General features: G+C 65.7%; 83 protein-coding genes and 1 pseudogene (1 of these 84 only partly in view). 52 read left to right on the top strand and 32 right to left on the bottom strand.

Features of this window, described 5'->3' with window-relative positions:
• Positions 1-165 precede the first annotated feature (165 nt).
• From AC3WUT_RS20850 to AC3WUT_RS20805, 10 genes are all read right to left on the bottom strand, one after another.
• The gene (locus tag AC3WUT_RS20850) at positions 166-933 is read right to left on the bottom strand and encodes an enoyl-CoA hydratase (protein ID WP_492348999.1); all 768 of its coding nucleotides are present in this window, start codon (positions 931-933) and stop codon (positions 166-168) included.
• A 60-nt stretch (positions 934-993) separates the two neighbouring features.
• Positions 994-1,851, bottom strand: coding sequence for an acyl-CoA thioesterase (locus AC3WUT_RS20845; protein ID WP_492348998.1), 858 nt, complete (start codon positions 1,849-1,851; stop codon positions 994-996).
• Between the two features lie 20 nt (positions 1,852-1,871).
• Positions 1,872-2,780 carry an alpha/beta hydrolase family protein gene (locus AC3WUT_RS20840; RefSeq protein WP_492348997.1) on the bottom strand — a complete coding sequence of 303 codons (909 nt, stop codon included), beginning with the start codon at positions 2,778-2,780 and terminating at the stop codon, positions 1,872-1,874.
• 100 nt (positions 2,781-2,880) lie between these two features.
• Complete coding sequence (locus AC3WUT_RS20835) at positions 2,881-4,080, bottom strand: acetyl-CoA C-acyltransferase (RefSeq protein ID WP_492348996.1); 1,200 nt, start codon at positions 4,078-4,080, stop codon at positions 2,881-2,883.
• Between the two features lie 12 nt (positions 4,081-4,092).
• The gene (locus AC3WUT_RS20830; RefSeq protein ID WP_492349009.1) at positions 4,093-4,599 is read right to left on the bottom strand and encodes a DUF4442 domain-containing protein; all 507 of its coding nucleotides are present in this window, start codon (positions 4,597-4,599) and stop codon (positions 4,093-4,095) included.
• A 44-nt stretch (positions 4,600-4,643) separates the two neighbouring features.
• Positions 4,644-7,043, bottom strand: a complete 2,400-nt coding sequence (locus tag AC3WUT_RS20825; RefSeq protein ID WP_492348995.1) for a 3-hydroxyacyl-CoA dehydrogenase/enoyl-CoA hydratase family protein — start codon at positions 7,041-7,043, stop codon at positions 4,644-4,646.
• Positions 7,044-7,088: 45 nt separating this feature from the next.
• On the bottom strand, positions 7,089-7,523 hold the full coding sequence (locus AC3WUT_RS20820) for a DUF2147 domain-containing protein (RefSeq protein ID WP_492348994.1): 435 nt from the start codon (positions 7,521-7,523) through the stop codon (positions 7,089-7,091).
• A 31-nt stretch (positions 7,524-7,554) separates the two neighbouring features.
• Positions 7,555-9,351 (bottom strand): acyl-CoA dehydrogenase C-terminal domain-containing protein, encoded by a 1,797-nt coding sequence (locus tag AC3WUT_RS20815; RefSeq protein ID WP_492348993.1) that lies wholly within the window; start codon positions 9,349-9,351, stop codon positions 7,555-7,557.
• Between the two features lie 4 nt (positions 9,352-9,355).
• Positions 9,356-10,081, bottom strand: a complete 726-nt coding sequence (locus AC3WUT_RS20810) for a TetR/AcrR family transcriptional regulator (RefSeq protein WP_492348992.1) — start codon at positions 10,079-10,081, stop codon at positions 9,356-9,358.
• 200 nt (positions 10,082-10,281) lie between these two features.
• Positions 10,282-11,133 carry a siderophore-interacting protein gene (locus tag AC3WUT_RS20805; protein WP_492348991.1) on the bottom strand — a complete coding sequence of 284 codons (852 nt, stop codon included), beginning with the start codon at positions 11,131-11,133 and terminating at the stop codon, positions 10,282-10,284.
• Between the two features lie 61 nt (positions 11,134-11,194).
• Here AC3WUT_RS20805 and AC3WUT_RS20800 point away from each other — a divergent pair, with 61 nt between their 5' ends.
• Positions 11,195-11,674: a MarR family winged helix-turn-helix transcriptional regulator gene (locus AC3WUT_RS20800; protein WP_492348990.1), complete on the top strand. Its 480-nt coding sequence runs from the start codon at positions 11,195-11,197 to the stop codon at positions 11,672-11,674.
• Between the two features lie 44 nt (positions 11,675-11,718).
• Here the strand turns inward: AC3WUT_RS20800 and AC3WUT_RS20795 are convergent, their stop codons facing one another.
• Positions 11,719-12,537, bottom strand: a complete 819-nt coding sequence (locus AC3WUT_RS20795) for an SDR family NAD(P)-dependent oxidoreductase (RefSeq protein WP_492349008.1) — start codon at positions 12,535-12,537, stop codon at positions 11,719-11,721.
• A 135-nt stretch (positions 12,538-12,672) separates the two neighbouring features.
• Between AC3WUT_RS20795 and AC3WUT_RS20790 the strand changes: the two genes are divergently transcribed.
• A complete protein-coding gene (locus AC3WUT_RS20790; protein ID WP_492348989.1) occupies positions 12,673-13,665 on the top strand; it encodes a LysR family transcriptional regulator in 993 nt (330 codons plus the stop codon).
• On the opposite strand, the gene AC3WUT_RS20785 is transcribed toward AC3WUT_RS20790, so the two are convergent.
• The gene (locus AC3WUT_RS20785; protein WP_492348988.1) at positions 13,563-14,312 is read right to left on the bottom strand and encodes a Crp/Fnr family transcriptional regulator; all 750 of its coding nucleotides are present in this window, start codon (positions 14,310-14,312) and stop codon (positions 13,563-13,565) included. The genes AC3WUT_RS20790 and AC3WUT_RS20785 overlap by 103 nt on opposite strands.
• Before the next feature lie 145 nt (positions 14,313-14,457).
• Here AC3WUT_RS20785 and AC3WUT_RS20780 point away from each other — a divergent pair, with 145 nt between their 5' ends.
• Entirely contained in the window at positions 14,458-14,982 is a 525-nt protein-coding gene (locus AC3WUT_RS20780; protein WP_492348987.1) for an Mpo1 family 2-hydroxy fatty acid dioxygenase, read from the top strand.
• 39 nt (positions 14,983-15,021) lie between these two features.
• Here AC3WUT_RS20780 and gntR read toward each other — a convergent pair whose 3' ends face one another.
• Positions 15,022-16,047: an HTH-type transcriptional regulator GntR gene (gntR, locus tag AC3WUT_RS20775; RefSeq protein WP_492348986.1), complete on the bottom strand. Its 1,026-nt coding sequence runs from the start codon at positions 16,045-16,047 to the stop codon at positions 15,022-15,024.
• 168 nt (positions 16,048-16,215) lie between these two features.
• On the opposite strand from gntR, the gene AC3WUT_RS20770 reads away from it, so the two are divergent.
• The 6 genes from AC3WUT_RS20770 to AC3WUT_RS20745 all read left to right on the top strand — a co-directional run bounded on the left by AC3WUT_RS20770 (position 16,216) and on the right by AC3WUT_RS20745 (position 22,933).
• The gene (locus tag AC3WUT_RS20770) at positions 16,216-16,746 is read left to right on the top strand and encodes a gluconokinase (RefSeq protein WP_492348985.1); all 531 of its coding nucleotides are present in this window, start codon (positions 16,216-16,218) and stop codon (positions 16,744-16,746) included.
• Positions 16,743-17,252, top strand: a complete 510-nt coding sequence (locus tag AC3WUT_RS20765) for a TRAP transporter small permease (protein ID WP_492348984.1) — start codon at positions 16,743-16,745, stop codon at positions 17,250-17,252. Before AC3WUT_RS20770 ends, AC3WUT_RS20765 begins: the two co-directional genes overlap by 4 nt.
• Before the next feature lie 5 nt (positions 17,253-17,257).
• Positions 17,258-18,550: a TRAP transporter large permease gene (locus AC3WUT_RS20760; protein ID WP_492348983.1), complete on the top strand. Its 1,293-nt coding sequence runs from the start codon at positions 17,258-17,260 to the stop codon at positions 18,548-18,550.
• A gap of 58 nt (positions 18,551-18,608) precedes the next feature.
• A complete protein-coding gene (locus tag AC3WUT_RS20755) occupies positions 18,609-19,631 on the top strand; it encodes a TRAP transporter substrate-binding protein (RefSeq protein WP_492348982.1) in 1,023 nt (340 codons plus the stop codon).
• 105 nt (positions 19,632-19,736) lie between these two features.
• Positions 19,737-20,612, top strand: a complete 876-nt coding sequence (locus AC3WUT_RS20750) for a phosphate/phosphite/phosphonate ABC transporter substrate-binding protein (protein WP_492348981.1) — start codon at positions 19,737-19,739, stop codon at positions 20,610-20,612.
• An 8-nt stretch (positions 20,613-20,620) separates the two neighbouring features.
• Positions 20,621-22,933: a PAS domain-containing sensor histidine kinase gene (locus AC3WUT_RS20745; RefSeq protein ID WP_492348980.1), complete on the top strand. Its 2,313-nt coding sequence runs from the start codon at positions 20,621-20,623 to the stop codon at positions 22,931-22,933.
• Positions 22,934-22,960: 27 nt separating this feature from the next.
• Here AC3WUT_RS20745 and AC3WUT_RS20740 read toward each other — a convergent pair whose 3' ends face one another.
• A complete protein-coding gene (locus tag AC3WUT_RS20740) occupies positions 22,961-23,548 on the bottom strand; it encodes a DUF7482 domain-containing protein (RefSeq protein WP_492348979.1) in 588 nt (195 codons plus the stop codon).
• A 97-nt stretch (positions 23,549-23,645) separates the two neighbouring features.
• Between AC3WUT_RS20740 and AC3WUT_RS20735 the strand changes: the two genes are divergently transcribed.
• A complete protein-coding gene (locus tag AC3WUT_RS20735) occupies positions 23,646-24,881 on the top strand; it encodes a DUF2252 domain-containing protein (protein ID WP_492348978.1) in 1,236 nt (411 codons plus the stop codon).
• Positions 24,882-24,900: 19 nt separating this feature from the next.
• Here AC3WUT_RS20735 and AC3WUT_RS20730 read toward each other — a convergent pair whose 3' ends face one another.
• Positions 24,901-25,182: a hypothetical protein gene (locus tag AC3WUT_RS20730; RefSeq protein WP_492348977.1), complete on the bottom strand. Its 282-nt coding sequence runs from the start codon at positions 25,180-25,182 to the stop codon at positions 24,901-24,903.
• 118 nt (positions 25,183-25,300) lie between these two features.
• Positions 25,301-25,969, bottom strand: a complete 669-nt coding sequence (locus tag AC3WUT_RS20725; RefSeq protein WP_492348976.1) for a TetR/AcrR family transcriptional regulator — start codon at positions 25,967-25,969, stop codon at positions 25,301-25,303.
• A 150-nt stretch (positions 25,970-26,119) separates the two neighbouring features.
• Here AC3WUT_RS20725 and AC3WUT_RS20720 point away from each other — a divergent pair, with 150 nt between their 5' ends.
• From AC3WUT_RS20720 to AC3WUT_RS20685, 8 genes are all read left to right on the top strand, one after another.
• A complete protein-coding gene (locus AC3WUT_RS20720) occupies positions 26,120-27,880 on the top strand; it encodes a PHA/PHB synthase family protein (protein WP_492348975.1) in 1,761 nt (586 codons plus the stop codon).
• Positions 27,881-28,648 (top strand): enoyl-ACP reductase FabI, encoded by a 768-nt coding sequence (gene fabI, locus AC3WUT_RS20715; protein ID WP_492348974.1) that lies wholly within the window; start codon positions 27,881-27,883, stop codon positions 28,646-28,648. It begins immediately after the preceding gene.
• A gap of 7 nt (positions 28,649-28,655) precedes the next feature.
• A complete protein-coding gene (locus tag AC3WUT_RS20710; RefSeq protein WP_492348973.1) occupies positions 28,656-30,149 on the top strand; it encodes an efflux transporter outer membrane subunit in 1,494 nt (497 codons plus the stop codon).
• A 29-nt stretch (positions 30,150-30,178) separates the two neighbouring features.
• Positions 30,179-31,249, top strand: coding sequence for an HlyD family secretion protein (locus AC3WUT_RS20705; RefSeq protein WP_492348972.1), 1,071 nt, complete (start codon positions 30,179-30,181; stop codon positions 31,247-31,249).
• Positions 31,246-33,990, top strand: coding sequence for a ribosome-associated ATPase/putative transporter RbbA (rbbA, locus tag AC3WUT_RS20700; RefSeq protein WP_492348971.1), 2,745 nt, complete (start codon positions 31,246-31,248; stop codon positions 33,988-33,990). Before AC3WUT_RS20705 ends, rbbA begins: the two co-directional genes overlap by 4 nt.
• 3 nt (positions 33,991-33,993) lie before the next feature.
• Positions 33,994-35,118, top strand: coding sequence for an ABC transporter permease (locus tag AC3WUT_RS20695; protein ID WP_492348970.1), 1,125 nt, complete (start codon positions 33,994-33,996; stop codon positions 35,116-35,118).
• Positions 35,119-35,245: 127 nt separating this feature from the next.
• Positions 35,246-36,679 carry a bifunctional enoyl-CoA hydratase/phosphate acetyltransferase gene (locus AC3WUT_RS20690; protein WP_492348969.1) on the top strand — a complete coding sequence of 478 codons (1,434 nt, stop codon included), beginning with the start codon at positions 35,246-35,248 and terminating at the stop codon, positions 36,677-36,679.
• Positions 36,680-36,687: 8 nt separating this feature from the next.
• Entirely contained in the window at positions 36,688-37,890 is a 1,203-nt protein-coding gene (locus AC3WUT_RS20685; protein WP_492348968.1) for an acetate/propionate family kinase, read from the top strand.
• A 65-nt stretch (positions 37,891-37,955) separates the two neighbouring features.
• On the opposite strand, the gene AC3WUT_RS20680 is transcribed toward AC3WUT_RS20685, so the two are convergent.
• Both AC3WUT_RS20680 and AC3WUT_RS20675 read right to left on the bottom strand, forming a co-directional pair.
• Positions 37,956-38,672: an NYN domain-containing protein gene (locus tag AC3WUT_RS20680; protein ID WP_492348967.1), complete on the bottom strand. Its 717-nt coding sequence runs from the start codon at positions 38,670-38,672 to the stop codon at positions 37,956-37,958.
• A gap of 201 nt (positions 38,673-38,873) precedes the next feature.
• On the bottom strand, positions 38,874-40,136 hold the full coding sequence (locus AC3WUT_RS20675; protein WP_492348966.1) for a M20/M25/M40 family metallo-hydrolase: 1,263 nt from the start codon (positions 40,134-40,136) through the stop codon (positions 38,874-38,876).
• A 143-nt stretch (positions 40,137-40,279) separates the two neighbouring features.
• On the opposite strand from AC3WUT_RS20675, the gene AC3WUT_RS20670 reads away from it, so the two are divergent.
• The 10 genes from AC3WUT_RS20670 to AC3WUT_RS20625 all read left to right on the top strand — a co-directional run bounded on the left by AC3WUT_RS20670 (position 40,280) and on the right by AC3WUT_RS20625 (position 50,421).
• Entirely contained in the window at positions 40,280-40,714 is a 435-nt protein-coding gene (locus AC3WUT_RS20670) for an acyl-CoA thioesterase (RefSeq protein WP_492348965.1), read from the top strand.
• Positions 40,715-40,800: 86 nt separating this feature from the next.
• A complete protein-coding gene (locus AC3WUT_RS20665; protein ID WP_492348964.1) occupies positions 40,801-41,574 on the top strand; it encodes a bestrophin-like domain in 774 nt (257 codons plus the stop codon).
• Positions 41,575-41,759: 185 nt separating this feature from the next.
• The gene (locus tag AC3WUT_RS20660; protein WP_492348963.1) at positions 41,760-43,439 is read left to right on the top strand and encodes a glycosyltransferase family 39 protein; all 1,680 of its coding nucleotides are present in this window, start codon (positions 41,760-41,762) and stop codon (positions 43,437-43,439) included.
• Positions 43,440-43,471: 32 nt separating this feature from the next.
• Positions 43,472-43,840 (top strand): EamA family transporter, encoded by a 369-nt coding sequence (locus AC3WUT_RS20655; protein ID WP_492348962.1) that lies wholly within the window; start codon positions 43,472-43,474, stop codon positions 43,838-43,840.
• A 21-nt stretch (positions 43,841-43,861) separates the two neighbouring features.
• On the top strand, positions 43,862-44,968 hold the full coding sequence (locus AC3WUT_RS20650; protein ID WP_492348961.1) for a DegT/DnrJ/EryC1/StrS family aminotransferase: 1,107 nt from the start codon (positions 43,862-43,864) through the stop codon (positions 44,966-44,968).
• Between the two features lie 18 nt (positions 44,969-44,986).
• The gene (locus tag AC3WUT_RS20645; protein ID WP_492348960.1) at positions 44,987-45,967 is read left to right on the top strand and encodes a glycosyltransferase; all 981 of its coding nucleotides are present in this window, start codon (positions 44,987-44,989) and stop codon (positions 45,965-45,967) included.
• A complete protein-coding gene (locus tag AC3WUT_RS20640) occupies positions 45,964-46,926 on the top strand; it encodes a formyltransferase (RefSeq protein WP_492348959.1) in 963 nt (320 codons plus the stop codon). The genes AC3WUT_RS20645 and AC3WUT_RS20640 overlap by 4 nt, the downstream gene beginning before the upstream one ends.
• Positions 46,927-46,957: 31 nt before the next feature.
• Entirely contained in the window at positions 46,958-48,001 is a 1,044-nt protein-coding gene (locus tag AC3WUT_RS20635) for a bifunctional UDP-4-keto-pentose/UDP-xylose synthase (RefSeq protein WP_492348958.1), read from the top strand.
• 26 nt (positions 48,002-48,027) lie between these two features.
• Positions 48,028-48,939 carry a polysaccharide deacetylase family protein gene (locus AC3WUT_RS20630; protein ID WP_492348957.1) on the top strand — a complete coding sequence of 304 codons (912 nt, stop codon included), beginning with the start codon at positions 48,028-48,030 and terminating at the stop codon, positions 48,937-48,939.
• 66 nt (positions 48,940-49,005) lie between these two features.
• Positions 49,006-50,421, top strand: coding sequence for an MFS transporter (locus AC3WUT_RS20625; protein ID WP_492348956.1), 1,416 nt, complete (start codon positions 49,006-49,008; stop codon positions 50,419-50,421).
• A 20-nt stretch (positions 50,422-50,441) separates the two neighbouring features.
• Here AC3WUT_RS20625 and AC3WUT_RS20620 read toward each other — a convergent pair whose 3' ends face one another.
• A complete protein-coding gene (locus AC3WUT_RS20620; RefSeq protein WP_492348955.1) occupies positions 50,442-52,754 on the bottom strand; it encodes a methyl-accepting chemotaxis protein in 2,313 nt (770 codons plus the stop codon).
• 288 nt (positions 52,755-53,042) lie between these two features.
• Here AC3WUT_RS20620 and AC3WUT_RS20615 point away from each other — a divergent pair, with 288 nt between their 5' ends.
• The 5 genes from AC3WUT_RS20615 to AC3WUT_RS20595 all read left to right on the top strand — a co-directional run bounded on the left by AC3WUT_RS20615 (position 53,043) and on the right by AC3WUT_RS20595 (position 60,579).
• Positions 53,043-53,582 carry a putative pterin-binding protein gene (locus tag AC3WUT_RS20615; RefSeq protein WP_492348954.1) on the top strand — a complete coding sequence of 180 codons (540 nt, stop codon included), beginning with the start codon at positions 53,043-53,045 and terminating at the stop codon, positions 53,580-53,582.
• A 25-nt stretch (positions 53,583-53,607) separates the two neighbouring features.
• Positions 53,608-56,508 carry an HD domain-containing phosphohydrolase gene (locus tag AC3WUT_RS20610; RefSeq protein WP_492348953.1) on the top strand — a complete coding sequence of 967 codons (2,901 nt, stop codon included), beginning with the start codon at positions 53,608-53,610 and terminating at the stop codon, positions 56,506-56,508.
• Between the two features lie 101 nt (positions 56,509-56,609).
• Positions 56,610-57,734, top strand: a complete 1,125-nt coding sequence (locus tag AC3WUT_RS20605) for a PAS domain-containing sensor histidine kinase (RefSeq protein ID WP_492348952.1) — start codon at positions 56,610-56,612, stop codon at positions 57,732-57,734.
• Positions 57,731-58,516 carry a response regulator transcription factor gene (locus AC3WUT_RS20600; protein ID WP_492348951.1) on the top strand — a complete coding sequence of 262 codons (786 nt, stop codon included), beginning with the start codon at positions 57,731-57,733 and terminating at the stop codon, positions 58,514-58,516. Before AC3WUT_RS20605 ends, AC3WUT_RS20600 begins: the two co-directional genes overlap by 4 nt.
• 290 nt (positions 58,517-58,806) lie before the next feature.
• The gene (locus AC3WUT_RS20595) at positions 58,807-60,579 is read left to right on the top strand and encodes a methyl-accepting chemotaxis protein (protein ID WP_492348950.1); all 1,773 of its coding nucleotides are present in this window, start codon (positions 58,807-58,809) and stop codon (positions 60,577-60,579) included.
• 149 nt (positions 60,580-60,728) lie between these two features.
• On the opposite strand, the gene AC3WUT_RS20590 is transcribed toward AC3WUT_RS20595, so the two are convergent.
• Entirely contained in the window at positions 60,729-62,966 is a 2,238-nt protein-coding gene (locus AC3WUT_RS20590) for an NADP-dependent isocitrate dehydrogenase (protein ID WP_492348949.1), read from the bottom strand.
• A gap of 492 nt (positions 62,967-63,458) precedes the next feature.
• Between AC3WUT_RS20590 and AC3WUT_RS20585 the strand changes: the two genes are divergently transcribed.
• The 6 genes from AC3WUT_RS20585 to AC3WUT_RS20560 all read left to right on the top strand — a co-directional run bounded on the left by AC3WUT_RS20585 (position 63,459) and on the right by AC3WUT_RS20560 (position 70,872).
• Positions 63,459-64,598: an ABC transporter substrate-binding protein gene (locus tag AC3WUT_RS20585; protein WP_492349007.1), complete on the top strand. Its 1,140-nt coding sequence runs from the start codon at positions 63,459-63,461 to the stop codon at positions 64,596-64,598.
• Positions 64,599-64,658: 60 nt separating this feature from the next.
• On the top strand, positions 64,659-65,534 hold the full coding sequence (locus AC3WUT_RS20580) for a branched-chain amino acid ABC transporter permease (RefSeq protein WP_492348948.1): 876 nt from the start codon (positions 64,659-64,661) through the stop codon (positions 65,532-65,534).
• Positions 65,531-66,535 carry a branched-chain amino acid ABC transporter permease gene (locus tag AC3WUT_RS20575; protein ID WP_492348947.1) on the top strand — a complete coding sequence of 335 codons (1,005 nt, stop codon included), beginning with the start codon at positions 65,531-65,533 and terminating at the stop codon, positions 66,533-66,535. Before AC3WUT_RS20580 ends, AC3WUT_RS20575 begins: the two co-directional genes overlap by 4 nt.
• A 5-nt stretch (positions 66,536-66,540) precedes the next feature.
• Positions 66,541-67,287 carry an ABC transporter ATP-binding protein gene (locus tag AC3WUT_RS20570; RefSeq protein WP_492349006.1) on the top strand — a complete coding sequence of 249 codons (747 nt, stop codon included), beginning with the start codon at positions 66,541-66,543 and terminating at the stop codon, positions 67,285-67,287.
• A 2-nt stretch (positions 67,288-67,289) separates the two neighbouring features.
• Entirely contained in the window at positions 67,290-68,048 is a 759-nt protein-coding gene (locus tag AC3WUT_RS20565; RefSeq protein ID WP_492348946.1) for an ABC transporter ATP-binding protein, read from the top strand.
• A 217-nt stretch (positions 68,049-68,265) separates the two neighbouring features.
• On the top strand, positions 68,266-70,872 hold the full coding sequence (locus AC3WUT_RS20560; protein WP_492348945.1) for a chemotaxis protein CheW: 2,607 nt from the start codon (positions 68,266-68,268) through the stop codon (positions 70,870-70,872).
• A gap of 331 nt (positions 70,873-71,203) precedes the next feature.
• Here the strand turns inward: AC3WUT_RS20560 and acnA are convergent, their stop codons facing one another.
• From acnA to AC3WUT_RS20545, 3 genes are all read right to left on the bottom strand, one after another.
• The gene (gene acnA, locus AC3WUT_RS20555) at positions 71,204-74,002 is read right to left on the bottom strand and encodes an aconitate hydratase AcnA (protein ID WP_492348944.1); all 2,799 of its coding nucleotides are present in this window, start codon (positions 74,000-74,002) and stop codon (positions 71,204-71,206) included.
• A 303-nt stretch (positions 74,003-74,305) separates the two neighbouring features.
• Positions 74,306-75,187: a glycosyltransferase family 32 protein gene (locus AC3WUT_RS20550; RefSeq protein WP_492348943.1), complete on the bottom strand. Its 882-nt coding sequence runs from the start codon at positions 75,185-75,187 to the stop codon at positions 74,306-74,308.
• Between the two features lie 56 nt (positions 75,188-75,243).
• Positions 75,244-76,683, bottom strand: a complete 1,440-nt coding sequence (locus AC3WUT_RS20545) for an NAD-dependent succinate-semialdehyde dehydrogenase (protein WP_492349005.1) — start codon at positions 76,681-76,683, stop codon at positions 75,244-75,246.
• A gap of 291 nt (positions 76,684-76,974) precedes the next feature.
• Here AC3WUT_RS20545 and AC3WUT_RS20540 point away from each other — a divergent pair, with 291 nt between their 5' ends.
• Positions 76,975-77,247, top strand: coding sequence for a cupin domain-containing protein (locus AC3WUT_RS20540; protein ID WP_492348942.1), 273 nt, complete (start codon positions 76,975-76,977; stop codon positions 77,245-77,247).
• A 50-nt stretch (positions 77,248-77,297) separates the two neighbouring features.
• Here AC3WUT_RS20540 and AC3WUT_RS20535 read toward each other — a convergent pair whose 3' ends face one another.
• Positions 77,298-78,179: a LysR substrate-binding domain-containing protein gene (locus AC3WUT_RS20535; protein WP_492348941.1), complete on the bottom strand. Its 882-nt coding sequence runs from the start codon at positions 78,177-78,179 to the stop codon at positions 77,298-77,300.
• 181 nt (positions 78,180-78,360) lie between these two features.
• Here AC3WUT_RS20535 and AC3WUT_RS20530 point away from each other — a divergent pair, with 181 nt between their 5' ends.
• The 3 genes and pseudogenes from AC3WUT_RS20530 to AC3WUT_RS20520 form a co-directional block, all read left to right on the top strand.
• Positions 78,361-79,365 carry a Bug family tripartite tricarboxylate transporter substrate binding protein gene (locus tag AC3WUT_RS20530; RefSeq protein WP_492348940.1) on the top strand — a complete coding sequence of 335 codons (1,005 nt, stop codon included), beginning with the start codon at positions 78,361-78,363 and terminating at the stop codon, positions 79,363-79,365.
• Positions 79,366-79,373: 8 nt separating this feature from the next.
• Complete coding sequence (locus tag AC3WUT_RS20525) at positions 79,374-80,831, top strand: N-acyl-D-amino-acid deacylase family protein (RefSeq protein ID WP_492348939.1); 1,458 nt, start codon at positions 79,374-79,376, stop codon at positions 80,829-80,831.
• 110 nt (positions 80,832-80,941) lie between these two features.
• A pseudogene (locus AC3WUT_RS20520) lies at positions 80,942-81,064 on the top strand (IS3 family transposase); the annotation flags it as partial.
• Between the two features lie 292 nt (positions 81,065-81,356).
• Here the strand turns inward: AC3WUT_RS20520 and AC3WUT_RS20515 are convergent.
• The 5 genes from AC3WUT_RS20515 to AC3WUT_RS20495 all read right to left on the bottom strand — a co-directional run bounded on the left by AC3WUT_RS20515 (position 81,357) and on the right by AC3WUT_RS20495 (position 86,177).
• Positions 81,357-81,917 (bottom strand): GlcG/HbpS family heme-binding protein, encoded by a 561-nt coding sequence (locus tag AC3WUT_RS20515; protein WP_492348938.1) that lies wholly within the window; start codon positions 81,915-81,917, stop codon positions 81,357-81,359.
• 21 nt (positions 81,918-81,938) lie between these two features.
• Entirely contained in the window at positions 81,939-83,054 is a 1,116-nt protein-coding gene (locus AC3WUT_RS20510) for an alpha/beta fold hydrolase (RefSeq protein WP_492348937.1), read from the bottom strand.
• Between the two features lie 37 nt (positions 83,055-83,091).
• A complete protein-coding gene (locus AC3WUT_RS20505; RefSeq protein ID WP_492348936.1) occupies positions 83,092-83,562 on the bottom strand; it encodes a DUF4437 domain-containing protein in 471 nt (156 codons plus the stop codon).
• 127 nt (positions 83,563-83,689) lie between these two features.
• Positions 83,690-84,598 carry a LysR family transcriptional regulator gene (locus tag AC3WUT_RS20500; RefSeq protein WP_492348935.1) on the bottom strand — a complete coding sequence of 303 codons (909 nt, stop codon included), beginning with the start codon at positions 84,596-84,598 and terminating at the stop codon, positions 83,690-83,692.
• A 343-nt stretch (positions 84,599-84,941) separates the two neighbouring features.
• A complete protein-coding gene (locus tag AC3WUT_RS20495; protein WP_492348934.1) occupies positions 84,942-86,177 on the bottom strand; it encodes a lactonase family protein in 1,236 nt (411 codons plus the stop codon).
• 265 nt (positions 86,178-86,442) lie between these two features.
• Between AC3WUT_RS20495 and AC3WUT_RS20490 the strand changes: the two genes are divergently transcribed.
• The 3 genes from AC3WUT_RS20490 (at position 86,443) to AC3WUT_RS20480 (ending at position 88,711) form a co-directional block, all read left to right on the top strand.
• Positions 86,443-86,895, top strand: coding sequence for a thioredoxin family protein (locus AC3WUT_RS20490; RefSeq protein ID WP_492348933.1), 453 nt, complete (start codon positions 86,443-86,445; stop codon positions 86,893-86,895).
• Positions 86,896-86,904: 9 nt separating this feature from the next.
• Entirely contained in the window at positions 86,905-87,633 is a 729-nt protein-coding gene (locus AC3WUT_RS20485) for a cytochrome c biogenesis CcdA family protein (protein WP_492348932.1), read from the top strand.
• A 154-nt stretch (positions 87,634-87,787) separates the two neighbouring features.
• Entirely contained in the window at positions 87,788-88,711 is a 924-nt protein-coding gene (locus tag AC3WUT_RS20480) for an MBL fold metallo-hydrolase (protein WP_492348931.1), read from the top strand.
• 717 nt (positions 88,712-89,428) lie between these two features.
• Here the strand turns inward: AC3WUT_RS20480 and AC3WUT_RS20475 are convergent.
• A complete protein-coding gene (locus AC3WUT_RS20475) occupies positions 89,429-90,442 on the bottom strand; it encodes an alpha/beta hydrolase (protein WP_492348930.1) in 1,014 nt (337 codons plus the stop codon).
• A gap of 147 nt (positions 90,443-90,589) precedes the next feature.
• On the opposite strand from AC3WUT_RS20475, the gene AC3WUT_RS20470 reads away from it, so the two are divergent.
• A complete protein-coding gene (locus AC3WUT_RS20470) occupies positions 90,590-91,444 on the top strand; it encodes a cupin domain-containing protein (RefSeq protein WP_492348929.1) in 855 nt (284 codons plus the stop codon).
• A gap of 42 nt (positions 91,445-91,486) precedes the next feature.
• Here AC3WUT_RS20470 and cynR read toward each other — a convergent pair whose 3' ends face one another.
• Positions 91,487-92,365: a transcriptional regulator CynR gene (gene cynR, locus AC3WUT_RS20465; RefSeq protein WP_492348928.1), complete on the bottom strand. Its 879-nt coding sequence runs from the start codon at positions 92,363-92,365 to the stop codon at positions 91,487-91,489.
• A gap of 132 nt (positions 92,366-92,497) precedes the next feature.
• Between cynR and AC3WUT_RS20460 the strand changes: the two genes are divergently transcribed.
• From AC3WUT_RS20460 to AC3WUT_RS20450, 3 genes are read left to right on the top strand one after another with little or no spacing between them, the layout of a single operon-like run.
• The gene (locus AC3WUT_RS20460; protein ID WP_492348927.1) at positions 92,498-93,160 is read left to right on the top strand and encodes a carbonic anhydrase; all 663 of its coding nucleotides are present in this window, start codon (positions 92,498-92,500) and stop codon (positions 93,158-93,160) included.
• Positions 93,161-93,192: 32 nt separating this feature from the next.
• Complete coding sequence (gene cynS / locus AC3WUT_RS20455) at positions 93,193-93,663, top strand: cyanase (RefSeq protein ID WP_492348926.1); 471 nt, start codon at positions 93,193-93,195, stop codon at positions 93,661-93,663.
• 42 nt (positions 93,664-93,705) lie between these two features.
• Positions 93,706-93,897 carry a hypothetical protein gene (locus tag AC3WUT_RS20450; protein WP_492348925.1) on the top strand — a complete coding sequence of 64 codons (192 nt, stop codon included), beginning with the start codon at positions 93,706-93,708 and terminating at the stop codon, positions 93,895-93,897.
• A 418-nt stretch (positions 93,898-94,315) separates the two neighbouring features.
• On the opposite strand, the gene AC3WUT_RS20445 is transcribed toward AC3WUT_RS20450, so the two are convergent.
• Positions 94,316-94,894: a TetR/AcrR family transcriptional regulator gene (locus AC3WUT_RS20445; RefSeq protein ID WP_492348924.1), complete on the bottom strand. Its 579-nt coding sequence runs from the start codon at positions 94,892-94,894 to the stop codon at positions 94,316-94,318.
• A gap of 85 nt (positions 94,895-94,979) precedes the next feature.
• Here AC3WUT_RS20445 and AC3WUT_RS20440 point away from each other — a divergent pair, with 85 nt between their 5' ends.
• A complete protein-coding gene (locus AC3WUT_RS20440; RefSeq protein WP_492348923.1) occupies positions 94,980-95,447 on the top strand; it encodes a nuclear transport factor 2 family protein in 468 nt (155 codons plus the stop codon).
• Between the two features lie 650 nt (positions 95,448-96,097).
• Positions 96,098-96,437, top strand: the 5' portion of a protein-coding gene (locus AC3WUT_RS20435; RefSeq protein WP_492349004.1) for a nuclear transport factor 2 family protein. The gene runs 125 nt beyond the window's last position; 340 of the gene's 465 nt are visible here — the first part of the coding sequence; it begins with the start codon at positions 96,098-96,100; its stop codon lies beyond the right edge, outside the window.

The following is a 96,437-nucleotide window of genomic DNA, read 5'->3' as shown; positions in this document are numbered from 1 at the left end:
GCCTTTCTTTGCTTACTTTCTTTGGCGAGACAAAGAAAGTGAGGCGCCCGCCGGGGCGCAATCCCGGCCTCCGCCCTCAAACAAAGAGCAGAACCACCAGAGCGCAGCGGCAACAAAGAGCCCACAACAAATGGACAAGGCACGCCCCCTTCAGGGCCCCTCCCCTCAAACTTGGCTGAAATCCGGCCGCCGTTTCTCCAGAAACGCCGTGAACGCCTCCTTGGCCGCCGGCTCACCGAGCATGCGCCCAAAGCTGGCGCCCTCTTCAGCCATGCGCTGGGCCACCAGGGCCGACTGCCCGCCCTTCATGAGGCGCTTGGTCTCGACCAGCGAGCTCAGGGGCTTGGCGGCCAGCTTGCGGGCCACGGTCTGGGCCACGCCATTGCATTCGGTGGGGGGCACCACGCGGTTCACCAGGCCCACCTCGAGGGCCGCTTCGGCCATGAAAGGCTCGCCCAGCAACAGGGCCTCGGCAGCGCGGTGATAGCCCAGCATCTGCGGCACCAGCAGGCTTGATGCGGCCTCGGGGCACAGGCCCAGGTTCACGAAAGGCATCGAGAAGGCGGCGTTGTCGCCGGCATAGACCAGATCGCAATGGAACAGCATCGTGGTGCCGATGCCCACGGCCGGGCCGCAGACCGCGGCCACCAAGGGCTTGGGAAAGGCGGCCAGGTTGTGCAGAAAGCGGAACACCGGCGAGTTCATGCCGGCTGGCGGCTTGTTCAGGAAGTCGCCGATGTCATTGCCGGCGCTGAAGATCGCGATATCGCCCTGGAACACCACCACGCGCACAGCGCTGTCGGCCTCGGCCGCCGCCAGGGCGTCGGCCATGGCGGCGTACATGTCGGCGGTGATCGAGTTCTTCTTGTCGACGCGGTTCAGGGTGATGGTGCACACACCGGCTTCGGTGTGGATCAGGATGTCTTGGCTCATGAGAATGGGCTCCTTGGGGGTGGGCGGAAAGGCAGGCGAAAGCGGGGCTTGTGGCTCCGCCTATTCCTTGAAATAGACGATCTGGTGGGTGCTGACCAGCAGGCGGCCGGCCTGGTTCCATAGCTGGGCGGTCTGGTCGAAGAAGCCGTTGCGGAACTCCTGGGCCCGGGCCTGGCCCAGCACGTGGCCGCTGCCGGTGGCGGCCAGTTCGGCCTGGCCCACATGGAAATACGTGGTGATGGAGACCGTGCCGGCCGGCACGCGCGAGGCGCGGCGCAACCAGACCCGCGGGAAGAAGATGTCGGACAGGGCAGCCAGGGCCGGGAAGTCAAGCGGCCGCGGCGGGTCATCGCGCATCCACAGCTGCGACAGGCTGTTGTCGCCACGCCCGTCCCAGGTGTGCGGGATCACGCCCACCACGGGGCGCATCTCGTAGCGTTCGATCCAGGCCACGCCCTTGGGCGGGTGCATGCGCTGCAGCGATTCAGGGGCGGGCACCTCGGGCATGGGCGTGTCGGACACGCTCCAGGTTTCGCGCCGTGCTGCGGTCACCGCGGTGGCCGTGGTGGTCACCACGGGCTGGCCCTCGGCATCGCGCTGCACGATGGAGATCGTCCAGTGCTGGGTGGACCGGTTGGTGCGCACTGGCTGGGCCTGCACCTCGAACTCGCCCTCCGTCAGGGCGCCGGCGTAGTTCACGGTCAGCGACAGCGGCTCGCCCAGCAAGGCCGGGTGCTGCAACACGGCCTGCAGGCAGGTGGCGGCGGTGGTGCCACCAAACGGCCCCACCATGTTCCAGTAGGCCGGGCTGGTGTGGCCCTGGCTGCGCTGCAGCGGGCTGGTGGCGCCGGGTTCGGTCGGGGACTGCGACTGAAGATCCAGTTGCAGCGCGGCATCAAGCGGGTGAAGGGTGCTCATGGGGCAGAAGTGTGCGGCAATCAGAAGGTTCCGACAGTCGAATGCGTGACGGGGGGCTGGCCCTGGCGCAGCAGGGCCAGCGCGTTCAGGCTGGCAATGGTACGCGGCCACAACGTGGCCCGGAACGACTCGCGGAACCAGCCGAAATGCCCGATGCGGCGCGCCAGGGCATCGACCGGGCGCACCACCTCGATGCGCCGGGGCGCATTGGCATAGAAGTCGATCAGGCTTTGCGTGCCGCGCAGGGTCATCATCTCGTCGTCCTGCACCGACAGGGCCAGCACCGGGTAGCGCACCCGGGCGTAGCTCTGCTCGGCCGTCGGGCCCTCGGCCCCCAGGCTGTAGCGCGGGTTCAGGCACCAGCGCCGCCACTGCAGGATCACGCCCGCCGGCAGGTCGCCCACCTTGCCCAGGCGGCGGCCCGGAAAGTAGCCGAACAGGCGCGTGGCCAAGGGCACCAGCACCCACCAGAAATACGGCACGCTGCGCCGCAACTTGGGCGCGTTGTCGCGCCAGTAGCCACTGCCCGAGGCCAGGCTCAACAAGCCATCCACCTGCTCGGGGTGCTGGAACAGACCGGGCAGCTGGGCACCCAGGCTGTGGCCCACCAGGATCAAGGGGGTGCCCGGGCAGGCGGCGCGGGCCTGGGCCACCACAGCCTCGTAGTCGCGCACCCAGTCACGCAGGTCGGCCTGAAAGCCGCGCAGCGAGCCGCGCCAGGCTGGCCCCCGCGAATCACCCACGCCGCGGTAGTCGAAGGTGGTGACGCGGTAGCCCTGCTCGGCCAGCCAGCGCGCAAAAGGCTCGTAGTAAGCCTGGCGCACGCCCATGGCGGCCCCCAGGACCAGGTTGGCCAAAGGGGGGGTGGCGGGCGCATAGGTGCGCATGGCCAGCGAGGCCGAATCGACGGTCAGAACCGAGGTCTGCATCACAGCATGTCTCCTGTTGAAAGCAGGCCAGTCTGCGCTGGCTCAGCGCCTGTCGGCGGGCAGCCCGTACGGTGGCGGCCACACCGGGGTGAACGAACGCTCAGCAGCGTTCGAAAATACCGGCCGCGCCCTGCCCCATGCCCACGCACATGGTGACCATGCCGTACTTGAGCTGGTGGCGTTGCAGCGCGTGCACCACGGTGGCCGAGCGGATGGCGCCCGTGGCCCCCAACGGGTGGCCCAGCGCGATCGCGCCGCCCATGCGGTTGACCTTGGCCGGGTCCAGGCCCAGGGTGTTCATCACTGCCAGCGACTGGGCCGCAAAGGCTTCGTTGAGCTCGAACCAGTCGATGTCGTCCTGCTTCAGGCCGGCATAGCGCAGGGCCGCTGGGATCGCCTCGATCGGGCCGATGCCCATGATGTGGGGCGGCACGCCCTTGCTGGCAAAGCTCACGAAGCGCGCCAGCGGCTTGAGGCCGAAGCGTTTGACGGCCGATTCGCTGGCCAGGATCAGCGCACCGGCGCCGTCCGAGGTCTGCGAGCTGTTGCCGGCAGTGACCGAGCCGCGGGCCGCGAACACGGTCTTGAGCTTGCCCAGGCCTTCCAGGGTGGTGTCCGGGCGGGCGCCCTCGTCAAGGCTGACGATGCGGGTCTTCTGGCTGACCTCGCCGGTGGCCAGGTCGGGGCGGCGCTCGGTCACCTCGATGGGCGTGATCTCGGCCGTGAACTCACCGGCCTGCTGCGCCTTGAGGGCCTTCAGGTGCGACTGCAGGGCGAATTCGTCCTGCGCCTCACGGCTGACCTTCCATTGCTGAGCCACTTTCTCGGCGGTCAGGCCCATGCCGTAGGCAATGCCCACGTCGCCGTCGCGCTCGAAGATGCTGGGCGACAGCGAGGGCGAGTTGCCCATCATGGGCACCATGCTCATGCTTTCGACGCCGGCCGCGATCATCACCTCGGCCTCACCCACGCGGATGCGGTCGGCCGCCATCTGCACCGCCGACAGGCCGGAGGCACAGAAGCGGTTCACGGTGATGCCGCCCACGCTGGTGGGCAGGCCCGCCAGCACGGCTGCGACGCGGGCCACGTTCAGGCCCTGCTGGGCCTCGGGGATGGCGCAGCCGCAGATGATGTCTTCGATGCTGGCCGGGTCCAGATCAGGCACCTGGGCCAGAGCAGCCTTCAAGGTGGTGGCCAGCAGGTCATCGGGCCGGGTGTTGCGGAAGAAGCCGCGGTGCGAACGCCCGATGGGGGTGCGCGTGGCAGCAACGATGTAGGCGTCCTGGATGGGGTGGGCCATGGTGAAACTCCTTCAGTTCTTTTTCGGGCGGCTGGCGGGAACCCAGGCCCAGACAAATTCGCATTGCACCGGCGCAGCGCCGGTGTCGTCGGTGACCGTGACGGACACGCTCAGCTCGCCCTGCTCGTTGGCCTGCATATAGGCCGCCTGCTCGGGGGTCAGAACGGCCACAGCCTTGAGTCCGCCCTTGGCCCGCTGCACCACGTGCATGGCGGCACGCTGCAACACCGGGGTGCAGTCATCGCGCACGTTCATGCCAATGACCAGGCCGGTCGCGCTTTCCGCCAGCAGGTGGATGGCCGAGGTGTGCACGTCACCGCTCTGGTTGTGCAGGCGTGGGGCCGTGGCCAGGCGCACCTCGGCACGCTCGGTGCTGAGGCCCGCAAAGCGCACACCGACCGTGCCGGTGAAGGGCACGGCGCGGCGCAGGATGATGCTCTGCACCCAGCCCCGCATGAAGCCGGGGGCCTCGTCCAGGCGCATCAGCGAGCGCTGCAGCTTGTTGGGGGGGCGGTCCATGGCGGTCAAGGCTTGGGGGCTCAAAGGCACGCTCGTCGGGCCGCTCAATTGCGCACCGGCTTGCCGGTGGACAACATGCCCATGATGCGTTCCTGCGTCTTGGGATGCACGATCAGCGAGCAGAAAGCCTTGCGCTCCAGCGCCATCAGGTAGTCCTCGCTGACCAGCGTGCCCGCATCCACATCACCGCCGCAGACCACGTTGGCGATCAGGCTGCCGATGTGAAAGTCGTGCTGGCTGATGAAGCCACCGTCGCGCATGTTGACCAGCTGTCCCTTGATGGTGGCCAGCCCGCTGCGCCCGGCCACCGGGAACAGGCGCTTGATCGGGGCGCGCCAGCCGCCATTGAACAGGGCCTTGGCCTCATTCAGGGCCACGAACAGCAGCTCATCCTTGTTGGGCACGATGAGGTCGCTGTCCAGCAGGTAGCCCAGCTTGCGCGATTCGAGCGCACTGGTGCCCACCTTGGCCATGGCGGCGGCGGTGAAGCCTTCGGTCAGGAAGGGCAGCAGATCCTTGCCGGTGGAGGCCGCCGCGTTCTCGGCGGCGCGGCGCGCGATGTAGGTCAGGCCGCCGGCGCCCGGCACCAGACCCACGCCCACTTCGACCAGGCCGATGTAGCTTTCCATGGCCACCACGCGGCGAGCCGAGTGCACGGCCAGCTCGCAGCCACCGCCCAGGGCCAGACCGCGCACGGCCGACACCACCGGCACGCCGGCATAGCGCAGGCGCAGCATCAGTTGCTGCAGCTCGTGCTCGGCGCCTTCGATGGCATCCACCCCGGCAATCATGAAGGCCGGCAGCATGGACTGCAGGTCGGCACCGGCGCTGAAAGGCTCGTCGCCCGACCAGATCACCAGGCCCTTGTACTGCTGCTCGGCCAGCTCGATGCCTTGTTGCAGGCCTTCGACCACGCCCGGGCCGATCGCGTGCATCTTGCTCTTGATGCTGGCGATCAGCACCTCGTCATCCAGCGTCCACAGGCGGATGGCTTCGTCTTCATGCAGGGTCTTGCCTGCGGTCTCGAATCGGACCGAGCCGTCGCCCAGCAGCGCCTCAGGGAAATGCTGACGCTGGTACACCGGCAACTGGCGGCGCGGCTCGAAGGCATGGGTGCTCGGGTTGTACGATCCCTGGGGCGTGTGAACGCCGCCGGCCTCGGCCACCGGGCCCTTGAACACCCACTCGGGCAGCGGCGCATTGCACAGCGTCTTGCCAGCGGCGATGTCTTCATTGATCCACTGCGCCACCTGCAGCCAACCGGCCTCTTGCCACAGCTCAAAGGGGCCCTGCTTCATGCCGAAGCCCCAGCGCATGGCCTGGTCCACGTCGCGGGCGTTGTCGGCGATGCTGGCCAGGTGCACGGCGGCGTAATGGAAGCTGTTGCGCAGGATGGCCCACAGGAACTGACCTTGCGGGCCTTCGGCGTTGCGCAGCAACGCCAGTCGCTGGGCCGCGGGCTTCTTGAGCATGCGGCCGTACACCTCGTCGGCCTTCTGGCCACCGGGCACATAGTCTTCGCTTTCCAGCTCGAAGCGCAGCACCTCGCGGCCCACCTTCTTGTAGAAGCCCGCCTTGGTCTTCTGGCCCAGGTGGCCGAGCTCAAGCAGCTTCTTGAGCACCGCCGGGGTGCCAAAGCTGCCGTAGAAGGGGTCGGTCTCGAGGGTGAGGTTGTCCTGCAGCGTCTTGATGACGTGGGCCATGGTGTCCAGGCCCACCACGTCGGCGGTGCGGAAGGTGCCTGAACTGGCCCGGCCCAGCTTCTTGCCGGTCAGGTCATCGACCACGTCGTAGCTCAGGCCAAAGTTCTCGACTTCCTTCATGGTGGCCAGCATGCCGGCGATGCCGACGCGGTTGGCGATGAAGTTGGGGGTGTCCTTGGCACGTACCACGCCCTTGCCCAGGCCGCTGGTGACGAAGCTCTCGAGCTGGTCGAGGATCACCGGCTGAGTGGTGGGGGTGGCGATCAGCTCCACCAGGTACATGTAACGCGGCGGGTTGAAGAAGTGGATGCCGCAAAAGCGCGGCTTGATGGCTTCGGGCAAGGCCTCGCTGAGCTGGGTGATCGACAGTCCCGAGGTGTTGGACGCCACGATGGCGTGCGGGGCCACGAAGGGCGCGATCTTCTTGTAGAGGTCAAGCTTCCAGTCCATGCGCTCGGCGATGGCCTCGATGATGAGGTCGCAGTCGCGCAGCTGTTCCAGATGCTCTTCGTAGTTGGCCTGGCCGATCAGGGCCGCGTCGTCGGCCACGCCCAGGGGCGCGGGCTTGAGCTTTTTCAGGCCATCGATGGCGCGCGTGACGATGCCGTTCTTGGGGCCTTCCTTGGCCGGCAGATCGAACAGCACCACGGGCACCTTGACGTTGACGAGGTGGGCGGCAATCTGCGCGCCCATCACGCCTGCGCCGAGCACGGCGACTTTTTTCACTTGGAATCGGTTCATTTGATTTCCTGTTCGCACGGGGCACCTGAAGGGGCGCCCCGGACCTTATTCAATGCGTTGCCAGACCTGGGTGCGGTAGAAGGGGCCGATGTAGCCCCGCACCTGCAACTGCTTGCCGCCCTCCAGCGGCACCAGGCGCACGGTGTATTCCTTGCCGTTTTCGGGGTCGAGGATCTTGCCGCCTTCCCACTCGGGCTTGCCCTCGGCCTGGCGCACCCCGCGGATGATCTCCATGCCGAGCTTGGGCTTGCCCTTGCGATCGTCGCTGCACTGGGTGCACAGCGGCTCGGCCGAGCGGGTGATGGCCTTCTCGATGCGGCCACTGAGCACACCCGCGGCATCGGCCGCGATGCGGATCTCGGCCTTGGCCTCGCCCGAGGCATCATCCACGCTGCGCCACAGGCCCACCGGGGTGGTCTGCGCCAGCACGGGCCAGGCCAGCGCCATCAGCGCCGTGGCCAGAACGTTCTTGATCTTCATCGCGGTCTCCTGCTGGGGCGGCGGTTCAGGCTCAGGCGAACACGGCCTCGGTGTCCATCAACACCTTGGAGCCGGCACGGGCGGTGCGCATCAGCGAAGCGGTTTCAGGGAACAGCTTGGCAAAGTAGAAGCGCGCGGTCTGCAGCTTGGCCTGGTAGAACGGGTCGGTGTTGCCGGCCGCGATCTCCTTGAGTGCCACGGAGGCCATGCGGGCAAAGAAGTAGGCAAACACCAGGTGGCCGGCCACGCGCAGGTAGTCGACCGCGGCGGCGCCCACTTCGTCGGGGTTCTGGAAGCCCTTGAAGCCGATCTCGGTGGTGAACTTGGTCATCTGGTCGCCCAGGTAGGCCAGCGGGTTGATGAACTCGGCCATCTTCTCGTTGACGCCTTCGGCCTCGACCAGTTGGGCCACCAGCTTGCCGAACTTCTTCAGCGAGGCCCCGTTGTTGCCCAGGATCTTGCGGCCCAGCAGGTCCAGCGACTGGATGGTGTTGGTGCCTTCATAGATCATGTTGATGCGGGCATCGCGCACGTACTGCTCCATGCCCCATTCCTTGATGTAGCCGTGGCCGCCAAACACCTGCTGGCAAGCGGTGGTGGAGGTCCAGGCGTTGTCGGTGATGAAGGCCTTGACGATGGGGGTCAGCAGCGCAACCAGCTCGGCCGAGTCCTTGCGCACCTTTTCGTCGGGGTGGTTCAGTTCCTTGTCGAGCAGCACGGCACAGAAGCAGGCCATGGCGCGGCCACCTTCGGCATAGGCACGGGCCGTCAGCAGCATCTTGCGCACATCGGGGTGCACGATGATCGGATCGGCCGGCTTGTCCTTGGCCTTGGTGCCGGTCAGCGAGCGCATCTGGATGCGGTCCTTGGCGTAGGCCAGGGCATTCTGGTAGGCCACTTCGGTCAGGCCCAGCGACTGGTTGCCCACGCCCAGGCGGGCGGCGTTCATCATCACGAACATGGCGGCCAGGCCCTTGTTGGGCTGGCCCACCATCGTGCCCACCGCACCATCGATGACGATCTGTGCCGTGGCATTGCCATGGATGCCCATCTTGTGCTCCAGGCCACCGCAGTAGATCGGGTTGCGCTCGCCCACGCTGCCATCGGCATTCACCTTGAACTTGGGCACCACGAACAGGCTGATGCCCTTGCTGCCCTGCGGCGCATCCGGCAGGCGAGCCAGCACCAGGTGCACGATGTTGGAGGTCATGTCGTGCTCACCGGCGCTGATGAAGATCTTGTTGCCGGTGATCTTGTAGGTGCCGTCGGCCTGGGGTTCGGCCTTGGTGCGCAGCAGGCCCAGGTCGGTGCCGCAATGCGGCTCGGTCAGGCACATGGTGCCGGTCCACTCACCGCTGGTGAGCTTGGGCAGGTACAGGCGCTTCTGTTCGTCGGTGCCGTGGGCATGCAGGGCCTCGTAGGCGCCGTGGCTCAGGCCCGGGTACATGGTCCAGGCCTGGTTGGCCGAGTTCATCATCTCGTAGAAGCACTGGTTGACCACGAAGGGCAGGCCCTGGCCGCCGTAGTCGGGGTCGCACGACAGTGCGGCCCAGCCGCCTTCGACGAACTTTTCGTAGGCCGCCTTGAAGCCGGTGGGGGTCTTGACTTCATGGGTGCTCTTGTCCAGCACGCAACCCTCGGTGTCGCCGCTGATGTTCAGCGGGAAGGTGACCTCGGCCGCGAACTTGCCGCCTTCTTCGAGCACGGCGTTGATGGTGTCGGCATCGATGTCGGCGTGCTTGGGCAGGGCCTTGAATTCATCGCTGACCTTGAGCACTTCATGCAACACGAATTGCATGTCACGCAGAGGGGGGGTGTAAGCAGGCATGGGATCACTCCTTGGTGCGGATCGGGGTTTTGGAAGAAAGGGTTTTGGCCGGTGCGAGGTCGGTGGCGCCGCACCGGGCCAGGATGTTGTCGAAGCCCTGGGTGGCCTTCTGGATCGAGCCCGGGTGCTTCAGAAAGCGGGCCTCGTAGTGCAGTGCGAGGATCAGTCCGTGGATCTCGAACAGCATCTGGTCCTCGTCCACATCGGGGCCGAGCTGGCCGTCGTGCTTGGCGAGGGTGATGGCACGCTTCATCGCGGCGTGCCAGGTCATGACGGAGCTGGCCAGCGCATCGCGCACCGGGCCGGGGCGGTCGTCAAACTCGACGGCGCCGCTGATGTACAGGCAGCCCGAGTCGATTTCGACCGAGGTGCGCTTCATCCAGTTGGCAAACATGGCGCGCAGGCGAGGCAGGCCGCGCGGTGCCGACAGCGCAGGGAAGAACACCTCTTCCTCGAAACGCACGTGGTATTCGCGGATGACGGAAATCTGCAGCTCTTCGCGCGAGCCGAAGTGGGCAAACACGCCCGACTTGCTCATCTGGGTGACCTCAGCCAGGGCACCGATCGACAGGCCTTCCAGGCCGATCTGGGTGGCCAGGCCCAGGGCCGCCTCGACGATGACAGCCTTGGTCTGCAGCCCCTTTTGCAGCGCGCGGCCACGGCGGGCAGGCGCTGCCGCCGCCGGGCGTGCAGTGCCTGGCGAGATGGCTGACGAACGAATGGTGGACATGGATGGGCGGCTCACAAAATAAAACGAACGGTCGTGCTATTTTGCAGTAATTTTTGTGACAGCCCTTTGAATACCCCAAAGAATTTGAAGGAAATTGCCGACCGATCACCAGGGTTTACCCTTGGTTTCGACTCGGATCGGCTCAGAAACAGGGACCCGCGCTCGATCGCGGTCTTGGCGCAGGCCGGCCCCGCCCGGCGTCAACCCAGGTTTTCGTGGTGTCCAGGGCGGCCCTGGCGCCAATAAGCCGAGACACGCATCAGGGCAGCGGGCTGGCCCAGGCCCAGCCAGTGGGCGCGCAACTCGGCCATGGTCAGGGCCTCGCCAGCGGCCCAGGCAAAGACGGTGCCCTCGGGCCAGGCCATCTCCCGAACGGCCTGCAGCAGGCGCTGGCCGGGGGCGGACTCTCCACGCACCAGCCAGCGCAGATGCACCTGGGCCGCACTGGCCAGCACGCGTTGCTCTTCGGCGGCCGCCACTTCGATCAGGACCGTGGCCCGGGCGCCGGCCGGCAGCTCCGCCAAGCGACGCGCGATGGCAGGCAGCGCGCTTTCATCGCCGGCCAGCACGTAGGCATCGTGCCCAGCCGGCAGCACCATCGATCCGCGCGGGCCGCCCAGGCCCACTTCATCACCCGGCCGGGCCTGGGCGGCCCAGGTGGCGGCGGGGCCTTCACCATGCAGGGCAAATTCCAGGTCCAGCTCCAGGGCCTGGGCATCGAAGTGCAGCGGCGTGTAGTCACGCATGACGGGGCGATCGGCCTCGTTCAGGTCGGCTGGCCAGCTGACCCGCCCATCCTGCAGCGTGGGCAGCACCAGCGGCCGGCCCGGGGCGGGCGGCAACATCAGCTTGAGGTGGTCGTCGAAGCTGGCCGACACAAAGCCGCGCAGCGCCTCACCGCCGAGGGTCACGCTGACCACACCCGGGGTGGGTCGCCCGACACGCAGCACCTGCACGCGGCGCACCGGGTTGGCGTGGCGCACGCGCTGGGGCAGCAGATGGGCTGGCGCCTCGGTTGAGGAAGAGGAAGGGAGAGAAAGTTCAGAAGTCATGGCAGAGACAGCGGTTTATTTGGTTGATATGATCAACCAATAATCCAACATAAAGTTGATAATGTCAACCAAATCAGAAAAAACCACGACAACAGCAGGCGATCTGCACGACGAGGTGCTGGAAAGCCTTCAGGCGCTGGTGTTCAGCCTCAAGGGCCAGCTGCGTCACAGCCTGGGCGAGCAGCCCCTGGCGCTGGCGCCCATGGAGTTGCGGGCCTTGCAGTTCTTTGTGCGCCACCCGGAGGCCAGCCAGCGTGATCTGGTGCAGCACAGCGGGCGCGACAAGGCGCAGATCGCGCGGCTGATCAAGTCGCTGCTGGACAGCGGCCACCTGCAGGCCAGCCCCGACCCGGAGGATCGCCGCAGCCAACGCCTGAGCCCCACGCCCAGTGGCCTGGCATTGCACAAGCAATTGCACCAGGCCCGCCGCCAGGCCTTGGCCCGCAGCCTGACCGGGCTGGACGCGGGGGAGTTGGGCCAGTTGCTGGGCCTGCTCAAGCGCTTGCGCAGCAACCTGTCGGAACCCCATCCCCCCGCCTGAGCCGACCCACCGACGCCAGCGTCAGCAGCGACACTGGGACGGTCTCAGATGAACATGCCGCCCGAGGCCTCGATGCGCTGGGCGTTCACCCAAGCGCTGGCCGGCGACAGCAAGGCCGCCACGACCTGGCCAATGTCGTCAGGCAGGCCAACCCGGCCCAGGGCGGTCTGGCTGGCCACAAAGCGGTTCAGTTCGGGGTTGTCGCGCACGGCGCCGCCGCCAAAGTCGGTTTCGATCGCCCCGGGCGCCAGGGTATTGACGGCGATCCCGCGGGGCCCAAGCTCCTTGGCGAGGTAGCGGGTCAGCACCTCGATGCCGCCTTTCATGCTGGCGTAGGCCGCATAGCCGGGCAAGGCAAAACGGGTCAATCCACTGGACAGATTGAGAATCCGCCCGCCATCTCGCAGCAGCGGCAACAGCGCCTGGGTCAGGAAGAACACCCCCTTCAGGTGCAGGTTGAACAACAGGTCGAATTGCTCTTCGGTGGTGTCGGCCACGCTGGCGTGCACGCCCACCCCGGCGTTGTTCACCAGGGCGTCGATGCGGCTCACCTGCCAGCGCTCGGCCAGGGCCTCACGCACGGTGTCGGCGAAGACGGCGAAGCGGGCCGCCATGCCCTGCCCCTGGCCCAGTTCCAGCTCGATGGCCAGGGCACGCCGCCCCAGGGCCTCGATCTGCCGTACCACGCTCTGGGCCTCGGCCTGCTGGCTGCGGTAGGTGAAGACCACGTCCATGCCCTGAGCGGCGAGGGCCAGCGCCATGCTGCGGCCCAGCCCCCGGCTGCCGCCGGTGATCAAGACGACGGGGGCGGCGGAGCCCTCAGCGTTGCTGGGCGTGGGCTGGGGTGAATTGGTCAAGGTCATGGTCATGGTGGATCCTGGTAGGTGCGCCAGTGTCTGGCGCGGTGAGGGGATGCCCGCCAGTCTATTGATCTATATAAAACCAATAAATAACGATATTCATACTTCACTGTTCGATTTCAAATAACAATCAACACCATGAATCCGATCGATGCCCTGCACACCTTCGCCCGGGTGGCCGAATTGGCCAGCTTCACCCAGGCCGCGGCCCAGTTGGGCCTGCCCAAGGCCAGCGTGTCGCTGGCGGTGCAGCAGCTGGAAGCCCAACTGGGCACCCGGCTGTTGCTGCGCACCACCCGCCGCGTGCAACTGACCCCTGACGGGCAGGTCTTCTACGAACGTTGCAAGGACGTGCTGGCCGATCTGGACGAATTGCAGGGCCTGTTCCGGCAACACCCCACTCAACTGAGCGGTCGCCTGCGCGTGGACATGCCGGTGGGCACAGCACGCCAATTGGTCCTGCCCACGCTGCCCGACTTTTTGCGCGCCCACCCTGGCGTGCACCTGGAGCTGAGTTGCACCGACCGACGGGTGGACCTGGTGCGCGAGGGCTTCGACTGTGTGCTTCGGGTGGGTCCGCTGGACGACTCCGGCCTGATCGCGCGCCCGCTGGGCCTGCTGTCACAGAGCAACTGCGCCAGCCCGGCCTACCTGGCCGCGGCCGGCACACCGGGCGGCCTGGACGACCTGCGCCACCACCAGCTGGTGCATTACCAGCCGCAGTTGGGGGGGCGCCAGACCGGCTGGGAATGGGTGGACGAAAAAGGCCAGACCCGCACCCTGGCCATGCCCGGTTCGCTGAGCGTGAACAGCACCGAGGCCTACCAGGGCGCCTGCCTGGCAGGGCTGGGCCTGATCCAGGCCCCCACCGCCGGGTTGCGCAGCCTGCTGGAGCAAGGCTTGCTGGTCGAGGTGTTGCCGGCTTTCCGCGCCCCCCCGCTGCCGGTGTCGCTGCTGTACCCGCACCGGCGCCAATTGGCGCGCCGGGTGCAGGTGTTCATGGATTGGCTGGCCGAGGTGCTGAGGCCTTACCTGGACGATGCGTCAGGCGACGCTGGTCCCACGGCGCCCTCGGATCCCTCGGAGATGGCACGCAAGGCCTCCAGGTCCAGCAGCTCGATGGTGCCGTAACGCAGGTGCAGCCAGCCGCGCTGCTCCAGGCCATGCAAGGCCTTGTTGATGGTCTGGCGGCTCACCCCCAGCATCAGGGCCAGTTGCTCCTGCGGCAGGCGGATCAGCCGGCGTGGTGCGCCGGTGCGCCCGCCATAGCCCTGGGCCACCAGCCACAGGCGTTTGGCCAGACGCAGGTCCAGCGGCAACTGGGCAATATCTTCCAGGGCCGAGAACATCAATCGCAGCTTGCTGCTGGCCAGCCGGGCCACACTGCGCCAGTGCTCGGGATGCTGCGCCAGCCAGTCCAGCAGCTCATCACGGGGCACCAGCAGCACCGTGGTGTCGCCATCGGCCACCACATCGTGGCTGCGCGGCTGACCGTCGATCAGCGAGATCTCGCCCAGCCACTGGTAGGGCTCAATGAAGGCCAGCAGGGTTTCCTGCCCGCTGTCCTGCAGGCCACCCACGCGCAAAGCCCCTGCGGTGACACAGCACAGCGCCCCTTCCACGGCCCCGCGGTGGAACAGGCGCTCGCCATCGCTCAGCACCCAGAGCCGGCCCAGGGTCAGCAAAGCAGACTGGAACTCGGGCTCGCACTGGGCATACCAAAGCTCGCTGCACAAGGCGGCAGCCAGGGTCTGGGCAGAGGTGGTCGACGGTTTCATCGGAAAACTGAGCCTCCGGATTCGGCGGCATGGCGGTCTGGAATGTATTGATTTTGACAGTCCTTCGCCCCACAGCGGCCTAGCATGCGACGCAGACCCGTGCGCCCCCCCGGCGACGCGGGCCCCAGAACCAGGAGACACACCCATGAGAAACACCCAAGACCTGCTGACGCAATACGCCCGCTACCACCGAGACCCGCGCAACATCGCCACCCATTTCGTGGGCGTGCCCATGATTGTTCTGGCCGTGGGGGTGTTGCTGGCACGGGCCTCGATCGACCTGGCCGGCTGGACGATCTCGGCCGCCTGGCTGGCCTGGGCGGCCAGCACCGCGTGGTACTTGAGCCGCGGTCACCTGGGCGCCGGCGTCACCGTGAGCGCGGCCATCGCCGGCCTGATGGTGCTGGCCCACCCGCTGGCCGCTGGCACCACCGTCACCTGGCTGGCCTGGGGGCTGGGCCTGTTCGGCGTAGGCTGGGTGATCCAGTTCGTGGGCCACTACTACGAGGGCCGCAAGCCCGCCTTCGTGGACGATCTGGTGGGCCTGCTGGTGGGGCCTTTGTTCGTGAGCACCGAGCTGCTGTTTGCGCTGGGCCTGTGCCGGCCGCTGCGCCAGGCCATTGAGGCCGAGGCCGGCCCGGTGCAGTTGCGCACACCCCAATCGGCCTGAGGAGCCGGCCCCACCAGGGCAGCCGGCATGACACCGGCCTCAGGTGCTCATGCGCACCACCAGCCGGTAATCCAGCACCACGCAGGGCTGCTCGACCGGCTCGCCGCGCATCAGCTTGAGCAGCATGCCAGCGGCCTCGTCACCGATGGTGGCCAGGGGCGTGTGCACAGTGGTCAGCGTGGGCAGCATCAGGTCGCTGCCGGTGAGGTCGTTGAAGCCGGCAATGGCCACCCGCGCCGGCACCGGCAGCTGCAGCCGGTTGGCCGCCAGCAAGGCGCCCTGAGCCAGGTCGTCGTTGCAGAAGAACACCGCATCCACCGCGGGTGACTGGCCCATGATCTGCTGAAACAGCCGCCCCCCGAGCGCCATCGACGAGGGCGCCGGGTTCATCCACTCGAGCGCGGGGTCGTACAGGCCAGCGGCCTCCAGCGCCTGGCGCCAACCCTGCTGGCGCTGCAGCGTGCGGGGGTCCAGTTGGGCGGCGGCAAAGGCGATGCGCCGGTAGCCCCGGTCCAGCAGGTGACGGGTCATCGTGATGGCCGCCTCGGTCTGGGAAAAGCCCACGCTGTGGATGCCCTCGACCCGGCTGTTCTCCATCATGTGCACCACCGGCACACCGCTTTGCGTGATCAGGCGGCGCGTGGCCTCGGTGCGGTCGAAACCGGTCACCAGCAGGCCGGCCGGGCGGTGCATCAGTTGCTCGCGCAGCAACTGCTCCTCTTCGCTCGGGTCGTAATGGGTGATGCCGATCAGGGTCTGGTAGCCCGCCGCGCGCAAGCGGGCCTGCGCGGCTTCGAGCAAGCCCACAAAGAGCTCGTTGGACAGCATCGGAATCAACACCGCCACATGGGTGCTGCGCTTGGAGGCCAGCGCGCGAGCCGCGGGATCAGGCACGTAGCCCAGCTTCTGGGCGGCCGCCTGCACGCGCTCAACCAGCACCGGGTCCACCGCCCGCTCGCCCCGCAAGGCCCGCGACACGGTGATGGGGCTGACCCCGGCGGCCAGGGCCACATCGGCCAGGGTGACGCGGCCCGTGGACCGTTGACGGACAGGAGAGCGGGGCATGATCCTAGGGTTTGTACTTAATTGAAAAAAAGCCGACCTGAGTAGGATAGCGCTATCCAACCCATGCACCCCTCAAGGGTGTTTGGGTCATCATACATAAACTTTGCAGGACGGGCCGGCGCTCAGTGCGGGCCCTTTTTTGCAACCCAACGGGATAGCGCTATCCATATGAAACCATCCATTGTTGTCATGGGCGTTGCGGGCTGCGGCAAGTCCAGCCTGGGCGCGGCCCTGGCAGCGGCCGAGCACCTGCCCCTGATCGAAGGTGACGACCACCACAGCCCCGCCAGCCGCGACAAGATGAGCCAGGGCATCGCCCTGACCGATGCCGACCGCCAGGGCTGGCTGCAGACCCTGGGCCGCCTGCTGGCCCAGCACCCCGACGGCGTGGTGCTGACCTGCTCCGCCCTCAAGAAGGCCTACCGCGACCAGTTGCGCGCAGCCTGCCCCGGTCTGCTTTTCGCCTTTCTGGACATCGGGCGCGAACAGTCCCTGCAGCGGGTGTCGGCGCGGGCCAGCCATTTCTTTTCCAGCTCGCTGGTGGACAGCCAGTTCGCCACCCTCGAAAGCCCGGTGGGCGAAGCCGGCGTGCTGCGCCTGGACGCCCTGCAGGCTTTGCCCTCATTGCAGCACCAGGCCTCGGCGTGGCTGAATGATGTGGCGACCCAGACCGCCCTCAACCCCAAGGATTGCGCATGACCCAGACCTCGGATCCCGCCGGCCTCAGCCGCTTCCAGCGCCTGTCGCACCACCTGATGGCCGCCTGCCTGGGCGTGATGGCCATCGCCGTGTTCATCAACGTCGTGCTGCGCTATGGCTTCGGCAGCGGTGTGGCCGCCAGCGAAGAGCTTTCTCGCCTGTTGTTCGTCTGGATGGTGTTCATCGGGGCGGCCGCCGCCTACCCAGGCGGCGAGCACATGGCCTTCACCAGCCTGGCCGGCCTGCTGACCTCGAAGCCCCGCGCGTTTGCAGCGCTCACGGCCTTGATCCGGCTGCTCACCTTGTGCGCCAGCGCCATGCTGGCCTGGGGCGCCTGGCAGCAGGTGGTGGTGGGCCTGGACAGCCATTCGGTGGTGCTGGGCTATTCGTCTGCGCTGCTGCCGCTGCCAGCCTTTCTTTGCTCGCTGGCCATCGGTCTGATGGCCTTGGTCGAGCTGATCCGTCGTACCCCGCTGGACCTTGGTCACGGCGCAGAAGTGGAGTGATTGCCATGAGCCCTGAAGCGCTCGCTTTCGTATTTTTCTCGGTCGGCATGCTGGTGCTCATGGGCAGCGGCATGAACATGGCCCTGGCCCTGGTACTGACCGGCGCCGGCATGGCCTGGGTGCTCGATTTCTGGGACACCCAGTTGCTGGCCCAGAACCTGGTCGCCGGCGTGGACAGCTTTCCGCTGCTGGCCGTGCCCTTCTTCATCCTGGCCGGCGAGTTGATGAACTCCGGCGGCATCAGCCGCCGCATCATCGACATGGCCCAGGCCTGGGTGGGCCACATCCGCGGCGGCCTGGGCTATGTGGCGATCGGTGCCGCCGTGCTGATGGCCAGCATGAGCGGCTCGGCCCTGGCCGACACGGCCGCCCTGGCCACCATCCTGCTGCCCATGATGCGCCAGCAGGGCTACCCCATGAACACCTCGGCCGGGCTGATCGCCTCGGGCGGCATCATCGCCCCGATCATTCCGCCGTCCATGCCCTTCGTGATCTACGGCGTCACCACCAACACCTCGATCTCGGCCCTGTTCGTGTCCGGCATCGTGCCCGGCCTGCTGATGGGGACGGGCCTGATCTTCGCCTGGCGCCATGTGCTGCGCGGCATCGAGTTGCCGCAGGGTCAGGCCCTGCCGATGGCGCAGCGGCTGCGCATCACCGCCCGCGCCGTCTGGGCCCTGCTGATGCCCATCATCATCATCGGCGGCATGAAATCGGGTGTTTTCACACCGACCGAAGCCGCCGTGGTGGCCGCCTTCTACGCCCTGGTGGTGGCACTGTTCGTGCACCGGGAAATGAAACTGCGTGAGATCCACGGCGTGCTGCTGCGCGCCGCCAAGACCACGGCCATCGTGATGTTCCTGTGCGCCGGCGCCCAGGTGGCCAGCTACATGATCACCCTGGCCGACCTGCCCAGCGTCCTCACCCAATGGCTGGGCCCGCTGGTCCAGAGCCCGCGCCTGCTGATGGCCGTCATGATGGTCGTGCTGGTGCTGATCGGCACTGCGCTGGACTTGACGCCAACGATCCTGATCTTTGCCCCGGTGATGCTGCCGATCGCGGTCAAGGCCGGCATCGACCCTGTTTACTTCGGCCTGATGTTCGTGCTCAACGGCGCGATCGGCCTGATCACTCCGCCCGTGGGCACGGTGCTCAACGTGGTGGCCGGCGTGGGGCGCATTTCGATGCACAGCGTGATCAAAGGGGTCAACCCCTTCTTGCTGACCTATGTGGCCCTGCTCACCTTGATGGTGATCTTCCCGCAGATCGTGACCGCCCCCGTGGCCTGGCTGCGCTGAGCCAGTCCTCCCACATTCTCTAGAACCTCTCACACACCGCTTTACTCAGGAGACCACCATGAAAACTGTCCGTCGCACCCTGCTCGCCGCCCTGGCCGCCGCCAGCCTCGCCAGCACCTCCTTCAGCGCACTGGCGCAGGACTTCAAGCCCCGCATGATCCGCTTCGGCTACGGCCTCAACGAGCAAAGCAACCAGGGCCGCGCGGCCAAGGTGTTTGCCGAGGCGGTCGAAAAGGCCTCAGGGGGCAAGATGAAGGTCCGCGCCATCGGCGCCGCCGCCCTGGGCCCGGACACGCAGATGCAGCAGGCCCTGATCGGCGGTGCGCAGGAAATGATGGTGGGTTCGACCGCCACCCTGGTCGGCATCACCGCCGAAATGGCCCTGTGGGACACCCCCTTCCTGTTCAACAACGTGCGCGAAGCCGATGCCGTGCTGGACGGCCCGATCGGCCAGAAGGTGCTGGACAAGCTGCAGGAAAAGGGGCTGGTGGGCCTGGCCTACTGGGAGAACGGCTTCCGCAACCTGACCAACAGCAAGCGCCCCGTGGCGCGCCTGGAAGACCTGAGCGGCATCAAGCTGCGCGTGATGCAAAACAATGTCTACCTCGACAGCTTCAAGATGCTCGGCGCGAATGCCGTGCCGCTGCCGTTCTCGGAACTGTTCAGCGCCATGGAAACCAACACCGTCGATGGCCAGGAGAACCCCTACAACACCATCCTGTCGAGCAAGTTCTACGAGGTGCAGAAGTTCCTCAGCGTGACCAACCACGTCTACAGCCCCTGGGTGCTGCTGGTGAGCAAGAAATGGTGGGACGGGTTGTCGGCCGCCGAGAAGAAGGTGCTGCAGGATGCCGCGCGCCTCAGCCGCGACTTCGAGCGCAAGGACACCCGCGAGGAAGCCACCCGCGCGCTGGCCGACCTGAAGGCCAAGGGCATGCAGATCAACGAACTGCCACCGGCCGAGTCGTCGCGCATGCGTGACAAGCTGACCAAGGTCAACGCGGCCATCGCCACCCAGGTCGGCATGGACCTGTGGCGTGACACCCAGGCCGAACTGGCCAAGCTGCGCGGGCAAAAGTAATCCACACGCTCAGCGGGCGGGGCTCATGGCCTGGCCGGATATGCCAGTAACATTGGGATACATCAACGGTTCGCGACCCCTGGCGCGACTTGCTGGAGCATCCCGATGGCCTATCCTCGAATTTCCCGCCGCCGACTGAGCCTTGCAACCGGGCTGGCCCTGCTGGGCGCCGGGGCGGGCGCCAGCGCCCAGGCCCAGACGCCCGAAGCGGGCACCTACCGTTTCTCGCCCGTCAACCAGTACGGCATCAACCTGACCGCCGCCTACTGGAACCCCATCATCGCCTACGTGTCCGAGAAAAGCGGCATCAAGCTGCAGCTCAAGATCGGGCGCACCTCGGCTGACACCACCGCCTACGTGCTGGCCCAGGAGGTCGAGTTCATCTTCTCCAACCACATGTTCAGCCCCGAGCGAGAAAAACTGGGCTGGAAGGTGTTCGGGCGTCGGCTCACCCCACCGCTGCACGCCCAGATCGTGGTGCTGCAGGATTCCCCCATCACCGACCTGGCCCAGTTGCAGGGCAAGGACATGGCTTTTCCAGGCCCCGAAGCCCTGGTGGCCTACAAGTTCCCGGCGGCCCAGTTGGCCGGCCGCAAGATCGAGGCCAAGCTGCTGTTCGGCGGCAACATGGACGCGGCCTTCGCCCAACTCGTGAGCGGCAAAGTGGCGGCCGTCGGTACCAACTCGCAACTGGCCGAGGGCTATGCACGCCGTGAAGGCCGCAAGCTGCGCGTGCTGTGGTCATCGCCGCCGCTGTACGACCTGGCCCTGATGTCGGCCGCCAATGTGCCCGACAAGGTACAGAAGGCAGTGGCACAGGCCTTCCTGGGCATGCACCAGGACCCGCGTGGGCGCGAGATCCTGCAAAAGGCCTCCGAGCAGGTGGGCCTGTCGGCCGAGGCCTATTTCACGCCCTCGGACGGCAGCGAATACGGCGCCTACCGCGATTTCTACCGCACTGCACCGCCCACGCTGCGCTGAGTCCGACCTTGCTGCACCAACTGCTCCAACGCCTGACACCCGGCTCACTGGTCGGGCGCGTCTTCACCCTCTACACGGTCACGCTGCTGGGCTTCGTGCTGGCCGGCCTGGGCCTGTTCTTCCGCTATCAGATCAGCGAAGTGCTGGAAGACGAGCAGCTGCGGGGCGAGGCCCTGGGCTCGATCATTGCGCCGGTGATTGCCGACAGCGCCGTCATCGGCGACTACGACACCATCCGTCAAGTGCTGCGCCGCACCGTCACACACTCGGTGCTGTCCACCGCCAGTTACATCGATCGCAGCACCGGGCGCATCGACGAACCCTCGCCCTCCCTCCTGAACATCGAGCCACCGGCTTGGCTGGTGGGCCTGGTGGTTGCCCGGCTGTACGACGTGAACCTGCCCATCAACGTGGGCGGCACCGACTACGGCGTGCTGCGACTGAGCTTCGATGCCCGCGACATCGCCGGGCGCATGTGGAGCCAGATCCGGCTGGCCCTGCTGCTGGGCGGTCTGGCCGTGGTGGGTGGGCTGCTGCTGATCCGCTTTCCGCTGGTGCGCTGGCTCGGCAAACTCAACCGGGTGCAGGACTATGAACGGGCCATGAACAGCGGCGCCCTGCCGGTCGAGATGCTGCAAGGCGGTGAGCAGGCACCCAGCGAATTCCGCCAGACCTTCGAAGTGCTGGGCCGTGCCGCGGCCAGCCTGCAATCCCAGCGCCACCAGGCCGAAGTGACCCTGGGCTCGATCGCCGATGCCGTGTTCACGCTGGATGCCGAGGGGCTGATCACCTTGGCCAACCCCGCAGCCTGCCAGTTGCTGGGCAGCCCGCTCGACCGCGTGCTGGGCCAGCCGGCGTCCACGCTGATGCCCCAGGTGGTACCGCGGGCCAGCCGACTCGAACCTTGGCGGGGCCGCCGCCGCAGCCTGCGCAACCGGCAGGATCAGGAACTGGTGATCGACACCACCCTGTCGACCATCGTGGCCCCTGATGGCAGCACCCAGGGCTACGTGCTGGCCTGCCGTGACATGAGCGAGCAGCACGCGCTCGACCTGCGCCTGCGCAGCGAGCTCAAGTCACGCGCCAGCGCCCTGGTGTCGCTGCGCCAGGTGCTGGAGGAACTCACCCAGGAGGAACAGGCCCTGGCTCGCAGCGCCAGCAGCGACGACATCGAAGCCATCTCGGCCATGATCTCCACCCTGGTGCAACGCCTGCAGGTACGCGGCGAACAGTTGCGCGCCATCTTCGAACTCAGCCCCGACGGCTTCGTGTCCTTCGACGCGGAACGGCGCGCCAGCTACGTCAGCCCGGCCTTCTGCCGCCTGACCGGTCTGACGGTTGAACAACTGGTGGGGCAACCCGAAACCGTGGTGGAGTTCCTGCTGCAGCGCCAGGCCAACCCCGAGGCGCGCTGGCACAGCTTCGAATCGCTGCGCCGGCAGTTGCGCGAGCCCGACGCGGTCGCTGACGACTCACGCAGCGTGATCGAGCTGCTGCGCCCGGCCAAGCGCGTGCTGCAACTGGGCCTGCGCGAAAGCCGCTCGGGCCTGATCTCCCAGGTGCTGCTGTTGCGCGACGTGACGCATGAAACCGAAGTCGACCAGATGAAGAGCGAGTTCCTGTCGACCGCCGCTCACGAGCTGCGCACCCCCATGACCAGCATTTACGGTTTTGCCGAGTTGCTGCAGTTCCCGCAGATCAAGCCCGAGCAGCGTGACGACCTGATCAAGACCATCCACCGCCAGTCCGAGCTGATGATTTCCATCATCAATGAGTTGCTGGACCTGGCCCGCATCGAGGCCCGTCGTGGCAAGGACTTCAAGATCGAAAGCCTGGACCTGGCCCACCTGACACTGCAACTGATCCACGACTTCAACCCGCCCCAGCACCGCCCCACGCCCGAATTCGACGCCGGCCCCGAACCCGTGCTGGTGCAGGTGGACCGCAAGAAGATGGCACAAGCCATCGGCAACGTGCTGTCCAATGCCTACAAATACTCCCCCCACGGCGGGGAGGTAAGCGTGCGCCTGGTCTGCACCGAGCACGAGGGGGCGCCGGTGGTAGGGCTGGAGGTGCGCGACCACGGGATCGGCATGACCCCCGAGCAGCTCAAGCGGGTCTGCGAGCGCTTCTACCGCGCCGACAGCTCGGGCACCATCCCGGGCACGGGCCTGGGCATGAGCGTGGTCAAAGAGATCATGGAGCTGCAAGGTGGCCGCCTGCAGATCGACAGCGAGTACGGCGTGGGCAGCGTGATCACGCTGTGGCTGCCACGCGTCGTGGCGGCCACCGAACACAGCGGCTGGGTCAACCTGGCCTGAGGCGAGCCGCACCGCAGCGGCAAGGCCTCAACGCGGGTCGACCGACACGCCGGGCAGGGCGCCCTGCCCCGGGATCGCCACGATCGGGCAGTTCAGCACCACGCGGGTCAGGGTCACCGTCAGCAGCCCCTGCTCGGCAGCGGCCAGCACCGCCTCTTCAGAGCGCAGCTCCCGGGCTTGATCGGCCTGCCGCCAGCGCACCTCGGCCAATTGCCACAGCGGGCTGTACGAGCGACTGCCGTTGTCCGCCCCCACCGGCCCGGGGGCTGAGGCAAACACACTGGGCTGACCGGCATTCACAAAACCATAGACCCGTGCCGTGGCCCCGGTTCGACCGCCCGCGCGGCCCGCAGGATCCTGCAAGGCCTGCGCCAGCAGCGGGGCAAAGTTGGCGCCCTTGGCACGCGCCACCTGCGGGTCTGAGACGTCGGTGGTCACATACAGCACGGCCTGATCTTCGAACCAGGCCTGCTGCAGCGGCAAATGGGCCTGCGGCGCAGTGGGTGCACTGGGTGCGCTGGGCGCAGAGGAACAGCCCGCCAGGCTGGCCCAGACCAGGCCGGCGACCAAACCGTGACACACGGGGCGGGCCCACGAAACCGGCACCAAAGGCATGACAGAGCTCCTGATCCACAAAAACTGAACAGCCCGCAGTATGCCGCCACGCGGGTGGCCTCTTAAACTGGCCGCATCGTCGCCACCCCGATCCACCATGAAGCCGATCGCCACATTCACCCCGCCCGCCCCGCAGGACATCGCCGCCGCCCTGGCCGCCTACAACCAGGGGCGAGACCCGGAGCGCCTGGCCCTCAAGTACGCCAAGATGCGGCAAAGCCCCTTCATCTTCCTGCGCGGGGCCTGCCACCTGTTCTACAACGCCCTGCCCCAGGTCGAGGCCCTGACGCGGGCGCCACTGGCCTGGGCCTGTGGCGATCTGCATTTCGAGAACTTCGGCAGCTACAAGGGCGACAACCGGCTGGTGTATTTCGACATCAATGATTTCGATGAGGCCGCCCTGGCCCCCTGCACCTGGGACCTGCTGCGCCTGCTGACCAGCCTGCAGTGTGGTGCGGCCGACCTCAAGGCCAGTGCGGCCCAGGCCCAGGCGTTGAGCCAGGCCTGTGTCAGCGCCTACCAACAGGCGCTGCTGCGCGGCAAGGCCCTGTGGGTGGAGGGCGAAACGGCCAGCGGCGTGGTGGCCGAACTGTTCGAGCGCCTGAAAGAGCGCCGACGGGTTGATTTCCTGAACTCGCGATCCGTGCTGCACAAAAGCGGCCGGCGCCGGCTCAAGATCGATGGTCAGAAAGCCCTGCCCGTGACGGACGACGAGCGCCAGCGGGTGACAGCCTTTGTGCAGCGCTACGCCTCGCAACAGGCCCACCCGGGCTTTTTCGAGGTGCTGGATGTGGCGCGCCGCATTGCGGGCACGGGCAGCCTGGGCCTGCCCCGCTACGCGGTGCTGATCGAGGGCAAGGGCTCGCCGGATGCGAACGTGCTGCTCGATCTCAAGACGGCCCAGCCCTCGTCGCTGATCCCGGCCTTGAACGCCCTGGGCGTGAAGCAGCCCGGCGGGGCCGATGAAGCGCAACGCATCGTCGGTGCGCAACACCGCATGCAGGCCGTGGATCACGCCTTTCTGGCACCGGTGGAGTTCGACGGCCAGCCCTGGGTGCTCAGGGGCCTGCAACCCAGTGAAGACCGGGTGGACATGGCGCAGGGCAAGGCCAATCCCGAAGGCCTGCTGGCCACAGCCCAGACCCTGGGCCGTGTGTTGGCCTGGGACCAGTTGCGCGCCAGCGGCCGCAGCGGCGCGGCATCAGCCGACAACCTGATCGCCTTCGCCCAGCAAGCGCACTGGACCGAAGCCGTGCTGGAGGCCGCGCTGCAGATGGTGAACGTGACCCAGGCCCAATGGCAGGCGTTCAGCGCCTCGTCACTGGGCCGTTGAAGGCTGCCCCGCTGAGGGCTTACTTCTTGGCGTCGGCTTCGCACTTCTTGATGGACGACGCCTTGGCCGCACCCGACAGCGGCTTGCCGTCCTTGCTGACGGCCTTGCTTTCGCAGCTCGGTGCGGCGGCGGCCGCGCCGCCGGCATCGGCCTCGCATTTCTTCATGAACGAGGTCTTGGCGGCACCGGCCAGCGGCTTGCCGTTCTTGCCCACCGCCTTGGCTTCGCAATCGGAGGCCTGGGCCAGACCGCAAGTGGCGGCCAGCAAACCGGAAATCAGAACAACGATGAGTTTGGACATGAATGAGCTCCAGAAAAAAGTAGGGGCGAAAGCACTGAATGGCCGCTCAACGATAGCACCGCCTTCTCAACTTTTTTCCACTCGTCCCATCAAAATGACACCTGAGCAGTGAACTCGGTCACATGCGTTCAGGATTGGCCGGAGTAGCAAGCAGTACGGTGAGCATTTCCACATAGCCATCGTGCACCATGTCAGCCGGAGGCATGGCCGCGCCCTGGGGGGCTTTGCCAAACAGCAAGTGGGTCACCATGGTGTGCAAGGCCGGTGCCATGGCCAGCCAAGGGTGGCGTACCAGCAGGCTGTCGGCACACCCCAGATGGGCAGCCACCCGGGCCAGCGATTCAGCCAACTGCCGTTGATGAGGCTCCACCACCTGCTGCTGCCACTGCTGCACCAGGTGGGGCACCCGCTCGCTCTCGGCCACCAGCAACCGGAAAGTGGCCACCGTGCCGGGCCGCTGCAGACAGGCCTCGACCTGCCCCACCAGCCACTCAGCCACCCCACGGGCGGTGTTGGCCCCGCCCAGGCTGGGCAAGTCCTCCAGATCCGGCAGCGTCAGCGAGCGCGACAGCAGGGCCTCGAACACCTCGTCCTTGCTGGCGAAATGCGCGTACAGCCCGCCCTTGGACAGGCCACAACGGCGCGCGATGTCATCCATGCGCGTGGCGGCAAAGCCCCGCTCGGCGAACTCCTGCTGGGCCGCATCCAGGATCTGGCGCATGCGCACCTCGGGCGGCAGGCGCAGGCGCGGCGCCGTGGGCAGGCGCTCCGGGGCGAGAACGGTCATGGCGATGTCTCCGTCGTGGTCATGGCAGTGTCTTGTTGATCATTTATTAGATACCGACCAGTCGGTCGTTAGTTTGATCCAGGTCATGACCGATCAGATGAGACTTGCCTAGAGTCAATCCCATCCAACCAACGGAAGAGCCCGTTCACCATGAGCACACCCGATTCCACCGCCCCAGCAGCCCCCGCCACCGACCAGGCTGCCGCCGCACTGGATGCGGCTTTTCATGCCGCCCTGGCACGCCACAGTGGTTCGATGTCGCTGGCCGCGCCCTGGCTGGCCGGTCTGGACTGGGCCATGCACCTGACACTGTCGCCCGGCAAGCGCCTGGCCCTGGCCCAGTTGGCCTGGCAGCAGGGTGAGCAGTTCGCCCGCTATGCCACCGAGTGCCTGATGGCCGGCCCCGGTCCGGCCCGCCAATGCATCGAGCCGCCGGCACGTGACCGCCGTTTTGCCGACCCGGAATGGTTGCGCTTTCCCTTCAACCTGCTGCACCAGGGTTTTCTGCTGAACGAGCAATGGTGGCAACAGGCCACCAGCGAGGTCTGGGGCGTGGAAAAGCACCACGCCGATCTGGTGGCCTTCGGCACCCGGCAATGGCTGGACATGTTCTCGCCCGGCAACCTGCTGCCGGCCAACCCGGTGGTGTTGCAGCGCACCCTGCAGGAGCATGGGCTGAACCTGCTGCGCGGCGCTTCGTTCGCCCAGGACGACCTGAAGCGGGCCAGCACGCATGAGCCGGCGGCCGGCACCGAGGCCTTCGAGGTGGGACGCGACCTGGCCTGCACCCCGGGTGAGGTGGTGTTGCAAAACCGCCTGATCGAGCTGATCCAGTACCGCCCCACCACGGCCCAGGTGCATCCCGAGCCGGTGCTGATCGTGCCAGCCTGGATCATGAAGTACTACATCCTGGACCTGTCGCCCGACAACTCCTTGATCCGCTACCTGCTGGACCAAGGTCACACCGTGTTCTGCATCTCCTGGAAGAACCCGACCGAGGCCGAGCGCGACCTGGCCATGGACGACTACATCGAGCTGGGCTTCGAGGCCGCCCTGAAAGCCGTGCAAGCCATCTGCCCGGCGCAGAAGGTGCATGCGACCGGTTACTGCCTGGGCGGCACCCTGCTGGCCATCGCGGCCGCAGCCCTGGCGCGCGACGGCCGCGATGAGCTGGCCTCGATGACGCTGTTTGCGGCCCAGACCGATTTCAGCGAGCCCGGCGAGCTGGGTCTGTTCATCGACGAAAGCCAGCTCAGCCTGCTGGAGGCCCAGATGGCGCAGACCGGCACCTTGAGCGCAGGCCAGATGGCCGGCGCCTTCCAGATGCTGCGCTCGAACGACCTGCTGTGGTCGCGCCTGATCAACGAGTACATGCTGGGTGAACGCCCCGCCATGAACGACCTGATGGCCTGGAACGCCGACGCCACCCGCATGCCCGCACGCATGCACTCGCAGTACCTGCGCCAACTGTTCCTGAACAACGACCTGGCCGCCGGTCGCTACCAGGTCCAAGGCCACCCCGTGTCGTTGACCAGCCTGCGCCTGCCCGTGTTCATGGTGGGCACCGTGACCGACCACGTGGCCCCCTGGCGCTCGGTCTACAAGCTGCACCACCTGAGCCCGGCAGAGATCAGCTTCGTGCTGACCAATGGCGGCCACAACGCCGGCATCGTCAGCCCGCCGGGCCACGCCCACCGCCATTACCAGTGCCTGACCCGCAGCGCCGACGGCGCCGCCCTGAGTGCCGACACCTGGCTCGCCCAGGCGCCCCAGGTCGAGGGCTCGTGGTGGCCGGCCTGGCGTGACTGGCTGGGAGCCCATTCAGGCGCCCCGGTCGCGCCACCCGCCCTCGGCGCCCCCGAACACCCGGTGCTGTACGCCGCCCCCGGCCACTACGTGATGGAGAAGTGAATGACGCCCCCTCTGCAAGGCAAGCGCGGCCTGGTGGTCGGCATCGCCAATGAACACAGCATCGCCTGGGGTTGCGCCCGGGCTTTCCGCGACGCCGGGGCCGAGGTCGCCGTGACCTGGCTCAACGACAAGGCCCGCCCCCATGTCGAGCCGCTGGCCGACCAGCTTCAGGCAGCGATCCGCGCGCCACTCGATGTGGAGCAGCCCGGTCAGCTGGAAGCCCTGTTCGACACCCTGGGGCGAGAGTGGGGGCAGCTCGATTTCGTGCTGCACTCAATCGCCTTCGCCCCCATGGCCGACCTGCACGGCCGGGTGGTCGATTGCTCACGCGAGGGCTTTGCGCGTGCCATGGACATCTCTTGCCACTCCTTCATCCGCATGGCGCGCCTGGCCGAGCCCCTGATGCACCAGGGCGGCACGCTGCTGACCATGAGCTACCTGGGCGCCGACGAGGTGGTGGCCAACTACGGCCTGATGGGCCCGGTCAAGGCCGCCCTCGAATCCAGCGTGCGCTACCTGGCCACCGAACTCGGCCCGCGAGGCATCCGCGTGAACGCGGTCTCGCCCGGCCCCTTGGCCACCCGCGCCGCCTCGGGCATCGCCCATTTCGACCAGCTGATGAGCCAGGCCACGGCACGCTCACCGCTGCGCCGCCTGGTGGGCCTCGATGAAGTCGGCGCCCTGTGCACCTTTCTGGCCAGCGACGGCGGCCGCGCCATCACCGGCGACACGCTGTACGTCGACGCTGGCGTCCACATCATGGGCTGAGCTTCCGATGCGATCACTTTCCAACCCCGCTTGCAGCACCCGGCCCCGGCTGAGCACTGGGTCCATTGCACTGGCCGGCAGCCTGTTGCTGGGCGCCTGCGCCCACACGCCCGCCCCACTGGCTTTGCCCACGGCCCCGGTGGCCGGTGTTTACGCCGAGGCCAGTGCCCCCGAAGGCCCGGCCGCCCCCACCCTGGCCTGGCACAGCTTCTTCACCGACCCGGCGCTGCAGGCCCTGATCACCCAGGCCCTGGCGAACAACCGCGATCTGCGCATCGCGGCTGCCCGGGTGCAACAGGCCCAGGCCGCCTGGGGCTTGCAACATGCGGCCAGCCTGCCCTCGGTGGTGGGCATGGCCGGCAACAGCCGGGTGCACCTGCCGGCCGGCATCAACCCGCTGGGCAGCACCGTGCAAGCCAGCGGGGCCAGCCTGGGCCTGGGCTTCGTGAGCTGGGAGGTGGATCTGTGGAACCGCCTGGGTCAGTTGCAGGATGCCGCGGCCCAGAATGCCGAAGCAGCCGAGCAGGCCCGACGGGGCGCCGAGCTCAGCCTGATGGCCCAGGTGGCCCAGGCCCATCTGGCCCTGGGTGAACTGGACGAACGCCTGGCCCTGGCACGCCAGGCCGAGGCCAGCCGCGCCGAGAGCCTGCGCATCTTCACGCGCCGCGTGGCCATGGGGGCGAGCTCGCGCCTGCAACTGACCCAGGTGCAGACCCTGCTGACGCAGGCGCAGGCCCTGGTGGTGCAGTTGGAGCAGGCCCGTGCCGCCCAGGCCCAGACCCTGATCGCCCTGGTGGGCACCCCCCTGGACCTGCCCGAGCGCGCCGACGCCCTGAGCCGACAAAGCCCGGTGGCCCAACTGCGCAGCGGCCTGCCCTCCGAACTGCTGCAGGCCCGGCCCGACATCGTGGCCGCCGAACACCAACTGCGCGCCGCCCATGCCCAGGTGGGCGCAGCCCGCGCCGCCTTCTACCCCAGCCTGACCCTGACCACCGTCCTGGGCACCACCAGCACGGATTTCGATGGCCTGTTCCGGGGCGCCAGCAAGGCTTGGCTGTTTGCCCCCAGCCTGAACCTGCCGCTGTTTGACGGAGGCCGGCGCGAAAACAACCTGAGCCTGCAGCAGGCGCGCCAGATCGAGGCCGTGGCGCAGTACGAGAAAAGCATCCAGAACGCCTTCCGCGAGGTGAACGACGCCCTGTCTGCCAGCCATGCGCTGGCCCAGCAGGTGCGCATCGCCGAGGCCGCTCTGCAGGCCCAGACCGAGCGCGCCCGCCTGTCCGAGCGCCGCTTTGACGCCGGGTCGGCAGCCTTTCTCGAGGTCCTGGACGCCCAGCGCGATCTGCTGGCAGCCGGGCAGCAACTGGTGCAGGCCCGCCGGGCCGCCATGGCCAGCCGCGTGCTGCTGTACGCCGCCCTGGGCGGCGGCACGCTGGCGGCGGCAGACGCCAGCCCAAGCACGACCGCCAGCCCCGCCAAGACCGCCACCGCACAACCCTGAGCACCCGCCTGCCGGAGCCGAGCCACACCATGAAAAAGCCTTCTTCCCTTCTCCCCATCGCTGCTGTTCTGGCCCTGGCCCTGGCCGCCGGGGCCTATGGCTGGACCCACCTGCGCGCCACCGGCCCCGGGCCGGGCTTTGTGAGCGGCAATGGGCGCATCGAGGCCACCGAGATCGACATTGCCACCAAGACCCCGGGCCGGGTGCTCGACATCCTGGTCGGCGAAGGCGATCTGGTCAGCGCCAACCAGCCGCTGGCCCACATGCAGATGCAGAGCCTGGAGGCCCAGCGCGACGAAGCCCGGGCGCGCCAGCGCCAGGCCGTGACCGGTGTGGCCAGCGCCGAAGCCCAGGTGGCCATGCGCGAAAGCGATGCCGCCGCCGCCCAAGCGGCCGTGGCCGCCCGCGAAGCTGACCTGGACAATGCCCAGCGCCGCCTGGCGCGCTCCACCGACCTGAGCCGCGACGGCGCCGCCTCGCAGCAGGAACTGGACGACGACCGGGCCCGCGCCCGCAGCGCCACGGCCGCCGTGGCCGCCGCCCGCGCCCAACTGGCCGCGGCCCAGAGCGCCATCGCCGCCGCCCGCTCGCAGGTGGGCAGCGCCCATGCCGCCGTCGTGGCCGGTGACGCCACCGTGGCCCGCATCCAGACCGAGATCGACGACGGCACCCTGGTAGCCCCGCGCGCCGGCCGCGTGCAGTACCGCGTGGCCCAGCCCGGCGAGGTGCTGGGCGCGGGTGGCAAGGTGCTGAACCTGGTGGACCTGTCCGAGGTGAACATGGGCTTTTTCGTGCCCGAGACCGTGGCCGGTCGCCTGGCCGTGGGCAGCGAGGTGCACCTGGTACTGGATGCCGCGCCGCAGTACGTGATCCCGGCCAAGGTGTCGTATGTGGCGGCCACCGCCCAGTTCACGCCCAAGACGGTCGAGACCGCCAGCGAGCGCCAGAAGCTGATGTTCAAGGTGAAGGCCCAGATCGACCGCGAGCTGCTGCGCCGCCATCTGCAGCAGGTCAAGACCGGCCTGCCCGGTGTGGCCTGGCTCAAGCTCGACCCCCAGGCCGAATGGCCCGCTGAACTGGCCGTGAAGGTGCCCCAGTGAGTGAAGCCTGCGCCAGCCTCCACGCGGTGAGCCTGCGCCACGGGGCCACCCTGGCCCTGGACAACATCACGCTGAGCCTGCCTGCGGGCTGCCGCGTGGGCCTGATCGGCCCCGACGGCGTGGGCAAGTCCAGCCTGCTGTCGCTGCTGGCCGGCGCCCGCGCGGTGCAGCAAGGTCGGGTCGAGACCCTGGGCGGCGACATGGCCAGCAGCGCCCACCGCGATGCCGTGTGCCCGCGCATCGCCTACATGCCGCAGGGCCTGGGCAAGAACCTCTACCCCACCTTGTCGGTGGAGGAAAACCTGCAGTTCTTCGGCCGCCTGTTCGGCCACAGCCCGGCCGAGCGCCGCCGCCGCATCGACAGCCTCACCGCCAGCACCGGGCTGTCGCCCTTCCTGAGCCGACCGGCCGGCAAGCTGTCGGGCGGCATGAAGCAGAAGCTGGGCCTGTGCTGCGCGCTGATCCACGACCCCGACCTGCTGATCCTGGATGAACCCACCACGGGCGTGGACCCGCTGTCGCGCAGCCAGTTCTGGGACCTGATCGACCGCATCCGCACCGAACGCCCGAGCATGAGCGTGATCGTGGCCACCGCCTACATGGAAGAGGCCGAGCGCTTCGACTGGCTGGTGGCCATGGATGCAGGCAAAGTGCTGGCCACGGGCAGTGCCCCCGAACTGCGCCAGCAGGCCGGCGCCGACACCCTGGAGGCCGCCTTCATTGCCCTGCTGCCCGAAGAGCGCCGCCGCGGTCACCAGGCCGTGCAGGTGCCGCCGCTGGACGCGGCGGCCGATCACAACATCGCCATCGAAGCCCAGGGCCTGACCATGCGCTTTGGCGATTTTGTGGCGGTGGACCATGTGGACTTCCGCATCCGGCGCGGTGAGATCTTCGGCTTTCTGGGCTCGAACGGCTGCGGCAAGTCGACCACCATGAAGATGCTGACCGGGCTGCTCAGTGCCACCGAGGGGCAGGCCTTGCTGTTCGGCCAGACCGTCAACCCCAACGACCTGGCGATTCGTCGGCGCGTGGGCTATATGTCGCAGGCCTTCTCGCTGTACAGCGAGCTCACGGTCGAACAGAACCTGGTGCTGCATGCACGCCTGTTCGGTGTGCCCGAGTCCGAGGTGGCCGGGCGTGTGGCGCACATGGTGCAGCGCTTCAGCCTCAGCGAGGTGGTGGGCAGCCTGCCCGAGAACCTGCCCCTGGGCATGCGCCAGCGCCTGTCGCTGGCGGTGGCCATGGTGCACCAGCCCGAGCTGCTGATCCTGGACGAGCCCACCTCGGGCGTGGACCCGGTGGCCCGCGACCTGTTCTGGCAGCTGATGATCGACCTGGCCCGCCAGGACGGGGTCACCATCTTCATTTCGACCCATTTCATGAACGAGGCCGAGCGCTGCGACCGCATCTCGCTGATGCATGCGGGCCGAGTGCTGGTCAGCGACACGCCGGCGGCCATCGTGCGCCAGCGCGGTGCGGCCACCCTGGAGGCCGCTTTCATCAGTTACCTGCGCGAGGCCACCGGCGACGAGGCCGCCCCCCAGGCCACCGCACCCGCAGCGACCGCCCCTGAAACAGCGGTGCCCACCCATTCCGGCACACCGGCACGGCGCAAGCGCTTCAGCCTGGCCCGGGCCCTGAGCTATTCGCTGCGCGAGGCCCTGGAACTGCAGCGCGACCCCGTGCGCGCCACCCTGGCCTTGCTGGGCACGGCCATCCTGATGTTCATCATCGGCTATGGCATCAGCCTGGACGTGGAAGACCTGTCTTACGCGGTGCTGGACCGCGACCAGACGGTGCTGAGCCAGAACTACGCCCTCAACCTGTCGGGCTCGCGCTACTTCATCGAACGCCCCCCCATCACCAGCGATGCCGAACTGGACCGCCGCCTGCGCAGCGGCGAGCTGGCCGTGGCCATCGAGATCCCACCCGGCTTTGCCCGCGACCTGGAGCGCGGCCAGACCGTGAGCGTGGGGGCCTGGGTGGACGGCGCCATGCCCACCCGCGCCGAGACCGTGCGCGGCTATGTGCAGGCCCTGCACATGGGCTGGATCGCCGAGCAGGCCGAACAGCGCCTGGGCGTGCGCCTGGCCGCCGCCAGCCAGATCGAAACCCGCTACCGCTACAACCCCGATGTGAAAAGCCTGCCCGCCATGGTGCCGGCGGTGATCCCGATGCTGCTGATGATGATCCCGGCCATGCTGACGGCCCTGTCGGTGGTGCGCGAGAAAGAGCTGGGCTCGATCATCAACCTGTACGTTACGCCCGTCACGCGCATGGAGTTTCTGCTGGGCAAGCAACTGCCCTATGTGGGGCTGGCGATGTTCAATTTCGCCCTCATGACCGTGCTGGCCGCCACCGTGTTCGGGGTGCCGGTGAAGGGCAGTGTGGCCACGCTCACGCTGGCTGCCTTGCTGTTCGTGATCAGCGCCACGGGCTTCGGTCTGCTGGCCTCGACCTTCACGCGCAGCCAGATCGCGGCCATGTTCGTGACCATGATCGGCACCCTGATCCCCTGCGTGCAGTTTGCCGGCCTGCTCAACCCGGTGTCCTCACTGGAGGGCACAGGCGCCCTGATCGGGGCGGTGTACCCGGCCACCCACTTTCTGACCATCAGCCGCGGTGTGTTCAGCAAGGCGCTGGACCTGGGGGCGCTGACCGGTTCATTCTGGCCGCTGGCGGCCTCGATCCCGGTGATCCTGGGCCTGGCCGTGGCGCTGCTGAGAAAGCAGGAGAGCTGAGCCATGAGTCGACTCAAGAACATCTATCGCCTGGGCGTGAAAGAGCTGTGGAGCCTGATCCGCGACCCGATGATGCTGGTGCTGATCGCCTACACCTTCACGCTGTCGATCTACGTGGCCGCCACGGCCATGCCCGAGACGCTGCACAACGCCGCCATCGCGATCGTCGACGAAGACGGCTCGCCACTGTCGGGGCGCATTGCGCAGGCCTTCTACCCGCCACACTTCAACACGCCGCGCCTGCTGACCCTGACCGAGATGGATGCGGGCATGGACAGCGGCGACTACACCTTTGTGCTGGACATCCCACCGGACTTCCAGGCCGATGTGCTGGCCGGCAAGGCGCCGCGGGTGCAGCTCAATGTGGACGCCACGCGCATGAGCCAGGCCTTCACGGGCAGCAGCTACATCCAGCAGATGGTGTCCGACGAGGTGACCGAGTTCGTGCACCGCTACCGGACGCCAACCCGGCTGCCGGTCGAGCTGAATGTGCACACGCGCTTCAACCCCAACCTGGAGCAGTCGTGGTTCGGCTCGCTGATGGAGATCATCAACAACGTCACCATGCTGTCCATCATCCTGACCGGTGCAGCCCTGATCCGCGAGCGCGAGCACGGCACCATCGAGCATCTGCTGGTGATGCCCGTGCGCCCGCTGGAGATCATGCTGGCCAAGGTCTGGGCCATGGGCCTGGTGGTGTGGAGTGCGGCGCTGATCGCGCTGATCTTCGTGGTGCAAGGGGCATTGCACGTGCCCATCCAAGGCTCGCTGGCGTTGTTCATGCTGGCGGTGGCGCTGCACTTGTTCGCCACCACCTCGATGGGCATCTTCCTGGCCACGGTGGCCCGCTCGATGCCTCAGTTCGGCATGCTGCTGGTGCTGGTGCTGCTGCCCCTGGAACTGCTGTCGGGCGGCATGACGCCACGCGAAAGCATGCCCCGCCTGGTGCAGGACCTGATGCAGGCGGCCCCCACCACCCACTTCGTGACCGTGGCCCAGGCCATCCTGTACCGGGGCGCCGGCCTCGATGTGGTGTGGCCGGCACTGCTGGCCATTGCGGTGATCGGCAGTGTGCTGTTCAGCGCTGCGCTGGCCCGCTTTCGCAACACCATCAGCCAGATGGCATGAACGCCTGAGGCTCTGATGCCGTCGGAGACCCTGTCACAACCCGGTCATGCAGCCCACCGATACCCGCTGAGCCTCAGCCCCCGACGCTGACCTATCCTGTCGAAACGCCTTCAAAGAGGAACGATCCATGCCGCCAGAGACCCTTTCGCCCGCGCCCTTGGAGGCGCTGCAGACGGTGCGCAACCGCACCTTTGACGAGATCGCCGTGGGCGACTCCGAATCGATCCGTCGCCAGCTCACGGCCGAGGACATCCAGCTCTTCGCCATCCTGTCGGGCGACGTGAACCCGCAGCACCTGGACGCCGATTACGCCGCCGCTTCGCGCTTTCATGGCGTGATCGCCCACGGCATGCTGGGCGGCGCGCTGATCTCGGCCGTGCTGGGCACGCGACTGCCCGGGCCAGGCACCATCTACCTCGGCCAGACCCTGCAGTTCATGGCCCCGGTGCGCATCGGCGACACGCTGGACGTGCAGGTCACGGTGACCGAGCGCGAGGAGACCAAGCGCCGCCTCAAGCTGGCCTGCAGCTGCGTCAATCAGGACGGGGTGACCGTGATCCGTGGCGAAGCGCAGGTGATCGCCCCCACCGAATCGGTGTCGCGCCCGCGCAGCACCCTGCCCGAGGTGCACCTGAGCGCCGGCAACGACGGCCCACGCCGCCTGCTGGCCGAAGCCCGCCCGCTGGGCCCGATCCGCATGGCCGTGGTCCACCCCTGCGACGCCCTGAGCCTGTCCGCCGCCCTCGATGCGCAGGCCGCCGGCCTGATCACCCCCGTGCTGGTGGCGCCCCGTGCGCGCCTGGCGTCAGTGGCCGCCGAAGCCGGCCTGAGCCTGGACGGCCTGCTCATCGAAGACGTGCCGCACAGCCATGCCGCGGCCGACCGCGCGGTCGAGCTGGTTCGGCAGGGCCAGGCCGAAGCCCTGATGAAGGGCAGCCTGCACACCGACGAACTCATGGCCGCCGTGGTGTCGGCCGAGCACGGCCTGCGCACCAAGCGCCGCATCAGCCACTGCTTTCTGATGCAGACCCCGGCCTACCCGCGACCCTTCATCATCACCGACGCGGCCATCAACATCGCCCCCGGCCTGGACGCCAAGGCCGACATCGTGCGCAATGCCATCGAACTGGCCCACGCCATCGGTGTGGCCCAGCCGCGGGTGGCCATCCTGGCCGCGGTGGAAACGGTCAACCCCGCCATGCCGGCCACGCTGGACGCCGCCGCCCTGTGCAAGATGGCCGACCGAGGCCAGATCAGCGGCGCCCTGCTTGATGGCCCGCTGGCCTTTGACAACGCGGTCTCGGCCGCGGCGGCCCACATCAAGGGCATCCAGTCCGAGGTGGCCGGACGTGCCGATGTGCTGGTGGTGCCCGACCTCGAAAGCGGCAACATGCTGGCCAAGCAGCTGGAGTACCTGGGCGGCGCCGCCAGTGCCGGCATCGTGCTGGGCGCGCGCGTGCCCATCGTGCTGACCAGCCGGGCCGACTCGCGCGAAAGCCGCATCAGCTCGTGCGCGATTGCCGTACTGCTGGCCCACCGCTACCGTGCCACCCCCCCCTGAGGAGCACCATGAACACGCACATCCTGGTCCTGAACTGCGGCTCGTCGAGCATCAAGTTCGCCCTCTTCGACGCCAGCCGGCCGCCTCTGCCGCGCAGTCCGGTCTGGGGCGGCAAGATCGAAGGCATTGGCGGCCCCCAGGCCACCCACAGTGAAACCGGTCAGCCACCGGTGGGCCTGAGCCTGGACCCGACCCAGCCCTACCACGCAGCCCTCGAACACATTGAGCGCCGCGTGCTGGCCCAGCCCGGCGCGCAACACCTGGCGGCGGTGGCGCACCGGGTGGTGCATGGCGGGTCCAAGTACTTCGAGCCGGTGGCGGTGAACACCCAGGTGCTGGCCGACCTGCGCGAGTACATTCCGCTGGCACCACTGCACCAGCCCTTTGCCCTGGAGGCCATCGAGGCCCTGCTGGAGCGCCAGCCCCAGTTGCTGCAGGTGGCCTGCTTTGACACGGCCTTTCACCACACCCTGCCCCAGGTCGAGCAGATGTTGCCCCTGCCCTATGCGGCCTGGGAGCGGGGGCTGCGCCGCTACGGCTTTCATGGCCTGTCGTACGCCTACCAGGCCCTGGTGCTGCCCGAGCGCCACGGCGCTGTGGCCCATGGCCGCACCGTGGTGGCCCACCTGGGCTCCGGCGCCAGCCTGTGCGCTCTGAACGATCTGAAAAGCGTGGCCACCACCATGGGCTTCTCGGCCCTGGATGGCCTGATGATGGGCACGCGCTGTGGCGCGCTCGACCCTGGCGCGGTGATCTACCTGATGGAAATCGAGAAACTGAGCCTGCAGCAGGTCGCCCATGTGCTGTACCACGAGTCGGGCCTGCTGGGGGTGTCGGGCCTGTCCTCCGATCCGCGTGTGCTGCTGGCCCACGAGGCCGGCAATGAGCGTGCCCGCGCCGCGCTTGACCTCTATGTGCGGCGCATCGTGCGCGAGATCGGTGCCCTGGTGGCCGTGCAGGGCGGGCTGGACCTGCTGGTCTTCACCGCCGGCGTGGGGGAACACAACGCCGAGATCCGTTCGCGCATCTGCCAGCAACTGGGCTTTCTGGGTCTGCGCCTGGACAACGCCGCCAACCAGGCCCACCAGGCCTGCATCTCGGCGCCCGACAGCGCGGTGCGGGTGGCCGTCGAGCCGGCCAACGAGGAATGGGTGGCGGCCCGGGCGGCGGCCCGGCTGGTGGGGTTGGCGGTTGACAGCGATGGCAGGTAGCTCACAGATGTCAAAGCAGGCATGGATTCTGGCGTGCGGGTGAAGCCCGCGTGACCCTGATCGAATCACCAATGCGCAGGCTTGCTGGCGGGCTTCTTGCGTGTAGGCACGTTGATGGGCATTTGCGCTTGCGCCAATTCATCGTCCCGGATGTATCGGCGAACCCAGTGAGCCAAGTCCGTCAATCTTTTGTTGGGCACCTTGCCCGTGCCTGCACTCGGCTCACGCAAAGGCATCACCAACCCAATTTTGACCGCAGGAACATCTGCGCGCACCCTGCGCAATGCGGGCTCCAGATCGCTGTCGTTCGAACAAATCACCAATTGCTCACTCTGCCCCAACACCGCATCGCGATAGATGTGCAGGGCCATGTTCACATCCGTCTGCTTCTCCTCAATCATCCAGACTGGCAACACATCGTTCTTGTCGGGTGCCTGCCCCGGTTCGTACCGGGGCAATGCCGTGGGCTCAAAGACATGAAACCCCTGGATGAATTCCAGCAACTGCGGATGGCGGGCTCGCAATGCGCGGTGGTATTGGGTTTGCGCCTGAGCCGACGCCTCACCATGCCGGGCATAGGATGCTTTGATGGGCGCAGTGAAAAATTTGATCGTGTCGACGACCGCAGAGGGGTCCTGAATCTGGACGATGCGATCTCTGAACAGAGCGGCCACATCGAGCCATTTGTAAGGTGTGCCTTTGAGTCGCGAGTAATACAGGTTGAAGCCGTCGACGTAGATCGTTGTTCGAGACACTTTGGAATCCACCCATGAAAAAGCCACCTTGCGGTGGCCTTTTCGCCCCAAGCCTGAGTCAACCAAATGACACCGCGAGGGGATTGTAGGAAGCCATTTTAGCGGTCCGCCTGTGATCTGTACGGGCCAGAACAGTGCAAAGACCGCCGCTCATCCAGCCTCAGCCCACTGCCCCTAGCCATGAGCCATGAGCCATGAGGCACATCGGATCCCATTGATGTAGAGACCTCAAGGCTGGCCCAGGTCCATCAGCAGCCGGGTGGTCAGGTACAGGCGGGGCACGATGGAGTCGACCTCGATGTACTCGTCCCGGGCGTGGTAGCCGAAACCGGCCAGGCCAAAACTCTCGACCACGGCCGCCTTGCCCGAGCGGCTGGCAAAGCCGGCATCGGTGGCCGCACCCACCATGTCAACCAGGGCCAAAGGGCGGCCATCCAGCTCAGCGTAGATGCCTTGGGCACGCTGGGCCACGGCCCGACCGGTGGCAGAAGCCAGGTAGGGCGGGCGCCCGATGGTCATGGTGACGGTGGTCTCGGTGTCGGGCACCACCTTGTTGCGTTGCACGGCCGCCTGCAGCTTTTCGTTCAAGGCTTCTGCCGCACCAGGCTGGGTGGTGCGCACATCGGCGCCCGCGGTGGCCAGTTCGGGAATCTGGTTGCGCACCGTGCCCGACTGCGAGGTGGTCCAGTTCAGTTGGGCGCCGGGCACGCTCTTGGCGATGTCGCGGGTCTGCACCAGTTGGTTCGACAGTTCGATCAAGGCGTTACGGCCCAGCTCGGGGGCTGCACCGGCGTGCGAAGCTTTGCCCTTGACCTGCAGGGTCACGGTGGCCGTGCCGGCAGCCCCCAGCAGCAGCCCCTCCTGGCGCGCCACGGCCTTGGCGGCCGTGGGCTCGAAGGACAGCACCACATCCTGCTGCGCACCCAGGGTGGCAATGGTCTCGCCCGAACCGATCGAGCCCACCTCTTCGTCGGGGTTGAACAGCACGGTCAGGGTGGCGTAGTCGGTCCAGCCCCGCTCACGCAGCAAAGCCAGTGAATGCAGGATGACCGCGATGCCGCCCTTGTCATCAGCAATGCCCGGGCCATAGATGCGGCCACCCTCCACCTTGTAGGCCTGGGTCTTGAGGATGCCGGGCTGGTAAACCGTGTCCATGTGCGCCTGCAGCATCAGGTGCTTGCGCCCCGTGCCCTGCAGGGTGCCGATCACGATGTCGGCCCCAGCGCCCGCCGTGGTCTTGCGGCGCTCGGTCTTGAAGCCCAGGGCCTGCAGCCGCTGCTCGGTGAACGCCGCCATGCGGGCCAGGCCCGCCACATCCGAGCTGCCCGATTCGATCATCACCATCTCACGGAGGCTCTCGATCACGGCCGGCTGGGCTTTTTCGGCCGCCGCCTTCAGGGTCGCATCAGGGGCGGCAAGCGCCCCGATGGAGCCAGCAGCCAAACAAAGAGCGCTCAGCCAGCGGGCGGGTTGGGAAAGACGGAAGGGCATGGGGAATCTCCTGGCAGTCAATGAGGGTTTGAGACAGCGGTGCGCAAACTATAGCCAGCCCGAGGGGACTGGCTGCTCGCCCAGGTGACAGCAGCCCAAGGGCACAATATCAACCCGAATCCATACACCCCCTGCCCCCCGACATGCCCCGCATCCAGTTCACGCTGCCCGAGCGCTTCCTTTTCTCGACCGACATCCAAATCTACATCAGCCACGTCAATCAGGGCGGTCACCTCGACAACGCACAGTTGCTGACCCTGGTGTCCGAGGCACGCGTGCGCTTTTTCAAATGGCTGGGCTACCGCGAGTCGGGGGTGGAGGGGCTGAGCATCGTGGTGGGCGACATCGTGGCCCAGTACAAATCCGAGGGTTTTCACGGCGAAACCATGCAGGTCGAGATGCTGCCCGAAGACTTCAACCGCTATGGCTTCGACCTGGTGTTCCGCATGACCGAGCGCGACTCGGGCCGCGAGGTGGCCCGCGGCAAGATCGGGGTGGTGTTTGTGGGCCGGGTCGACAAGAAGGTGACCCTGGTGCCCGAGGCCTTCCTGGCGCGGCTGGCCGCCGCCCAGGCCTGACCTCACGGCTTCTTGATCCAGCCCCCTGGCGCGCCGCACGGGGCGTGGCACCATGGGTGATTTTCCCCCCTCCTCCTGAGCCCACGATGAACCCGACCTCCTGGCTGGCCTACGACCACTATGCCTACGCTGCCTTTGCCGTGCTGGGCACGCTGGCGGCGGTGCTGTTCATTCAATGGGCGCTGCTGCGCTCGCGCTGGGCCGGCTGGCTGCAGGGTCTGCAGGGGGTGGCGCCGCCGTTCATCAACATCATTGGCGTGCTGTTCGGCCTGACGCTGGCCTTTTTGGCCAACGACACCTGGAGCGCCCACGACAAGGCCATGTCGGCCGTCTACCAGGAGGCCGATGCCCTGCGCACCTTGCGCGTGCTGGGCCACGACCTGCCTGCGCCGCTGCACCAGGCGCTCGACGAAACGGTGCTGGCCTATGCCCGTGCCAGCGCGGCCGAGTGGCCTGAGCTGGCTCGGCGCGAGCAGAGCCCGGCCGTGCAGGCCCAGGGCGAGGCCTTGCTGCACCTGCTGGCCAGCCGGGCGGTGGAGCAAGCCGCCGGCGCCGGCGTGCAGGCCCAGATGCTGCGCGAGGCGCGGCTGCTGGCGGGCCAGCGTGACCTGCGCATTGCCCTCAGCCAGACCCACATCAACCCGCTGAAATGGCTGGGCATGGCGTTTCTGGGCTTTGTCACGCTGTTGTCGGTGGCGGTGGTGCACATCGACCGGCCCCGGGTGGTGGCCACGGCCACGGTGCTGTTTGCGCTGGCGGCGGCCCCCACGGCCACCATCGTGCTGATCCAGGGCAACCCCTTCCAGCAGCCCACGGCTGTGACACCGGCGCCGCTGTTGGCGGCCACGGGCCGCCCCTGAGGCCTGGGCAGGGCCTCCTATAATCAGCCGCCTTGGGACTGCCCCAAGGCGTGGCCCGACCGGCCCTCTGGGCCGGCCCTGGCTTCTTAACCCCCAATACACACCAGCGTGCGCGTGAAGTCGGTTGCGATGACCCCACAGCCATCGGTCGCCTGCGCGCTGGCCACCCGTCCACACGCCGGCCCATGCCCCCTTTGAAACCTCAAGCCCCGGCCGGCAGGCCCTCCCCTGGCGCCCGCCTGCAGCGCGGCCGCGCCGGGCTCTGGACCTGGCTGGGCCTGTTCGCGCTGGCCCTGTTGTGGCTGCTGCCCCTGGGCACCCGGGCCCTGATCACCCCCGACGAAGGCCGCTACGCCACCCTGTCGCTGGGCATGCTGCACAGCGGCGACTGGATCACCCCGCGCCTGAACGGCCTGCTGTATTTTGAAAAGCCGCCCCTGCAGTACTGGGGCGGGGCGCTGGCCATGGCCGTGCTGGGGGTGAGCGACTTCAGCGCCCGGCTGTGGTCCGGCCTGGCCGGGCTGCTGACCCTGGGCCTGGTGGGCCACACCGCCAGCCGGCTGTGGGGCGAGCGCACCGGCCGCATTGCGCTGCTGACCGGCGCGGGCACCACCTGGCTGGTGCTGAACAGCCATTTTTTATCGCTTGATGCCGGGCTGTGCGCGGCGCTGACGTTGGCGCTGTGCGGCTTTCTGCTGGGCCAGCAGGCGCAGGCCGAAGGGCGGCCGCGCAGCGGCTGGATGCTGGCGGCCTGGGCCGGCCTGGCGCTGGCGGTGCTCAGCAAGGGCCTGGTGGGCCTGCTGATCCCGGGCGCGGTGCTGGTGTTGCACAGCCTGTGGCGGCTCGATTTCCGCATCTGGCGGGCCATGCGCTGGGGCCCCGGCCTGCTGCTGTTCGCCCTGATCACCGTGCCCTGGTTCTGGGCGGTGTCGGCGCGCAACCCCGACTTTGCCTGGTTCTTTTTTGTGCACGAGCACTTTGACCGCTACCTCAAGCCCGATCACAACCGCTCGGGCCCGGTCTGGTACTTTTTGCCCTTTCTGCTGCTGGGTTTTCTGCCCTGGACCAGCGCCCTGCCCTGGCTGACCCGGGTGCGCCGCAGCGACTTTGCGCCGAGCTTTCTGCTCTTGTGGGCGGGCTTTGTGCTGCTGTTCTTCAGCATCTCCAGCTCCAAGCTGCCCTCGTACATCCTGCCCATGTTCCCGGCCCTGGTGCTGCTGCTGGCCCCGGCCATCGAGCGCGCCAGCCAGCGGGCCCTGGCCTGGCACCTGGGGCTGCCGGCCCTGCTGTGGCTGGGCGGCGGCCTGGCCTGGCTGCTGGCCGAGCGCATCGCGGGCAGCGACAGCGACCCGGTCGTGGCGCACACCCTGCTCAACGGCATCGGCCTGGCCAGCGCCCTGTTTCTGAGCGCCTGTGGCCTGGCCTGGTGGCTGCTGCGTCGCCACCGCCGACTGCTGGCCGTGGGGGTGGTGGGCATCAGTCACTGTGCCTGCGTGCTGATCGGCCTGCAGGCGCACAACGGCTACGGTTTGCAGAAAAGCAGCGCGGAGCTGGTGCAGGCGGTGCCCGAGGCCTTCGACCCCGCCGTGCCTGTGTACGCCGTGCGCAGCTACGACCAGACCCTGCCCTTTTACCTGCGCCGCCCGGTCACCCTGGTGGACTACCGCGACGAGTTCAGCTTTGGCGAGCAGCACGAGCCCCAGCGCTGGATCGCCAGCCTGCCCGAGTTCGTGGCCCGCTGGCAGGCCGAGCCGCGTGGCGTGGCCTACCTCGAAGGCGATACGCTGAAAGAACTCACCGCCCTGGGCCTGCAGGCCCGGGTGGTGCTGCGTGACGACCGCCGCGTGCTGCTGGCCAAGCCCTGAGCCCTCACATCCCCCTTTTGCTGCCCCACCCCATGAAAATCACCGACTTCCTGTTTGTCCTGGCCGGCGTGCTGCTGAACGCGGGCGCCCAGCTGCTGCTCAAATCGGGCGCCAGCGCGGTCGGGCCGATCCAGGGCTTCGAGGGCCTGCGCAACGTGGCACTCACCTTGGCCTTCCACCCCGGGGTGATCGGCGGCCTGTTCTGCTATGTGCTGAGCGTGGTGCTGTGGATCGTGGCCCTGTCGCGCGTCGATGTGAGCATGGCCTACCCCATGCTGTCGATCGGCTATGTGGTCAATGCGCTGCTGGCCTCGGCCCTGCTGGGCGAGGTGATCTCGGCCCAGCGCTGGGGCGGAATGGCCATCATCTTGTTGGGCGTCGCTATCATCGCCCGCAGCTGAACCCGCCTCTTGGAGCCCCTCTTGCAAGCCTTTTTGCCTTTCACCCGCCCCTCGATCGACGAAGCCACCATTGAAGACGTAGGCGCCGTGCTGCGCTCAGGTTGGCTGACCACCGGCCCGCGCTGCCAGGCCCTGGAGGCCGCGCTGTCGGCCCGCTTTGGTGGCCGCCCGGTGCGCCTGGCCAGCTCGGCCACCGCTACCCTGGAGCTGGGCCTGCGGCTGGCCGGCGTGGGCCCCGGCGACGAGGTGATCACCACCGCCCTGACCTGGGTGGCCACCGGCAACGTGATCCTGCAGGTGGGGGCCCGCCCCGTGCTGGTCGACATCGACCCCGCCACCCGCAACTTCGACCTGGACCTGGTGGAAGCCGCCATCACCCCGCGTACCAAAGCCCTGCTGCCGGTGGACCTGGCCGGCCTGCCGGTGGACCGACAGCGCCTGTATGACATCGCCCAGCGCCATGGCCTGCGCGTGATCGAGGACGCGGCCCAGTCCATGGGCGCGAACTGGGCCGGCGAAGAGATCGGCCTGAAGGGCGACCTGGTGTCGTTCAGCTTCCATGCCAACAAGAACATGACCACGGCCGAAGGCGGCTGCCTGGTGATGAACAACGAAGACGAGGCCCGACGTTTCGAGCGCCTGCGCCTGCAAGGCGTGGTGCGCTTCCCCGACGGCAGCGCCGATGTGGAAGAGCTGGGGGGCAAATGCAACCTGACCGACGTGGCCGCGGCCATCGGGCTGGGCCAGCTCAAGCAGCTTGACGGCTTCAACCAGCGCCGCATCGCGCTGGCCCAGCGCTACTTTGAGCTGTTCCCGCGCGATCTGGGCTTTGATTTGCCGCTGGCCGATTTCCAACAGAGCAACTGGCACATGTTCCAGCCCCTGCTGCCCGTGGGCGTGGCCCGGGCCGATTTCATCGCCCGCATGCGCGAGCAGGGCATCGGCATCGGGGTGCACTACCCGGCCATGCACCTGTTCACGCTGTACCGCAAAATGGGCCACTTTGAAGGCCAGTTCCCGCACGCCGAAGACGTGGGCCGCCGCACCGTGACCCTGCCCCTGTTCCCGGCCATGGCCGACAGCGATGTCGACCGCGTGTGCGCAGCCGTGCGCCTGGCCTTGTCCTGATTTTTTGGTGAGCCGCTTTTGAACACCACTCTTGCCTCCCCCCTGCCCGCCGACCGCCACCCGGACGATCCGGTGCTGAGCGTGGTCATTCCGGTCTACAACGAAGAAGACGGCCTGGCCCAGCTGTTTGCGCGCCTCTACCCCGCACTCGATCAACTGGGCGTGCGCTACGAGGTGGTGTTCGTCAACGACGGCAGCCGCGACCGCTCGCCGGGCATCCTGGCCGAGCAGTTCGACCGGCGCCCCGACGTGACCCGGGTAATCCTGTTCAACGGCAATTTCGGCCAGCACCGCGCCATCCTGGCCGGCTTTGCGCACTGCCGCGGCGAGCGCATCGTGACCCTGGATGCCGACCTGCAGAACCCGCCCGAAGACATCGCCACCCTGCTGGCCAAGATGGATGAAGGCCACGACTACGTGGGCTCGATCCGCCGCCAGCGCCATGATGTGGCCTGGCGCAAGTGGGCCAGCAAGGCCATGAACCGCCTGCGCGCCAAGCTCACCCGCATCGACATCACCGACCAGGGCTGCATGCTGCGCGCCTACAGCCGCAACATCGTGTCGCTGATCAACCAGTGCGGCGAGATGAACACCTTCATCCCGGCGCTGGCCTACCAGTTCTCACGCAACCCCGCCGAGGTGGTGGTGGGCCACGAGGAGCGCTTTGCCGGTGAATCGAAATACTCGCTGTACAGCCTGATCCGGCTCAACTTCGACCTGGTGACCAGCTTCTCGGTGGTGCCGCTGCAATGGTTCTCGCTGATGGGCATGGCCATCTCGGCCGGCGCCGGGCTGCTGGTGCTGCTGCTGATCGGGCGACGCATCGTGATCGGCCCCGAGGAAGGCGGCCTGTTCACCCTGTTCGCGATCGCCTTCTTCCTGATCGGCCTGGCCCTGTTCGGCATCGGCCTGATCGGCGAGTACGTGGGCCGCATCTACAGCGAGGTGCGGCAACGCCCGCGCTACGTGATCAGCGCCATCCTGGAGCAGAAGCGATGAGCGCACCCAGTGCCGTCGTCTTCGCCTACCACAACGTGGGCGTGCGCCTGCTCAAGGTGCTGATCGACGCCGGGGTGCAGATCCAGCTGGTGGTCACCCATGCCGACAACCCGAACGAAACCATCTGGTTTGGCAGCGTGGCCCAGGTGGCGGCCGAACATGGCCTGCCCTGCATCACGCCCGAGACGGCCGACAGCCCCGAGCTGCTCAGCCAGTTGCAGGCCCTGGCCCCCGACTACCTGTTCTCGTTCTATTACCGCTACATGCTGCCTCAGGCGCTGCTCGAAGTGCCCCGGCGCGGCGCCTACAACCTGCATGGCTCGCTGCTGCCGCGCTACCGAGGCCGGGCCCCGGTGAACTGGGCCGTGGTGCGCGGCGAACGCGAGATCGGCGCCACCCTGCATGTGATGAACGCCAAGCCCGACCACGGGGCCATCGTCGACCAGCAGGCCGTGCCCATCCTGAGCAACGACACCGCCCGCGAGGTGTTCGACAAGGTCACGCTGGCCGCCGAACTGGTGCTGGCACGCTGCCTGCCCGGCTTGTTGGCCGGCACCGCCGTGCTGCAGCCGCAGCAACACATCGCCGGCCAGTACTTCGGCCGCCGCACGCCTGAAGACGGGCGCATTCCGGCCACAGTCACGGCCTGGCAGGCGCACAACCGGGTGCGCGGCGTGGCCCCGCCCGACTACCCCGGCGCCTTCTTCGACACGGCAGGCGGGCGCCTCCAGATCGACCGCACCCTGTGGCTCGGCCCCCCGGGCCCGGCGGATCAAGAGGGGTGCACGCCCCCCGCAGAGAACAGGCTGGCCCTGCTGGTGCAGGACGGTCGCCTGCTGCTGCGCGGCGCCGACGGCGTGCTGCTGCCAGTGCTGGCCGCGCGGCTCGATGGCAGCGCGCTGGACGCAGCCCGTTTTCAATCGCTTTACCCCGGGCAGGCGCTGACGCCTCGCGACTGAGCGAAAATCCCGGCATTGACAGGAAAAAATCTTGAAAAACGTCCTCATCCTTGGCGTCAACGGCTTCATCGGCCACCACCTGACGCGCCACATCATCGAAACCACCGACTGGCACATCTACGGCATGGACATGCAGTCCGAGCGCGTGCAGCCCTGGATGGACCACCCCCGCTTCCACTTCTTTGAAGGTGACATCACCATCAACAAAGAGTGGATCGAGTACCACGTGCGCAAGTGCGACGTGGTGCTGCCCCTGGTGGCCATCGCCACCCCGGCCACCTATGTGAGCGACCCGCTGCGTGTGTTCGAGCTCGACTTTGAGGCCAACCTCGAGATCGTGCGCCACTGCGTCAAGTACAAGAAACGCATCGTGTTCCCCAGCACCAGCGAGGTGTACGGCATGTGCGGCGACGACGAGTTCGACCCCGAGGCCTCGCCCCTGGTCTACGGCCCGATCAACAAGCCGCGCTGGATCTACGCCTGCTCCAAGCAGCTGCTCGACCGCGTGATCCACGCCTACGGCCAGCAGCACGGCCTGGACTACACCCTGTTCCGCCCCTTCAACTGGATCGGCCCGGGCCTGGACAACCTGCACACCGCCAAGGAAGGCTCCAGCCGCGTGATCACCCAGTTCCTGGGCCACATCGTGCGCGGCGAGCCGATCAAGCTGGTGGACGGCGGGGCCCAGCGCCGCTGCTTCACTGACATCGAAGACGGCATCCGCGCGCTGATGCTGATCCTGGCCAATCAGGACGGCTGCGCCACCCGCAACATCTACAACATCGGCAACCCGAGCAACGACCTGTCGGTGCGCGAGCTGGTGGGCGAGATGATGGCCCTGGCCGCCAGCATCCCCGAGTACCGCGACCACGCGGCCCAGGTCACCGTGCTGGAGACCACCTCGGCCGAGTACTACGGCAAGGGCTACCAGGACGTGGAACGCCGCGTGCCCAAGATCGCCAACACCCAGGCCGACCTGGGCTGGAAGCCTGAGGTGACCATGCAGCAGGCCTTGGCCCGCCTTTTTGAACATTACAAAGACCAACTCGACAGCGCCCGGGGTCTCATCAACTGATCGCCCAGCGGCCTGGAATTGAAGCCATGGGCGTGATTGCACTGAAGATCGATGTGGACACCTGGCGCGGCACGCGCGAGGGCGTGCCGGCGCTGGCCAAGCTGCTGGAGCGGCTGGACGCGCCGGCCACCTTTTTGTTCAGCCTGGGGCCCGACCACACGGGTCGCGCGCTCAAGCGCGTGTTCCGGCCGGGCTTTTTCGGCAAGGTGGCGCGCACCTCGGTGGTCGAGCACTACGGCCTCAAGACCCTGATGTACGGAGTGCTGCTGCCCGGCCCCGACATCGGCCGACGCGAGGCCGAAGGCCTGCGCGCCATCGCCCGCGCTGGCTTCGAGACCGGCGTGCACACCTGGGACCACGTGCGCTGGCAAGACCACGTGGCCGGCGCCAGCGAGGCCTGGACACGGCGCGAGCTCACCCGGGCCGTGGAGCGCTACAGCGAGGTCTTCGGCGCCCGCCCCAGCGTGCATGGGGCTGCCGGCTGGCAGATGAACGAGGCGGCCTACCGGCTGCAAAAAGAGCTGGGCTTCAGCGTGGCCTCCGACGGCCGCGGCACCCAGCCCTACTGGCCTTGCGATGCCCAGGGCGAGGTGATCGGCCCGGTGCAGTTGCCCACCACCCTGCCCACGCTCGACGAGCTGCTGGGCCTGGACGGCTGGACCGTGGACAACGTGCACGAGGCCCTGCTGGCGCACACCCGCGAGGTGGCGCCGCTGCACGTCTACACCCTGCACGCCGAACTCGAAGGCCAAAAACTGGCCCCGGTGTTCGAACGCCTGTTGCGCGGCTGGCGCGACCAGGGCTACCGCTTTGCCACCCTGGGCGAGTGCGCCGCGTACCTGCAGCCGGCCCGCCTGCCACGCTGCCCCGTGGGGCTGGGGACCATCCCGGGGCGCAGCGGCGAGTTGGTGGTGCAGCAGCCTTCGCTCGCGCGCTGAGTCGGCGTCGGCGACCTGGCGTGGCCTCGCCAGCACGTTTTGGCCTGCGCCGATATAGTCGGCGACATGTCCGCACCGCCAGCATCGTCCAGCGCCCGCCCCGGGCAAGCCCACTCACCAACCCCACCTGAAGACCCCGACCACGGGCTGGACCGCAGCGCGCTGCTGGCCCTGGCGGCCATTCTCATGGGCGTGGGGCTGGGCACACTGGACACCGCCATCGCCAACACCGCGCTGCCCGCGATTGCCCACGACCTGAATGCGCCGCCGGCGGCCTCGATCTGGGTGGTGAATGCCTACCAACTGGCCACGGTGGCCCTGCTGCTGCCGTTTGCGGCGCTGGGCGACCGGATCGGGCCCCGGCGCGTGTTCATGGGCGGGCTGGCCTTTTTCACCCTGGCCTCGCTGGCCTGTGCGCTGGCGCCCACGCTGCCGCTGCTGGCGCTGGCCCGGGGCCTGCAGGGCATGGGGGCCGCAGCCATCATGAGCGTCAACATCGCGCTGATCCGGCTGCTGTACCCGGCCTCGCGCCTGGGGCGCGGCGTGGGCATGAACGCGCTGGTGGTGGGGGTGTTCTTTGCGGTCGGGCCCACGGTGGCGTCGCTGGTGCTGAGCGTGGCCGACTGGCCCTGGCTGTTCGCCATCAATGTGCCGCTGGGCTTGCTGGCCCTGGGGTTTGGCTGGCACACGCTGCCCCACAGCCCGCCGCGTGACCATGGCTTCGACCCGCTGACGGCGCTGTTCACCGCCCTCACCTTCTCCACCTTGATCGGTGCCCTGGGCGCGGCGGCCCAGCAAGAGCCCTGGGCCCTGGTGGCGATTCCGGCCAGCGTGACAGTGGTGGCCGGGGCGTTGCTGCTGTGGCGCCAGGCCGGGCACCCGGCGCCCATGCTGCCGGTGGACCTGATGCGTCGGCCCCTGTTTGCCCTGTCAGTGCTGACGGCGCTGAGCGCCTTTGCCACCCAGGGCCTGGCCTTTGTCTCGCTGCCCTTCTTTCTGGAGCAGGTGCTGCACCGCAATCCGGTGGACACCGGCTTTCTGATGTCGGCCTGGCCGGTGGTGGTGGCCGCGGCCGCCCCCTGGGCCGGACGCCTGTCAGACCGCCACCCGCCGGGGTTGCTGGGAGGCATCGGGCTGGCCGTGTTGAGTGCGGGCATGCTGTCGCTGGCGCTGTTGCCCGATCAGCCCGGCACGCTGGACCTGGTGCTGCGCCTGTGCCTGTGTGGCGCCGGGTTCGGCTTCTTCCAGTCGCCCAATCTGCGCGCCCTGATGTCGAGTGCCCCGCCCGAGCGCGCCAGTGGGGCCAGCGGCATGATCGCGCTGGCGCGCCTGACCGGCCAGGCCAGCGGGGCGGCCGGCGTGGCGCTGTGCTTTGCCCTGGGGGGCACGCAGGGTGCCAAGACAGCGCTGGCGGTGGGTTGCGGCACGGCCGCGCTGGGCGCCGTGGCCAGCACGGCCCGGCTGTTCACCCGCGCGCGCTGAGACGCTAAAAGCCTGCCCGCTCAGAAACCCAGGCGTTTGGCCGATGAGAGGGTGCTGACCACTTCGCTGGTGGCCTGTGCAAACGCGGTGCCCGGGGCCAGGGCGTCTTCGGCCTCGCGCATGCGACGCTGGTTGATCAGGTCGCCCACCTGACCCGCCACGCGGTGGAAGTGGGCATGCCGCCCCACCAGGGTGCTGAAGGTGGGGCGCTCGGCCAGGCGCTGGCCATCGCCATAAATCCACTTGCCCAGCGCGCAACAGTCATCGCGCGACAGCGTGGCGGTATCGACCTGGCTGCGGTCTTCAATGGCCTGGCGCAGCTTGACCTTCCATTGGCGGTGGGCGTCGATGATGGCGTCCACATCCACGCCTTCGACCAACGCTGCGGCGCGATGCCCCGGCAGCCGGAACTCATCCACCGTGGCAGCCATGGTCACGGCCACCCGGCGTTGTGAACCAGCGGCGGCGGCGGTTTCCTCGACCAGCGCGGCGTTGGCCTGGGTGTTGCGGTCCAGCTCCTGCACGGCGGCGCCGATCTGGCTCACGCCCAGGCTTTGTTCACGCGCGCCATTGGCCACCTCGTCGAGCAGCGACTTCACGTTCTCGGCACTCGCCACGATCTCCTGCATGGTCTGGCCGGCCTGGCGCACCACGGCCGAGCCCGAGCTGACCTCTTCGGTGCTGCCCGCGATCAGGGTCTTGATCTCTTTGGCGGCCACGGCACTGCGCTGAGCCAGACTGCGCACCTCGCCCGCCACCACGGCAAAGCCGCGGCCCTGCTCGCCGGCACGGGCCGCTTCCACGGCCGCATTCAGCGCCAGGATGTTGGTCTGGAAGGCAATGCCATCAATCACACCAATGATGTCGCTGATCTTTTGCGACGAGGCCTGGATGCGTTCCATGGTCTGCACCACCGAGCCCATGACCCGCCCACCATGCTCGGCCGTGCTGGCGTTCTCCTGGGCAATCTCGGAGGCCCGGCGCACAGACTCGGCCGTCATCTGGATGGTCGAGGTGGTCTGTTCGAGGGCGGCCGACGACTGCTCCAGCGCGGCAGCCGCCTGCTCGGTGCGGGCCGACAGGTCGGCCGTGCCCTGGGCAATCTCGGTGCTGGCCTGCACCACCTGGTCGCTGGCCTCCTGCACCTGGCGCACGGTGTCGGTGAGCGAGGTCTGCATGTTGCCCAGTTCACGCATGAGGTCGGACACCTCGTCATGCCCCTTGGTGTCGACGCGGGTGCGCAAATCGCCCATCGAAATGCTCAGCAGGAACTTGCGCAGCAGCTTGAAGCCCCCGGTCATCGAGCGGTAAAAGCCCATGAAAAAGTAAAGCGCCACCAACAGGCTCAGCCCCGTCAGTGCTGCCGTCAGGCCCACGTGCAGGCGCAGCGCCTCCTGGCGCTCGGCCAGCATGTCGTCAAGCACCGCCAGGTTCTGCTTCACCTGGTCCGACTGGGCCTGCAAGGCCTCGGTGGCCAGCACGCGAAAGGCCTCGGCATCGCCCTTCACATCAACCTGCCCGGGTGGGAAGCTGCTGTGCGCGGCGCCCTCCAGACGCAGCAGCAGGGCCGCGGCATCGGTCTTCAGGCGGCTGCCGGCGGCGGGGGCCGCGGCGCGCACCTTGTCAAGGTTGTCGGTCAGCAACTGGCGCTCGTGGGCCAGCACACCCAGCAAGGCATACAACCTTGCGGCCACGTCGGGCTTGAGCTGGCCGCCAGCCAGGGCCGCCCGGCCCAGGCCACGCAGCTCGGCCGTGTCACGCAGCAGGCCCGGCGGCTGCATCAGCGTGGCGCCCACGAGGTGGAACGAGGCCAGGTCGGAGTCCAGCGCCAGCCCCGAGCCGTCGGTGACACGGTCCTGCAATTGGCTGAGGGCGGCGGCCAATTTGTTCATGGCGGTAAACACAGCCTCGGGGGTGCTGTTGGCCTGGCTGGCCGCCTGACTGGCCTCCAGCACCTGGCGCAGCGCTGCCGTGCTGCCCAGTCGCTCACCCAACTCAGCATCCAGCGCCTGCAGCTTCTGCAAGGCCTGCTGGTACTGCGCCTGGGCCTGGGCCAGTTCGCCTCCGGCCTGCCCCGCTGCCGCGCTGCGGGCCCGGTAGCGCCACACGCTGGCGGCATCCACCACGGGGGCCAGCGCCTGGCTGTAATGCACGCCCTCCCGCTCGGTGGCCACGAATTCAAGTTCGGCGTTCTTGGCGCTGCCATAGGCCAGCAGCAGCCAGGCCACCGGCAGCAGGAAGGCGGCCGAAATGAGGGTCATCTTGGCCGGGAAACGCAGGCCGCGCATCAAAGCGGCACCGGGCCGCCACAGGGGGGAATTGACAAAGCTCATGCTGGATCGGATGGGACGAGGGTGGGGTGAAGGTGGGTCACAGGCTGCAGGTGAACCCCTGCTTTTGCTGACACTTTGTCACAAGACTCCCTCCGCTTTCCTGACATCCGTCAAGAACAACCGGAAACCCAGCCTCGGTCACGGCGCCGGGCTCACGCCACCAGGCCGCGCCGGGTCACGGCAAGGCCAGTGACGCGTGCGGCAGACACCGGGACCGGTCACCGCACGCATCGGCAAACAGACCGCCATAATGTCCAGAAATAACAATTTGTGACCAATGGGATTGAAATGGCAGCCAAGTCCATGCGGCCCCAGGGCCGACGCAGCACCTTGCTTCGACTCGCCTTGCCCCTGGTGCCGGCCCTGCTGGGCCGCGGTGCCGCCGCCGGCCAACTGCCAGAGCCTGCCGGGCCGGTGGTGCTGACCCTGTCGGGCCGGGTGGGCCTGCCCAATCAAGGCGCGCAGGCCGTGTTCGACTTGGCCATGCTGACGGCGCTGGCGCAGCGCCGCTTCAGCGTCAAGACGCCTTGGGACCCGCGCCCGGTCTCGTTCGAAGGCCCGCTGCTGCGCGAGGTGCTGCAAGCCGCCGACGCCCGCGGCACCCGCCTGACCCTGGTGGCCGTGAACGACTACAAGGTGGAGATCCCGACGGAGGATCTGGCGCACTGGGACGTGGTGCTGGCCCTGAAGATGAATGGCCAGGCCATTCCGGCGCGCACCAAGGGCCCCCTGTTCGTGGTCTACCCCTTCGATGTGGCGCAAGGCGCGTTGCTGGAGCAGTTCCGCGACCGCTCGATCTGGCAACTGGTGTCGATACGCGTCGATTGACCCACACCACGCACAGGGACACGGCATGACATCCAGCGCCAGCGAGCACGGCCCGTCGGGGCAGACCGAACCGGGTCGGGGCTTGTCGCTGCGGGTCTCGATTGCCACTGTGGTGGTGTTCTCCATGCTGCTGGTGGCCGTGGTGGTGATTGCCACAGGGTGGGCCGGTGCCCGAGCCAACGCCATCGACACCGCGGCCCGCATGGCCACCGATGCCGGCAAGCTGGTGGGCGAGCGGGCCAAGGGCCTGCTGGAGCCGGCCAAGTCCACTCTGCGCCAACTGACCTTCGACCCCATCACCACCGCCCGCACGCTGGAGGCACGGCTCGAGCGCATCCATGTGCTGTCGGAGGAACTGGTGGCCAACCCGCTGCTGTCTTCGGTCTACGTGGGCTATGAGGATGGCGCCTTTCTGCTGGTGCGCCCGCTGGATCAGCCGGCGCAGCGCAAGCTGTTTGCCGCACCGCCCAAATCGAACTTCATGGCCCAGTCACGCGCCCGCGACCGGCAGGGGCGCTGGCAGGGCGAATACCTGTTCTTCGACACGGCCCGCCAACTGCTGGAGCGCAGGGCCATGCCCGACTACCGTTTCGACCCCCGTACGCGCCCCTGGTACCAGGAGGCCCAGACCACCGGTCAGCCCTCCTTGTCCGAGCCGTATGCCTACTTCACCACCCAAGAGCTGGGGGTCACCCTGAGCCAGCTGAGCCACTCGGGGCAGGCCGTGATCGGCCTCGATGTGGTGCTGGACCAGCTGAGCCGCTCACTGGCCGATCTGCGCGTGACGCCGCATGCGCGGATCGCCCTGGTGAACGCGCGCCAGGAGGTGCTGGCCGACCCGGACCACCCCCACGCCAGCCAGTCGAGCCAGGGCGCGCCACGTTTTCGGCGGGTGCAGGAGCTGGGCGAGGCGGGGCTGAACGCACTGCTTGAACAGGCCACCCAAGCCAGCCCGCCCTCGGGCCTGGGCCAGGCCCGCTTGCTGAAGGTTCAGGGCCACGAGCTGCTGGGCGTGGTGCTGCCGTTTGAAATGTGGTCCGACCAGGGCATGCGCCTGCTGGTGACCCTGCCGGTGGAGGAACTGCTGGGCGATCTGACGGCCAAGCGCCGCCGCATCGTGTTCATGGTGGTGCTGCTGGTGATTGCCATGCTGGCCCTGAGCTGGCCCATGGCGGCGCGAATCGGTCGCGGCATTGAAGGCCTGACCGACAAGGCCCGCTCTGTGGAACGCTTTCACTTCACGCAGGTCACGCCGCGCCGGTCGGCCATCAAGGAGGTCAACGAGCTCGCTGTGGCGATGCAGGGCATGAGCCAGACCATCGAGAGCTTTCTCAAACTCAGCCACCAGATGGCCACCGAGCCCGAGGTCGAACACATGCTTGACCAGGTGCTGCAGCAACTGGTGCAAGCCACCCGCAGCCATGCCGGCGCGGTGTACCTGTGGGACGAGGCCGCGGGCTGCATGCAACGGGCGGCCACCCACGGCCCGGCCACAGCCGGCTTCGAGCCCCGCCTGGCCGGGCCTGGTACAGCCGCCCCTGGCCCGGTCGGCGAGCAACGCAGCGAGTTGCTGCTGCAGGGGCGCCAGGGCGATCGCCAGGGCCTGCTGGTGCTGCTGCACCAAGGTGACGACGGCCACGAAGACCGGGCCTTCCAGCACTTTGCCCAACAGCTGTCGGGCATGCTGGCCGTTTCCATCGAAACCCGTCAGCTGATCGACGCCCAGAAAAAGCTGCTCGATGCCGTGATCCGGCTGATGGCCGACGCCATCGATGCCAAAAGCCCCTACACCGGTGGGCACTGTGAACGTGTGCCCGAATTCGCCATCCAGATGATGGACCAGTTGCAGGCCGATACCCGCGGCCCCTACGCCGGGTACGGCCTGAACGAACAAGAGCGCTATGCCTTCCAGTTGGGGGCCTGGCTGCACGACTGCGGCAAGGTCACCAGCCCGGAGCACATCGTCGACAAGGCCACCAAGCTGGAGCTGATCGGCAACCGGATCCATGAAGTGCGGCTGCGTTTCGAGCTGCTGTGGCGCGACGCCGAGATCAGCTGCTGGCAGGCCCTGGCCCAAGGTCAGGACACGGACGTGGCCCATGCCACCCTGGCCGCACGCCAGCAGCGCCTGCAAGAGGACTTTGCCTTTGTCGCCGCCTGCAATCTGGGCAGCGAAGCCCTGAGCGACGATGCCGTGGCCCGCCTGCAGGCGCTGGGGGCCCAGACCTGGCAACGCCACTTCGACGACCGCCTGGGTTTGTCGGTTGAGGAGCTGGACCGCCTGCAAAAAGCCCGCCCCCAGGCCCCGCCTTTGCCCACCCCCGAACCCTTGCTGGCCGATCGGCCCGAACACTGCGTCCCCTGGGGTGAGCGACGCCCACCGGTGGAAAAAGGCGCCCCGGGCAATGTTTACGGCTTTGACATGCCGCTGCCCCTGTACAAGCAAAACATGGGGGAGCTGCACAACCTGTCCGTGCGCCGCGGGACCCTGACGGAAGAGGATCGCTTCCGAATCAACGAGCACATCGTTCAGACCTACACCATGCTCAAGGCCCTGCCCTGGCCCCAGGCCCTGAGCCGGGTACCCGAACTGGCTGCAACCCACCACGAACGGCTCGATGGCCAGGGCTACCCGCGCCGACTGAAGGCCGACCAACTCGGCCTGCCCGAGCGGGTGATGGCCCTGGCCGACGTGTTCGAGGCCCTGACAGCAGCCGACCGCCCTTACAAGACGCCCAAGCCTCTGAGCGAAACCCTGAACATCATGGCCCGCATGTGCCGTGAACAGCACCTGGACACCGAGTTGTTTCGGTATTTCCTGCGCAGTGGGCTGTGGCAGCAACTGGCCCACACCTACCTGCAAGCCGCACAGATCGATCGGGTCGACCTGGCCTCGATCGAAGCCCAGTTGCCCACACGGGCCTGACAGGCTTGGCCGACTCCGCCACGGGCTTAACCCGGATGCGCGGTGCGAAAATAGCAGTTCGTAGGGCGAAAAATGCCTTACGTCAAATACACTTGCCCAAAATGAACGTTCCAGCCAACGCCCTGCGGGTGATCGAGTTCCTGATGCAGAGGACTCCCACCATGATCGCCTATTGGGATCAGGCGTTGCGCTGTCACTATGCCAACGACGCTTACAAGACCTGGTTTGGCGCCGACCCCGAAAAGATGATCGGCATGACGTTGATGGACCTGCTGGGCCCGGCGTTGTTTGCACTGAACGAACCGTATGTCAAGGGCGCCATGGCCGGCCAGGAGCAGACCTTCGAGCGGGTCGTACCTGGGCCGGACGGCGTGCGACGCAACAGCCTGGCCAAGTACATGCCCGACATCCAGAATGGCGTGGTACAGGGCTTTGTGGTGACGGTCACTGAAATCACCCAACTCAAGCAACTCGAAGAAGCGCTGGCGCGCGAGACGGCCATGCGCAAGGACATCGAGTTGCGTGCCCAGGAGCTGTCGGCCCTGCTGGTCGAGCGCAGTGAAATGCTGGACGTGCTGGCCCACGAAGTGCGCCAGCCCCTGAACAACGCGTCGGCCGCGCTGCAAAGCGCCCAGGCCGCCATGATCACCATGGCGCCCAGCGGCCTGAACCAGCGGCTGGAACGGGCCCAGTCGGTGCTGCAGCAGGTGCGCAGCAGCATCGACAACACCCTGGCGACGGCAGCGCTGCTGGCGGGCCCCGGCAAGTTGAACCGCATCGACATGGACATCGACACCTTTGTCCAGGTGTGCATCCAGGACCTCGGCGAAGCCGACCAGACCCGAATCCAGGTGGACCGGCAGACCGCCACCCGCACGGCCTCGATGGACCTGGGCCTGATGCGACTGGCACTGCGCAATCTGCTGCTCAATGCGGTGCGCCACAGCGCACCCGACACGCCCATCGTGGTGCGTCTGGCGGACTCCGATACCCCCCTGGCACTGTTGATCGACGTGGTCGACCAGGGCACCGGATTTGACCCGCAGGTGTTGCCCCACCTGTTTGAACGCGGTGCCCAGGGCCGCCAAAGCCACGGGGGCCGCGGCCTCGGCCTTTACCTGGTGCACCGCATCCTAGAAATGCACGGCGGACAGGCCTGCCTGCTGCAGCACTCCGCAGCAGGCTCGACCCTCCGCATGATCTTGCCCCCTCAGGAAGACGAATGAACATGCTCAGCGATACCACCGTCATCACGGACGCCCAAACCCCCGCACCACTCCACGCGCCGGTCGCATCCGGCCAGACGCCCGCGCCCCCCCTGCCGACTTCGCTGGCCCTGGTGGAGGACGACCTCGAATACGCGGAATACTTGGCCCAGTACCTCAGCGAGCAAGGGGTCAACGTGCACCGCTATGGCGACAGCAACGACCTGCTGGCCGACCGCACGCCTTACGACTATGGCTTTTACCTGCTCGACCTGACCCTGCCCGGCGTGGATGGGGTGGAGCTGATCCGCATCCTGCGCAAGCGCACTGCCGTCGGCATCATCGTGGTCACCGGGCGGCGCGACAACGACGTGTTCGAGCGGGTCATGGAGGCCGGCGCCGACATGCACCTGAGCAAGCCGGTGCGCTTCGAACAGGTGACCATGGCCATCAAGGCCGTGCAACGCCGCAGCAGCCCCAACCCGGTTCAGAACCCGGGCCTGAGCTGGAAACTGGATACCTTGCAGGCCGAATTGCTCGCCCCCGATGGAACCCGCATCGGTCTGAGTGGGACCGACATGGCCGTCATGGAATGCCTGCTGGAGGCTCAGGGCGCCGTGGTCAGCAAGAACACGCTCAACGAGCGCCTGGGCCGCCCCCTGACCGAGGGCCCGGACAACGGCCTCAACGCCACCATCTACCGCCTGCGCCGACGCATCGAACAAGCCACCCCGCTGCACGTGCCGCTGCACAGCCAAAGCCGCAAGGGCTACCAGTTCAGGGCACCGCTGGTTCGGGTTTAAGCCGACCAACTCAGTCGCCGACGGCTCGGTACCGAGCACCTGTCCATTTTTGGAACAAGTGACGAAAAATAACAAAAATCAGACATAAAAATCATTTTCTCGATGGACGGCACCTATGATGGACATTGAAAAGCCCATTGAGTGTCGTCCGTGAACTGCACCGGATGACCTCGCCCTCAGAGGCTTTCAGTTTCTGATTGCTGTCACACCTCAAGAGCATCATCGTCGGCGCGATGCCATCGCTGTCGGCCACATGAAAAGCCATTTGAGAACCTATTCGAGAGGTGTTGATGAATCTTGCGCATTGGTCGGTTCGTGGCCAGTTGACCCTGGCATTCGGCGGCTTGACCGCCCTGGTGCTGTTGATTGCCGGCCTGGCCATCCAGGCTCTGGGCGCCTCCAACGCCGACTTTGAGGCCTATGTGAATGGCGTCAACCGACGGGCCAAGCTCGCCGAAGAGGTGCACAAGGCCGTGGCAGGCCGGGCCATTGCGGCGCGCAATCTGGTGCTGGTGACCCAAGCGGCCGATCTGGAAGCCGAAAAAGCCTTGGCCCAGGCTGCGCACAAGGCGGTGGGCGAGCACCTGGCCCAACTCAAGGATCTGGTCAAAGCCGCCGACGTGCCCGCCCAGCCACGCCAATTGGTGGCCGACATCGACCAGATCGAGCAAGCCTACGGCCCGGTGGCGCTGGGCATCATCGACCTGGCCCTGAAAGGGCAGCACGAAGCGGCCGTGCTCAAGATGAACACCGAGTGCCGCCCACTGCTGGCACGCCTGCTGGGCAAGACCGAGGAATACGCGCAATTGACCGAAAAGCGGGCGCAGGCGATGGTGGATGAATCTGAAGCCCACTACACCCGACAGCGCACACTGATGGTCACGACCGGCCTGACGGCCCTGCTGGGCGCGGCCCTGGCCGGCTGGCTGATCACCCGACGGCTGACCCAAGCCCTGGGGGCCGAGCCGGCCGAACTGGGTGAAGCGGCGCAACGCGTGGCCAATGGCGATCTGGGCACCCCACTGGCCAAGCTGAGCCAGGCGCCCGAAGGCAGCGTGCTGGCCTCTCTGGGCGCGATGCAGGCCAGCCTGGTGAACATCGTGCAACAGGTTCGTTCGGCCTCCGAATCGATTGCTGGCGGGGTGACGGAAATCTCCACCGGCAACACCGACCTGAGCCAGCGCACCGAAGAGCAGGCCAGCGCCCTGCAACAGACCGCCGCCACGATGGACCAGTTTGGCGCCACCGTGCGAAACAACGCCGACAACGCCCAGTTGGCCAACCAGCTGGCGAGCAATGCCTCCAGCGTGGCGAGCCGCGGTGGCCAGGTGGTGTCACAGGTGGTGGATACCATGAAGGGGATCCACGACAGCTCGCGCAAGATCTCCGACATCATCGGCGTGATCGATGGCATCGCCTTCCAGACCAACATCCTGGCGCTGAATGCAGCGGTGGAGGCTGCCCGTGCCGGCGAACAAGGCCGAGGCTTTGCCGTGGTGGCAGGTGAGGTGCGCACCCTGGCCCAGCGCAGCGCCAGTGCGGCCAAAGAAATCAAGACCCTGATCGGCAACAGCGCCGACCAGGTGGCCCAGGGGGCCCAATTGGTCGAGCAAGCCGGCAGCACCATGACCGAGGTGGTGCAGGCCATCCAGCGCGTGAGCGACATCGTGGGCGAAATCAGTTCGGCCAGTGCCGAGCAGAGCTCGGGCATGGGCCAGATCAGCCAGGCCGTGAACCAGCTAGATCAGACCACCCAGCAAAATGCCGCCCTGGTGGAGGAAAGCGCCGCCGCTGCCCAGAGCCTGGAGAACCAGGCCGCCCAACTGGTCCAGACCGTGGCCGTCTTCAAGTTGGGATCGGCAGGCACCCGTATGACAGGCCCGTCGGCAACGCTGCCGCGTCACTCGCCACATCATCCAACACAACGCCCCCAGGCGGCAGCCCGCTTGGCATCCGGCAGGCCCGCCACGCAGCGAGTGGCCCTGGCATCGACACCGACTTCGTCACCGGCCCCTGCCCTGGTCACCACCCGCAAGGGCCAGGATGACTGGGAGAGCTTTTGAACACAGCCCGGCCGGGTCGGGCCGGGTCGCAGGGCCGGGTCGCAGGGCCGGGCCTTGGGTGTGGCCCCGACTGTGAACACCGCATGAAAAAACCCACCGTGCGCAGCGCAAGCTGCATCCGGTGGGTTTTTTGTTGAAGGACGCGCTCGTCAGGCCTTGACGGTGCCCAGTGCGGCGTTCAGCGTGGCGCTGGGGCGCATCACGGCATCCAGCTTGGCGAAGTCTGGCTTGTAATAGCCGCCGATGTCGACCGGCTTGCCTTGCACCGCAGCCAGTTCAGCCACGATGGTCTGCTCGTTGTCGGCCAGGGCCTTGGCCAGCGGCACGAACTTGGCCGCCAGGGTGGCGTCTTCGGTCTGTGCGGCCAGTTCCTGGGCCCAGTACAGGGCCAGGTAGAACTGGCTGCCGCGGTTGTCCAACTGGCCGGTCTTGGGCGACGGGTTCTTGTTGTTGTCCAGCAGCTTGCCGGTGGCAGCGTCCAGGGTCTTGGCCAGGATCTTGGCCTGGTTGTTGCCCGTCTTGATGCCCAGGTCTTCCAGACTCACGGCCAGGGCCAGGAACTCGCCCAGCGAATCCCAGCGCAGGTGGTTTTCTTCGACCAACTGCTGCACGTGCTTCGGAGCCGAGCCGCCGGCACCGGTTTCGTACATGCCGCCGCCGGCCATCAGGGGCACGACCGACAGCATCTTGGCCGAGGTGCCCAGTTCCATGATGGGGAACAGGTCGGTCAGGTAGTCACGCAGGATGTTGCCGGTGGCGCTGATGGTGTCCAGGCCGCGGATCACGCGCTCCAGGGTGTAACGCATGGCTCGCACCTGGCTCATGATCTGGATGTCCAGGCCGGTGGTGTCGTGCTCATGCAGGTACATCTTGACCTTGGTGATCAGCTGCGCCTCATGCGGACGGTACGAATCCAGCCAGAACACCACGGGCATGCCCGAGTTGCGGGCACGCGTGACGGCCAGCTTGACCCAGTCGCGGATGGCGGCGTCCTTGACCTGGCACATGCGCCAGATGTCGCCGGCTTCCACGTTCTGGCTCAGCAGCACTTCGCCAGTGGCCAGGTCGGTGATGTTGGCCACGCCGTCTTCAGGAATCTCGAAAGTCTTGTCGTGCGAGCCGTATTCTTCGGCCTGCTGGGCCATCAGACCCACGTTGGGCACCGTGCCCATGGTCTTGGGATCGAAGGCGCCGTGCCACTTGCAGAAGTTGATGATCTCCTGGTAGATGCGGGCAAAGGTCGACTCGGGCATCACGGCCTTGACGTCCTTCAGGCGGCCATCGGCGCCCCACATCTTGCCGCCGTTGCGGATCATCGCGGGCATGGAGGCGTCCACGATCACGTCGTTGGGCGAGTGGAAGTTGGTGATGCCCTTGGCCGAGTCGACCATGGCCAGCTCAGGACGGTGCTCGTGGCAGGCGTGCAGATCGCGCTTGATCTCGTCCTGCTTGGATTGCGGCAGGGTGGCGATCTTGTCGTACAGGTTGGCCATGCCGTTGTTCACGTTCACGCCCAGTTCCTCGAACAGCTTGGCGTGCTTCTCGAACGCGTCCTTGTAGAAGATCTTCACGCAGTGGCCGAACACGATGGGGTGCGAGACCTTCATCATGGTGGCCTTGACGTGCAGCGAGAACATCACGCCGGTCTTGTGAGCGTCTTCGATTTCCTTCTCGTAGAACTCGACCAGCGCCTTCTTGCTCATGAACATGCTGTCGATCACTTCACGATCCAGCAGCGAAACCTTGGACTTGAGGATGATGGTCTTGCCGCTCTTGGTCAGCAGCTCCATCTTCACATCACGGGCGCGGTCCAGTGTCATGGACTTTTCGCCGTGGTAGAAGTCGCCAGCGTGCATGTGCGACACGTGGCTGCGCGAAGCCTGGCTCCACTCGGCCATGCTGTGCGGGTTCTTGCGAGCGTATTCTTTGACGGCCTTGGGGGCGCGGCGGTCCGAGTTGCCTTCGCGCAGCACCGGGTTCACGGCCGAGCCCAGGCACTTGTTGTAGCGCAGGCGGATGGCCTTTTCTTCGTCAGTCTGGGGGTTTTCCGGGAAGTCGGGCAGCTTGTAGCCCTTGGACTGCAGTTCGCGGATGGCGGTCACCAGCTGGTTCTGCGAGGCGCTGATGTTGGGCAACTTGATGATGTTGGCGTCTGCCTGCAGGGTCTTCTTGCCCAGTTCGGCCAGCGTGTTGGGCACGCGCTGCTCTTCCGACAGGAACTCGGGGAACTCACCCAGGACGCGGCTGGCCACCGAGATGTCGCTGGTGACGACGTCCACGCCCGCCGGGGCCGTGAAGGTGCGGATGATCGGCAGGAAGGCACTGGTCGCCAGCAGCGGAGCTTCGTCGGTCAGGGTGTAGATGATGGTGGGTTGCTGGGTACTCATTGCAGATCTCAAGAAGTGGTGCTGGACAAACGCCACCGGCCCCGTCAAAGACTTGGCCGGCAGTCACTGAAGAATGCTCCCCGATTTTGCTTGCTGGGGTCTGACCTCTGGGCAATTTTTTGCAACGGAATCTCACAATGCAAAATTTCATGCCCTTCGTGGGCGTTTTTTTGCTTGTGCAGTGCAGCAATTCAACCCCGCAGACCCCTCCGGAGCGCCCCCACCTGACGCTTGGCCTGGGCCGGTAGAACACCCCCGCAGAGGCCCGGCGTCAGGCCCCGCGAGTCGCGTCTGGCGTTCCCGAAAAAACCCAGCGCCCGTAGATACCCGTGAAACGCCCCCGCTGCGCCCAAACCGCGCGTTTATCGCGCAATTCAAGGAATCCCCTGCTTCCGCCGCCTGGCGAGGCCTTCTAGGCTTGCGCCCATGTCCTTGGTCCGTGTGTACGAAACGGCCATCGACTCGCCTTCAGAACCTCAACCGGAGACCGACATGACCCCCTTGCGCACCATCCATAAAGCCACCCTGCTGGGCGCGCTGCTGACCGCTGCCGCCCTGGCCCAGGCTCAAGACAGCATCAAGATCGCCAACCTGGTCGAGTTGTCCGGCCCGGGCACCACCGCGGGCACCCTGTTCAAGAACGGGGTCGAGTTGGCCATCAAGGAGATCAACGCGGGCGGCGGCATCCTGGGCAAGAAGATCAGCTACACCACCGAAGACACCCAGAGCAACCCGGGCGTCGCCAAGGGCCTGACCCAGAAAGCCGTGGACAACGAGGTGTTTGCCATCTTCGGCCCGGTGTACTCGGGCTCGATCATGGTGTCGATGGCCGAAAGCAAGCGCGGCGAGGTGCCCAACTTCACCGGCGGCGAGGCCGCGGCCATCACGGCCCAGGGCAACCCCTATGTGTTCCGCACCTCGTTTGGCCAAGCCGTGTCGTTTCCGAAGCTGGTGCGCTACGTGAACAGCAAATCGCAGAAGCTGGCCCTGATTTACGTGAACAACGACTTTGGCAAGGGCGGGCGTGACAGCCTGATCAAGCTGCTGGAGGGCTCGCCCACCAAGCTGGTGGCCGACATCTCCACCGACGCCGGCCAGGTCGACTTTTCGGCCGCCGTGCTCAAGGCCAAGCAAAGCGATGCCGATGCCGTGCTGATCTACACCAACGAAGAAGAATCGGCCCGCGCCCTGCGCGAATTGCGCAAACAGGGCTGGAAGAAGCCCATGATCGGCGAGACCACGCTGACCGGGCAAAAGGTGATCGAGCTGGCTGGCGATGCGGCCAATGGGGCCGTGGCCCACGTGGGCCTGACCATCGATGCGCCCCAGTTGAAGGCCTTCGGAGCCAAGTACAAGGCCGAGTACAAGTCGGAGTCGGACCACAACGGCATCAAGGGCTACACCGGTGTGTACATCCTGAAGGCTGCCATCGAGAAAGTGGGCAAGCTCGACCGCAAGGCGGTGGCGGCAGCCCTGCGCGGCGGCTGCTTCACCACCAAGCAGCAGCCCAACATCCTGATGGACGTGTGCTTTGACGACAAAGGCGAGCTGGACCGCGAAAGCTTCCTGGTCGAGGTGAAGAACGGCAAGGCCGAAGTGGTTCAAACCCTGCCGCCGCTGCGCCAGAAGTGATCGCCTGCCCGGCCGGGCCCTGGGCCCTGGCCGGGGCTTTTCCCTTGTCTGGACCCTCCGATGACCGACTTTCTCCAACTCTTTCTGAGTGGCCTGTCCACCGGCAGCATCTATGCGCTGGTGGCACTGGGCTTCACCCTGCTGTGGCAGGCATCCGGCACCATCAACTTCGCCCAGGGCGAATTCGTGATGCTGCCGGCCTTCATGATGGTGGCCATGCTGCAGGCGGGCCTGTCTTTGTACCTGGCCTTTGCGATCGCCATCGTGCTGTCGTGCCTGGTGCTGGGCTGGCTGTTCAAGCGTGGCCTGGTCGACCCCCTGTTCAAGTACGGGATGATGCCGATCGTGGTGGCCACGATCGGCTTGTCGATTGCCCTGCGCAACGGCGTGCGGGCTGGCTACTCGGCCGAGCCTCAGCCCTTCCCGCAGGTGTTTCCGGACGTGGTGTTCGACGTGATGGGGGTCACCCTGTCGGGCAGCGACATCGGCACCTTTGTGCTGGCCATTGCCCTGGTGCTGGTCACGCAGGCCTTCCTGGCCAAGACCGTGACCGGTCGCGCCATGCAGGCCGTGGCCCAGAACACCGAAAGCGCCGCCGTGCTGGGCATCAACGTGCCCCGCATGATCTTCTACACCTTTGCCATCAATGCGGTGCTGGCCGCCGCTGCGGCGCTGCTGGTCACGCCGACCTACCTGGCCAAGTTCGACATGGGTGAAGGCCTGGGCAACAAGGCCTTCTTCGCCGCCATCATCGGCGGCTTCAACAACAGCCGTGGTGCCCTGCTGGGCGGGCTGATCGTGGGGGTGTGCGAGAACCTGGCTGCGGCCTACATCTCGCCGGCCTACAAGGATGCGGTGGCCCTGGTGATCTTCATGGTCGTGATCCTGTTCAAGCCGCAGGGCCTGCTGGGCCGCAAAGAGGAGCGCAAGGTATGAAGAAGGCGCAACTGATCTTCGGCATCGCGGCCCTGGCCGCGATGCTGGTATTGCCCGGTTTCCTGAAAAACTACGGCATCCACCTGTTCACCACCTGGCTGGTGTTCACCATTGCCACCATGGGGCTGAACCTCACGGTGGGGTATGCGGGGCAGAAGTCGCTGGGCCACGCGGCCTTCTTTGGCATCGGGGCCTACACGGTGGCCATCTTGCTCAAGGCCGGCATCAGCTTCTGGATCGGCCTGCCCGCGGCGGCGGCGCTGTGCTTTGCAGTGGGCCTGCTGCTGGGCTTTCCGGCCTTGCGTGTGCAGACCATCTACCTGGCCTTTGCCACCCTGGGCTTCAACACCGCTCTTTGGCTGGTGATGCGCAATGAAGAGTGGCTGACCGGGGGCACCTTCGGCATCAACGACATCGCCCGCCCCGGCCTGTTCGGCTTCAGCCTGGACGGCAACCTGGCCTATTACTACCTGGTGCTGGCCTTTGCCGTGGTGCTGGGGGCCTTGTTGTGGGGCCTGCTGCGCTCGCCCTGGGGCAAGGCCTTCACGGCCCTGCGCGACAACCCGATCCGGGCCGAAAGCCTGGGGGTGGACATCCGCAGCTACACGCTGATGAGTTTTGCCATTGGCGCCGTGTACGCCGGCATCGCCGGGGGCTTGTATGCCTCGCAGGTGCAGTTCATCGACCCCGCCACCTTCACCGTGGGCTCGTCCATCATGATGTACCTGATGGTGGTGGTGGGCGGCCCGGGCTACTTCTTCGGCCCGCTGCTGGGCTCGGCCGTGGGTGTGATCCTGCCCGAGTGGCTGCGCTTCGCCCAGGCCTGGTACCTGTTCGTGTTCGGCGCCGCCGTGGTGTTGCTGATGATCTGGCTGCCCGATGGGTTGCTGAGCGTGCCCGAGCGCTTGAAGGCACGCCGACAGTCCCGCGAGGAATCGGCCGCCCGGGCCGCCAAAGCCGCCAGCGCCGCGTCAACCCAGCCGAACGGAGGTCAGGCATGAACCCCATGAATCAGCCCTTGCTGCAAGTCAGAGGCCTGAAGAAGGCCTATGGTGCGATCCAGGCCGTGGGCGGTGTGTCGTTCGAGGTGCGCCCCGGCGAGATCTTCGGCGTCATCGGGCCCAACGGCTCGGGCAAGACCACCTTGTTCAACAGCATGCTGGGCCAGATCACGCCCGACGAGGGGCAGATCCTGCTGCACGGCCAGGACGTGTCGCGCCTCGGGCCGCTGGCGCTGAGCCGGCGCGGCGTGGGCCGCACCTTCCAGACCCTGCAGGTGTTCGGCAAGATGAGCGTGCGCGACAACCTGATCGTGGCCGCCCAGGAACACCAGGGCAGCCTGCTCAGCCGCATGTTCGCGCCCAGCGATTCGGGCCTGGGGGCCCGGGCCGACGCGCTGATCGACCAGTTCCACATCCGCCACGTGGCGCACAAGAAGGCCGGCGAGCTGAGTTACGGCCAGCAAAAGCTGGTCGACATCGCGATGGCGTTCATGAGCGAGCCCGACCTGGTGCTGCTGGACGAGCCCTGCGCCGGGGTCAACCCGTCGCTGGTGGGCGGCATCAGCACCCTGCTCAAGCAACTCAACCAAAGCCGCCGCGGCAGCTTTGTGGTGATCGAACACAACATGGATTTCGTGATGGACCTGTGCCACCGCATCATGGTGATGGTGGAGGGCCAGGTGATGGCCATTGGCACACCGGCCGAGATCCGCGCCAACAAACAGGTGCTGGACGCCTACCTGGGGAGCTGAACATGGCCACCATGCCCAACACAGAGGCCTGCATCACCTTTGACAAGGTGAGCGCCGGCTACAAGGATTTCATGATCCTCAACGACCTGTCCTTCCAGGCCCGGCGCGGCAGCATCACGCTGCTGATCGGGCCCAATGGGGCGGGCAAATCCACCGTGCTGAAGACCTTGTTTGGCCTGCTCAAGCCCCGCCAGGGCCAGATCCTGCTGAACGGTGAAAGCATCGGCGGCGCCAGCCAGAAAGAGCTGCTGGCACGTGGCATTGCCTTCGTGCCGCAGGGGCGCAACCTGTTCGGCCAGCTCAGCGTGTACGAGAACCTGGAGCTGGGGGGCATCACCCTGGGCATGAAGACCACCCACGAGCGCATTCCCGAGGTGCTGGAGTTCTTCCCCCGCGTGAAGGAGCGCCTGCACTCGCGGGCCGCCTCGCTGTCGGGCGGGGAGCAAAAGCAGCTTGAGATCGGCCGCGCCCTGCTGCTGCGCCCCAAGGTGATCCTGATCGATGAACCCTCGATCGGCCTGTCGCCCATGGTGGTGCTGGATGTGTTCAAGCTGCTGCGTCGCCTGGCCGAGCAAGGCACCACCGTGCTGATGGTGGAGCAGAACGTGAAAAGCGCCCTGGCGTATTCAGACGACGCGATCGCGCTGGAATCGGGCCGCCTGGTGCTGCACCGGCCGGCGGCCGAAATTCTCAGCGATCCACACATGGAACGGCTGTTCCTCGGTGGTGCACACACCACTTCACAGCCACTTGTGGCTTGATATGCGCCACCAAATATGCACCAAAATCGAAATAAACGCGCCAATACAGGGATTAATGCACCAATTTAGTTCTTTATTCCAAACCAATGTCAATCTGCGAATAAATATGGCAAAACCGGATTGACTAAGCACATAAAAATCGCTCATTCCCCGTATTTGGCGGGCATAAGTATTGCAACCCCTTCAGAAGAGCAACTGATGCTCGAGAAGGAACGCCATGCCAGCCAGCCCATTGACCACTGCCCAGACCGAAGTGTTCATGCCCCACATGCGGGACGTGGGCCGATGCGAGCGCTCTCTGCAAGAACTCAACCTGATGTGGCGCATCATCGAGGCCTCGGCCAAGATGAACTGCCCACAAGAGGCTCGGGCCATCCTGCCCACCATGGCGGCCACCCGCAGCAGCTTTGCAAAACTCGAAAAGGAGCTGGTGCGCAGCCTGGTGCAGGAGAAGGTGAGCCACGTGCTGACAGAGATCGGCACCAAGGCCCAGTACGTGATCGACATCGTGGTGCGCAACCTGTACGAACGCACGGCCGATGTGGGCTTTCTCGCCACGGACCGGGAACTGTGCAGCTTCGTGGCCGGCCAGCATGATGAACGCGGCCGCATCTACCATCGACTGTGCGAGTACCGCAGCAAGTACACGGTCTATGACGAAATCATCCTGCTGGACACCGCCGGCAACGTGCTGGTGCAAATTGACCCAGCAACACCACTTGAACACAGCAGCGATCCGCTGATCCAACAGACCCTGGACAGTGACGGCTACATCGAGACATTCCGCGCCAGTGACCTGCGGCCCGGCAAGCGCAAGGCCCTGATTTACTCGCGTCGCATGCACCACCCCGACACCGGCTCGGTGATCGGCGTGTTGTGCCTGTGCTTTCATTTCGAACACGAGATGCAGGGCATCTTTGCCTCACACGGTGACCTGGCCCGACGCAGCAACCTGCTGCTGCTCGACGCCAGCCATGAGGTGATCGCCAGCGCCGACCCGCTGTGGGTGCCCGTGGGCGCCCAGGTACCGGTGAACCTGGAGCACGCGCCCCAGTTGCGCCTGTTCGGAGGCCGTGAGTACCTGGTGCGCACCTTCGGCGCCGAGGGTTACCAGGGCTACCCGGGCCCGACGGGTTGGCTCGGCCAGGTGATGATCCCGCTGGACGTGGCTTTCGGACACAGCGAGCGTGATCTTCTGAGCAACCTGGACCCCGCCCTGCTCAACGGCCTGCTGTCGCATGCCGACACCTTCTGCCCCCCGTTGCACGACATCATGATGGCGGCGCGGCACATCCAGCGCATCGTCTGGAACGGACAGGTGATGACGGCGGGGCAGACCGGCGATCTGCTCAAACTCAAGACCGTGCTCGACCAGATCAGCGAGACCGGCAATCGCAGCAACGAGTTGTTTGAGCAATCCATCCACGACCTCTACCAGACCGTGCTGGCCTCGTCGTTGCAGGACGCCGAGTTCACGGCCCATCTGCTGGTCGACCTGCTGGACCGCAACCTTTACGAACGTTCGGACGACTGCCGCTGGTGGGCCCTGACCCCCGAGCTGCGGCAAGGCCTGGCCCATCCTGAAGGCGACACCCCCGAGCGCTTCGCCACGATCCTGGGCTACATCAACCAGCTCTACACCGTGTACACCCGCCTGGTGGTGTATGACCGCCAGGGTTGCATCATCGCGGCCACGGGTGAGGGCGGCACCGAATGGGTCGGGCAGGCGGTCTCGTCGGAGTCCTTGTCCAAGGTGCTGACCCTGAGCAGCCCTCAGCACTACCATGTCAGCCCCTTTGAGGCATCACCACTGTACGAGGGGCAGGCCACCTACATCTACCACGCGGCCATCCGCCACCCCGAGCACGAGGACCAGGTGGTGGGGGGCATCGGCATCGTGTTCGACTCTGGCCCCGAGTTGGTGAACATGCTGCACAGCGGCCTGGGCGGGCGCGACCAGATGGCGGCTGCGTTCGTCGACCGCCAGGGCCGGGTGCTGGCCAGCACCAGCGAGCTGCATCCGATCGGATCCCAACTCGACCTGGCGGCCGCGGCCTTGGGGATGGACAACGGACAACACCTGTCGCGGGTCACCACCCACCAGGGCCAATACGCCATCGAAGCCTGCTCGGTGTCCAGCGGCTACCGCGAGTTCAAGACCAGCGATGGCTACCGTGAGGACGTGATCGCCGTGGTGTACCGCCACTTCGGCAAGGTGCGCTCGACCCAGACGCCGACCAGCACCCGGGCGTATTTCATCGAGCACGACCCGGCGCAGACCGGCGGCCTGGAATTCGCCACCTTCTTCAGCGACGGCAACCTGATGGCCCTGCCCGCCGAGTGCGTGCAAGAAGCCGTGTCCTTTGCCGAGGTGCGCACCACCTCGATGGGCTTGCGCACGGCGCAGATCGGCATCCTGGGCCTGCGCGCCGACCAGGCGCCCCTGGGCAAGGCCAGCTTCATCTGGGTGTTCGACCTGGGCGAGCTCATGCATGGCCGGCGTTCGCGCACCACCCCCACCAGCCAGGTGATGATCTTGCGCCACCGCGACCAGGCCCTCGGCCTGCTGGTGGACGACCTGCACGCCGTGACCCAGTTCAACCCCGCCGACATCGAGCCCAGCCCGCTGGCCCTGCTGTCCGAGTCCATGCTGACCACCGAGGTCATCAAGGCCAACCAGGGCCGCCTGCTGATCCAGGCCGTGAACGCGCCCCGGCTGTTCGACTGGCTGATCGACGGGATCGAGCCACCCGGGCCAGCCGCCGCTCGACCGCGCCAGGAAGCCGATCTCTCCGAGGATGCCCTGGAGGCCCTGGCCGACTGAGGGGGACCTTCAACTCACCGGGAACGCATTGCATGGCGCCGTGGTGTGGCGGCCGTCACCGCCGCAGTGGCGTAGCCGAAGGGGCAGAACATCGGCAGTGTCTCGTCCGCCGGGCTTTGGAGGCAGGCATGCCAAGCCTGCGTTGGTGCAGCCAGCCGAGACCTGATCACCTCGCCGATTGCTTCAGTCACCCTGCGGGCCGCCGCACCAACACCGCCTGATTGAAGGTGTTGCCACGACCGGATGAATCCACCCATTGCGCCGAGGCGGCTGGCCTTGCGAGGGTTTGGCCTGTCGGGCCGACGCCGTGCCCAGCAGGGCGGCAGCCCCCTTACTGCAGCAGTTGCCGCAGCACGTAGGGCAGTATGCCGCCATGCCTGTAGTAGTCGGCCTCAATCGGCGTATCGATGCGCAGCCTGACCACCACGGTCTGTTGGCGGCCATCGGCGTGATGGATCACCAGTTGAGCCTCGCTCTGCGGCGCGAGGTCTGCCGCAGGAAGCACGTCGATGAACTCCTCACCGGTCAGGCCCAGCGTTTGCCAACTGTCCGAGCCCAGGAATTGCAAGGGCAACACGCCCATGCCGACGAGGTTGGAGCGGTGAATGCGTTCAAAGCTGCGCGCCACCACCGCCTTGATCCCCAGCAGTTGCGTGCCCTTGGCCGCCCAGTCGCGGCTGGAGCCTGTCCCGTACTCTTCACCGGCCAAGACCACGGTGGCCCGCCCCTCGGACTGGTACTTCATGGCCGCCTCGTAGATGGCCATCTGGGTGGCCTTGCCCGTCACGTCACGGTACAGCGTCAAGCCCCCCTCCTCGCGCGAGCCATCGGACTGGGCGGGAATCATCAGGTTCTTGATCCGCACATTGGCGAAGGTCCCGCGCACCATCACCTCATGGTTGCCACGGCGCGAGCCGTAGCTGTTGAAGTCTGCTTTTTGCACACCATGGGCCAACAACCACTGGCCTGCGGGGGAGCTTTCCTTGATGGAACCGGCGGGTGAAATGTGATCCGTGGTGATGGAGTCGCCGAACAGCGCCATCACGCGCGCGCCCTGCACGGCATAGGAAGGGTGGGGGCGGTCCTGGCCCGCAGCCTCCTGCAGCTTGAGCTGAAAGCCGCTGAAGAACGGCGGCTCGGCGATGTAGGTGCTGGCAGGCCAGACATAGGTGGCGCCCGTCACGCCATGAATCTGCTCCCAGAGTGGGCCTGGCACCGATTTGACTTTCTCGTAGTTCGCACGAAAAGCCTTTGCATTCATGGCGCACGCCATCAGCGCCTCAATCTCATCGCTGCTCGGCCAGATATCGCTCAGGTAGATGTCCTGCCCCCCCAGACCCTGGCCCAGGGGCTGGGTCAGCAAGTCGCGGCGCACTGTGCCCACGATCGCATAGGCGACCACCAACGGTGGGCTGGCCAGAAAGTTGGCCTTGATGTTGGGGTGGATGCGCGCCTCGAAATTGCGATTGCCCGAGAGCACGGCCGAGCACACCAGGTTGTTGTGGGTGATGGCCTCATTGAGTTCGGGCGTCAGATCACCCGCGTTGCCGATGCAGGTGGTGCAGCCGTAGCCGACGACCGAAAAGCCCAGCGTTTCCAGGTAGGGCAACAGGCCCGCCTCGGCCAGGTATTCAGTGACCACGCGCGACCCCGGCGCCAGGGAGGTCTTGACGTGCGGCGACACTCGGAGCCCGGCCTCCACCGCCTTCTTGGCCAGCAAGCCGGCCGCCAGCATCACGCTGGGGTTGGAGGTGTTGGTGCAACTGGTGATGGCGGCGATCAGCACATCGCCGTTGGCAACGCTGCCGCTCAGGTTTGCGTCGGGCCCAAGCGCCGGCGCCTCGCTCTGCATGGCCGCGCTTTCGCTGGCAGGGCCCCCGATGCGGAAACGCTGGCCCAATCGGTCCAGCGGCTGATTGAAACCGTTTTGCGCCGCAGGCGCGCCAAACAACTCATCAAACGTGGCCGAGACCTTGCCCAGCTCGATGCGGTCTTGCGGCCGCTTGGGCCCGGCCACGCTGGGCACCACCGTGTCCAGCTGGAGGCGCACCACCTGGGAGTAATCAATGTCCCCCGCGCTGGGCACACCGAACAGCTCCTGGGCACGAAAGTAGCGCTCGAATGCCTCGATCTCGTCCTGGCTTCGACCCGTGCCACGGAAGTAATCCAGGGTCTTCTCATCGACCGGGAAAAACCCCATGGTGGCACCGTATTCCGGGGCCATGTTGCCGATGGTGGCACGGTCCGGCAGTGTCAATGTGCGGGTGCCTTCGCCAAAGAACTCGACAAATTTGCCGACCACCTTCTCGCGGCGCAGGATGTCGGTCACGCAGAGCACCAAATCGGTGGCGGTGACGCCCTCGCGCAGCTGCCCGGTGAGCTCAAAGCCCACCACGTCGGGTGTCAGAACATACACGGGCTGCCCCAGCATGGCGGCCTCTGCCTCGATGCCGCCCACGCCCCACCCCACCACACCGATCCCGTTGATCATGGTCGTGTGGCTGTCCGTGCCCACCAGGGTGTCGGGGTAATAAACCCCGTCCTGGGTCTTATGCACGCCTCGCGCCAGGTACTCCAGGTTCACTTGGTGCACGATGCCAAAGCCGGGAGGGACCACGCCGAAGGTGTCGAAGGCCTGCATGCCCCACTTCATGAACTGGTAGCGCTCCTTGTTGCGCTGGAACTCAAGCTTCATGTTCAGATCCAGCGCGGTCTTGGTGCCGAAGTAGTCGACCATGATGGAATGGTCCACCACCAAGTCCACGGGTACCAGCGGCTCGATCAACTGGGGGCTCTTACCCAGTCGCGTGGCCGTGCTGCGCATGGCGGCCAGGTCAGCCAGCAAAGGCACGCCCGTGAAATCCTGCAAGACCACGCGCGCCACCACGAAGGGGATCTCGTCCACACGCTCGGCTCGCGGTGTCCAGCGGGCCAGTTGCTCCACATGCTCACGCGTCAGCTTTTTGCCATCGCAGTGGCGCAGCACCGACTCCAACACGATGCGCAGCGACACAGGCAAACGCCGGATCTGTGGATATTGCTTGGCCAGTTCAGGAAGCGAGAAGAACTGCCCCACCGACCCATTCGCCAGGGCAAAGGACTGGAGGGTACTTTCGAATTCGTGACGCATGGAGAGACTCCTGGGTGAAACGCAGGGAACAGAGCTTGCCCGTGAAAACCGCAGTGCATGACCCGGCTCTCAGGCGGCAGGTGGGCGCTGGATGGCCAACCCATGGTTCTGGTGTTGCGCAGGATTCATTTGGCCCGTGCTTGACTGTAGCCGGGAACGGTTCCACGGCCCAATCCAGGTCCAAAGGCCCTGTTGGGCTGGGTCTATTCAGAAGCCGGAGACAAAGCACACGCCCATCCAGCAGCCCCTGCGCGGGACACGCAAGGCGATGGCGTGACGGCCGGACAGCTTGTGATGGCCCGATCAGGCCTGGGCCTGTCGGCGCCGCGCCACCCGCTGCCGGTTGAGAATGCGCAGGCGCTCGGGCACGGCTGCCAGCAAGGCCGCCCCTTCCCAACGCAGACGACGCCCCAGAGACCAGGTCGGGTCGGCCAGCACCACCGGGGCCGTGAGTTCGCTGTAATGCCGGCGCCCGGCCAGCTGCATGTGCGAGGTCTCACGCGCCAGCGTGGTGTAGCGCAGGCCCACCTGTTGCGCCACGATGCTGCGGTGCGGGTGTTGCGACAAGGCCGGGGCCAGGGCCTGGGTGTAGGCGATGGGGCCGGTGACGCGCAGCACGCCCATCTTGCCCACGCCTTCGCGCAGCGGTGAATACTGCTCGATGCGCTGCAACACCTGGTGCAGCACCGCGGCCAGCAAGGGGTGGCGTGGCGCGGCAGCCAGGAACCACTGGATGTACTCACCGCCCACGGTGTCGGCCAGCTCGGGGTGCACGGTGTCGCCACCGTCCCCCACGAGGTATTGGTCGTCGGGCTGAAGCAGCGCATCGAGCGGCCCTAGCAGACCGCTTTTCTGGTCGAAGTAGACACCGCCCATCACATACAGCGCAAAGTAGCGGAACAGATCGGCCCGCGCCGGCCCGTAGGCCGGGTTGAGCCGCTGGTAGGCCGCCTGCAGCCGAGGCGAACCCCAGGCCTGGATGAATTCAGCCTGGCGCCGGTCGTCCATGATGAGCTGCTCCCAGCCCGGGTTTTGCGCCTGCAGTTGCTGCAGGTTGAGCTGGATCGATTCCGGCAGTTGCCCGGCATCGGGCACGCAGTGGAAGATCTTGCGGCTGACCCGGCCCGCCGCATCGGGCAGAGGGGCGTGGGTCAGATCGTCGGAGTCCGGGTGGGGGCGGGTCATAGCGCCGTGATTTTGGCAGCTTTCGACCCCGTTGCCGCCCACCCGGCCCAGGGTGCTCAGGCGTTCATCACGGCCACGGAGCGGGTGTTGAGGTAGGCCTCCATGGCCTCGGGGCCGCCTTCCGAGCCGTAGCCCGAATCCTTGATGCCGCCGAAAGGCATTTCGGCCGAAGGCATGGCCGGCATGTTGACCCACAGCATGCCCACTTCCACCTTGCGCGAGAGCAAGTCGGCGTTCTTGAGCGAGCGCGTGAAGGCATAACCCGCCAGTCCGAAGGGCAGGCGGTTGGCTTCGGCAATCGCGTCTTCCAGGGTGTTGAAGCTGCGGATGGCAGCCATCGGGCCGAAGGGCTCGTCATTGAACACCTTGGCGTTGAGCGGCACGTCGGTCAGGACGGTGGGCTGCCAGAAGTTGCCGGCCTCACCGATGCGGGCACCGCCGTAGGCCACGGTGGCCCCTTGTTGCACGGCATCCTGGGTGAACTCGGCCATGGCGGTCACGCGGCGCGGGTTGGCCAAGGGGCCCATCTGCACGCCCTCGTCCTGGCCATTGCCCACCTTCAGCGACTGGGCGTGCGCCACCAGGGCGGCGGCAAAGTCCTTGGTGATGCTTTCATGCACCAGGAAGCGGGTGGGCGAGATGCAGACCTGGCCCGCATTGCGGAACTTGGCCGCGCCGGCCGACTTGACGGCCAGGGCGATGTCGGCGTCCTCGGCCACGATCACCGGAGCGTGACCACCCAATTCCATGGTGACGCGCTTCATGTGCTGGCCGGCCAGGGCCGCCAGTTGCTTGCCCACCGGGGTGGAGCCGGTGAAGGTGATCTTGCGGATCACCGGGTGGGCGATCAGGTAGCTGGAGATCTCGGCCGGGTTGCCATAGACCAGGCCCAGCACGCCCGCAGGCAGGCCGGCGTCGGCAAAGGCACGGATCAATTGCGCAGGCGCAGCCGGGGTTTCCTCAGGGGCCTTGACGATCATCGAGCAGCCGGTGGCCAGTGCCGCGGCCAGCTTGCGCACCACCTGGTTGATGGGGAAGTTCCAGGGCGTGAAGGCGGCCACCGGGCCGACGGGGTCCTTCAGCACCATCTGGCGGATGGCCAGGTTGCCGCGCGAGGGCACGATGCGGCCGTACACGCGCAGTCCTTCATCGGCAAACCACTCGATGATGTCGGCCGCCGCCATGGCTTCGACCTTGGCCTCGGGCAGGGGCTTGCCCTGCTCCTGCGTCAGCAGCGCGGCAATGTCGCCGGCGCGCTCGCGCATCAGGGCGGCAGCGCGGCGCATGACCTTGTTGCGCTCGATGGCCGGGGTGTCACGCCAGAGGGCAAAGCCATCCTGGGCGGCCAGCAAGGCCTGGTCCAGGTCGACCCGGCTGGCATGGGCCACACGGCCGATTTCCTGGCCCGTGGCCGGGTTGTTGACGGCCAGGGTCTTGCCGTCGGCGGCGTCCAGCCATTGGCCACGGATGAAGAGTTGGGTGTTGGGGTAGGTCATGTGCGGCTCGGGATGATGCAGGTTCATGGGAAACAGAAAGCCGGCCGCCCAAGCAGCAGCGGGGCCCGCACCAGGCCGGCCCGCTCACCCGACAAGGGGTGCACGCTTCTCGCAAGCTGCTGAGTATGCCGGCTTGCCAGCATTTCTGCAGGCCGCAACCTCAAGCCTGATCAGACTTGCGTCTGGTCAAGGGTTTTCGCGCCATTTCAGACATAGGGTCAATCAATAAGACGAATGGCGTGTGCACCGGATAATTTCGGCCAACCCCCACCCCACCCCGCAGGAGATCCCATGCCGGAGACCTTTGAACACTTTCGCGACCAGTCACTGGCCCAAGGCTTCGCCGAGGTGCTGGAGCGGCGCTGGCAACCCCAACAAGTGGTGCCCCTGCACACCCACCCCTTCGAGGCCAAGGCCCTGGTGACCGAGGGCGAGATGTGGTTGACGGTGGGGGGCGAGACCCAACACCTGCAGGCCGGCGATCGCTTCGAGCTGGCAGCGGACGTGCCCCACGATGAGCGCTATGGCGACCAGGGCGCGGTGTATTGGGTGGCGCGGCGCTGAAGCCCGAGTGCCCTGGAAGCGCTTGAGCTGCTGCGACAGCACAGGCCAGATCACGTCGCCAGGCCCATCAACCAACTCTTGAAGGTCTGCAAAGCCGGCAGGCGGGCCGCATCGGGCGGGTAGACCAGGTAATACCCCTTGGCATAGCGCCAGGTCTGCGGGGACAGGCGCATGAGTCGCCCGGCCTGCACCATGTCTTCAGTCATGTAGGGCGGTAGAAGCACCACCCCCAGCCCGGCCACGGCCGCGTTGAGGGCCATGGACATGATCTCGAAACGAGGCCCGGAGCGGCCCGGAGTGGCCTCGATCTGCTCGGCCCGAAACCACAGCTCCCAGGCATCGGGCAGGGTGTGATGGTGCAACAGGGCACTGTCGGGCGTGGTGGCCGAGAGGCGAGTGCCGTGGCGTGCCACCCACGAGGTGGCGGCGTAGGGGGCCAGGTCCAGCGCGGTGACAAAGTCGCTGCAAAGACCAGGGCGCTGGCCGTCACCGAACTCAAGCGACGCGTCGATGGCCCCCGACTTGAAATCTGCCGGGCCCACGCGCGTGCTCAGGCTCAGCGTGATCTCGCCGTGGGCGCGGGTGAAGGCGGGCAGCCGCGGGATCAACCAGTACGCCCCCACCGAGGCCCCCACCGACAGCGAAAGCTCGCCACCGCGACCCTTGAATGCCGTGACATGAACAGTGGCCCGCTCCAGGCGACGCAACAGCGGGGTGATCTCGTCCAGGTAATAGCGCCCGGCATCGGTGAGCAACAGGGATTCGCGGCGCCGGGTGAACAGCCGAACCTCCAGACGCGCTTCCAGGGCCTGGATCTGGCGGCTCACGGCGCCCTGGGTGAGGTGCAGGTCTTGCGCCGCCGCCGTGAAGGATCCCAGGCGGGCGCTGGCCTCAAAACACAGCAGGGACATGGTGGAGGGGGCACGGTACATCAGGATCCATCCATGAAAAATGCACATACAAAGTGCATCAGATAGGGAGTATCTCCGCATGGATCAAAAAGATGCATGAGAAAAAGACATGCCAGGATCAGAAAACATGGTTTGTCGGCACGGATCGGCATCCCTAGCATTCACCGTCATCAGCCCACTCAACCCTTTCGGGAATGCCACGATGAATACACCGCTTTGCCCCTCCGCCCGGTCTCGCCGCCGCTGGCTTGAGTCCGTCACGGCCGCTTCGGTCAGTGCCTTGCTGCCCCTGGAGCTGCGGGCGGCGACAGGCTATCCGGACAAACCCATCCGGCTGGTGGTGCCTTCGGCAGCAGGGGGATCGCCGGATGCGGTCTGCCGCCTGCTGACCCAGGAGCTGGGCAAGGGTTTAGGCCAGCCCTTTGTGGTGGACAACAAGCCCGGCGCCAGCGGCAACATCGGCATGGCAGAGGTGTACCGATCCTCGCCCGACGGCTACACCCTGGGCTATGCCAACGTGGGCACACTGGCCATCAACAAGGCCCTGTACGCCAAGCTGCCCTATGACCCGGATGCACTGGTGCCGGTGGGCCTGATCGGCTTTGTGCAGAACGCCCTGGTGGTTCGCAAAGATCTGCCGGCGCAAAGCGTGGCCGAGCTGATCGCGCTGGCACGCAGCAAGCCTGGCGTGCTGAGCGTGGCCTCCAGCGGCAGCGGCACCACCGGCCACTTGAGCGGCGAGCTGTTCAAGACCCTGACCCAGACCGCCATGACCCATGTCCCCTACAAAGGCAGCCCCCAGGCGATCACGGACCTGATGGGGGGAATGGTCGATCTGATGTTCGACAACCTGAGTTCGATCCTGCCCCACATCCTGGCAGGCCGGGTGCGCGTGCTGGCCGTGACGGGGGCCGCACGCAGCCCGCAACTGCCGCAGACCCCGACGGTGGCCGAGGCCGGCGTGAAGGGCTACGAGACCGTGGGATGGGGCGGCTTCGTGGCACCACCTGGCACGCCCCGGAGCATCGCAACGCTGCTCAACAAGGCGATGAACGAGGCCCTGAGCCAGCCCTTGATGCTGGAGAAATACGCAGCCATCGGTTTCGAGCTGACGCCAGGCCCACCCGATCGACTGAGCGAACGGGCACGCAAGGAATCGCCCCTGTGGGCCGACCTGGTCAAGCGCTCTGGCGCCCAGGTGGGATGAGGCCGCCCATGTTCGATCTGATCATTGCGGGTGGCAGCGTGGTGGATGGCACAGGCGCCGTCCGCGTGCGCGCCGACGTGGGGGTTGTCGACGGGTACATCGCCGCCGTCGGCGACCTGGAGGGCCGGGCCGCAGCCACGCGACACGATGCCAGCGGCCACATCGTCTGCCCCGGCTTCATCGATGTGCACACCCACGACGACCGTTTGCTGCTGACCGAGCCTGAGGGCCCCCACCCCAAACTCACCCAGGGGGTGACCACCGTGGTGACCGGCAACTGCGGCATCAGCCTGGCGCCACTGTCCAGCCCCCAAGCCCCTCCCGCCCCCCTGGACCTGCTGGGGACAGAAGACTGGCGTTACGAACACTTTGCCGACTACCTGAGTGCCCTGGAGGCGGCTCGCCCCGCCCTGAACGCGGTGTGCCTGGTGGGACATTCCACCTTGCGGGTTCGCCACGTGCCGGACCTGCAACGGGCGGCCACGGCACAAGAGGCAGAACGCATGGCACAGGACCTGGCCCGGGCCATGGACGCGGGCGCCTTCGGCCTGTCCACCGGTTTGTACTACCCCCCGGCGCGTGCAGCCACGGCCGAGGAGGTGATTGCCGTGGGTGCTCCGCTGACCGCAGCACGGGGCCTGATCACCATGCACATCCGTGACGAGGCCGACCACATCGATGAAGCGCTGCGGGAGGCTCTGCACATCGGTGCGGCCCTGGGCATCGACACCGTCCTGTCGCATCACAAGCTCATTGGCCAACGCAACCACGGCCGCTCGGTGCAGACCCTGGCCACCGTGGACGCGGCGGCGCAGAGACAGGCCGTGTGCATGGACTGCTATCCCTACGCAGCGTCGTCGACCATGCTGCTGGCCCACCGGGTGAGTCAATCCCGGGAGGTGCTGGTGACATGGTCCGTCGGCGACCCCGGTGCCGCAGGCCGCTCGCTGTTCGAGTTGGCCCGGGAGCGCGGATGTTCCGCCGAATCGCTCGTGGACACCTTGTCGCCCGCGGGGGCCATTTACTTTGCGATGGACGAGTCGGATGTGCAGCGGATTCTGGCGCACCCCTTGACCATGGTGGGCTCGGACGGGCTGGCGCATGACGCCGTGCCCCACCCACGCCTGTGGGGTACCTTTCCTCGGGTGCTGGGGCACTATGCGCGCGAGCGGCGCCTGTTTTCGCTGGAGACCGCCGTGCACAAGATGACCGGGCTCAGCGCCCGCCGCTTCGGCCTGGGCGACCGGGGGCTGATCGCCCCCGGCCATGCGGCCGACATCGTGGTTTTTGACGAGGCCACGGTGGCCGACCGTGCCACCTTCGAGCACCCGACCACCCCCAGCACCGGAATCGAGTGGGTCTTCGTCAACGGCCACCTCGCCTGTGAACGCGGCCTCACTGTCCACGCCCATGCGGGCCAGGTGCTGCGGCGCCATCGGCCGGCCCTGAAACGGCCCCTTGAATGACAGGACACGGTTCATCGCTCATCTTTGAGGATGAAGCCGCTCTGGCCATGGGCACCTGTGTACCCGGGATGCCGGTGCCGCTCGTGGCCCGACAAGAAGGTGTTGCTGTCAAGCTCCAACGCATGCTGGGCAAGAAGACCTTGAAGAATGAAATTCTCAAGGATGCCGTGGGTTATTTCGGACGCCAAAAAGTGGGTTGCACACTCGCCCTTGTTGCCCAAGGTCGACCGGTGACGACGAGTGGATCCAGGGGATCCTCCAGCACAATGCCGAACTGAGCAGCCACGGCTACCGCCGAGCTTGTGCCCTCGTCACCAGGGACCGACGTGCGCAAGGGCTCCCTGTGGTCAATACCAAGCGGGCCTTGCCCAAGGGGCCTGGTTCGATGACCAGGCCCAGGTTCCAAACGCCTCATTGAAGGGGCGCTGACGAGAGATAGCGCCCTTATCAAAAGCATCTCCATGACGGAGCCAAGCATCGCTTTGGTCGTAACGGCAAGGTGGCTGACTTTCTACGCGCAAGTCTTCAGGGACGGACAGAAAGCGCGTTCAGCCGTTCAGCAATCTTTACCGCACCAGCAGCGGCACAAGCTTCGTCGAGTTGACCGCCAGGTGCACCACCGACACCAATTGCAGCAAGGATCTCATCCCCTGATTTCAGCGCGACGCCACCTGCCAGCAGAATGATGTTGTTGACGGTTGTCATCGCCGGTCCAGTGGGTGTCTTGTTGATGCGGTCTGCCAGCGCAGATGTCGCTGTAGCGCCGAAAACAGGACCGAGCGTCACGATCGTGTAGGCTTTCTTGAAGGCTGTCTCCCGGGTGTGTATCGTGCTGTGATCGCCACGAAGTAACGCGCGCTCGACACCAGAGGCATCGACCACAGATGCGGTTACACGATACCCACTGGCTTCGCAACTCCGAATTGCCTCCGCTGCGGCTTCGGTGGCGAGTGACAGCGGTATCACCTTCCCGGAGGACTGGACCTGAGCCTCAGCATTGAGTGCGGGCATCGCCAAGGCTGCCAAAGAGATTGACGCGATGGCAGCCATCCGCAAGAAGGAGGGCGTGAACAATCTGGATTTCATGGGTCGGTCTCTTTCGTTCGATTAGAAGAACCGAGCAATGTGGTGGGCCACTGTGGAGGCGTCCTCTTCCAGCGCGAAGTGGCCAGAATCCAAGAGAATCACTTCGACATTCTTCAGGTCTTGCTTGAATGCCTGAGCCCCTGCCACGGTGAAGAACGGATCGCCTTGTCCCCAAACCACAAGCGTGGGTGGCTGATGGGCTCGGAAATACGCGTGCCAGGCGTCATAGCTGGCGACGTTCGTTTGATAGTCCTTGAACAGCGCCATATGGCGCTCGGCGCTGCCCACACGATCCAGCAAGGCCTGGTCGTGAGTCCAAGCGTCAGGATTGAGACTATTGGGTGATCGAGCGCCGGCGACGTACTGGTAGCGGGTCGTCTCGGCATTCAACATCTGCCGAGCACCGGTCTCATCCCCTCGTTCCCACAAGGGCACAAAGACGTTTGCGACGGACTCGCCAACGCCTTCTATGTAGGCGTTAGCGTTCTGCACAACCAACCCAAGAACCCTTTCCGGGTTCTTGGCTGCGATGCGGAATCCAATCGGGCCGCCGTAGTCCTGCATGTACAGGTAGTACTTCTCGACTCCCAGGGCCGACAGAAGGCGTTCGACCACCGCGGTGAGGTTGGCAAATGTGTAGTCGAAGTCCTCCGTGGAAGGAGCCGACGAGTGTCCGAAGCCGATGTAGTCTGGCGCGATGACGTGGTAGTGATTCACCAGCAGCGGAATCAGGTCCCGGTACATGTGAGAAGACGACGGAAAGCCGTGCAACAGAACGAACGTGGGCTTGTTGGGATCTCCTGCTTGGCGGAAGAACACGTCATGACCATCTACGGTTGCTGTGATGTAGGTGACTGGGAACGTTGTGGATTGGTGCTTCATATTGGGGCCTGTATGGGCGTTGAGATCAACAAAAAGAACTTCAGATGGTCTTGGTCTTGGCCTTGCCGCCGTCCACGCCGAATACGGGGTCTGCGAGACCAAATGGATTCGCATCGTTTGGGCAAATGTTCGGTTTACGATGGCAGCGGCCGACTGACCTGTCAGAGCGAATTTGCGACGGACTGCGGTCTCTCTTCTGATCCTGCGGCTGGCGCCCGTCACGGCGTTAGTGAGGTCTTTCGAAAGGCTGGTCATGTCGGTATCCCGGATGGTAAATGCCTGACTTGCTGACTTACTTCTTGGCTTGGTCCAGGACATAGTCGAACGGTGCGGACTGGCTGATGAAGAACAAGCACTCATGCGGAGCCAGGCACTTGGTGACGTGCTTTTCACCCCCCTTTTGGAACCAGTAAGAGCCGACAGGCAGCGGGACGTCTGTAGTGCCCGGCAGCCCGTTTGCGGCCACACCAGAGATCACGACACCCCAGTAGTCGCCAGTGTGGACATGAACGTCACTGACGAAAGCGGCAGGCATGCGGATGAACGTGCCGTGCGGGCCTTTCGTGAGATCGCCATAGGCGGGACCGGCCATCAGTTCGCCATGTACGCCGTCGGAGACGCCGGTGGAGCCAAATTTCAACTGGGTGACTGGGGTGCTCACGGACGCCTGTTTGCTTTGCGCCGAGGCATCCGTCGCGCAGATTAGTGCGACGGCGGCGAGGCAGATGAGTTGGGTAGCGAACTTGCGGGAGAAGGGATTCATGGAGGGCCTCTTGGGTAGTCATCGCGAGTTGCGATGGCGCTATGGTTCCCTCCAAAGCCCTGTCCGATAAGCCGGCTGGGTCGTGAATGACCTTCTCACGTACCGAGAAGGTGCAATCGGCTAGATGTCAGAGCAACTGGCCAATCGCTTGGAGACGCGCTTGCAGTCGGGGTACTGCAAAGTCGAGAAAGCTGAGCAGCTTTTGCGGAGCTCGACGGCTTGGGTAGATAAAGTTCACGGGTGTAGGGGCCGGCTCGAACTCTCGCAAAACCGGTACAAGCGCCCCGGACTGCACTGCGTTGGCGGCCTGGTAAGAGGTGATTTGCGTGAGTCCAAGTCCTGCCACTGCCGCGTCCACAGCGGACTCCGGAAGTGTTGTGGTCAAGCGCACGCGGATTGGGAACATGGCCTCAAGGCCATGTTCCCTGAACAACCAGGTCTTGTAGGGGCCCAAGGCTGTCCAGGCAATGCATTGATGCGAGGCAAGGTCGTTGGGATGCTGCGGCAAGCCGTGGCATTGCAGGTAGTCCGGCGAGCCGCAAACGACCATCCGGATCTCGCCCAATGGGCGTGCGATAAAGGAACTGTCAGGAAGGACGCTTATCCGCAGCGCAAGGTCGACGTGCTCTTCGAGCATGTTGACGACCCGGTCGACGAGCAACAACCTCAGTGTGACATTGGGAAATTCGCGCAAGAACTCGGTCGCAACTGGTTGGAGATGCTGGCGGCCGAAAGCCAGGGGCGCAGTGATCGACAACTCGCCTTTCGGCGTCTGATGCTCGCCCATGACATGCTCTTCTGCTTCTCGAAGATCTTCGAGCAAACGGCGGCAGTCTTCGAAATACGAAAGCGCGCCTTCCGTCAATGTCACTTGCCGCGTGGAGCGATCAAACAACCTGACCCCCAGAGTTTCCTCAAGTTCCGCGACTTTGCGACTGACGGTGGCGACGGGCAAGCCAAGAAGGCGACTGGCGGCCGAGAAACCGCCCGAAGTCGCTACTGCAACAAAAACTCGTATAGCGTCCAACTTGTCCATGGCTGTTCTTTAGGTGTGCACCACTGCGTCGAGGACGCCTGTGCTCAGGTTCAGCAATGTGCGCCGCATCACAGTAATGTAGCGGCCGTACCTGCCGGCTCGACACGATGCCGAGCCTGTATTTTCTGCGCGTGCGAATCAGCCATCACTGCCGGTCGACAGTTGAGAGTTGCAGCCCTGGCATGCATGGCCCCCAAAGAAAGAGGCGAACTCTCATCAATTGACCCTATCAACGAGGGCCGCATGAAGCATGCGTCACTGGGCATGGTCCGATGCGTACTTTCGAATCTGCCTCAACAACCCGGTCATTGAGGTTTTGCCTCAATGACCGGGTCTACTCGTATCAAATGCCTGCTGCACCTTGCAGACTCAGGCCAGTGGTCGTGCTGACCGGCGTCTTGCCAATCAAACTCAGTGCGCCGGCCGTGGAGACGCTGTAGGCCAGCACGGCCGAATTCTTGAGATCAGTCGAATAGAGGTACTGCCCATCCGGGCTCATCCAGGTGTCCCCAGCAACGCCTTCGTCGGCCCCGGCGATGGCGTCCGCGGCGAGAAGGCTGAGCTGGCCGTTCGTGCCCACGGCATAGGACGAAATTGAGCCGGCCCCATTGCCCACATAGGCGAACTTCTGTGACGGCGTGAGCACGATCCAGCACGGGGCGGTCTGGCCCGAGCTGGCATTGGACACGGGTTGAAGGGCCCCTGCACTGTTGAAGCTGAAGCTGTACAGAGCCTTGTCACCGATGCTGGTGCTGAGGTACACAGAGGGCCCCGAGGTCTGTTTGACAAAGGTGCCGGCAAAGGGCGTGAAGCTGTTGATCCCATTGCTGGTGCTCAGAGCATTGGAGCTTGGCACCCCCAGGCTGCCATCGCTCTTGATCGGATAAGACACCACGGCGTTGGCCCCGGTCCCGGCACTGACCACCAGGTAGCTGCCCGAAGGATCCACCACCAGTTGGGTGGGCGAAATGTTTTGCAGTCCGGTCTGTTGCCCAGGGTTGTAGAGCGCGATCTGCGTCAAGCTGCCATCGGTGTTGACCCGGTAGGCCCCGACCTGATTGCTGCCCGCCAGAAAGCTCACATAAAGAACGCCATTGGCATAGGCCAGGCTGTTGGGGTACGTGCCCGTGGTCTTGGTGGTGTTCAAGGGCGTGGGGACTCCCGTGAGAGCGTTGATGCCGAGCACCGAAATCGAGTTGTCTCCCGCATTGACTGTGAACAGACGGGTGTGATCGGGGCTCACGATCACGCTGTACTGACTGACCAGTGAGTCGGGGGCGGCCGCGGCGGTGCCAGGTTTGACGCCATTGGAGCCGGCTCCGCCAGTGGCTGTGCTCTCGGCAGCCTTCAGGCTGCCATCGGCTTGACGCGTGAAATGAACAATCTTGTTGACGGTTTCATTGGTCTGTACATAGAACTGATTGGAGATCCCCGTCTCGCTGCCTCCGCCACAGCCACTCAGCCACGAGGTGGCCACGATCGCACTGACGGCCAGCAGGGTGGTGTGACGCCAACGGGGTGTCGAACGATTGACCCGAGGGGCTTGGATGGAAGCGGTGGGGCGTTGTGTGCGGCTCATGAAACGTCTTTCTGTTGTTGATTGGTTGGAGCTTGCGTTTGGCGGGGGCGGTTGCGCCCGCACGACTGGGCTGCGTTCTCACGGTTCAACCCGGTCTGCGTGTTGGTCGACTTGCTCAACGATTTCTTACACCGATCGGATCTTGGTACTCGACCCCACGCAAGGCCTAGAGCCGGCGGTGGCAGCCCAAGTCGTGTGCTTGGGGCCTGAGTTGCTGGAGTGGCAATCTGAGAAAGCTGTAAGAAGTTGCCAGCTTCTCCGACAGATGTTCAAGGGGCACCACCAGCCCCAAGGCGTACCTGCTTCTCAAGCACTTTTTAGGAGCTTTCCAATGATGTCCTTCCAATTTGCAGCCTCGCTGCTCCTGACAGGGTTCGTCACCTGCGCTTCGGCTGGCGAAATCCGCGCATTCAATCAGCAGGATTTCGAAAAACTCACCCAGGCAGGTCAGCCGGTGGTGGTGGACGTGAGCGCCACCTGGTGCCCGACCTGCAAGGCCCAGAAACCCATTCTTGAACGTTTGATGAAGCAGCCGGCCTATCAGGCGGTGACCCTGATGACCGTCGATTTCGATGCGGAAAAGGCCACGCTCAGGCGCTTCAAGGTCAGCCAGCAAAGCACCCTGGTCGCCTTCAAAGGGAAGCAGGAACAAGGCCGGTCCACGGGGGACACCACGCCTGAAGGTCTTGAGGCCTTGCTCAACAAGACCCTTCCCTGAGGACGGGTCATGCACTTCGGATGGGGCACCTATGGAGCGGGCTTGCTGGCCGGCTTGCTGTCGACCTTGTCGCCCTGTGTGCTGCCGCTGTTGCCCATCATCCTGGCCAGCGCTTTGCAGGCCCACCGGCGTGCCACCTGGGCCCTGGCGGCCGGGTTGACGGTGTCTTACGCGGTGTTGGGCACGAGCCTGGCTTGGGCCGGCGCAGCCTTGGACATCGACACGGACTGGGTGCGCCTGGGCGGCGCCGTACTGCTGGGCGCCCTGGGCCTGGTGCTGGTGTCGTCATCGCTGCAACAGCGCTTTGCCAGCGCCACCGCAGGTTTGAGCGGCGTCGGGCATGCGTTGCTGGCCCGGCCGACCTGGCAAGGGCTGGGCGGGCAGTTTGCGTTGGGTTGCGTGCTGGGTCTGGTCTGGAGCCCCTGCGTCGGGCCCACACTGGGGGCCGCCGTGGTGTTGGCCAGCCAGGGTACGCAATTGCTGCAGGTGGCAGCACTCATGGGGCTGTTCGGTTTGGGTGCCGCACTGCCGCTGCTGGCCCTGGCCGGCGTCTCGCGCCAGGCGCTACTGCGCTGGCGGGGCCACCTGCTGCATGCCGGCAAGGCCGGCAAGGTGATGCTGGGCCTGGTCTTGCTGGCGTTGGCCGGCCTGATCCTGTCAGGTGCCGACAAGCCGCTCGAAACAGGCTGGCTGGAGGCTCTGCCCGATGCCCTGACCCAACTCAGCACCCGTTTCTGAGGCGCTTTTTCGCCTGGTTTGGAAAAGGAACAAGAAATCCATGAAGCTTCCGTACCCACTCCGTCGCGCGCGACCTGCACAGTCGTGCTCGCCCACGCCCACCATCCCAACCTGGGTGAAACCCCTTTTCGCTCTGATTTTGGGCGCTGGGGCCTTGCCCAGCCTGCCAGCATGGGCCCAGACCGCGCCGGCCGTGGTGGCCACGCCCGGGTCGGAGCCCCCTGCACTGGAACTGGTGGTGCTGGGCTCCGGCGGGCCAGGGGCCACTGGTCGGGCTGCGTCGTCCTACCTGGTACTGGTCGACGGGGTGGCCCGGGTGCTGGTGGATGCCGGTCCGGGGGCGTTTGTACGCCTGGGTGAAACACACTTGCCCTTGGTGCGCCTGGACACCGTGCTGCTGACCCATCTGCATGCCGACCACGTGGGGGGCCTGCCCGGCATCGTCAAGGCCAGAGCCGTGTCCAGCCGGGGCCCCTTGGTGTTCAACTTCTTTGGGCCGGCGGGCCGGCACGGGCGGGGCGCTGAGGCGAGCTTCCCGTCCACCAGTCGTTTCATTGCGCTGAATTTCGGGCGCAATGGGGCACTGGCCTATCTGCCCGATTTTTCCGCCCCCTTCACCACCCGTACGGTGGATTTGCCGACAACGGTGCGCCCCCGCCCGGCAATTCAGACCCTGCATGACAAGGATGGCCTGCTGATTCGTGCCATTGCAGGCCATCACCGCGATGCCCCCGCAGTGATCTACCGCATCGACCATGGTGGCAAGAGCATCACCTTCTCGGGTGACATCGACGCAGAAGGCCTGCCCAACTTGCAGCGCATTGCAGAGGGGACCGACCTGCTGGTGTTCAACTGCGTGGTGCTGGACCCACCGGGCTCGCCCCCGGTGCTCTACTCCCTGCACACGCCACCGCAAGCCATTGGTGAGCTGGCTGCGGCCAGCGGGGTTGGCCATTTGCTGCTGAGTCATTTGTCGCCTGCCGTGGAGGCCCAGCGGGAGCAGGTCACGGCCTCGATCCGGGCCCACTATGCGCGCGAATTGGCATTCGCCGAAGACGGCTTGCACCGGTTGCCGTGATGCGATCCATCGCTTGGATGGCCTCAGTCCACGGGCCCTCCGGCCGGGTTGAAACGCGCGGGTTCGGCCGACAGGTGTTCACCGACGTCATTGCAGAGGCCGGGACGCCGGCCATCACCGAACTCAAGGGATGAATCGCCCCGGGGGTGATTCACATCATGTCATTCGATGTGTCCGGGAAACCAGGGGAAGCCCATGGCGGCATGTAGGGCCTGCTCGAACCTCAAGAAAGTCTCGCAAAAGAGCGATCAAAGCTAGCGCTCTATTTTGTATAGCAAAAAGTCCAAACGGAGCAGCGGCTAGCTCCGCATATCTAGGTCTTCTCTCCCCGTTGAATGCGAGTCAACAACTTTACTGTTGCAAATGCCCACCCTGCAAACCGGCATGAATGCTGGAGCCGACTCTATTTGTCCGAAATAAACGCTGACTGCAACAAAGAAAGTCCGTCGGGAGTCTTGACGCATTTTTGATCGCGGCAATCGCGGCAATCGCGGCGTGTGGCGACGTAAGATGCCGACAATCTAGTGCGTTGATCAGGTTGCGTTTTCCGCTACGACGGGTTGGGAAGGGCTGGTTGCTGTCGCAGGGGATTGGCAATTGGGTGTCAGCTCGCCCTTGCAGGTTGACTTGGGTCGTCGCTGGTCACCCTCCCTCACTAACCGCCCATAGCCGCGCCCAAACCAAACATCGTCAAGGTATGGGCGCGGGCCACTTCGCTCAGCGAAGACGCGTCTTCAGCTCCTCGCTTGCTTGATGCAGGGCGGCACGGGTGGCTGGCACGTCGGCCAGCACATTGAGCAAGCCGAAATCGTGAATCATGCCGTTGTAGCGGGTCGCGACAACATTGACGCCGGCAAAGTCCAATTTGCGGGCGTAGGCCTCGCCTTCATCGCGCAGGACATCTTTCTCGGCGGTCTGGATCAGCGTCGGGGGAAGGCCTTTCAGCTGCTCTGGCGATGCCTGCAGCGGCGAAGCGTAGATTTCCTGACGCTGCTTCGGGTCGGTCGTGTAAGCATCCCAAAACCACTTCATCATATCCTTGGTCAGAAAGTGTCCGTTGGCGTATTCGTCGTAAGACGCATCCTCGAAATTGGCATTCGTGACCGGCCAGAACAGCACCTGTGAACGCAGCGCAGGCGCCCCTTTGGCCTTCGCCATGAGGGCCACAGCCGTCGCCATGTTGCCGCCCACGCTGTTGCCCACAATGGCCAACCGTTTTCCATCCACGTTGATCTGCGCGCCATGGTCGGCCACCCACTGGGTGGCGGCGTAGATTTCGTTGATGGCCACGGGATAGCGAGCCTCGGGAGAAGGGGTGTAGTTCACGAAGATCCCCACAGCACCGGAGTCGGCGACCAGATCGCGCACAAAGCGTTCGTGCGTCGGGAAGTCGCCCAGGATCCAGCCTCCGCCGTGCACGAAGACGAACGCAGGCAGCACGCCCTTGGCACCGGCAGGGCGGACGATGTTCAGAACAACCGACCTTCCGTCCACGGAGATCGTCTTCTCGCTGACCTCAGCAGCCGACAGCTTGGCACCCTTTTGTGCGCCCACAAGCACCTGCCTCGCATCGGCAGGCGACAGCGTCTCCAAAGGCTGGCCACCGCCTTTTTCCAGAGCTTCGAGGAAGGCCTGGGTGCTGTGTTCGACGCCGGGGCTTCCCGCGGCCAAGGACAGAGTGGACGCCAATGCCATCGTGGACACCGCAATGAGTTTGTGTGTGAATTTCATATCGCTATTCCTTGAGTGGAAGGGTTGAAAGTGAAGGTGACCCGCTTGAAAGTGGAGAGTTGCCAAACGGCAGGAGTAACTTTATGGCTTGGAGTTGGATTAAAGGTGTCGTAAAGTGCTGATAAATTGATTAGGAGTACAAATCTGATGAGCGAGTGCACTGACCGCCTAGGCTCGTTGCTGAACCATTTCCCGGTGCGGACGCGCATGTTCCATTCGGGTGCCATGTGTGGCATCACTGACTTCCCAGCCCCGCAGGGAGGGGGGCAGATACATCTGGTGAGGAGCGGGGAGTTGGAGGTCGTCTACCCCGGGCGGGCTCCACAGCGGGTCAGTGTTCCTAGTCTGCTGCTTTACCCCCGTCCGACGTCGAGGCGCTTTGTCACCGATTCCCAGTGCGGAGCGGTCTTGGTCTGTGCAGAGCTCCAATTCGACGGCGGGGACTCAAATCCTGTGTCGACTGCGTTGCCTGACGTCATTTGCATCGCATTGGACGACATCGAAGGTGCCAATCAAGTTCTGACACTTTTGTTCGACGAGGCATTTGGAAATAACTGCGGTCGACATGTGCTGATTGACAGGCTGTTCGAGGTCGTGTTGATCCAGGTGTTGCGACACCTGATGGAGACAGGGCAGGTCAACGGTGGCTTGATGGCTGGGTTGTCCCATCCCCGCCTTCGCAAAGCACTGGTGGCGATGCATGAGCGTCCGGGGTACGAATGGACGTTGGATGCACTGGCTGGCATCTCGGTGATGTCGCGTACCGCGTTCGCTGACAGTTTCCGCAAGATCGTCGGCTGTACGCCCGGAGCGTATTTGCAGGCATGGCGCATCAGGCTGGCACAGCAGGGATTGCGCCAGGGGCGCCAGATGAAGGCGATTGCAATTGATGTTGGCTACGGCAGCGAAGCCGCGCTCTCGCGTGCGTTCAAGGCCCAATGTGGGCTGACGTCGCGAGAGTGGCGAAACGTCGCGCTTTCCGATAGCAGTGACGCTCGCTGACACCGACTTGGGGTGCTGTTGGTGCCACTTTCTGAGATCACTTCAACTCAATGCCCTGCATAGCACCGCAAACGCCAAGGCTGCCGAGGACCGATACGCATCCCTTCGCTGCAAGAGTGCGGCGGTTCGAGGGGCAGGTGCCGGGTCGATTGCAATATTGCGCAAGCCCTCGTGCTGGTCGCATATGGCCTCGGGAAGTATTGTTACAACGTCGGTACGCCGGACGACCTCGAGCAGGGCGCTGATGGTGTTGGCCTCAACGGCGACGGGCGGCGATATCTTTTGAGACCTCAGGTACTCGTCAACGTGTATGCGCGTCACGAATTTGGGGCTCAATACCCCGAGCCTTTCGTTTGACAACATCTGAGGCGTGATGGCTCCTTCGAGGGCCGCAAAGGGGTGATTTCTTCCGACGACGACGCTCAGTCGCTCAACCAGAATCGTCTCATACTCAATATTGTCGCCGGGGCGCGAAGCGTCGAACGCAATGCCCAAGTCCACCTCGTCCGCCGCTACTGCGGCCGCGATGGTATCGAGAGACATCTCCTCCACCCGAATGAGGATCCCGGGGTGTTTGGCATGGAAAGCCGATACCAAGGGGCCGACCAGGTACGCTGAGAAAGTGGGCGTAGCCGCCAACCGAAGCTCGCCACGCTTGAGATCGTGCACATCATGGATCGCTCTGCGGGCCGAAGCCAACTCACGCAACGCCCGTCGCGCGTGCTCGATGTACACGCTGCCGACATCCGTGACTTTGACGGTCCTGCCGCTGCGATCAAGAAGCGGTACGCCAAGCATCTCCTCCAGTTGAATGATCTGCTGCGACAGGGTCGGTTGGGAAACATGAAGCGCCTCTGCGGCGCGTGTGAAGTTTCCGTGCTCCGCAACTGCAATCAGGTAGCGGATATGGCGAAGTTGCATGCATGTGCCTTTCCACTCTTTACAGGGAGGTGATGGTATAGGCGCTTCCTATCGGCCCCATTCGAAAGCGGTCTTGGACCGGCGGGTGGACACGGCAGAGGATAGAGCCTTCGCAACAAAGTGCTGGTCAACATGAAACCGTTCATCTTAGGCGCGATGAAGTTCCAGGCCGACGTCTTCCCCAATATGTCGGACCTCTTCAAGACGCTGGCAACAAGTCAGCGTCCCGGTGTGCTCTTCATTACCTGCTCAGATAGCCGCGTCGTTCCAGAGTTGCTGACGCAGCAACAGCCCGGTGACGTGTTTGTGGTCAGGAACGCCGGCAACATCGTCCCATCTTACAGTTCGGAGCCTGGCGGCGTTACGGCGAGCGTCGAGTACGCGGTCGGGGTCCTTGGCGTCGCTGATATCGTGGTTTGCGGTCACAGCGACTGTGGAGCGATGACGGCCGTCGCACGGCACACCTGCCTGGACCACCTTCCCGCCGTCGCGGGCTGGCTCCGCCACGCTGACGCCGCCAAGGCGGTCAACGAGTCCCGCGCCCACCTTACTCCAGATGAGAAGGTCAACTCAATGGTGTATGCCAACGTGGTGGCGCAGCTGGCCAACATACGTACCCATCCTGCGGTCGCACTTGCACTCGAGCAGGGACGGCTTGGCCTGCATGGCTGGGTCTACGACATTGAATCAGGGGCCATCAAGGCTCTCGATGGCAAGCGCGACGCCTTTGTCTGCCTTGCCGATTTCCCCGACGCGGTCGCCCACGTGGCCCGTCCGCAGCTGAAAGCTGCTTGAACCTTCCTCACCTAACTGAAAGGACGATTGTCATGCTCCACTCCAACGTAACCCAAGACCCACGCGTCGAGTTGACCCGCCGTGTGCTGGTCGCCAAGGCCATGAAAGACGTCAGCTTCGGCGAGCTCGCTGAGGGGACAGGCCTGCGCGTGGCGTACGTCACAGCGGCGCTTCTGGGTCAACATGCCTTGCCAAAGCACGCTGCAGAGCTGGTCTGTGGCCGCCTTGGGCTTGACGCGACCGATGCGAAAGAGCTGCAGACGATTCCGCTACGGGGCAGCATTCCGGGCGGCGTGCCGACTGACCCAACCATCTATCGGTTTTACGAGATGGTGCAGATCTACGGAACCACGCTCAAGGCGCTGGTCCATGAGCAGTTCGGCGACGGCATCATCAGTGCCATCAACTTCAAGCTGGACATCAGCAAAGTGGAAGATCCGGAGGGCGGGTCACGGGCCGTGATCACCCTTGATGGAAAGTTTCTGCCCAACAAGCCCTTTTGATGGCTTCGTTGGCTCCACCCTGTTGAGTGAAGGAGCGTCGCGGTGAGCATCAACGATGACAAGCTTGTACTCGAATGGAGCGACCCTTTGGTGGCGGCGCTCCGCCTCACCCTTCGGCGGGTGCCGGAAGGATGGCTGGCGAGCCTAGATGGATTCCCCATGGCGTACGGCGAGACGCAACGGATTGCCGTAGCCTGGACTTTCATCATGGCCCACAAGTCGGCTTACGAGTGAGCGCGGGCCGCAGACGCGGTTTGCGTGTTGCTGTCGGGGCAGGGGCATGAGCTACGGTGGTTTGTTGGCCGTCGTGGCGGCTGCCCAGATCGGTGCAGCCTTGGTGGTCATGACGCCCTCTCTCACGCAGGGAGGCTCTCGTCCGAGTCATGGCGCGTAGAGAGGTGCCTGTTCCAAACGGTAGAGGCCAGGATTGGGCGGCCAGGCCACATGGGCTCGAATTGAACAGGGGCCCTTGCGCGGTGCTGGCCGTCGGGCCACCAACGGGCAAGGCTGTGTCAGCGCGAGCCATTATGTTCGTGCTCTGTGGTCTGCCTGAATGGGCTTGAGGTCCACTTGCCAGCAGCAACACCTCGACATGAGGTGTCAACTTAAACCACCCGGTCTCCTCAAAACTCGTGGCGCTCCAAAGAGGCTGTCAGCGAGAGTACCGAAGCAAGATCCCTTCAACCGACGCCTTGAAGTTCTCCATCACTTCGTCGATCGGCTGGCCCATCTGGGCATGGACGATGGCACCGTCTACCACCATAGACAGCAAGCGCCCCGCAGACACGGCATCGCCACCAAAGACTTTGTCCAACACAGACGACATTTCCTGCTTGTGTTGACGGACCACTTCCAAAATATTCGCGTCGGACGATCCCAACTCAGCAGCGGCATTCAGAAATGCGCACCCCCTAAAGTCGGGATTGCTGAACCAATCCCTCAACGTTGCGACGAGGGCCTCCAACGGCAACGAACCTTCGCTTCTAGCCTGCGCCAGGCTTGTTTGAAACCAGGAGATCCACTTCTCGTGACGGAAGTCGAGGTAGGCCCGAATCAAATCATCTTTGCTCGCGTATTGACGATAGAAGGTGAGCTTACTGACCGGCGCCTGTTCGATGATTTTGTCGATACCCGTTGCCCGTATGCCCTCCTTGTAGAAGAGAGCGTGGGCCGCGACCAGGATGCGCTCGCGCGGCGGCGACAGGGCTGGAGATATTTTTTCAGATTTCATACTCGAATTGTAGACAAGTCGTCCTACCGTGGCTATCATTGCCCATGTAGACAGATTGTTCTACATACCGATTGGAGATCTCACCATGGAAACTCGTCCCCCACTGCCCCCGTTCACACGCGAAACGGCCATTCAGAAGGTCCGTCTGGCTGAGGACGGCTGGAACTCGCGCGATGCAGCGAAGGTCGCAACGGCATACACCCTGGATACGAAGTGGCGTAACCGCGCCGAGTTCGCCAACAACCGGGCCGAGGCCCAGGCTTTCCTCGAGCGGAAGTGGAACAAGGAGCTCGATTACAGACTCATCAAGGAGCTGTGGGCATTCGACGGCAATCGAATCGCCGTTCGTTATGCCTACGAGTGGCGTGACGATGCTGGGAACTGGTACCGGTCATACGGTAACGAGAATTGGGAATTCGAAGCCGACGGGCTCATGCGCCGTCGTTACGCCTGTATCAACGACATGCCCATTAAGGAATCGGATCGGAAGTTCCATTGGCCACTCGGCCGTCGTCCCGACGATCATCCGAGCCTGAGTGAGCTGGGCCTGTGAGCTGACTCATTCGTCAGCGAAGGTACTTGTCGGAACTGCCTAAGCGCCGCGCGCGTCTCGGGTGCGCGTGGTGCCGGCTTCCTTCGTCCCACCCAACATCATATTTGCGCGCGATGCCTTGCGTCGCTCGACCTGCGAAGACACCCTCTATTTGGGGTGGGGGAGCCTGGGCATCCAAATGAGACGGCTGGGCATTAGCTCGGCTCGCCTACCAGTTGGGAGTCAGGCCGCCCGGTTTCTGAGGCCGGAGTTGAGCTAGAGCCTTACCACCCTGTGTGGCCTTGCCTGCAACCTGTGCTGATGTCCGGTCGTCCATGAGTTGAGAGCATTGCGACACGCAGGTCTAGGTGCAGGTCACCCGCGCCTACAACAACATGCCGAACGAACCCGACTGCACCAGGGCGCGTCGTCCTCCCTGCAAGGCCCGCGCGCTTAGCTTCAGTGTGCCGTAACTAACTTCAAATTAATTTACCATGAATATCGACATCCGTTCCTCCCACCTGCATTCGAGCGCCCGCACCGACGGCGGCTGCGGCGTGACTAGGCGAGACATGCTGCGCCTGGGCACCCTGACCGGTGCCAGTGTGGTCGCCCCCTTATTGGCTGCAGGCGAAGCCCTCGCGCAGGCACCCAGGGTGGCCGACCAGCCGGTGCATTTCGGACACGTGCCCCCGTTCACACGCGAAACGGCCATTCAGAAGGTCCGTCTGGCTGAGGACGGCTGGAACTCGCGCGATGCAGCGAAGGTCGCAACGGCATACACCCTGGATACGAAGTGGCGTAACCGCGCCGAGTTCGCCAATAACCGGGCCGAGGCCCAGGCTTTCCTCGAGCGGAAGTGGAACAAGGAGCTCGATTACAGACTCATCAAGGAGCTGTGGGCATTCGACGGCAATCGAATCGCCGTTCGTTATGCCTACGAGTGGCGTGACGACGCTGGGAACTGGTATCGGTCGTACGGTAACGAGAATTGGGAATTCGAAGCCGACG

This window comes from Curvibacter sp. EU05-FHT14A10, from assembly GCF_058791075.1.
The sequence above is the reverse complement of the archived record's forward strand: the minus strand, read 5'-3'. Positions and strand labels throughout refer to the sequence as shown.

What these genes read in the sequence shown, in the direction of transcription:
- fabI (WP_492348974.1), top strand. Translation starts at nt 27,881, where the DNA reads ATGACGCCCCCTCTGCAAGGCAAGCGCGGCCTGGTGGTCGGCATCGCC.
- AC3WUT_RS20830 (WP_492349009.1), bottom strand. Translation starts at nt 4,599, where the DNA reads ATGGACCGCCCCCCCAACAAGCTGCAGCGCTCGCTGATGCGCCTGGAC.
- AC3WUT_RS20605 (WP_492348952.1), top strand. Translation starts at nt 56,610, where the DNA reads ATGAACGTTCCAGCCAACGCCCTGCGGGTGATCGAGTTCCTGATGCAG.
- cynR (WP_492348928.1), bottom strand. Translation starts at nt 92,365, where the DNA reads ATGCAACTTCGCCATATCCGCTACCTGATTGCAGTTGCGGAGCACGGA.
- AC3WUT_RS20485 (WP_492348932.1), top strand. Translation starts at nt 86,905, where the DNA reads ATGCACTTCGGATGGGGCACCTATGGAGCGGGCTTGCTGGCCGGCTTG.
- AC3WUT_RS20500 (WP_492348935.1), bottom strand. Translation starts at nt 84,598, where the DNA reads ATGGACAAGTTGGACGCTATACGAGTTTTTGTTGCAGTAGCGACTTCG.
- AC3WUT_RS20510 (WP_492348937.1), bottom strand. Translation starts at nt 83,054, where the DNA reads ATGACCAGCCTTTCGAAAGACCTCACTAACGCCGTGACGGGCGCCAGC.
- AC3WUT_RS20540 (WP_492348942.1), top strand. Translation starts at nt 76,975, where the DNA reads ATGCCGGAGACCTTTGAACACTTTCGCGACCAGTCACTGGCCCAAGGC.
- AC3WUT_RS20800 (WP_492348990.1), top strand. Translation starts at nt 11,195, where the DNA reads ATGTCAACCAAATCAGAAAAAACCACGACAACAGCAGGCGATCTGCAC.
- AC3WUT_RS20810 (WP_492348992.1), bottom strand. Translation starts at nt 10,081, where the DNA reads ATGTCCACCATTCGTTCGTCAGCCATCTCGCCAGGCACTGCACGCCCG.
- AC3WUT_RS20495 (WP_492348934.1), bottom strand. Translation starts at nt 86,177, where the DNA reads ATGAGCCGCACACAACGCCCCACCGCTTCCATCCAAGCCCCTCGGGTC.
- AC3WUT_RS20570 (WP_492349006.1), top strand. Translation starts at nt 66,541, where the DNA reads ATGAATCAGCCCTTGCTGCAAGTCAGAGGCCTGAAGAAGGCCTATGGT.
- AC3WUT_RS20530 (WP_492348940.1), top strand. Translation starts at nt 78,361, where the DNA reads ATGAATACACCGCTTTGCCCCTCCGCCCGGTCTCGCCGCCGCTGGCTT.
- AC3WUT_RS20590 (WP_492348949.1), bottom strand. Translation starts at nt 62,966, where the DNA reads ATGAGTACCCAGCAACCCACCATCATCTACACCCTGACCGACGAAGCT.
- AC3WUT_RS20835 (WP_492348996.1), bottom strand. Translation starts at nt 4,080, where the DNA reads ATGGCCCACCCCATCCAGGACGCCTACATCGTTGCTGCCACGCGCACC.
- AC3WUT_RS20845 (WP_492348998.1), bottom strand. Translation starts at nt 1,851, where the DNA reads ATGAGCACCCTTCACCCGCTTGATGCCGCGCTGCAACTGGATCTTCAG.
- AC3WUT_RS20695 (WP_492348970.1), top strand. Translation starts at nt 33,994, where the DNA reads ATGAGTCGACTCAAGAACATCTATCGCCTGGGCGTGAAAGAGCTGTGG.
- AC3WUT_RS20550 (WP_492348943.1), bottom strand. Translation starts at nt 75,187, where the DNA reads ATGACCCGCCCCCACCCGGACTCCGACGATCTGACCCACGCCCCTCTG.
- AC3WUT_RS20720 (WP_492348975.1), top strand. Translation starts at nt 26,120, where the DNA reads ATGAGCACACCCGATTCCACCGCCCCAGCAGCCCCCGCCACCGACCAG.
- AC3WUT_RS20705 (WP_492348972.1), top strand. Translation starts at nt 30,179, where the DNA reads ATGAAAAAGCCTTCTTCCCTTCTCCCCATCGCTGCTGTTCTGGCCCTG.
- AC3WUT_RS20735 (WP_492348978.1), top strand. Translation starts at nt 23,646, where the DNA reads ATGAAGCCGATCGCCACATTCACCCCGCCCGCCCCGCAGGACATCGCC.
- AC3WUT_RS20625 (WP_492348956.1), top strand. Translation starts at nt 49,006, where the DNA reads ATGTCCGCACCGCCAGCATCGTCCAGCGCCCGCCCCGGGCAAGCCCAC.
- AC3WUT_RS20795 (WP_492349008.1), bottom strand. Translation starts at nt 12,537, where the DNA reads ATGACCTTGACCAATTCACCCCAGCCCACGCCCAGCAACGCTGAGGGC.
- AC3WUT_RS20600 (WP_492348951.1), top strand. Translation starts at nt 57,731, where the DNA reads ATGAACATGCTCAGCGATACCACCGTCATCACGGACGCCCAAACCCCC.
- AC3WUT_RS20790 (WP_492348989.1), top strand. Translation starts at nt 12,673, where the DNA reads ATGAATCCGATCGATGCCCTGCACACCTTCGCCCGGGTGGCCGAATTG.
- AC3WUT_RS20710 (WP_492348973.1), top strand. Translation starts at nt 28,656, where the DNA reads ATGCGATCACTTTCCAACCCCGCTTGCAGCACCCGGCCCCGGCTGAGC.
- AC3WUT_RS20535 (WP_492348941.1), bottom strand. Translation starts at nt 78,179, where the DNA reads ATGTACCGTGCCCCCTCCACCATGTCCCTGCTGTGTTTTGAGGCCAGC.
- AC3WUT_RS20640 (WP_492348959.1), top strand. Translation starts at nt 45,964, where the DNA reads ATGAGCGCACCCAGTGCCGTCGTCTTCGCCTACCACAACGTGGGCGTG.
- AC3WUT_RS20825 (WP_492348995.1), bottom strand. Translation starts at nt 7,043, where the DNA reads ATGAACCGATTCCAAGTGAAAAAAGTCGCCGTGCTCGGCGCAGGCGTG.
- AC3WUT_RS20760 (WP_492348983.1), top strand. Translation starts at nt 17,258, where the DNA reads ATGAGCCCTGAAGCGCTCGCTTTCGTATTTTTCTCGGTCGGCATGCTG.
- AC3WUT_RS20515 (WP_492348938.1), bottom strand. Translation starts at nt 81,917, where the DNA reads ATGAAATCCAGATTGTTCACGCCCTCCTTCTTGCGGATGGCTGCCATC.
- AC3WUT_RS20660 (WP_492348963.1), top strand. Translation starts at nt 41,760, where the DNA reads ATGCCCCCTTTGAAACCTCAAGCCCCGGCCGGCAGGCCCTCCCCTGGC.
- AC3WUT_RS20730 (WP_492348977.1), bottom strand. Translation starts at nt 25,182, where the DNA reads ATGTCCAAACTCATCGTTGTTCTGATTTCCGGTTTGCTGGCCGCCACT.
- AC3WUT_RS20675 (WP_492348966.1), bottom strand. Translation starts at nt 40,136, where the DNA reads ATGCCCTTCCGTCTTTCCCAACCCGCCCGCTGGCTGAGCGCTCTTTGT.
- AC3WUT_RS20595 (WP_492348950.1), top strand. Translation starts at nt 58,807, where the DNA reads ATGAATCTTGCGCATTGGTCGGTTCGTGGCCAGTTGACCCTGGCATTC.
- AC3WUT_RS20475 (WP_492348930.1), bottom strand. Translation starts at nt 90,442, where the DNA reads ATGAAATTCACACACAAACTCATTGCGGTGTCCACGATGGCATTGGCG.
- AC3WUT_RS20505 (WP_492348936.1), bottom strand. Translation starts at nt 83,562, where the DNA reads ATGAATCCCTTCTCCCGCAAGTTCGCTACCCAACTCATCTGCCTCGCC.
- gntR (WP_492348986.1), bottom strand. Translation starts at nt 16,047, where the DNA reads ATGCCCCGCTCTCCTGTCCGTCAACGGTCCACGGGCCGCGTCACCCTG.
- AC3WUT_RS20565 (WP_492348946.1), top strand. Translation starts at nt 67,290, where the DNA reads ATGGCCACCATGCCCAACACAGAGGCCTGCATCACCTTTGACAAGGTG.
- AC3WUT_RS20615 (WP_492348954.1), top strand. Translation starts at nt 53,043, where the DNA reads ATGGCAGCCAAGTCCATGCGGCCCCAGGGCCGACGCAGCACCTTGCTT.
- AC3WUT_RS20670 (WP_492348965.1), top strand. Translation starts at nt 40,280, where the DNA reads ATGCCCCGCATCCAGTTCACGCTGCCCGAGCGCTTCCTTTTCTCGACC.
- AC3WUT_RS20750 (WP_492348981.1), top strand. Translation starts at nt 19,737, where the DNA reads ATGGCCTATCCTCGAATTTCCCGCCGCCGACTGAGCCTTGCAACCGGG.
- AC3WUT_RS20815 (WP_492348993.1), bottom strand. Translation starts at nt 9,351, where the DNA reads ATGCCTGCTTACACCCCCCCTCTGCGTGACATGCAATTCGTGTTGCAT.
- AC3WUT_RS20685 (WP_492348968.1), top strand. Translation starts at nt 36,688, where the DNA reads ATGAACACGCACATCCTGGTCCTGAACTGCGGCTCGTCGAGCATCAAG.
- AC3WUT_RS20560 (WP_492348945.1), top strand. Translation starts at nt 68,266, where the DNA reads ATGCCAGCCAGCCCATTGACCACTGCCCAGACCGAAGTGTTCATGCCC.
- AC3WUT_RS20460 (WP_492348927.1), top strand. Translation starts at nt 92,498, where the DNA reads ATGAAACCGTTCATCTTAGGCGCGATGAAGTTCCAGGCCGACGTCTTC.
- AC3WUT_RS20780 (WP_492348987.1), top strand. Translation starts at nt 14,458, where the DNA reads ATGAGAAACACCCAAGACCTGCTGACGCAATACGCCCGCTACCACCGA.
- AC3WUT_RS20630 (WP_492348957.1), top strand. Translation starts at nt 48,028, where the DNA reads ATGGGCGTGATTGCACTGAAGATCGATGTGGACACCTGGCGCGGCACG.
- AC3WUT_RS20470 (WP_492348929.1), top strand. Translation starts at nt 90,590, where the DNA reads ATGAGCGAGTGCACTGACCGCCTAGGCTCGTTGCTGAACCATTTCCCG.
- AC3WUT_RS20525 (WP_492348939.1), top strand. Translation starts at nt 79,374, where the DNA reads ATGTTCGATCTGATCATTGCGGGTGGCAGCGTGGTGGATGGCACAGGC.
- AC3WUT_RS20490 (WP_492348933.1), top strand. Translation starts at nt 86,443, where the DNA reads ATGTTCAAGGGGCACCACCAGCCCCAAGGCGTACCTGCTTCTCAAGCA.
- AC3WUT_RS20545 (WP_492349005.1), bottom strand. Translation starts at nt 76,683, where the DNA reads ATGACCTACCCCAACACCCAACTCTTCATCCGTGGCCAATGGCTGGAC.
- AC3WUT_RS20765 (WP_492348984.1), top strand. Translation starts at nt 16,743, where the DNA reads ATGACCCAGACCTCGGATCCCGCCGGCCTCAGCCGCTTCCAGCGCCTG.
- AC3WUT_RS20770 (WP_492348985.1), top strand. Translation starts at nt 16,216, where the DNA reads ATGAAACCATCCATTGTTGTCATGGGCGTTGCGGGCTGCGGCAAGTCC.
- AC3WUT_RS20580 (WP_492348948.1), top strand. Translation starts at nt 64,659, where the DNA reads ATGACCGACTTTCTCCAACTCTTTCTGAGTGGCCTGTCCACCGGCAGC.
- AC3WUT_RS20740 (WP_492348979.1), bottom strand. Translation starts at nt 23,548, where the DNA reads ATGCCTTTGGTGCCGGTTTCGTGGGCCCGCCCCGTGTGTCACGGTTTG.
- AC3WUT_RS20440 (WP_492348923.1), top strand. Translation starts at nt 94,980, where the DNA reads ATGGAAACTCGTCCCCCACTGCCCCCGTTCACACGCGAAACGGCCATT.
- AC3WUT_RS20850 (WP_492348999.1), bottom strand. Translation starts at nt 933, where the DNA reads ATGAGCCAAGACATCCTGATCCACACCGAAGCCGGTGTGTGCACCATC.
- AC3WUT_RS20820 (WP_492348994.1), bottom strand. Translation starts at nt 7,523, where the DNA reads ATGAAGATCAAGAACGTTCTGGCCACGGCGCTGATGGCGCTGGCCTGG.
- AC3WUT_RS20655 (WP_492348962.1), top strand. Translation starts at nt 43,472, where the DNA reads ATGAAAATCACCGACTTCCTGTTTGTCCTGGCCGGCGTGCTGCTGAAC.
- AC3WUT_RS20725 (WP_492348976.1), bottom strand. Translation starts at nt 25,969, where the DNA reads ATGACCGTTCTCGCCCCGGAGCGCCTGCCCACGGCGCCGCGCCTGCGC.
- AC3WUT_RS20805 (WP_492348991.1), bottom strand. Translation starts at nt 11,133, where the DNA reads ATGACTTCTGAACTTTCTCTCCCTTCCTCTTCCTCAACCGAGGCGCCA.
- AC3WUT_RS20575 (WP_492348947.1), top strand. Translation starts at nt 65,531, where the DNA reads ATGAAGAAGGCGCAACTGATCTTCGGCATCGCGGCCCTGGCCGCGATG.
- AC3WUT_RS20445 (WP_492348924.1), bottom strand. Translation starts at nt 94,894, where the DNA reads ATGAAATCTGAAAAAATATCTCCAGCCCTGTCGCCGCCGCGCGAGCGC.
- AC3WUT_RS20785 (WP_492348988.1), bottom strand. Translation starts at nt 14,312, where the DNA reads ATGAAACCGTCGACCACCTCTGCCCAGACCCTGGCTGCCGCCTTGTGC.
- AC3WUT_RS20690 (WP_492348969.1), top strand. Translation starts at nt 35,246, where the DNA reads ATGCCGCCAGAGACCCTTTCGCCCGCGCCCTTGGAGGCGCTGCAGACG.
- AC3WUT_RS20840 (WP_492348997.1), bottom strand. Translation starts at nt 2,780, where the DNA reads ATGCAGACCTCGGTTCTGACCGTCGATTCGGCCTCGCTGGCCATGCGC.
- cynS (WP_492348926.1), top strand. Translation starts at nt 93,193, where the DNA reads ATGCTCCACTCCAACGTAACCCAAGACCCACGCGTCGAGTTGACCCGC.
- AC3WUT_RS20620 (WP_492348955.1), bottom strand. Translation starts at nt 52,754, where the DNA reads ATGAGCTTTGTCAATTCCCCCCTGTGGCGGCCCGGTGCCGCTTTGATG.
- AC3WUT_RS20585 (WP_492349007.1), top strand. Translation starts at nt 63,459, where the DNA reads ATGACCCCCTTGCGCACCATCCATAAAGCCACCCTGCTGGGCGCGCTG.
- AC3WUT_RS20755 (WP_492348982.1), top strand. Translation starts at nt 18,609, where the DNA reads ATGAAAACTGTCCGTCGCACCCTGCTCGCCGCCCTGGCCGCCGCCAGC.
- AC3WUT_RS20665 (WP_492348964.1), top strand. Translation starts at nt 40,801, where the DNA reads ATGAACCCGACCTCCTGGCTGGCCTACGACCACTATGCCTACGCTGCC.
- AC3WUT_RS20610 (WP_492348953.1), top strand. Translation starts at nt 53,608, where the DNA reads ATGACATCCAGCGCCAGCGAGCACGGCCCGTCGGGGCAGACCGAACCG.
- acnA (WP_492348944.1), bottom strand. Translation starts at nt 74,002, where the DNA reads ATGCGTCACGAATTCGAAAGTACCCTCCAGTCCTTTGCCCTGGCGAAT.